The organism is Falsiroseomonas sp. HC035 (genome assembly GCF_050563525.1).
Lineage (GTDB): Bacteria > Pseudomonadota > Alphaproteobacteria > Acetobacterales > Acetobacteraceae > Falsiroseomonas.
Map to the genome: position 1 here is coordinate 282110 of NZ_JBNXUN010000004.1, position 111425 is coordinate 393534.

Here is a 111425-nt window from a genome sequence, read left to right on the forward strand (position 1 = left end):
CGCTCAATCGAACACCAGGTTGGTGACAGACGAGATCGCCAGCGCCTCGTCCCCCGCCAGCAGCAGCCGCTGCCCGCGGCCGCGCACCGGGCCCTGCTCGGGATGCGTCCATTCCGTCGCGCGCCCCAGCTTGAGCGCGCCCTCGGTCTCCTTCGCCGCGCCGAAATACAGGGCCGGCATGAACACCACGCCCTCCGTGCTGTCCTTCAGCTCGATCGCGCAGCGGCGCCAGAACAGGTCGCGTGGCCGCCGCGGCGGGTCGAAGCTCAGGGAGCGCACGCGCTCCACCGGCACCAGCATGTGGTCGCCCGCCGTGGTCAGCACCTCGAACTCCGCGGCGAACAGGTCGTCCGCGTCGCGCAGATCGTCGAAGGCCACATCATCCGCCCGACCCGGCGCGCGGGGCCGCAACTGCTCCACCTCCGCCGCCGCTGCCTCGGCCGCCTCGGCCTCCCCGGCCCGCAGCAGCACCCGCGCGCGCAGCGCCGCCTGCTGCGCCGGCGTCGCGTCGTCGCCCTGGTACTTCGGCGCGCGGCCCTCGCCGAGCACCTGCCCGCGCACGACTTCCGCCCGCAGCAGCTTGCGGAATTCCAGCACGGCCGGATTCGGCTCGTGCAGCGCCGCCGCATCCAGCATCCGGTCGCCACGCTCGGCCTCGCCGGCGAACAGCATCAATTCGGCCAACAGCCAGCGCGCATCGGCATCCGTCGGCGCGGCCTTTACCGCGGCGGTGGCGGCGGCGAGCGCCCCGGCGAGGTCGCCGGCATGGAAGGCATCCCCTGCGGTGGTCATGATCAGGCGGTTCCTCGTTGTCGTTTCGGGCCACTGCGATGCGATTCTATCCCGCAGCACCGCACAGATTATTTCACCCGGCTGCGCGTCAGGCAGCCTCGCGGCGCGGCGTGAACTCCGTCACCAGTCGGAACGCGGCACCCACCTCGTCCAGCTGGTGGTGCGGCTTCAGGTGGACGGTGCAGCCATAGACGCCAGGCTTCCCGCGCCGCTCCCTCACCTCCACCTTCGCATCCGTCAGCGGATACTTCGCCGTCACCTCCGCGCCGCCCGAACCCAGCCCGCTGACGAAGCGGTCGAGCCATTTCTGCAATTCGTACTCCACCTCCGGCGCCTCGCGGTTCGAGCCCACCATGTCGCGCCCCATCAGCTTGATGCAGTGCGCGAAGCGCGCCACGCAGAGCAGCGTGTTGATCTGGGTCGAAAGCCGCTGGTTCGCCTCCGCGATGGCGCTGTTCATGCGTGGCGGCCGGTGCAGCGCCGGCAGCGCCCCGAAGCTGGCCTCCGCCAGCCCCTCCAGCGCCGAAAGCGGCACGAGGCGCGCATCGCTGATCTGCCGTTCCTGCTCATCCGTCAGCGCCAGGTCCAGCGGCGCGCGCGGCGGCGGCGCACCCGGCGGGTCCGATGGAAACCGCTCCCACGCCAGGCCATCCAGCACGCCGCCCGTCGCATCCTCCTGCGGCTCCGCGCCGCGCACCTCGCCGGGCCAGGCGTTACGGTCGAAGGCGCGCGCCGCCGCCGCCGCCAGCCCATAGACAGGCGTCGTCCAGACGCGCTGTTCCGCCCCCGCCGCGTGTCCGCGATAGCGGAAGCGGTCCACGCGGCTGCCATCATCCGGCCAGGGCGCGCGGCCCAGCACGCGCGGCAGCGCCACGCACAGGAAGCGCATGTCCTCCAGCGCCGCCGCGTTGCGCCAGCGCGCATGTTCCGGCCCCGCCAGCGCATCCGCCAGGTCGAAGGCCGGCGCCGCTTCCGCGAAGCTGTCAAGCCCGACCAGCGCCGGGGAAGCCGCCAGAACGATCGGCGCGAAGGCCGCCGCCGCCACCCCCGCAAGCGCCGTCAGTGCCGCGACATCGTCGGTCGCGTGGCCGGCTGCCGGCATGTGCCGCACCTCGTAATCCGCCGCGATCATGCCGAAGGGCTCGCCGCCCGCGGTGCCGAACTCCTCCTCGTAGATCTTCTTGAAGACCTGGCTCTGGTCGAATTCCACCGCCCGCTCCAGGTCGCGGCACACTTCCGCCCAGCGCGCCGAAAGCAGCTTTGCGCGCACGCGGCCGCCGGTGGCCGGCAGGCGGTCCACCAGCCAGGCCAGCCCGCGCCAGGATCCCTCCAGCCGGCGCAGCCGCGGCGCATGCAGCACCGCATCCAGCTGCGTGGACAACATCGCATCCAGCGCCGCGATGTCCCGGTCCAGCGCCCCACGCAGCGCCTCCGCCGGGTCCGCGTCGCGCGCGATCTCCGCCAACCGCTGTTCGCCATACCAGCCGAGCAGCAGCCCCGCAGTGTCAGCCTCGACGATCAGCGACGCGAGCGGGACCGCCGCCGGGTCGCGTCCGAGAAAGCGCCCGGCCAGCACCGCGTCACGCAACGGCGTGGCCGGGTCCATCGGCTCAGGACTTCTGCGGAATCCGCGCGACCATGCGCATGGAGGTCGTGAGTTCCTCCATCTGCAGCCACGGCCGCAGATGCGCCACGGCGTTGTAGACGCCCGGCTTGCCAGGCACCTCCTTCACCTCGATCTGCGCCTCCCGCAGCGGATACTTGGCCCGCGCCTCCTGGCCCGCGCCTTCCATCGGGTTGACGAAGTTCTGGATCCAACGGTTCAGCCAGACCTCGCAATCCGAGGCCTCCATGAACGACCCGATCTTGTCCCGCGCCATCACCTTCAGGTAGTGCGCGAAGCGGCTCGTCGCCATCATGTAGGGCAAGCGGGCGGAAATCGCCGCGTTCGCCGTGGCTTCCGGCCTGTCGTACTTCTTCGGCTTCTGGGCCGACTGCGAGCCGAAGAAGACCGCATAATCGGTGTTCTTGTAGTGGCACAGCGGCAGGAAGCCGAGACCCGACAGTTCAGCCTCGCGCCGATCCGTGATGCCGATCTCCGTCGGGCACTTGGCGTCGCTGTCGCCGTCGTCGCTCGTGAAGGTGTGGTTCGGCAGGTTGGCGACCTTGCCGCCACCCTCCGCGCCACGGATCGCCGTGCAGAAGCCGTACTGCGCGAAGGCGTCCGTCAGCCGCGCCGCCTTCACATAGGCGGCGTTCATCCAGCAGTAGTCGTGGTGCCCCATCGCCTGGGCCGTGCCGTTGGCGGAAGGCGCCTCCTCATAGGCGAATTCCTCGATCGGCTTGGTCGCCGCGCCGTAGGGCAGGCGGGCGATGACGCGCGGCATGACCAGCGCCACGAAGCGCGCATCCTCGGTCTCCCGGAACGAGCGCCACTTGGCGTATTCCTGCGTCTCGAAGATCTTCGCCAGGTCGCGCGGCTTGGACAATTCGCGCCAATCCTCGAAGCCGAACATGCCGGCGCCGACGCCGGAGATGAACGGCGCGAAGGCGCCGGCCGCGACGTTCGAGATCAGCCGCAGCGTCTCCACATCGTCCGGATGCGCGGTCCATTCATAGTCGCCGACCAGCGCGCCATAGGGCTCGCCGCCCGGCGTGCCGAACTCGTTCTCGTAGATCTTCTTGAACAGCCCGGACTGGTCGAACTCGACGGCACGTTGCAGATCCCGGGACAGGTCCTTTTTGCTGGCCTGCAGCATGCGGATCTTCAGGCTGGTCCCGGTTTCGCTGTTCATCACCAGGTAGTTCAGCCCGCGCCAGGATCCCTCCAGCTTGGTGAAGCGCGGATGGTGCATCACCTGGTTCAGCTGTTCGGACACCTTGGCATCGATCGCCGCGATGGCGCGGTCGAAGGTCTGCGACAGGTTGCGGCTGAAGGTCACGGTGCCCTTCAGCGCTTCCTCGGTCAGCGCCTTGATCAGGTCCTGCGCGCGGTCGCGCTCGGTCTGCTTGGTGGCGCCGATCACCTGGTCCAGAAGGCCGAGCCCGCCTTCTTCCGTGGTCGTCGTGGCGCCGCCCGGTTGTGACTGGGTCGAGCTCATCGGTCAGCCCTCCTTCTTGTCGAGGCCAAGCTCGGCGGACAGCGCGTCCAGCTTCGACTTGTCGTTCAGCACCTGCTCCAGCAGCCCCTCCAGCTCCTCCGAGCGATCCACCTTGCTCATCAGGTCGCGCAGCTTGGCGCGCGTTTCCAGCAAGGCCTTCAGCGCCGGCACCTGCTCCGCCACCTTGGCCGGCTCGAAATCCTCCATCGACTTGAACTTCAGGTTCACCGCCATCTGGCTGCCGTCGCCGGCCAGGGTGTTGTCCACCTTCAGGTTCAGGCCAGGCGCGATGCGGGCCATCACGTCGTTGAAGTTGTCGCGGTCGATCTGGACGAACTTGCGGTCCGCCAGCGGCTTCAGCGGCTCCGTCGGATCTCCGGCGTAGTCGCCCATCACGCCGACCACGAAGGGCAGTTCCCGCACGATGGCGGCGCCCTCGGTCTCGACCTCGTAGGTGATGTGCACGCGCGGCTTGCGCACGCGCGCCAGCTTGTCATGGACGCTTGTCATGGCGTTTCCCGAGTCCTCATGCTGATCGATGCCGATTTCAGAAAATTCAGGCCGGTCCTGGCAGCCTGCGTCCGGACGCGGCCGTTGCTTGGCCGATAGTGAACCCTTTCGAAGCCGGTCACGTCAACTGGCACGGGTGGAACCGTGCCGGCGGACGCGGTCTGCGGGTGCCGGGTCATCCTTCCGGATCCTCCGGCCGCATGCCGAGCCGGGCTAGCAGCCCATGCCGGGTCTCCTGGTCGGGCAGAACCTCCGCCAGCAATTCGCCGAGCGTCATCCGCCCGCGCCGCACCGCCTCCTCCAGCGTGTAGGACAGCGGCGAGTGCGGCTCCGTACGTCGGAAATACTCGGCGATCCTGCCGAGTTCGCGCAGCGCATCCTCCCGCGTCTCCAGTGCCGCCGGGCCGCCGCCAGATGCCGCGGCATGTGGCGCGCCATCTGACGCCGCCGGACCGGGGTCGGCTCCGGCCGATGTGCCGGCAGGCTGGGCGCCCGCCGCCGGCGCACCGCCCCCCAGCTGGCCCGTCACCTCGACCATGCGGTCCAGCAGGACGGAGACGTTGCGCGTGGCCGGTGCCTCGGCGCCGAAGAGCTGGTCGGTGGCCTGCTCCATCGCCCGCCACGCCTCCCGCGCCGCCGCGGCGTCCAGGGCCACGGCCTGCACGAAGCCACGGTCCATCCGCGCCTCCGCCAGCAGGGTCGCCATCTCCGGCACGCCGGCCGCGCGCCGCGCCGCCAGGCGCTCCTCGTTGACGATCCCCTCGGTCTTCTCGGATTCCTCCCACTGGTACAGCCCGAGCGGCGTGCCATCGGTGCGGCGGAACAGCGCGAGCCGGCGCAGCGGCTGCATGATGGTGCCATCGCCGCCCGAACCGGCGAGCCCGCCGATCGGTGCCGCCCGTCCATCCAGCCCTTCATCGTCCGGCAGCGGAAATCCCTGGTCCCAGTACCGCTCGCAGAGCCCGGTGATGAGCTTCGCTCCGGCGGCAAGACCCGGCAGGCCATGCTGGCGCACCAGCGCCTCGGTCAGCCAGGCGGCGATCTCGAAATCCTTGGCCCGCGTCGCCAGGGCCTCCTGCCCGATCCGTGCGACATCGCGCCAGCCATCCGCTGGTACCGTGTCGATCTCGCCTTCGCTGTCCCGCGCGCGTTCCTCCGCCCGCGCCGCGGCACGGGCATCGCGCAGGCGCTGGTAGGGTGAGGACGGCGAGAAATCCTCGCGCAGATCCTCCCCGGCGCCAGCTTCGCCGGTGTCGAGCGGCGCCAGCAGCGCCTCCAGGTCGATCGGGTCCTCGGCCAAGCGATTCTCGCCTCCAACGCGCGGCCTGCATTCTGCCGCAGGTTCAACCCTCTGCGATACCTCTCCGTGAACCCTGCGAAACGGTGCGAAACGTGGCGAAACACGCAACGCCGGTTCGAGTGTCATTGTGGACTCCTACGCAACCGCCGGTTAGCCTGCGACCCCGAAACGGATTTCCTTCCGGGAAATGCGGCAATCACCGGCGGGGCGTCTGACGGCCGGGGCGGGGATCAAGGAGCGTTTCGTCACATGGTGGCTGTCGACCTGAAATCCGTTGTCGGGCGGTTGAGCGACCTCTGCCGCAGGCAGGTGGAAGCGGCTGCCGGCCTGACGCTCTCGCGCAGCCACTACAATGTCGAAATCGAGCACGTGCTGCTGAAGCTGGTGGAGACACCCGGCAGCGACATCGCCCATGCCCTCCGCAAGCTCGAGGTCGACGCGGGCCGAGTCGCCGGCGAGTTGACCAAGGCGCTCGACCGCCTGCGCACCGGCAATGCCCGCGCGCCCGCACTCTCGCCGGACATCGTCGCCTGGCTGCGCGAGGCCTGGCTCATCGCCTCGCTCGAAGCCAACGCCAGTCGTATCCGCAGCGGTCACATGCTGGCGGCCCTCCTGGCCGACGATGCGCTGGCGCGCACGCTGCGCGACAGTTCCGCGACACTGTCCGCCGTGCCCGCCGACCGCGTGCGCCGCAACCTTGCGGACCTCACAAGCGGCAGCGACGAAGCCGGCCAGGCCGAAGCGACCGCCGCCGCGCCGGGTGCCGCGCCTGCCGCCGGCGCGCCGCGCGGCGATGGCCCGCTCGAGCAGTTCTGCACCGACCTCACGGCGCAGGCGAAAGCCGGAAAGATCGACCCGATCCTCGGCCGCGACGCGGAGATCCGCCAGATGGTGGATATCCTGACCCGCCGCCGCCAGAACAACCCGATCCTCACCGGCGAGCCGGGCGTCGGCAAGACGGCGGTGGTGGAAGGGCTGGCGCTGCGCATCGCGCAGGGCGACGTCCCGGCCGCGCTGAAGGGCGTCAAGCTGATGTCGCTCGACCTCGGCCTGCTGCAGGCCGGCGCTGGAGTGAAGGGCGAGTTCGAGAACCGCCTCAAGGGCGTCATCGACACGGTGAAGGCGTCTCCCGTTCCGATCGTCATGTTCATCGACGAGGCGCATACGCTGATCGGCGCCGGCGGCCAGGCCGGGCAGAACGACGCGGCGAACCTGCTGAAGCCGGCGCTGGCGCGCGGCGAACTGCGCTGCGTCGCCGCCACCACCTGGGCCGAGTACAAGAAGTATTTCGAGAAGGACGCCGCGCTGACCCGCCGTTTCCAGGTGGTGAAGGTGGACGAGCCGAGCGAACCGCTGGCCTGCGCCATGCTGCGCGGCCTTGTCGCGACGCTGGAGAAGCACCACGGCGTGCGCATCCTGGACGAGGCGATCACCGATGCGGTGAAGCTGTCCGCACGGTTCATCCCCTCCCGCCAGTTGCCCGACAAGGGCGTCTCGCTGCTCGACACCGCCTGCGCCCGCGTCTCCATGAGCCAGGCGGCGGTGCCCGCGCCGATCGAGGACCGCGTGCGGCGGCTGGAGATGATCAGGACGGAACTCGGTGCCGTCGGTCGCGAATCCGCCACCGGCAGCGACCACGGTGCGCGCACCGCGGCGCTGGAAGCTGAGCGCGAGAAGGCCGAAGCCGAGCTCGCCGAGCTGAACACGCGCTGGGAAGCCGAGAAGGGCCTGGTGGCGAAAATTCGCGACCTGCGCCTACAGGCGGAAACCGCGGCGCTTGGCCTGACGCCCGATGCACCGCAGCCAGACGCCGCACAGGTGAAGCAGGACCTTGCCGACGCGTCGAAGGAACTGAAGGCGCTGCAGGGCGAGAATCCGCTGGTGCATCCGGTGGTCGATGGGCAGGCGGTGGCGGAGGTCGTCGCGACCTGGACCGGCATCCCGGTCGGCCGCATGGTCTCGGACGAGATCAAGACGGTGCTGAACCTGAAGGCGAAGCTCATGGAGCGCGTCGTCGGCCAGGACCACGCGCTGGACGCCATCGCCCAGGCCATCCGCACCAGCCGCGCCGGCCTCACCGACCCGCGCAAGCCGATCGGCGTCTTCCTGATGGCCGGCACCTCAGGCGTCGGCAAGACGGAAACGGCGCTGGCCGTCGCCGACCTGCTGTATGGCGGCGAGCAGAACCTCACCGTCATCAACATGTCCGAGTTCAAGGAGGAGCATAAGGTCTCCCTCCTCATGGGCTCGCCGCCCGGCTATGTCGGCTACGGCGAGGGCGGCGTGCTGACGGAGGCCGTGCGCCGCCGCCCCTACTCCGTCGTCCTGCTGGACGAGATGGAGAAGGCGCATCCCGGCGTGCAGGACGTCTTCTACCAGGTCTTCGACAAGGGCGCGATGAAGGACGGCGAAGGCCGCGACATCGATTTCCGCAACTGCGTCATCATCATGACCAGCAACGCCGGCACCGACACCATCGCGAAGCTCTGCGCCGATCCGGACACGGCGCCGGAGCCGGAGCCGCTGCGCGATGCGCTGCAGCCGGACCTGCTGAAGGTGTTCAAGCCCGCCTTCCTCGGCCGCTGCAACACGGTCATCTACTATCCGCTCGCGGATGCGGTGATGAAGCAGATCTGCCTGCTGAAGCTGCGCAGCATCGGCCGGCGGATGAAGGAAACCTACGGCGTGCCGCTGCACTTCGACGATGCGGTGCCGGAGACCATCGTCTCCCGCTGCAAGGAAGTCGAATCCGGCGCGCGCAACATCGACAACATCCTCAGCCGCACGCTGCTGCCGGAGCTTTCGGCCCGGATCCTGGAGCGGCTCGCGCAGGGGGATGCGATCAGCCGGGCGCAGGTTGGCATCGATGATGCCGGCGGCTTCCGGTACGACCTCGGCTGAAGCGCCCCGCGGCCGAGGCAGCGAGTTTCGGGGAAGTGGGACTGCGATCGTCCGAGGTGGAACACCGAAGGGCGTGAATCGAAGTCTCTCGATTGGTAAACCACAGGCAAGGGACCGGACCATGGCGATCTTCATCAAGTACGGCGCGCTCGCGGGCGAGGCGACCGCGGTCGGCTACGAGAAGTGGATGGAAGTGAACAGCCTCCAGTGGGGCGTCGGCCGCGGCATCTCCTCGGGCGTCGGCGGCGGTTCCAAGCGCGAGGCGACGGCGCCGAGCATCTCGGAGATCACCGTCACCAAGACGATGGACGCGATTTCCCCGCTCATGCTGAAGGAAGCCATCGGCGGCGATGCGAAGGAGGTCAAGATCGACCTGACGCAGACCGATGCCAGCGGCAAGCACATCGCCTATCAGAAGTACATCCTGACCAACACGCTGATCAGCGGCTACTCCCTCAGCAGCGGCGGCGACCGCCCCTCGGAGTCGCTGTCCTTCAACTTCACCAAGGTGGACAGCGAGTACCTGAAGGTCGACGACAAGTTCAAGTCGACCACCACCGGCCACGTCATCTACGACATCTCCTCCGCCAAGTCCGGCTGATCCTGCTTCCCTCTCCCCCAACGGGGGAGAGGGTGGGGTGAGGGGGGAAGGCCCGTGTCCGTCGCGGGCCTTTCGCATGTCGGTGTCCTACCGCGGCACCACCGCCAGCGAGAAACTCCGCAGGTCCCGGCTCGCACTGCGGAATACCGCATCCTGCCGGTGCCGCTTTTCCGCCGCCAGTTGCGGCACCCGCCGCGTCACCCACTCCCCAAGCGCCAGCGCACTGACGCGCCCGTCACCATCCGTTGCCGCGCGGCCGCCCAGCGCCTCAAGCACCGCATAGGCAAACACGCCGTTGCGGTCATCATAGCTGTCCAGCGCCTCCTGCACCGAGGTGCTGGCGGCCAGCAGGAAGCGCCCGGTTTCGTTGCCCAGTGCAGAAAGCTGGTCCATCGTCAGCTGCCCGGCGTGGCAGGTATCCAGCAGCAGCAGGCCATCCCGCGCGCGGATGCGCGCGATGGCGGCGACCAGGACCGAATCCTCGATCCCCTGGCGCCGCAGCGTTGTCCAGTTCGTGGTGTCGGTCACGTCATGCGGCAGGAACAGGAATCGCTGGTCGGGCTCCGTCCGCACGCCATGCCCGCCGAGGTACAGCACGAAGGTATCCGCCGGCGTCGTCGTCCGCGCCACCTCCTCCAGTGCCGCCAGCACGCCACGCCGCGTGGCCTGCGCATCGCGCAGCACCGTCACCTGGACGTCGCGGAACAGCGGGCCGGCGCGGCTGCGCAGCATGCCAGCCACAGCCTCCGCATCCGGCACGGCGAAATTAAGCGCCAGCGCCGGGTTGGCGTATTGGTTGATGCCGATGGCCAGCACCACCAGGCGCCCGGCTTCCTCCGCCAGCGGGCCGCCCGGCCGGCGCAGCTCCATCGCCGGTCCTTCGGCGAACAGCACGCGGTCCCCGGCATACATCCGGGTGGCGATGCGATTGCCGCCGGGGTCGAGCGGCACCTCCGCCTCCAGCGTGTCACCCGGCTCCGCCCGCACCGCGATGCGGTCGTTCACCAGCACATCGAGCGGCCCGAGCCCCAGTCCGCGATCCGTCGCGGCGAAGCGCAGCCGCAGCGCCGTCGAACCCTCCGGCAGGTTGCGCGCCTCCGGCGGCAGCGGCGTGCAGCCGGAGGGTGTCACCGCGCAGGCGGATTGCGTGGCCAGCAGCGGCAGCCGCCCGACCTGCGCGCGCAACTCGCCGAGCTGCGCCAACCGTGCCCGCGCCGGCGCACCATCCCCGGCGATGCGTGCGCGCACCGCGGCCGGCGCGTACAGCGCGCGATAGGCCTGCTGGAAGCTCGCCCATTCCGGCGTCTGCGCGCGGCCGCCATTCAGGTGCAGCCCGACCAGCTCCTGCCCGCCATTCGCCGCGTGGTCGAACAGCCCTTCCGGGGTCCACAGCACCCAGCGCTGCGTCGCCGCATGGATGAACAGCGCCGCCTGCTCGACGATGCCGGCGGCGCCGATCCGCCACCAGCGCAGCGTGCCATCCCCCAGCGCCCCCACCGCCACATCGCCGGCGAGCGCCAGCCCCCACACCGCGCCCGGCACCTGCAGGCTGGCCACGGCGCGCCCATTGGCATCGAACAGCCGCAGGTGGTTGTCGGTGCCGAGCAGCAGCCCGGCGTCATCCGCCAACAGCGCCAGGCTGCGTGCGTATTCCCCCGCGCCGAGCGCGAGCGGCGTGCGCCCGAGCCGCGGCCGGTTGGCATTGCGCCAATCCGTCACCGCCAGCCGGCCGCCGCCGGTGCGTGCCGTCTGATAATCGCCACGTTCGACCGGCGCCGCCGACAGGCTGCCGGACAGCGCATCGAAGACCAGCGGCGCCGCCTCCGCCCGCAGCGCCACGCGCAGCCGCGTGCCATCGGGCGACACGGCGAGGCCGATGCCGGTGTTGCGGAAATCCGCTCCCGGCGGCAGCGGGGCCACTGCCACCGTGCCTTCCGGCCCCAGCAGCCCCCAACCCGGATCGGCCGCGGCATAGGCGACGCCGCCGCCCGGGATCGCCAGCAGGTGCGAGATCGCGTCTCGTGCCGCAGGGACATCCACCGAAGGCCCCAGCCCGTAATCCGACCAGCGACGGATGACGAAGTTGCGCCCGGTGGCGTCCTGCGCCGGCGCGGCGCGGCGCGCGTAACCCGCGGCATGCAACTGCACGCCGCCACGACCATCCTGCGCCCAGGTCACGGCCGGCAGCCCTTCGCCGGCCAGCCCGGCCACATCCGGCAGGAACACGCCGCGCAGGTCGGCGGCGGCCAGCACCTCCACCCGCAGCCGATCCTCGAACCCCACCGCCAGCAGCCCGCCATCCGGCGACCAGGCGAGGCCGAAGGGCCGCCCGCCGGCCACCGGCGCGCGGTCCGCCACCTTGCGCCCCTGCGTGTCGTAAACGCGCACGCGCCCATCCGCGGCCGTCGCCGCCAACTGGCTGCCTTGTGGTGCAAATGCGACCATCCGCGCCGGACCGGCAAACGCCGTATCCTCCCACAGCATCATGCCGTTGGCCGCGTTCCACACCCGCACGCCAGCCCGCCCGCCCAGCGCAGCCGCCAGCCGCGTGCCATCAGCGGACAGCGCCAGGTGCTGCACCGGCGCCGGCAGCCCCGGCAGCCGCGCCAGCATCCGGCCATTAATGGTGTCGAACAGGTAGATGGCGAAGGCGCGGTCCCACGCCGCGCCGGTCCAGCCCGCGACGAAGGCGCGCCTTCCATCCGGCGTCAGCGCCACGGCGTACAGCTCGCCCTCCGCCTCCGGCGCGATCGGCGGCCGCAGCACGCGGCTCAGCGTGCCCTCCGGCAGGTCCCAGATTCGCAGTGTCTTGTCGTCGGAGACGCTGGCCAGCACGCGGCCGGAGGCATCGCTCGCCAGCCGCGCCACCGGCGCGGTATGCGCCGCTGCCTCGACCCGCAGAAAAGGCTGCTGCGGCGGCTCGGGTGCCTGCGCGCGCGCGGTGCCGCACAGCAGCAGAAGCAGCAGGAGGGTGAGGCGGCGCAGTCCGGCCATCACCCGGTCACGTCGCCAGTTCGAAGCCCTGGCCTTCCGCCAGCCGCGTCGCGGTGCCGACGCTGTCCGAGAAATTGTCGCGCCGCGCGATGTTGCTGGCCGCCAGCGACCGCACATCGCCGCCCTGCGCCGCAACCGGGGCCGCATCCGGCAGCCGCGCCGCCTCCGGGAAGGCCTGTGCCGGCGCATAACCGCGCACGCCGCTCGCGGTTTCGACCTGGGCGAAGCCGTCGCGACCGGGCCGCAACGTCACAGCCTCCTGCGCCGGCACCCGCGCGACCTCGGGAGAGGATGCGTCTGGCCGCAGCCGCAGCGGCACCGTCGCGCGCGGCCGTGCCGGGATGGAAGGCTTCGGCGCCGCCGCCGCCTGCTTCACGCCCGGCGCCACCGTCTCGATCGCCGTGTCGAACTCCGCGCCGCGGCGGCCGATCTGGCCGTTGATGGTGGTGGCCAGCTGGATGTCGCGCTGCGTCCGGTTGCGCAGCTCCGCCATCGCCGCCTCCGCCTGCGGCCGCGTCATCCGCCCAGCGCCAAGCTCGGCACGGATCTGCCGGGCCGTGTTGAAGCGGCAATCCATCAGCTGGTCGAAGGCAATCTGCGTGCGGTCGAGCTGCGCATTCTCCGCCGCCAAATCGTTGGCCACGGCGAGGTTGAGCGACGCCTGGTCCGTCGCCTGCTGCTGGCGCGCCGAAAGGTAGCCCGCCGTCCCGCCGACCACGCCGCCGGCCACCGCGCCGATGCCCGCGCCGGCGGCGATGCCGCTGCCGCGCTGCCCGGTGGCGGCGGCCAGCAACCCGCCGAGCAGCGCGCCGCCGACGGCGCCGACCGCGGCACCGCGCAGCATGTCGGCGGCGAAGAAATTACCCGTGCTGTCCAGCGCCACCAACTGCGTGCGGCAGCTGTCACCCGCGTCGTTGCCGATGCGCGAGTCGCGGGTGGTGACGCAGCCGGCCAGCATCGCCGCCGCCGTCAGCAGCGCCAGGCCGCGCCGCAACCGCGCACGGAAGGAAGGGGAGGGCGGGGGCATGCGGCGCGGCATGGCGTGATCCAGCGCGAAATTGACATAGCAACGTAACAGCGCACCGATCACGCTGCCACCCCCGTCTGCTTCGCCGTGCCTTCCCCAGGGCGCAACACTGTTGCCTTCCGTTTCGCCGCATGGCGCTCTTGCTTCCGTTCGGTGCTAAGCGCGACTATCCTCGATCGAACGCGCCGGGTCCGCGCCAGACCCAAGGACCCGAGGGGGAGGAACTGGCCGGCCATGCAGCCCGCGCGACTTCTCGGCATCAAGAGCCATCTGCCGGATCGCGCGTTGCTGCTCACCCGGCTCAGCGTGTCCGAGGAACTCGGCCTGCCCTACACGATCGAGGCCGAGGTGCTGGGCGAGGATCCGGACCTGCTGCCCAAGGACATGCTGACCAAGGAGATCTGCTGCACCGTCACGCAGCGCGGTCCATCGCCGCTGGTGCGCCATTTCCACGGCGTCATCGCCGAATTCCGCCGCCTTGGCCCCGGCGCTGGCGGCCGCATGACCTACCGGATCATCGCGGTGCCCAACCTGTGGCGCCTCGGCCTGCGCCGCAACTGCCGCATCTTTCAGGACAAGACCGTGCAGGCGGTGGTCAAGGCGGTGCTGGAGGATCACGGCCTGGCCGAGCCGAAATGGAGCATGCTGCCGGGCTTCGAGCCGATGGCCTACTGCACCCAGTTCAACGAGACTGACCTGCACTTCATCTCCCGCCTGCTGGAGGAGCACGGCCTCACCTACCACTTCACCCACACCGAGTCGGCGCACGAGATGAACGTGGCCTACAGCTCGCAGGGCTTCCCGCAATACGTGGTGGAGACCATGACGGCCGAGCACGGCGCGCCGCAACTCGACCACCTCGGCAGTTGGCGCCGCACCAACCGCGCCCGCAGCGCCATGACCATGCTCGACGACATGGACGACGAACGGTCCCGCCCCTCGGAGGCGCCGCACGCCACCCGGCAGACCCGCACTTATGTGGACGAGCCGAGCATGTGGTCGCAAGGCGAGGTATTCCACTGGCCCGGCGGCATGTCCACGCGCCCGGGCAACGAAAGCGGCGAAGTGCTGATGGGCGCGCTGGAGGCGCAGTCCGAGGAGTATGGCGCCGACATCAAGGACCCCCGCTTCGGCCCCGGCGTGCGGCTGTTCGTGGGCGTGAAGCGGGAGGACGGTTCGCTCAACAACCGGCAATACCTGGTCACCGCGGCAAGGCACGAAGCGGCCGATACCAGCGGCACGACGGCCGGCGCCGGCGGCACCGAAAACTACCAGGGTGCCATCCGACTGGTCTTCGCCGGCCGCGTCTGGATGCCGCCGCCACGCCATCCCCGCCCGGTGATGCCGGGGATGCATTCCGCCAAGGTCACCGGCCCGAAGGGCGAGAAGATCCACCTGGACGAGTTCGGCCGCGTGAAGCTGCGCTTCCGCTGGGACCGCTGGGCGGAGGATGACGACACTGCCTCCATCTGGGTGCGCGTCATGCAGACCGCAGCCGGTGCCTGGGGCGGGACCTGGTTCCCGCCGCGTGTCGGCGACGAGGTGCTGGTCGCCTTCCTCGACGGCGACCCGGACCGGCCGATCGTCGTCGGCTCGGTCTATGGCAAGGACAGCCCGCCGCCCTTCAAGCCCGGCACCAACAAGGCGCAAAGCGGCATCCTGACGCGCAGCTACAAGTCCGACAGCGCGGCGGATGCCAACATGCTGCGCTTCGAGGACAAGAAGGGCAGCGAGGACATCACGCTGCACGCGCAGAAGAACCTGACGGTGGAGGTCGAGAACGACGAGAAGCGCACGATCGGCCACGACCAGACGGAGATCGTGCAGAACGCGCGCACCGTTACCGTCAAGGACGCCGACGACACGCTGACGCTGGACAAGGGCAGCCGCACCGAGACCATCAAGATGGGCAACGACACGCTGTCCATCGACATGGGCAACCGCAGCACCACGCTGAAGATGGGCAACGACGCGACACAGCTGAAGCTCGGCAACATGTCCGTCAAATGCGACCTCGGCGCCATCACGCTGGAGGCGATGCAGTCCATCACGCTGAAGGTCGGGCAATCGACGCTGGTGGTGGACCAGGCCGGCATCACGCTGAAGGGCATGCTGATCAGCAGCGAGGCGCAGCTGATGCACAAGACCAAGGGGCTGATGGTCCAGGAAAAAGCGGATACGCTGTTCCAGACTGAAGGCCTGCTGGTGATGATCAACTGACATGGCCGAGAACCTGCCCAAGCTCGCCGCCCCGCTGACCCCGCTGCTGCCGCGGCTGGAGCTCGACCCCGCGGCGGCGTCCAGCCTCAACGGCGCGAAGACTGCGGCGGAGGGAATCCTGCGCCTGGAGGCAGCCGGCCTGCGCAACGAGGCGGCGCGGCTTGCGGCGCATGCGCTGCCGAAGCGGGAGGCCGTGTGGTGGGGCTGCATGTGCGCCCGCGCCGTGCCCGACCCGTCGCTGCCCGCGGCGGACATTGCGGCGCTGGCCGCCGCCGAGGCCTGGGTCCGCCAGCCCGGCGACGACGCGCTGCGCCGCGCCGCGATGGAAGCCGCGCAGCGCACCGGCTTCCGCTCGCCCGAGGCCTGGGCCGCCGTCGGCGCCTTCTGGTCCAGCGGCAGCATGGCGCCGGTGGGCCAGCCCGAGGTTCCGCCGCCGGATCACCTGACCGGTGTCGCCATCAGCGGCGGCGTCGTGCTCGCCGCCGTCCGCGTCCGCCCGGAACGGGCCCAGGACCGCCTGGCCCGCTTCCTCGCCTCGGCGCGGGAGATCGCCGCCGGCGGCGCGGGACGCATTCCCGTGGAGGAAGGCTGACATGGCAGGCCCCCCCGCCTCCCGCATCACCGACATGCATGTCTGCCCGATGGTGACGCCCGGCGTGCCGCCGATTCCGCATGTCGGTGGTCCAATCCTGAGCGGCTCGCCCAACGTGCTCACCGGCAAGCTGCCGCAGGCCCGCATCACCGACATGTGCCTCTGCGTCGGTCCTCCGGATGTCATCGTGAAGGGCAGCATGACGGTGCTGGTGAACAAGCTGCCGGCGGCGCGCATCGGCGATATGTGCGGCCATGGCGGCACCATCATCCTGGGCTTCCCCACCGTATTGATTGGCGGCTGAACCCGATGGCCGGCATCACCCTTTCCGTCCTGCGCTGCCCTGATGCAGTGGTGCCGGAACAGCGCCAGGCCGCGGGCGGCGAGATCAGCCTCGGCCGCGGCGCGGAATGCGACTGGCCGCTGCCGGACCCAGACCGCGTGCTGTCGAAGAAGCACTGCGTGCTGGAATTCTACGCCGGCGGCTGGCAGGTGCGGGACCTCTCGACCAACGGCACCTTCGTCAACCACGCCAGCACACCGGTCGGCCGCGACCAGGTGAAGTCGCTGGTGGATGGCGACCGGCTGCGCCTCGGCGCCTACGAGATCGAGGTCCGGATCGAGGAGGCTCCAACATCCAGCGCCGGCTGGGGTGCCGCATCGGATCCCTTTGCGGCCGACCCCTTCGCCGGTGCTCCACCCAGCCAGGGCTTCGCCGGAGCCTCGCTGCCGGGTTTCGGCAGGACGCCGTCCCATGACCTGGGCATGGGCGGCTCCAGCATGGGCGGAGGCCTGCTGCCCGACGATTTCGACCCCTTCGGCAGCCCGGGCACCGACAGCCCCCCGCCGATGCCGGACCATGCCCCCTCCACCGCCGAGGCCTTCATGGTCCCGCCGAGCCTGCCGGCCGGGAAGGCGGTGATCCCGGATGACTGGGACCTGGACCTGACGCCGAAGCCGGCACCCGTGGCGCCGCCGGCACCCGTGGCGCCGCCGGCGCCCGCCATGGCGCCACGGCCCCTGGCCCCGTTGCCCTCGGCCCCGTTGCCCTCAGCCCCGTTGCTCCCGGAGTCGCTGCCGGTCGACCCTTTCCTCGAGGTCGGCGACCCGCCACGCCAGGCCATGCCGCCCCTGCCGGCCGCCCCGCCGCCGCGCGCCGAGCCGGTCGCCCGTCCGGCCGGCGATGCCGGCCTCGCCGCGCTGCTCGCCGGCGCCGGCCTGCCGGCCAACCTGCCGGTGCAGGACCCGGACGCGGCGCTGCGGGCCGCCGGCGCCGTGCTGCGCGCCGCCATCGCCGGCATCCGCGCCCTGCTGATCGCCCGCGCCGACGTGAAGCGGGAATTTCGCATCGAGCAGACCATGCTCCGCGCCGCCAACAACAACCCGCTGAAATTCGCCCCCGGCGAGGACCAGGCGCTCGCCGCGCTGCTGGACCCGCGCACTCCCGCTGCGGCCGCCGTGCAGGAGACCGTGGACGACCTGACAGCGCACCAGGTGGCCAGCCTCGCCGCCACCCAGGCCGCCGCCCGCGCCCTGCTGGAACGCTTGGCCCCCGCCAGCCTCGAAGCCGAGGATTCCGGCGGTGGCCTGCTACCCGGCGCCCGTGAGAAGCGGCTGTGGGAATCCTACCGGCGACGCCACGCCCAGCTTGTCGAGCAGTTCGACGATGATTTCGACAGCGCCTTCGGCAAGGCCTTTGCCCGGGCCTACGAACAGGCCACCGCGCAGCGCGGCCCGGGCCGGAGGTAGACGACGCATATGGTCTGGCACGACAAGGTGGTCTGGCAGGAGGGCATGTTCCTCCGCGCGCAGCACTTCCAGCAGCAGGACCGGCACTTCGAGCACCTGCTTCAGGCACGCGCCGCGCCGCTGCGCCCGCACCCCTGGGGCGTCACCGAATTCGCGCTGGACCGCGACCTGCTGGCCGCCGGCCGCTTCGCCTTGTCCGGCGCCGCGGGCGTGATGGAGGACGGCACCCCCTTCGCCATCCCCGGCACCGCGGATGCGCCGCTGCCGTTGGACCTGCCGGAGGGGACGCGCAACGCCGTCGTCTACCTGGCCCTGCCGCTGCGCCAGCCCGGCAGCCCGGAGATCGCCATCCCGAGTTCCAACGGCGAAGCCGGCCCCGAGGCCGCTCGTGCCCGTCACACCCAGCGCGCCTTCGAGGCCTTCGACACCCACAGCGACAGCACCATGGCCGCCGAGCTCGCCATCGGCCGCCTGCGCCTGCGCTACATGCTGGAGACCGAGGAACGCGCCGGCTACGCCTGCCTGGGCCTCGCCCGGGTGGTGGAGGTGCAGTCGGATCGCCGCGTGGTACTGGACGAGCGCTTCATCCCGCCCTGTCTCCGCGTCTCCGCCGCCAGCGTGCTGAACAACCTGGTCGCCGAGTTGGTCGGCATGCTGGGCCAGCGCGGCGAGGCCCTGGCCGCGCGCCTCGGCCAGCCCGGCGCGCGCGGCGTCGCCGATGTCGCGGATTTTCTTCTGTTGCAGACGGTGAACCGCTGGCAGCCGCTGATCGCGCATTGGGCGGATGCCGGCAACCTGCACCCGGAGACGCTGTTTGCCGCGCTGGTGCAGCTGGCCGGCGAGCTCGCCACCTTCACCGCGCCGGACAAGCGCGCGACAGCCTATCCGGCGTATCGGCACGACGATCTGCAACGCAGCTTCGCGCCCGTCGTCGCGGATCTGCGGCGCTCGCTCTCCGCGGTGCTGGAGACCAACGCCGTCTCGATCCCCCTGCAGGACCGCAAGTTCGGCGTCCGCGTCGGCGCCATCACCGACCGCAACCTGCTACGCGCCAGCCAGTTCGTCCTCACGGTGGCGGCCGATGTCCCCGGCGAGCAGATTCGCAGGATATTCCCGAACCAGGTGAAGATCGGCGCGGTCGAGCACATCCGGGAGCTGGTGAACGTGGCGCTGCCGGGCATCGCCATCCGCCCGCTGCCCGTCGCGCCGCGGCAGATCCCGTTCAACGCTGGTGCCACCTATTTCGAGCTCGATAGGGGCAGCCCGCACTGGCAGCAGATGCAGACCTCGGGCGGCTTCGCCATCCACGTTTCCGGCGAATTCCCGAACCTGCGCATGGAGCTCTGGGCCATCCGCGCATGAGCGACAATCCCTTCTCCGAACCCGACGACAGCGACCGCACGGTGGTCCGTGCACCGGGGGGAGCCGCCCCCCCGCCGCCACCCCGCGCCGCCGCGCCACCCCCCGCCGCAGGGCCGGTTCCGACCGCGCCGCGCATGGCGGGCGAAGCGGAGGCGCTGCCGAAGGTCGGCCTCTCCCCCATGGCCGCCGCCGCGGCGCCGCTGCTGGACCTGCTGGCCCGCCTCGGCGCCGGACCACAGGCCGCCCAGGTCGCGAACCCCGAGGAGCTGCGCGAACGCGCGATGCGCGCGCTGCGCGCCTTCGAGGCCGAGTGCCGCGCGCTGGAGATCACGCCGGACCAGCTTCGCGCCGCGCATTACGCGTTGTGCGCCGCGCTGGACGACGTGGCGCTGGCCACGCCATGGGGCCAGGCGAGCGGCTGGGCCACGCGGTCCCTGGTTTCCTCCTTCCACCAGGAGGTCCGCAGCGGCGACCGCTTCTTCGACCTGCTGGCGGGCATGCAGAAGGACCCCGGCCGCTACCTGCCGGTGCTGGAGATCTGCTACCTCTGCCTCGCGCTCGGCTTCCAGGGCCGCTACCGCCTGGCGCCCCGCGGCCATGCGGAGCTGGATCGGATCCGGGAGGGTCTCTACCAGCTCCTGGTGCAGCTTCGCGGCAATTGGGAACGCGAGCTTTCGCCGCGCTGGCGCGGCGTCGATGCGCCGCATCGCGGGCCCGGCCGGTCAATCCCGGCCTGGGTCGCCGGTGCGGTGGCGGTGGCCCTGCTCGGCTTCGGCTGGATCTTCGTCTCGGACAGCGTGAATGCGGCCGGGGACGGCGTGCAGCAGCGCCTCGCGAGCCTGCCCCCCGGGGCGCCGCCCAGCATCGACCGCACCGCACCCCCGGTGCCGCCCGCGCCACCGCCGCCGCCACCGGCGACGGCCCGGCCGGATTTGATCGAGCGCGTCCGCACCTTCCTCGAGCCGGAAATCCGCCAGAACCTGGTGGTGGTGGATGGCGATGCGCAACGCCTGACCATCCGCATCAAGGGCCGCGGCATGTTCGGCTCCGGCAGCGCCAGCGTGGAGCCCAACTTCATGCCGCTGCTGCGCCGCATCGCGGAGGCACTGGCCGAGGAACGCGGCCGCGTCGTGCTGTACGGCCATTCCGACAGCCAGCCGATCCGCACCGTCCGCTTCCCCTCCAACCATCACTTGTCGCTGGCCCGGGCCGAGGCCGCGATGCGCGTCATCGCCGCCGCCAGCGCCGATGCTGGCCGCTTCTCCGCCGTCGGCCGCGCCGATACGGAACCGCTGACGAGCAATGCGACGGCGGAGGGCCGCGAGGAAAACCGCCGCATCGAGCTGGTGCTGTCACGTGGGGAGGTCCGCTGAGATGAAGGCCTTCCTGACCATCCCCGCCCTCGGCGGGTTGTTCGGCGCGCTGCTGCTGGTGCCGGTGATCTGGCTGTTCGCGCCGGCCCTGCTCGGCATCGAGGCACTGTGGCTGCTGGCGCTGCTGGCGGCGCTGCCGGTCCTGGTCTGGCTGGTGGTGATGCTGCTGGTGGTGCGCCGCCGCAGCGGCCGCGACGCCGCGCTGGTGGCCGGCGCCACCGAGGCGCGCGCCAAGGAAAAGGCCAGCGCGGAAGCCGCATCGGCCGAGGAAACCGCCGTCTCCACCCGGCTGGCGGAGGCGCTGGGCGCGCTGAAATCCGCCGGTGGCGGCAAGGGCGGCTACCTGTATGAGCGCCCCTGGTACGTCATCATCGGCCCGCCCGGCAGCGGCAAGACCACCGCCATCCAGAATTCCGGCCTGGATTTCCCGCTGTCCGCCGGCCGCGTCGCCGGTGTTGGCGGCACCCGCAATTGCGACTGGTGGATCGCCGAGCAGGCCGTTCTGATCGACACCGCCGGCCGCTACACCACGCAGGATTCCGATGCCCAGGCGGACCGCGCCGGCTGGGAACGCTTTCTCGACCTGCTGAAGACCCAGCGCCCAAAGCAGCCGCTGAACGGCGTGGTCGTCGCCTTCGGCGCCGACATGATCAGCCGGCTCGATGCCGCCCAGCGGGAGGCGCACGCCCAGGCCGTCCGCCGCCGCATCCGGGAGCTGGAACAGAGGCTCGGGCAGCGCCTGCCGGTCTATTTCGTCGTCAGCAAGGCCGACCTGATTGTCGGCTTCACCGAATTCTTCGACGACCTCGACAAGGCGTCCCGGGATCAGGTCTGGGGGGTCACCTTCCCCGAGCAGACCGGGCCGGAAGGCCATGCCGCCAGCCTGCCGGCCGAACTCGCCGCATTGACGCAACGCCTGCAGGACCGCCTGCTGGAACGCCTGCAGGCCGAGCGCGGCCCGGAACAGCGCGCCCGCATCGGTGGCTTCCCGGCGCAGTTCGCCTCGCTGGAAGCGCCGCTGGTGGCCTTCGCCAACGCCGCCTTCGGGGGATCGAAGCTGGACCCGGCGCCCTTCCTGCGCGGCGTCTACTTCACCTCCGGCACCCAGGAAGGCACGCCGATCGACCGGCTGACCGGCGCGCTGTCCCGCGCCTTCGGCCTGGACCCGCGCCGCCCCGCCGCCATCATGGGCCAGAAGGGCCGCAGCTACTTCCTCGGCCGCCTGCTGCGCGACGTGGTGTTTGGCGAGGCCCGCCTTGCCGCCCGTGACCGCGGCCAGGCGCAGCGCGGCCGCCTGGTGCAGGCCGGCGCCTGGGCGGCCGCGCTGCTACTGCTGATCGGCGGCGGCGCCTGGGGCTACGCCGCGATCAACACCGAAAACGCCCGCACCCAGCGCCTCGCCGCCGCCCTTGCACAGGCCGAGCAGGCCGCGCAGGGCCTGCCGCTGGAGCGCATTGCCGCCACGGACGAGCTCGTCCGTGTCATCCCCTACCTCGATGCCGTCGCTGCCCTGCCACCCGCCGCCCGCGCCGATGGCGTCGGCCTTGGCCTGAGCCAGGAGGCCAAGCTGGTCGAGGCCGGTGGCCTCGCCTACGAACACGCGCTGGACCGCGTCCTGTTGCCCCGCCTGCTGGCGCGGCTGGAGAACCAGATCCGCGCCGGGATGCAGCGGCCGGAATACCTGTACGAGGCGACCCGCATCTACCTGATGCTCGGCCGCGCCGGCCCGCTGGACCGGCCGCTGGTGACCGAATGGATGGGGCTCGACTGGCAGCAGGCCTTTCCGGGCGCCGTCGGCACGCCGACGCGGGACGCACTCGGCCGCCACCTCGAAGCCCTGCTGGCCCATGATTTCCGCCAGTATCCGCTGGATGGCGCGCTGGTCGATTCGGCGCGCCGCATCTTCTCCCGCCTGCCGATGGCGGAACGCATCTACTCCCGCCTCCGCACCGCCGCCCAAAACGTCGCGCCGTGGAAGCCCGGTGAGGCGATGGGCGTCGCCGGCCAGCGCTGGTTCACCACAGCCTCCGGCCGCCCCTTGGCGGAAGTGGCCGTGCCGGGCCTGTTCACCGTGGACGGCCTGCACAAGGCGCTGCTGCCGCAACTGCCGCGCGCCATCGTCGAAGCCGCCTCCGAAAGCTGGGTGCTCGGCCCGGAAGCCGCCACCGCGCTGGCCGGCGACCCGCGCCAGCTCGAAGCCGCCGTGCTGCGCCTCTACGCGGAGGACTACGCGCGCGCCTGGCAGGCCGTGCTGACCGATTTGGTCCTGCCGCCTTTCCGCAACCTGCCCCAGGCGGCAGAGGCGCTGAACCTGCTCGGCGCACCGAATTCGCCGCTGCGCGACGTGCTGCGCGGCGCCGCCCGCCAGCTTTCCCCCGGCACCCCGCCCGAGCCCCCGGGCGGGGCCGCCGGGGCCGCCGCAGCCGGCGCGGCGCAGCAGGCCGCGGCCGCCGCCGCGCCGTCTCGCCTCGCGGCCGCCGTCGGCGCCGCGCTGCAACCCTCCTCCGCCGCGCCGGTCGCCACGATCGTGGAAGAGCGCTTCAAGCCGCTGCGGGAGGTCGCCGGCCAGCCGCTGGACGCCATCCTGGCCATCGTGAACGAGCTGTACGTCCAGGTCGCCCGCGTGGTGTCCTCCCCGCCCGGCACCGTCATCCCGCCGAGCCCCGGCCTCGACCCCGGCCAGCGCCTGGCGGCCGAGGCACAGCGTGCGCCCGAGCCGCTGTCCCGCTGGTTGCAGACCCTGGCGCTGTCCACCGCCACCGCCCGCAGCGGCGGTGCCCGCGCCGCCATCGCGGCGGCCGGCGGCGCCGCGCTCGGCCCGTTCTGCCGCGGCCTGGAAACCCGCTTCCCGTTCCGCAGCGCCATCAACGCGCCGGACATGCCCTATGACGACTTCGTCCGGCTGTTCGGCCCCGGCGGCACCTTTGACCAGTTCTTCGCCCAGCACCTGCGCAACTTCGTCGACACCACCCAGCGGCCCTGGCGCCTGGTCGCCGCGGATGGCCTGACGCCGCCGATCAGCCCCGCGGATTTGATGCAGTTCCAGCGCGCCGCCGCCATCCGCGACGCCTTCTGGCCCGCCGGCATGGCCGGCGCTGCCATGGGCCTGCGCTTCGAGCTGGTGCCGCTCGGTGTCGACCCTGGCGCCACCGCCGCGGTGCTGGAGGCCGAGGGCAACCGTGCCATCCTGGCAGGCGAAGGCGCCACCACCCGTCCCATCCCGCTGGCCTGGCCGGCCCGGGGCGGCATCACCCTCAGCTTTACTCCGCCCAGCTCCGCCGGCCCCCTGGCCACGGATGGCGCCTGGGCGGCGATGCGCCTGGTGGCCGCCGGCCGCCTGCTCGCCACCCGCACCAGTGACCGCCTGCGCCTGACGCTGCGGCAGGGGGAACGCAGCGCCGAGTTCGAACTGCGCACCTCCTCCATCGTGCACCCCTTCGCCCTGCGCGAGTTGCAGGATTTCCGCTGCCCGACTTTGGCCCCTTGAGATGCCGACCGGCTTCTATGGCAAGCTGCCGACGCAGGGCGACTTCCTGTGCCGCCGGCTGCCGGACAGCTTTGTGCAGCCCTGGGATGCCTGGCTGCAATCCGGCATGGCCGAGGCCCGCGAAACCCTGGGCGAGGATGGCTTCGCCGAGGCCTGGGCCAGCGCTCCCGCCTGGCGCTTCCGGCTGCCCGCCCTGGCCTGCGGCCCCGACCCTGTCACCGGCCTGCTGCTGCCCAGCGAGGATCTGGTCGGCCGCCGCTTCCCGCTGACCGTCGCCGCCATCACCGACGCGGCCCCGGCGGAGGCCTGGTTCGCCGGCCTGCACGAGGCCGCCACCACCCCCGGCCACACCGCGGACAGTCTTGCGGCTGCCCTGCCGGACCCATCGCCCGCCGGGGATGACGTCCCGCCCGAGGGCTGGTGGACCACCCCCGATCATCACTGGCCGCTGGCCGCGTTGCCGCCGCCGGCGCTGTTCCGTGTCTTCCTGGAGGGCGGCGGATGAACGCCTTGCTGGCCAGCCTCGCCGTCACCCACCCCGGCACGGTGCGTCCGCGGAACGAGGACGCCTTCATCGACCGCCCCGACATCGGGTTATGGGCGGTGGCCGATGGGGCAGGGGGCCATGGCGCCGGCGATGTCGCCTCCGCCGCCGTCATCGCCGCATTGCAGGACCTGCCACCCGGCCTGTCCGCCGCCGAGATGCTGGCACAACTGCGCCTGCGCATCACCGCCGTGCATGCCGACCTGCAACGCCAGGCACGGCAGGCCGGGCCGGGCCGAATCATTGCGACGACGCTGGTGGTACTGCTGGCCCGTGGCGGGCACTACGCCGCGCTCTGGGCCGGGGACAGCCGCATCTACCTGCTGCGCCAGGGCGCCTTCATCCGGCTGACCCGCGACCACAGCCTGGTGCAGGACCTGGTCGACCAGGGCCTGCTTGCCGAAGCCGAGGCGGAGGGCCACCCGCAGGCCAACATCATCACCCGCGCCATAGGGGCCGAGGGCGAGCTGGAACTCGACAAGGTCTCCGCCCGCATCGCCCCCGGCGACCTGTTTCTTCTCTGTTCCGACGGGTTGTTCAAGGCGATCCCGGAAGCCGAGATCGCCGCCATGCTGGCAGCCGGCCAAGAGCCGGAGGATCTGCTGCGCGTCGCCCTCGCCAACGGCGCGCGGGACAACGTCACGGCGATCACCGTCCGGGCCTGATGGGCCAGGCCTACAGCGCGACCTTGCCGTCCCCCAGCACAGCCTTGTAGCGCTCGATCTCCAGCGCCAGGAAGTCGCGGAATTCGGCGCCCCGCCGGCTGGCCGGGATGGACCCGCCGCTGGTCAGGATGCGCTGCATCGCCGGCGCCAGCATCGCCTGGTCCGAGGCGCGGCCGATCGTCGCCACGATCTCCGGCGGCAGCCCGGCCGGCCCGAAGATGCCGACCCAGCTCGCCGCGTCGATATCGCCATAGCCCTGTTCCTGCAGCGTCGTCAGATCCGGCAGCACCGCGATCCGCGCCAGCGTGCCGGCGGCCAGCGGCCGCAGCCTTCCATCGGCGATCAGAGGCCCGACCGTGTTGATGCCCTCGATCGTCATGTCGACACGCCCGGCGACCAGGTCCGCCATAGCCGGCGCGCTGCCGCGATACGGCACATGCGTGAACTCCACCCCAGCCTTCTGCGCCAGCATGGAACACGCGGTGTGGTGGACGGAGCCGATGCCGGCGGAGCAGAAGGAGACCGCCCCCGGCCGCACCCGCGCGGCCGCGATCAGCGATTCGGTGGTCTGGTGCGGAGAAGCGGCGGGCACCACCAGCAGGTGCGGATGCACCGCGATCTGCGCCACCGCCGTCAGGTCGCGCAGCGGGTCGAAGGGCAGGTTGCTGAACAGCGCCGCCGAGACCGCATTCGGGGTGGAGTGCCCGAGCAGCAGCACGGACCCATCCGGCGGAGACTTGGCCACCGCATCGGCAGCGATCGTGCCGGAGGCGCCGGAGCGGTTCTCCACCACGAAATTCTGGCCGAGGAGCGTGGTATATTGCTCCGCGACGGCGCGCGCCACGATGTCCGTGAAGCCGCCCGGCGCAAACCCCACCAGCATCCGCACGGACCGGCTGGGCCAGGGCGCCTGGGCGTGCACGGCAGGGGCGGCGAGGGAAGCGAGCGCAGCGGCGCCCAGCGCACGACGTGTCGGCATCACGGTTCTCCTGATGCCGCAACCATAAGCCCTCTCCCCCGGCAGGGGGAGAGGGTTGGGCGAGGGGGGCTTTTACCCCCCGAAGGCGTTCAACCCGGTCTGCGCCCGGCCGAGGATCAGCGCATGCACGTCATGCGTGCCCTCATAGGTGTTCACCGTCTCCAGGTTCATGACGTGGCGAATCACGTGATACTCGTCGACGATCCCGTTGCCGCCATGCATGTCCCGGGACACCCGCGCGATATCCAGCGCCTTGCCGCAGTTGTTGCGCTTGACCAGGGAAATCATCTCCGGCGCCATCTTGTGCTCGTCGAACAGCCGCCCGACACGCAGCACAGCGTGCAGCCCGAGGGTGATCTCGGTCTGCATGTCCGCCAGCTTCTTCTGCACGAGCTGTGTCTGCGCCAGCGGCCGGCCGAACATCTTGCGCTGCAACGTGTAGTCCCGCGCCGCGTGCCAGCAGAATTCCGCGGCGCCCAGCGCACCCCAGGCGATGCCATACCGTGCACGATTGAGGCAGGAGAACGGGCCGGCGAGGGACTTCACGCCCGGCAGCTTGTTCTCCTCGGGGACGAACACCTCGTCCATCATGATCATGCCGGTGACGCTGGCGCGCAGGCTGAACTTGCCCTCGATCTTTGGGAAGGTCAGGCCCTTCATGCCGCGCTCCAGCAGAAAGCCGCGCAGGATGCCCTCCTCGTCCTTCGCCCAGACCACCGCCACATCGGCGATCGGGGAGTTGGTGATCCAGGTCTTGGAGCCACTGACCAGATAGCCGCCATCCACCTTCTTCGCGCGCGTGCGCATGGAGGACGGGTCGGAGCCCGCATCCGGCTCGGTCAGGCCGAAGCAGCCGACCCATTCGCCAGTGCGCAGCTTCGGCAGGAACTTCTGCTTCTGCTCCTCCGACCCGAAGGCGTGGATCGGGTACATGACGAGCGAAGACTGCACGGAAAACGCCGAGCGGTAGCCGCTGTCGACGCGCTCAACCTCCCGCGACATCAGCCCGTAGGAGACATAGGACACGCCGGCGCAGCCATAGCCCTCGAGCGTGGCGCCGAGAAAGCCCATTTCGCCGAACTCGTTCATGATCTCCCGGTCGAAGGTCTCGTTCCGGTTCGCCATGAGCACGCGCGGCATCAGCTTTTCCTGGCAGAAGTCGCGCGCCGCATCGCGGATCATGCGCTCGTCTTCCGTCAGCACCTGGTCCAGCAGCAGCGGATCGTCCCAGGTGAAGTTGGACTGGCTGGACTTGCGGGCCGTGCCCGGAGCAGTCCCCTGGGCCTCGATGGGGGCGCCCGCGCTGGCAGGCACCGGGGTGACGACGTTCATGGCTTCCTCCTGGCGGGCAGCCTCGCATCCGGCAAAGCCAGGGTAAGGGCCCGATATGCTACAACGCGGCGGGTCGGGACATGGCGGCCCCGTCCCCGCAATCTGGCGCGGCCCCCGCCATCCGGCAACCGCGCCGCCGCCAAATCAAGCCGATTGGATCAGGCGGCCTCGGCGTCCGAGCCCGGATCACGCCGGGGCTTCGGCACGCTCAGCAGCATGAAGGCAGGCACCGTGTCGCCGAAGCCACGCGGCGAAGGCCCGGCCTCCCGGTCCTCCCGCTTCTCGCGCCGGAACTCCTCGCGCCGCGCCTCGAAGGATTGCGGCGCCTCCCGTTCCGGTCGCGCATCGCGGCGCGGTGCGGAATCCCGTGGCGGACGCGCATCCTCCCGCGGCGGGCGTGCCTCGTCGCGCGGCGGCCGGGCGTCGCGCCTCGGCCGATCCTCCCGCACACGCTCCGGCCGCGGCGCTTCCTCGGCCCGCGCCTCAGGACGCACCTCGGGGCGTGGCTCCGGCCGATCCCGGCGCGGTCCGTCGCCCGCACCGCGGCGCGGCCGCTCGTCCCGCCCACCGCGGCCCCGCCCGGCGTCTCGGCCCGACTCGCGCGCACCACCCGGGGCCGGCCGGCCGCCGCGCCCGCGCTTGGCCTTGGCGCCTTCCTCGATCTCGGCCGCCGTCACCGGCTCTAGCCCCTCGATCTCCATGCGCGGGATCGGCTTGCCGGTCAGCCGCTCGATCGCCGCGACAGACTTCGCATCCTCCGGCGCCGCCAGCGAATACGCCTTGCCTTCGCGCCCGGCACGGCCGGTGCGGCCGATGCGGTGGACGTAGTCCTCCGCATGGAACGGCACGTCGAAGTTGAACACATGGCTCAACCCGCCGATGTCGAGGCCGCGTGCCGCCACGTCGCTGCACACCAGCAGCTGGATCTCGTTCGCCTTGAAGCGGTTCAGCGTCGCGAAACGCATCGACTGCTCGAGGTCGCCATGCAGCGCACCGACTGAGAAACCATGCCGCTTCAGCGACTTATACAGGATGTCGACGTCGATCTTGCGGTTGCAGAAGATCAGCGCGTTCTGCACGTCCTCCTTGTTCAGGAGCTTCCGCAGCGCATCCCGCTTCTCCGCGTCCCGCACCCAGACCAGCCCCGTGGTGATGGTGCTGGCGACGGTGGCGGGGGCCGAGACCGTGATCTCGCGCGGGTTCTGCAGGAAGGCGTCCGCCAGGCGCCGGATCTCCGGCGCCATGGTGGCGGAGAAGAACAACGTCTGCCGCATCCGCGGCAGCATGGACACGATGCGCTCCACATCGGGGATGAACCCCATGTCAAGCATGCGGTCGGCCTCGTCGATAACCAGCACCTTGCAGTCGGCCAGCAGGATGCGCCCGCGATCGAACAGGTCCAGCAGCCGGCCTGGCGTCGCGATCAGCACGTCCACGCCCTTCTCGAGCACGTCGCGCTGGTCGTTCATGCTCTCGCCGCCGATCAGCAGCGCGTGCGTCAGGTTCAGGTGCTTGCCGTACTTCACGAAGTTCTCGGCGACCTGCAGCGCCAGTTCCCGCGTCGGCTCCAGGATCAGGGATCGCGGCATGCGCGCCTTGGCCCGCGAGCCCGCCAGGATGTCCAGCATCGGCAGGGTGAAGCCGGCGGTCTTGCCGGTGCCGGTCTGCGCGCAGCCCAGCACGTCCCGGCCCATCAGGACGATTGGGATCGCCTGTTCCTGGATCGGCGTCGGGTACAGGTAGCCGGATTCGGTCACCGCCCGCAGGATCGGCTCGGACAGGCCAAGATCGGCGAAGGTGGTGCGCGGCGGTTCCTCCGCGGCCCAGCTCTCGGCCTCCTCCTGCGCGTCGGCCTCGGCATCGGCCTCCGCCTCGGTCTGCTCGGCGGGCGCCTCCACGGCTTCCGCCGCGACAGCCGGTTCGGCCTCGGCGACCGGCTCAGCCTGGGCGACCGGCTCAGCCTGGGCGACCGGCTCCTCGACCGGAGCCTCGGCCACCGCAGCCTCCTCGGCCACCGGCATCTCCGCCTGTGCTGCCGCGATCGCTTCGGTCACCGGCGCGCCTTCGGCCACGGCCGCGGCGGCCGCGGCCTTCGCCGCACGCGCGGCGAGTGTCTTCGCGCTGGGCGCGCGCTTCTTGCGGATGGGCGCCGCCTCGGCGGAAGCCTCCGTCTTCGTCTCCGGCACCTGGCCTGGACCCTCGGCCCGTGCGGCGTCGGTCTCGTCTGTCTCGGCCGCGCGCGGGGCGGTCGCGTCGCTATGATCGCTCAACGTGTATGGTTCTCTGCTGGATCGGACCTGCCCGCCACCTTGGCGGATCCGGGCAGGGCCAGGACACGTACTCGGCGGGGCGCCCCACTGGCGCAACGAAAGGCGCCTGGCGGAACCGGGCGGGATGCAGCGCATATGCGCCGCAATGGCCCGGAAATCAAGGCAAGACGCTGGACGCCCGGCAGATCCGGCCATTAAGTCCAGGCCGATCCGGCCATAGGACCAGCACATGCCAGCCCCGCCCGTCCTGCTTCTGCTGCCCGGCCTGCTCTGCGATGACCGCCTCTGGCGTGACCAGACGGAGGCGTTGGGCGTCACCACGCGCTGCATCGTCGCGGACCTGACGCAGGATGACAATCTCGCGTCGATGGCCGCCCGCGCCCTGGATGCCGTGCCGGCCGACGCCGCCATTTCGCTGATCGGCCTGTCCATGGGCGGCTATGTCGCGCTGGAAATCCTGCGCCAAGCCCCCGCCCGTATCGCTCGCCTGGCGCTGATGGACACCTCCGCCCGTGCCGATACCCCGGAACAGTCGCGCCGCCGCCGCGGCCTTCTGTCGCTGTCCAACTCCGGCCAGTTCCGCGGCGTCACGCCCCGCCTGCTGCCGCAACTGCTGCACCCCTCCCGCCTCGATGGCCCACTCGGCGAGGAGGTTCGCGCCATGGCGGACCGCGTTGGCCGCGACGCCTTCCAGCGCCAGCAGCGTGCCATCCTCGCCCGCCCCGACAGCCGCCCCGGCCTTGCCGCCATCCGCATCCCGACCCTGGTCGCGGTGGGCGAGCACGACATCCTGACCCCGCCGGACCTCGCCGAGGAAATGGCGGCGCTGATCCCCGGCGCCACGCTCGCCCGCATTCCCGACGCCGCCCACCTGCCGCCGATGGAAACGCCGGAGGCGGTGCTGCGCCTGCTCCAGACCTGGCTTGCGGATGGCGCCACGCCGCCGCACCCTGCCGCCAGCTGAGGATATGGAACGATGGCCGAGACCGACATCCTGGTGACGCGCGAAACCAAGCGCTCCTTCGGCCTCGCGCGCGGCACCATGGCCATCCTGATGCTTGGCCTGCCCTTCCTCGGCCGCCAGCGCATCCGCGTGACGACGGAGCGCGTGATCGTCGAGGAAGGCTTCTGGACCAAGACCCGCGACGACGTGGAGGTCTTCCGTATCCGCGACGTCGTCTCCAAGCAGGCCTTCTGGCACCGCCTGCTCGGCATCGGCGACGTCATCATCAAGGCGACCGAGGGCCGCACCGACGAATCCCACGTCCTGCGCGGCGTGCCCGACCCGGTCGCGGTCAGCGAGGCGATCCGCACCGCCTGGAACGCCAGCGCCCGCCCCCGCACCTCCACCAACCTGGATTGAGGGCCTGGTTCGAGAGACGGGGGCAGGGCGTCCCCTCACACCACCTGGTTGACCAGCGCTTCCCCGGCCCGCAGACGCGGCAGGTTCGCCTCCAGCAGGTCCAGCACATTGCCCTCATAGGCCCGTGTCTCGCCGCCGGTGTGCGGCGTGATGAACACGTTGGGCATTGCCCACAGTGGGCTGGCGCCGGCCAGCGGCTCCTCCGCCGTCACATCCAGCGCCGCCTGGCCGACCTGGCCGCTTGCCAGCGCCGAGACCAGCGCCGCCTCGTCGCACACCGCGCCGCGCGCCACGTTCACCAGCGTCGCCCCCGGCTTCATCGCGGCGAACTCGGTCGAGCCCATCAGGCCCCGCGTCTCAGGCGTCAATGCACAGGTCAGCGCGACAATGTCCGCACGCGGCAACTGCGCGTGCAGCTCGCCCATGCCGTGGACCTCGTCGGCACCCTCGCTGCCCTTGGCGGGGTCCTGCCGCAGCCCGACCACCTTCATGTCGAAGGCCTTCGCCAGCCGCGCCAGCCGACCGCCGATCCGCCCGATGCCGACCACCAGCAGCGTCTTGCCGCCGAGTTCATCCTCGCGCTGCGTCAGGTCGCCGATCATGCCGCGCCAGTGCCGCTTCTGCTGGTTGTCGCGCGCCTCCGCCAGCCGCCGCGTCACCGCCAGGATCAGCGACATCGCGTGTTCCGACACGGCATTCGCATTGGCGCCCTGCGCCGAGGCCAGCCTGATGCCCGCGCCGCGCAGCACGTCCTTGTCGTACTGGTCGACGCCGGCGCTGATGGACTGGATGAACTTCAGCCGTGGTGCCCGCGCGGCCAGGTGGTTGCGCCACATGCCGGAGACCAGGAGCACATCCGCCTCGCCGATGCGGGCTTCAAGCTCCTCCAGGCTGCGCACCTCGAAATGCGCCAGCTTGCCGCCGCGCTGCGTGTAGCGCTCGGCGAAACGGTAGGCGACATGGGCGAAGCAGAGGGTCAGCTTGTCATCCGGCGGCAGCATCGGCGTTCTCCTGCGAAGGCCGCGACAAAACCCCCGCCGCGCCCGCCGCGCAACCCCGCCTTCTACCCGCGCGCCGCGACCGCCCGTGCCAGCCGGTCGAACTCCGCGATGCTGAGCGTCTCCGCCCGCCGGTCACCGGCGATGCCGGCCGCGTCCAGCAGCGCCTCCGCATTGCCGAGTTGCTTCAGCGCGCCGCGCAGCATCTTCCGGCGCTGCCCGAAGGCGGCGGCAGTGGTGCGTTCCATCGCCGCGAACAGCTCCGGCCCCGGATCCACCGCATGCGGCACCAGCCCGACTACCGCGGAATACACCTTGGGCGGCGGCGTGAAGGCGCCCGGCGGCAGGCTCAGCAACAGGTCGGCCCGGCACCGCCACTGTGCCAGCACGCCAAGCCGGCCATAGGCGTCGCTGCCCGGCGCGGCGCAGATGCGCTCGGCGACTTCCTGCTGGAACATCAGGGTCATGCCCTCGATGCGCGCGGCCTGCCGCAGCCAGCCCACCAGCAGCGGCGTCGCCACGTTGTAGGGCAGGTTGGCGATGATGCGCCGTGGCGCCGGCATTTCCTCGAGCGGGTCGAAATCCATTGCATCCGCCTCCCGCGCCGAAAGGCGTCCCGGGAAGTGCTGCGCCAGCTCCGCCAGCACGGCGATCGCCCGCCGGTCCAGCTCAACCGCCAGGACGGAGCTCGCCGGCGTCGCAAGCAGCGCCCGCGTCAGCCCTCCGGGGCCGGGGCCGACCTCCAGCACATGCCGCCCCGTCAGGTCGCCCGCCAGCGCCGCGATCCGGGCGCAGATGGCGGGGTCGAGCAGGAAGTGCTGGCCAAGCGATTTCCGGGCATCCAGCCCGAAGCGCGCAACGGTGTCGCGCAGCGACAGCAGGGGCGGAAGGGTGGCTTCCGTCGCGGTGTCCGCGCCCTCAGCTTCCGTGGCGCTCACGCCCTCAGCTTCGCATCTCGATCTGCGCCCGGCGCCGCAGCTCGCGCTGCAACTGGCGGGACAGCAGCTCCGCCCGGTCGCGCACCAGCTGCTGGCGCGCCGCATCCGGCGTCAGCTCCGCCTGGTTCCGCGTCTCCCGCGAGCAAACCATGATGACGGCGACGCCATCGGGGGCGATCACCGGCTGGCTGGCGCGGCCCGGCTGCAGCCCCGCAATCAGCTGGCGCAGCGGTGGCGGCTGGACGGATTCAAGCCGCACCTCGCCCGGGTCCGGATCGCGGCCACTGCCGCCGGCCCGTGCCGCGGCTTCCACCGCCTCGCAGCTGCGCGCCGAATTCGCCAGCGCGCGGGCGCGCTCCACCGTCTGGATCTGCTGCTGGGTCGGATTGTTGGGGTCCAGCGTGCCGGAGAAGGGGAAGAACGCCTGGCGCAGCGACAGCACCGTCGCCATGTCGCGCCCCACCTCGCGCCGTTGCCGCAGCGCCACGATCTGGAAGCCGCCTGGCACGCGGATGGCGTTGGACACCGCGCCCGGCGGCATCTGCGTCACGATCTTCGCCACTTCCGGGTCCAGCGCCTCCGAGCCCACCCAGCCGAGGTCACCGCCCTGCAAGGCGGTCTGCGCCTGGCTGAACTGCGTCGCCGCCACCGGGAAGGGCACGCCGCGGCGCAGCTGGCTCACCACCTCGTCCACGAAGCCGCGCACTTCGGGTTCTTCCGAGGGGTCGTCCACCGGGATGAAGATCTCGCTGACCAGGAATTCCGGCTGGCCGGTTCGGGCGCGCTGGCCGGCGATCACCTCCGCCACCGCAGCCTCGGTCGGCTCAGCCTGCGGGCCGAGCAGCTGGCGGATCAGTCGCGCCCAGCCGATCTGCACGCGCAGCTGGTCGTACAGCACCCGCGGCTCCACCCCGGCGCGGCGAAGTTGCGCCACAAGGGCGCCGGCCGGCAGGCCGTTGCGACGCTCCAGTTCCTGCACCGCCTGGGCGATGTCGGCATCCGCGACCGGGATACGCCGGCGCTGCACTTCCTGGACGCGAAGGCGTTCATCAACCAGCAGGCGGGTGACCTGTGGCGTCAGCCGTTGCAGCACCTCCGGCGTCACGTTCAGCCCGGCATTCAGCGCGAACAGCCGGCGGCGTCCGTCGACATCGGCGCGGGTCACGATGTCGCCGTTGATGACGGCGACGATGCTGTTGACCTGGGCGCCATCCGCCGCAAGCGGCGCACGCTGGGCCTGAGCTTGGGCCACTCCCGGCAAGGTCAGGACCGAGAAGGCGGAGAACAGCAGCAGGGCAGGACGGTTGAGGCGCATGGCGCTTTCCTAGATCAATCCCGGGTCAGGCGAAATCACCTGGACATGCGGATTCACGTCACGGCGCGGAAGGTTCCTCACAGGGCGCGCAGCCCGAAGTCGCCCACCGTCTTCAGCCCGACCCGGAACAGCAGCAGCGTGCCGGAGGCATATTCGGACCGGGTTGCCGGATCCTCCGCCCATTGCCGCACGAAGCGCGTCTCGAAAATCAGGCACTCGTCTTCATAGGTCAGGGAGGCCTGCGCCGCCACCGGCCGGTCGAGCGCGACGTCGTAGCGCCCGAACAACCCGACGCGCCAGTAGTCGCCGACCCGGAAGCTGGCGCCGGCCGAGACTTCCTCGCGCTTGCGGGTGGTCACGTTGGCTTGTGGCTCGGTCTGCAGGTAGCCGCCGGTCAGGGTGAAGCGTCCCGCGTAGAAGTTGGCGGTGCCATCCCACAGCCGGCCCTCGCCGGTCTCGCGGTCCAGCCGCGCCCGGCCGACCAGCTCGAACCACGGCACCGGCGCCAGGCGCACCCGGCCGACCCAGTCGGAAGAGCGATTTTCCAGCCCGGTGCCCTCGGCAAAGGTCTCGTCCGTCGCCAGCCGGACGGATCGCCCGGCCAGGCCCTCGATCTGCCCGCCATTCGGGAACAGCCAGGCAGCGCGCAGCGCCGCATCGGCGCGGGTGCCGCCTTCGAAGCGATCGCGGCCGCCGAAGCGGTTCAGGCTGAACAGGTTGGAGTCGGTGAATTCGAAATCCAGGCTGTCCTCGTTGGGATAGCGGTCCTGCGAGCCGGTGGAGGGTCCGGTCACCAGCTGCACCCGCGGCTCGATCAGCTGCGCGCCATATTCGCCCGCGCTGCGGATGAACGGCATGCGCCAATCCACCGCGCTGCGGATGTGGCCGCGGCCGAAGAACCCGTCGCCGCCGGCATCGCCGAAGGTCGGCGCCAGGGCCAGGCCATCGACCCATCCGCCCACCACATCCGCATGGGTCCGGAAGGTCCAGATGTCACCCATCGCACCGGTGAGCGGCAGCTCGTAGGTGGCGCGGCTGCCGAGGCGCCTGGTGTCCGTGCCCGCGGTGCGGAACAGGCTGTAGGCGGAGGCATCCACCGTGAAGCGGCCGCCCAGCCCGTCATTCGGGAAGACGTAGTCGGCATAGCCACGCGGCAGGACCAGCGGCGTCTGCGAGTTGACGTCCTGTGAATCGAAGCCTTGGTAGACCGTCGAATCCAGCCGCGCATAACCCTCCGCGCCCCAGAAGCCCTCCAGGTAGGCCGTGGTGGTCAGCACGCGCGGCGAGCCGTAGCGCCAGGCGCGCATGTACTCGAGCGAGGAGGCCCGGTTCAGCGCGAACCCGGCGCGCCAGTTCTCATCCAGCGCGAAGCGGCCGCGGGCGAAGATGTGGCCGCCCGTGCCATCGGATTGCGTATCGTCGAGCCGCCCGAGCGAGCCCTCCACCGCGATCTCGCCACTGTTGAACCGGCGCCGGTAGGCGCCGCCGAGATTAGGCACCTGGCTGGAGGAGGCGGTGACGCTGATCGTGGCGTCGGAGCTTTCGTCGATCGCCCAGTAATAGGGGATCTCGGCGAAAACGCCGAGGAACTCGCTGGTGCCGACGGTGGGCGACAGGAAGCCGGAGGCGCGTGGCGCATCCGGCGAGGCATGGCTGAAATACGGCGTGTACAGTAGCGGCACCCCACCGAACTCGACCGAGGCATCGCGATAGCGCACCCGCTGTTCCGGCCCGTCCAGCGTCGCGATGCGTGCGCGCAACTGCCACAGCGGCGGCCGCGTCGGGTCCTCCGGGCACAGGTCGCAGGAGGAATAGACCACGCGCGCCAGGTCGGTGACGGTGCCGCCGGTGCGCCGGGCGCCGGCCGCGGCCAGCCGCGCATTGGCGGCCAGCAGGCCGCGCAGGCCCTCCAGCGCCGCATCGCGCATGCCATCCGTCAGCTCCGCCCGGTCGACGAACAGCGTCTGCCCATCGGGCTCGATCAGCGCGACGTTGCCGGTGGCGGTGGCGACCCCGGTGGTGCGGTTGTAGGTGAATTCGTCGGCGCGCAGCACGCGGTCGCCCTGCCAGGCTTCCACCCGGCCGCGGGCGGTGACGGTGTTGGTGGTCTGGTCATACTCCACCTCCTCCGCCGTGAAGGTCACCGGACCCTCGGTCGTGGCGCGGTTCTCCAGCCCGCCGAGGCCCGGCTGCGCGCCAGGGTGGGTGGGATGCAGCACCAGGGCCAGCGCCGCCAGCGCCAGCACCGCCGCCAGCCCGGGGCGGGAACGGCCGCCCGCCGGCGGTTTGGGCAGCCGGGGCGCCACGGCTTCAATGCCGGGCCGCAGCACCGGCGGCAGCTTGCGCGGCCGGGGATGCCCCTCGATCGCCGGCAAGTTCACCGCCGGCCCGTTGATGGGGGGCATCAGCCATCCTCCAGATGCAGCAGCAGGGCCAGCGCCAGCAGCAGCCCGGCCAGTGTCGGCGCCCAGGCCGCGAGCAGGACGGGCAGGGAGCCCGCCTCGCCCATCTCGTTGCTCACCTTGTCCAGCACGAACAGCGCGAAGCCGGCCGCGACGCCGCCACCGATCATTTGCGCGACACCGCCGCGCCGGGTCTGCCGCATGGAGAACCCCGCCGCCAGAAGCGCCATCCCCAGCGCCAGCGCCGGCAGGGCCAGCAGGCTCTGGAACTGGATGCGGTGCCGCACGGCGGAGAAGCCCGCCGCCTCCAGCACTGCGATGAAGCCGGGCAGGGCCCAGAAATCCAACGTTTCCGGGGAGGCGAAGCTGTCCTGGATGCGGTCGGGGGTCAGTTCGGTCGGCAGCGCGATCCGCGCCGGGGGTGCCGCCATCCGGTCCGCCCCGAAGCTCACCGCCGCCTCCATCACCCAGGCGCCGTCGGACAGGCGGGCGGAGGGCGCCTCGATCCGCGCCAGCGGCCGGTCATCGGCCGAAAGCCGCCATATGGTGACCTCCTGCAACTCGAAGCGCGGCCCGCTGCCGGAGGGCACCGCCGTCATCGCCACCGGCCGGCCCGAGATGATGGCCACCCCCTGCGGATCCAGCGCCCGGTCCGATTGCCGCAGCCACAGCCGCCCACCCGCCAGCGACGTCAACCCGCCCCCAGTGCGGAGAAAATTCTGGTCCATCCGCTCCGCCCGCGCCAGCAGCGCGGAGGAGATCGGCGAGATGCCGAAGGTGCCCAGCATGCCGAGCAGCACCGCCACCACCAGTGGCCCGGTCAGGAAGCCCCAGGCGGAGATTCCAGCCGCCCGCGCCACGATCAGCTCTGAACTGCGCGTCAGCCGCCAGAAGGCGATGATGCCGCCGAGCAGGATGGCGAAGGGCAGGATCTGCAGCGCCACGAAGGGCAGCCGCATCGCCGCGATCTCCAGCGGGATCTCGAACCCCACCCCTGGCCGCGTCGCCGCCCGGCGTAGCAATTCGATGAAGTCGAACAGCGCCACCAGCCCGATCAGCGCCGCCATCACCAGCAGCGTGGCGCCGAGGAAGCCGCGCGCGACATAGCCGGTCAGCGTGGGAGTCAGCACCATGGCTCAGCCGCTCGCCATCGGCTGCCCGGGCGGCATCACATGCCGCCGGAAGCGCGGCATCCCGGGCGCACCGACCAGCCACCAGAAGGCCAGCGCCCCCGGCACCGTCGCGTGCACCCAGATCAGCCAGGTGAAGGCGTTGTCCCGCGTCGCCAGGTTGCCGATGGTCAGCCCGACCGCCAGCAGCGCCACCACCAGCCCGACCCCCACCGCCAGCCGCAGCCCGCCGCCATGCCGCCGGAACTGCCCGGTCAACGCCACTGCCATGCCGACCAGCGCATAGGTCAGCGCGGTCAACGGTGCCGCCAGGCGCTGGTGCGCCTCCCCCACGAAGCGGGCGATTTCCCGTGGCCGCAACTGTTCCGCTGGGTCCGGGTGCAGCAATTCCTGCACGCCGCGTTCGCGCGAATCGCGGAAGCGCACTTCCTCCTGCCGCGTTGCGCGGGCCAGGTCGACGCTGTTCTCGTTGAAGCTGAGCACCGAAAGCCGCATCGTCGGCTCCGTGCCGGGCGGCGATCCGGCCGGCGGCGGCACCCGTTCCATCTGCTGCCGCACGCCCTTCAGCAGCGTCACGCGCGGGCCGAAGGGGCCGTTGGTGATGCGGCCTTCCTCCGCCAGGATCGTCGCCGGCGCGCCGGCCTCCCGCGCATCATGCACCAGGATCCCGCGCAGCGTGCCGTCGCGGTCGCGCAGCCGGGCATAGACCGTCAGGTCGCCACCGACCGAGGAAAACACGCCCTCCTGCACCAGGATCGCCGCCATCTCGTTGCGGATCTCATACTGCCAGATGCGGAAGGCGGTGTGCGACATCGGCACCAGCCACAGGTTGAGCACGTAGCCGAGCGCGACGGAGGCGAAGGCCAGCAGCAGCGCCGGCCGCCCGAGCCGCAACTGGGACAGCCCGGCGGCGCGCATCACCACCAGCTCCCGGTCCGAATTCATCCGGACATAGATGAACAGCACCACCACGAAGGTCGTGATCGGCAGGATCACCGCGATGAAGCCCGGCAGCATCAGCCCGGTGAGCTGCACGAAGACTGCCAGCGACAGGCCGCGGTCCAGCACCAGCTCAATGAAGCGGAGCGACTGGGTCAGCCAGACCAGCGCCGCCAACCCGAAGGTGACGGCGAGCAGCCCTCCCACCAGCTGGCGCAGGATGTAGCGGTCGATGCGGTTCATCCGGCCCCTTCTACCAGCCCGAAGGCCCCGCCTGCAAAGCGGCGGCCGCGTGCTTCTGCCGGCGTCACGACCCTGTCCCCAGGAAGCGCACGATGACCGAGGCCGGCACCAGCCGGGTGCGCGGCGGCCTGTCGCCATCCTCGTCCCGGTGGCTCACCAGCCCCGCCAGGCAGCCAGACGCCGCTTCGAACACCGCGCCGCCCGACTCGCCCTGGTTCAGCGTCTCCGGGATCTCGAGGTATCCGCCGAAGCGCGGATCGGCATCGCGGACCAGCGGCAGCAGCCGGGTGCGGAGGCTGCGCTGCGGCGTCACCAGCAACGCCGGCGAGTCCGGCCGCGGCGCCCCGGCGCAGGGCACGGCCACCCCCAGGCTGGGCAGCGTTCGCGCCGGCCGCAGCAGCGCCACATCCTCCCCGCCCAGGTAGCGCTGGCCGATGCCCCGGTCCACCCGGTCCTGCCCGGCGCGGACCAGCAGCGCCGGCGCCACCGACCCCGCGACCGAGATCGCCAGCGGCCCGGCGCCGGCCGGGCACACGCCGCGCAGCCGCTGCACGGAGCCATCCACCACATGCGCCGCCGTCACGAAGCGCCCGCCGCCGAGATGGATCGCCGCCCCGGTCGCCCGGCAGCGCGCCGATTCGCCCGACGCCACCTGCGCCACGGCGGTCGCGGCCGTCAGCGCGGGGTCCGCCACGCGCGGCGCCGCCGGCGTGCAGCCCGTAACCGCCAGACCCAGCGCGACAGCCAGCCGGAAAATTAACGAAACACCTTGCCCGGATTCATCAGCCCGGCCGGGTCCAGCGCCGCCTTGATGCGCCGCATCGTGTCGAGCTCCGCGCCGCCGCGCCAATCCGGCATCATGTCCGTCTTCAGCCGGCCGACGCCGTGTTCGGCGCTGAAGCTGCCATCCATCTCCCGCACCACCTCGTTCACGCACTCCATGATGTCGTGGCCACGGGCGAGGAAGGCGGCAGGGTCCATGCCCTCCGGCTGTTCCAGATTCATATGGATGTTGCCGTCGCCGATATGCCCGAACGGCACCGGCCGGCTGCCCGGAATCAGCGCCACCAGCGCCGCCGAGCATCGCCGGATCATCTCCGGCACGCGGGAGACGGGCACGGAGACATCGGACTTCACCGAGGCGCCCTCGCGCTTCTGCGCCTCCGGATGCTCCTCCCGGATCTTCCACAGTTTTTGAGCCTGCGCCTCGCTCTCGGCGAGCACGGCGTCCAGCACCTCGCCCGCCTCCATCGCCTCGCCCAGCAGGGTCTCCGCCATGTCGCGCAGCCCGGCATCGGGGCGGGGGGAGGCGAGGTCCACCAGCACGTAGTGATCGGCCCGCGCGGAAACCGGCAGCGTCACGCCCTCGATGTGCCGGATGCAGAAATCGACGCCGGTGCCGGACATGTATTCGAAGGCGCGCACCGCACTTTCGTCGCGGTCGCGGAAGCGCCGGAACAGCGCCAGCGCCGCATCCTCGTCCGCCACCGCGCAGAAGGCGAGTGCCGTATCCCGCGGCCGGGGGAACATCCGCAGCACGGCGGCGGTGATGAAGCCGAGCGTGCCCTCCGCCCCGGTGAACAGGTGGCGCAGCGCGTAGCCTGTGTTGTCCTTGCGCAGCCGCCGCAGCCCGTCCCAGACCTGCCCGTCCGGCAGCACCACCTCCAGCCCCAGCATCAATTCGCGGGCGTTGCCGTAGCGCACCGTGGTGTTGCCGCCGGCATTGGTGGACAGCACGCCGCCGATGGTGGCCGTGCCTTCGGCGCCGAGACTCAGCGGGAACAGGGTGCCCGCGGCGGCGGCGGCATCCTGCGCCGCCTTCAGCACCACGCCGGCCTCCGCCGTCATCGTCATGTCCACCGGGTCGATGGCGCGGATGCGGTTCAGCCGTGCCAGGCTGACCACCACCTGCCGTCCCGATTCATCCGGCGTGGCGCCGCCGACCATGGAGGTATTGCCGCCCTGCGGCACCATCGGCACGCCGGCCGCGGCACATAGCTTCACCGCCGCCGCCAGTTCCGCCACATCCGCCGGCCGCAGCACGCAGGGCGTGGCGCCGCGGTACAGGTCGCGCCAGTCGGACAGGTAGGGCGCCAGATCCTCCGGCGCCGTCAGCAGGCCGCGCGGCCCGAGCAGCGCCGCCAGCGCATCCATCAACCCGGAGGGAGGCATCATCTGATCCGGCATCATCCGCACTTCACTGAAGAAACAAGGCCCCAAGCACCGCTCCCGCCCCAAGCACCCAGAGCGGCGACCAGTCGCTGCGCCAGACGAACAGGGTGGACCCCACCGACAGCACCACCGCCAGCCAAGCGACCTTGGCCCCCTGGGCCGCCGCCTGCGCCAGGATGAGGCCGGAGGAGAAGATGAGGCCGATCGCGATCGGCACCAACCCCCGCTCGATGATCCGCAGCCAGGCAGCGCCCGCCAGCCGTGCCCGCATGCGGGAGAAGCCATAGGCGAACAGCCCCGCCGGCCCGGTCATCGCCAGCGTCGCCACCATCATCCCGGTGAAGCCCGCAACGTGCCAGCCGATCAGCCCCACCACCAGCACGTTCGGTCCTGGCGCCGCCTGGGCCAGGGCGAACAGCTGCGCGAAGCGCTCGTTGCTCATCCAGCCATGCACGTCCACCACCAGCCGGTTCATCTCCGGCACCACGGCGATGCCGCCACCCACCGCGATCATGGAGATCGCCGCGAAGCCGCTGGCCAACTGCCATAGAACGTCGCCATCCTCGTTCACGCGCGATTCCTCGTCCACCAGGCGGCCAGGATGCCGAACGGCGCCAGCCCCAGCACGATGAAGGGCAGCGGCAGCCGCAGCAGGGACCCGCCGATCAGCGCCGCCATGCCGACAGCCAGGATCGGCAGGGCCGGCTTCAGCTTGGTGGTGATCTTGGCCGCCGTCCCCAGGATCATCCCCGCCGCCGCCGCCGCCGTACCCGCCAGCACCGCCTTCACCAGCGGCACCTCGCCATAGGTGTCATGGAACATCGCGAGCCCCACCAGTAGCGCCAGCGGCCCGCCGAACAGCCCGAAGCTGGCCGCCAGCGCCCCCCAGCCGCCGCGAAACCGCTCGCCGAGCTGGATCGCCACGTTCAGCGCGTTTGGCCCCGGCAGCACCTGGCCGAGTCCCAGCACCTCGGCATATTCCTGCTCCGTCACCCATCGGCGTTCCTCCACCAGCACGCGGCGCGCCCAGGCATTGACCCCGCCGAAGCCGACGAGGCCGATCTTGAGGTAGGTGAGAAAGATCTGGGCCACGGTCGGCCGCGGGCGGGCCCGAGATTCTGACATGCCGCCAAAGGACCGCGCGCCGCGTTCTGGATCAAGCCCCGCACCATTTGCAAACCGTCCGGTGCGGGAGGAAAACGCGCGTGGAACCGCCAATCTCCCGGGAAACGACACCATGATCACCCGCCGCACCCTGCTCGCAGCCGGAGCCTCCGCCGGCCTCGCCTCCCTCCTGCCCGCCGCCGCCAGCGCCCAGGGCAATTGGCCGCAACGCCCGGTCCGCCTGCTGCTGGCCTTCGCGCCCGGAGGTGGCACGGACCTCATCGCCCGCACCCTGGGCAGCGCCATGACCCCGTCGCTCGGCCAGACCCTGGTGGTGGAGAACCGCCCCGGCGCCGGCGGCAACATCGCCACCGAAGCCGTCGCCAGCGCGCGGCCGGATGGCTACACGCTGCTGATGGGCAACCACGGCCCGATGAGCGTCAACGTCTCCCTGTTCCGCAACATGCGGGTGAACCCGGAGACGGCGCTGGAGCCGATCGGGCTGGTCGCCGATGCGCCGCTGATCGTCGTGGTCGGCCCGGCCTCCAAGGCGAACACCCTGCCGGAACTGCTGGAGGAGATCCGCGCCGCCAACGGCAACCTGAACTACGCCAGCGCCTCCAACGGCTCCGCCAGCCACCTCGCCGCCGCGCTGATGCTGCAGATGGCCGGGCTGCGGGCGGAACACGTGCCGTTCCGCGGCGCCGCCCCGGCGCTGACCGACGTGGTCGCCGGCCACCTGCACTTCATGGTGACCACGCTGCCTTCCGTCGTCGGCCTGATGAGCAGCAACTCCGTCCGGCCGCTGGCGGTCACCGGCGATACCCGCATGGCCTTGTTCCCCAACATCCCGACGGTCGCGGAGACCATCCCGACCTACAAGGCCACCGCCTGGTACGGCATCCTGGCGCCGAAGGGCACGCCGGAGCCGATCCGCGCCCGCATCTTCGCCGCGATGCGGGAGGCGCTGTCCAACCCCGACGTCATCCGCCGCCTGCGTGACGAGGGCGCCGAGCCCTCCACGCTGGACGGCCCCGGCTTCGCCGAACTGATCCGCTGGGAACGCGAGCGCTGGGCCACGGTGGTGCGCCAGGCCGGCATCACGGTGGACTGAGCCGGGTCGCCTTCGCATCCGGGGGCATGGCGCCCCCGGGGCCTGCGAAGCGGAGCCTATCGGCGCAGGGATCGGGCCTGCCGTCCAAACCCCTGGACCGGCCTATCCCCGGAAGCCTTCGACCCCGTGACGCCGGACCTGCGTGTTTCAACTGTCGGAAAGTGCCTTCCCTGCCGCGCTGGCGACTTTGTCGCGCAACCATTGCTGAGCAGGATCATGGTCACTTCGGCTGTGCCAGACTGCGCTGAACGTCGAGGCGTTGGCCGCATAGGGTGTGGGGCGCATCAGGAACGAGCCCCGGGTGGCCAGGTCACGCGCGAGCGACTCCGGGATGATCGACAGCATGTCCGTATTCCCGAGGAGGTTCGGGATCGCAAGCGAATGCGGCATGGTCATGCGGTACCGGGGTGCGGCGCCGATGGTCGAGAGCGCTTCCTCCAGGGCTCGCCGGTCGAACATTTCCGACTGCCGGGCCAATCCTCGCTCCAGGATGAACCCGTCCACCGCGCCTTCTTCCTGCCCCCCCACTGAGATTGTGATCAAGGGGTAGTGCGCCAGGTCGAAGGTGTCGTCGATGTCGAGCGTGATGCAACGCGGCACCTGGCGGAAGCTGGCGCAGTAGAACTCAACCATGGCCCGGCCCATGCGCAGCAGCGCCCGCCGGTCCGGCCGGTTCTCCAGCCGCGAGATGGTTGGCTGCGAGCATAGCGCGGCCGCCTCCGGCAGGCGGTCCAGCGCCAGCTTGAACATCGGGTCGTGCCGCAGGCTGTCGGCGTCGTTGCCGTCCTCGTAGCCGGCCGCGATCATCAACAGCCGGAAGCGGATGATGTCGGCCAGGCCGTGTTGCACGCGCTCGGCGGCACGTGGGTCCGCGATGCAGGCGGCCAGCCGCTCCGCCAGGCCGAGCCGATGCTCGACCTCGCGCAGCGCCAGCAAGCCACCGTCCGAGGAGAGGAGCCCACCGTCGAAGCGGGCGATGATCGGCTTGCCCGCGACCGGTGACAGGCCCGGCAGCGAGGGCGTAGTTTCAACCGTGGCGGGCATGGGCTCCGAGGGCGCTTGGTTTCGAGGGTCGCACCCGAATCCTATTGCCGTTCAACGGTTTTCACCATGCCCGCCACCACTCGTGCATGATGCGGGTTAGCAAATGACAGTCAACCTTTTGTCGCCACGGACAGAATAGTAGTTTCGTGCCCGTAGAACTGCCCGCTCTGGTCGAACTTATTATAGATGAAAGCTGTCACCGCAGGATGCTCAATCAGCGACCGCGATGGGTGTGCGTCCTTGAATACAGACTTCGGGTCACCTTCAAATCCAAGCCCGACTCGCTGCTGCTCAGCGGCTAGGCGTTCGGCTTTTCCGGCGTCGTAGAACGTGATGTCGGTTGTGTTGATGAAGGCGCCGCCCGGTTTCAAGATGCGATAAGCAGCTTGGAACAAGTTTGCCCAGTTCTTCTCGTGAATGTTTTCAATTACAGATACTGAACAAACAACATCAAAGTAATTGGAAGGAACTATATCCTCGTCGCCGCGCCCTAAAAGACAGCGATTAAATCTAACGTGCGAGTTGCGTTCTACAAAATTCCTATAATCCCTTTGCCAGCCCTCGTAGGTCGTTGAATGGCGAAGGTAAGAGTCCGTTTGATAATCAGCGATGGGCCACGCGGCGGAGCAGCAGGGCGCCCATGGCGACGTGGATCATGGCCTCGGACACGTCGAGGCGCTTCTCGTAGTCGCGGACGAGGCGTCGCCAGCGGATCATCCAGCCGAAGGTGCGCTCGATGACCCAGCGTCGCGGAATGACCTCAAAGCCCTTCGCCGTGTCGGAGCGGCGCACGATCTCGACGACGAAGTCGAGGAACGCGGCCTTGTCCATGAGCTTGGTGCGGTCGTAGCCCGCATCGGCGAACAGGTGCTTCAGCCAAGGCCAGCGCTTGCGGATGGCGGCAAGGATCGTCTGCGCTCCCGCGCTGTCCGACACGTCGGCGGGCGTAAGGTTCACCATCAGCAGCCGTCCATCGGTGTCCACCGCGACGTGCCGCTTACGGCCAACGATCTTCTTCCCGCCGTCGAAGCCGCGCTCCTCGGCGAAGGGCGCCTTCACCGTTTGGCTGTCGAGCACGCCGCCTGTCGGGCTGGCCTCCCGGCCCGCCGCCTCGCGGTCGAGCATCAGCGCCACGTCGTGGATGGTGCGGAACAGCAGACGGCGGACGAAGCGCCGGAACCACCAGTACACGGTCTGCCATGGGCCAAAGTGCACTGGCAGCATCCGCCAGCCACCCGCGCTGCGCGCCATGTAGCGGATCGCGTTCAGCACCTCGCGCAGATCGACCTTGGGCTTCCGGCCTCGCCGCGAGGGTTTCGGTAGCAGCGGCTCGATCCGCGCCCATTCCTCGTCCGTCAGGTCGGAGGGGTAGCGCTTCGTCTTACGGCCAAGCTCGGCCATCCGGCCTCGGGTCTCTAGGGTCCACATCCCGAGTTTGAATCACCCCAGGCCGCGTCGCTCCAAGCCTTTCTCAAACGGTCACTAAGGAGCTTGAGACAAGTCAGGCTTGGCGTCATCAACGCCCCAGAGTTCATGCTCGCCTAATTTAAACGATGAAAGTAATTCCTCATTGAATAGATGCCCGAACTCCAACACCTTCAATCCATTTCTTTGGTCAAGGTAGTCTCGCAAGAACATGTAGCCGAAGTCCTTTAAAAGAAAGCATCTTTTATAATCCTGATACTCGGGGAATTTCTTCGTCAGGTGATGCCACTCTGTCATGGTCGGAACCCGGAACATGCAATTTCTCCTGATGAAGCAACCTGCCATTGCAGCGCGAGCGCAGGAAACCTGCCATCTCCCCTGCTCTACCTAACCCACGTAATTCATGAGGGTTTGCGGGCTTGGTGCAAACCGTTCATCGGCGATAGGGCTCGGCTGTGAACCCAGAACCCTGCCGTTTCCGGACACCATGCCCGCCGATACGCAGCCTACGCTGCCCCTACCGGGCCCGTCACCAGTCGCAGCAAAGCCCCTTATTGCCGCTTCGGTAACGTTCGTCAAACCGGCGGTCCGCTGAGCACAGCCCGCTTTATCCCGCCGCAGGCGCCGGGGCGGGCCGGGCAGAACGCCCTGGTGGGCCATGCGGAGCGGTGTGGAGGCCACCTGCGTGCCGGGTTGCCCTGGCTCCGCCGCCCTGATCAAGTGGCAGCCATGCCTGGCCCGCGCATGGCGCAACGACGCGCCGCGTGATCCACTCCCGCGCCCCGGCTCGACCGGGAGTCGAGGGAGAAACACCATGCACAAGACCATCCTCGCCATGGCGCTCGCCGCCGTGGTCGCGGGCCCGGCCATGCCGGCGCGCGCGCAGCAGCCGACCAACACCGCGCCGCCCGTCTCGCTGCAAGGCTGGGGCAGTTTCCATGTCGGCGGGCGGGAGGTGGTGATCTCCGGCCAACCGGTGCGGGAGGTGCTGTTCACCCCCGGCGGCGTGCCCGCCCGGGTCGACCCGAACGGCACCTACCTGATGGGCGGCATGTACGCCCAGTACATGATCCCGGCGGCTCCGCGGGGCCAGGCGCCGTTGCTGCTGTGGCATGGCGGCGGCTTGAGCGGCGTGACCTGGGAGACCACGCCCGATGGCCGCGAAGGCTGGCAGAACTTCTTCCTCCGCCGCGGCTGGCCGACCTATGTCTCGGATGCGGTGGAACGCGGCCGCGCCGGCTGGTCGATGATCCCGGAACAGACCGGCGGCCAGCCGGTGCTGCTGACGGTGGACAACCCGTTCGAGCGCTTCCGCATCGGCGCCGGCCAGGGCAGCTTCCAGCGCAACGAGGTCCTGCCCGGCAACCAGTTCCCGGCCGACCGCGAGAGCTACATGAACTTCATGCGGCAGATCGTGCCGCGCTTCACCACCACGGACGGGCTGACGCTGGAGGCCTACCTGGCCTTGCTCGACCGCGTCGGGCCGAGCGTGGTGGTGGCGCACAGCCAGGCCGGCCTGTTCGGCTGGCGCGCGGCACAGGAACGCCCGGACAAGGTGCGTGCCCTGGTGCTGATCGAACCGGCCGCCATCGGCGATGCCGCCAAGGTCGCGGCGCTGCGCAACATCCCGGTCTTGATGGTCTATGGCGACTACATCGCCCAGGACAGCCGCTGGCCCACCATCCGCGGCAACGGCGTGCGTTTCGCCGAGGCGGTGCGCGCCGCCGGTGGCAGCGTCGATGTGGTGGACCTGCCGGAACGTGGCATTCGCGGCAACAGCCACATGATCATGATGGACCGCAACAGCGACCAGGTGGCGCAGCTGGTCCAGGACTGGCTGGCCACGAAGGGCCTGTACCAATAGCCACTTCCAAAGCCCTCTCCCCCCGAGGGGGAGAGGGTTGGGTGAGGGGAGGGTCACCCCACCCGGATCTGCTCGACATTGGAGAACTTCAGCGTCTCCCCGCCGACAGTGACCGTGCCGGCGAAGCTTGCCGGAGCGCCCGACGCATCGAAGAAGGTCACGATGTTGTTGTTGACCCGCATCTCCAGACCGGGGGACTCGATGTTCAGCGCCGTCGTCAGATCCTGCAGGCTCATGCCGACCACGTTCAGCGTATCCGTCCCCGTGCCGCCGTCGAAGCGGTCGTTGCCGTCGCCCGGCGCCCAGATGAAGCTGTCGTTGCCGGCGCCGCCGAAGACCAGGTCGGCCGCACCATCGGCGGCGCCGCCATCCAGGAAGTCGTTGCCGTCCTCGCCCATGAGCTGATCGGCGCCCGAGCCGCCATCGATCGTGTCGTTTCCCAGGCCGCCATAGGCGAGGTCGTTGCCCGCGCCGGCTTTGATGTAATCACTGCCGCCTTCGCCATAGACCTGGTCGTTGCCGGCACCCGCGGTGACCATGTCGTTCCCGCCGCCCGCGAAGATCACATCCGCGGAGCTGCCGCCATTCAGCGTATCGCTGCCCGCCGTGCCCTGCTGAAAGGCTCCGCCGGCGACCTTGGCCAGGTCGACCTCGTCGAGCGCCACGATCTTGCTGCCGGTCATCGTCACGCTCCTGCTGGTACGGAACGAATACAGAAATTTTCCTTCAACGCGCAGCGGATTACGCCTCTGGCAATCATAGGCGCTGCCTTGGACGGATCACGACTCCCGCGGCGCCGCCGCCCGTGCCAGCCGGTCGTTGATCGCCTCGCCCAGCCCATCCCCCGGCACCGGCATCGCCGCGATGCCGCGCAACCCCAGGCGCCGCCCCTCCGCATCCAGCCAGCGCAGGCCGGAGAACAGCCGCGCCGCTGCCACGGCCAGGTCGCCGCCGGGCGAGAGGTTCCATAGCGCCCCCGCGCCCGGCAGCGGCGCCGGCCCGAAGGCCAGCAGCGCCTCATCCGCCGCCACCTCCTCCGCTTCCAGGCGCAGCGGCAGGTCCGGCGCGTAGTGGGACAGCAGCATCCCGGGGCTGCGCAGGCTGCGCGTCGCCGCCGCGGCGGACAGCGGCAGGGGGCGCCCGACACGGCCGATCACCGCCTCGATCGCCGCCGCCGGCACGCCGCCGGGCCGCAAAAGCACCGCGCCCGACCCGGTCAGGTCCAGCACCGTGCTCTCCACGCCGACGGCGCAATCCCCGCCATCAAGCACGCCTGCGATGCGTCCGCCGAGCCCCGCCATCACATGCGCCGCCGTCGTCGGGCTGACCTGGCCCGATCGGTTGGCGGAAGGCGCCGCCACCGGGCGGTCCACCTGCCGCAGCAAGTCCAGCGCCACCGGATGCGCCGGCACCCGCACCGCCAGCGTGTCCAGCCCCGCGCCGGCCAGCAGGTCCACCCGGCAGGTCACCCGCCGCGGCAGCACCAGCGTCAGCGGCCCCGGCCAGAACCGCGCTGCCAGCGCCACCGCCCGCGCATCCGCCACAACTTCCTCGAACGCCGCCCCGGCGCTGGCGAAATGGCAAATCAGCGGGTTGAAATGCGGGCGGCCCTTGGCCGTGAACACCGCCGCCACCGCCGCGCCATTCCGCGCATCGGCGCCGAGGCCGTACACCGTCTCGGTCGGGAAGCCGACCAGCGCGCCGTCCCGCAGCAGCGCCGCCGCCTCCGCCACATCCGCCAGCAAGCGCGTCATGCGCCGCGCGCCAGGAAGCCCGGGTTGCACCAGCCCGGCTTGCCGTAGCGCAGCGGCACCCCGTCCCAATCCGCCATCCTTCCCCCCGCCGCCAGCAGAACCGCCTCCGGCGCCGCCGTGTCCCATTCCATCGTCGGGCCGCGCCGCGGGTAGAAATCCGCCGAACCCTCCGCCACCCGGCACAGCTTCTCCGCTGAGCCCAAGGGCCACAGGCTGGCATGGTGTTCACGCGCGAAGGCGGCGATGCGCGGGTCGCGGTCGTGCCGGCGGCTGACCACCGCCACCGCGCCTGCCCGCGGCACCGGTCGCACCCGGATCGCCTGCGAGCCACCCGCATCCAGGCGCCACGCCCCGCGCCCGACGATGCCGGAGAACACCTGCCCATGCGCCGGCAGCGCCACCGCCCCCAGCACCGGCCGCCCATCCCGCACCAGCCCGATATTCACAGCGAAGCTGTCATGTCCCTCGGCGAAGTCCCGCGTGCCGTCCAGCGGGTCCACCAGCCAGAACGGCCCGCCGGGCACAGCCACGGCGGCCGCGTCATGCGCTTCCTCCGCCACCACCGGCAGCCTGGACTCGCGCAGCCCCTCCACGATCAGCGCTTCCGCGATCGTATCCGCAGCCGTCACCGGCGAATGGTCGCGCTTGCGCTCCACCACGAAGCCCGCCGCCCGCACCGCCGTGACCGCCGCCGCCGCCGCCCCGGCCAGGCGCACCGCCAGCGCCAGCATCCCGTCCATATCCATGCCACAGCCTTTAGACGCGCGTGGCCCTGTTGCCGAGGCCGCCACTTCGGATGATAGGCTGCCGCGCAAGCAGAAGCCGGACCCCAAGCCCCATGCCCGACATCGCCTTCGTGAAGCCCGCCCTGCCGCGCGCCGGCATCCTCGTCCTCCCGCTTCCCGAAGCCGATTTCCCGTCCACGGGCCTGTTCGCCGAGGCCGATGCCGCCCTCTCCGGCGCCCTCACCCGCGCGCTGGAGGCCGCCGGCTTCAAGGGCCGCAAGGGCCAGTCCGCCATCCTGTGGTCCCCCGGCGCCGGCTTCACCAAGATCATCGCGCTCGGCCTCGGCAAGGCGGAGGACCTCAACGCGCAATCCGCCGAGGCCGCCGGCGGCGCCCTCATCCCGCTCCTCGCCCAGGACCGCGAAGCCACCGTCGCTGCCGACACCCTGACCCCCTCGCTCGCCGCCTCCATGGCGATGGGCGCCCTGCTGCGCGCCTGGCGCTTCGATCGATACCGGACAAAGGAGAAGGAGGAGGACAAGCCTAAGCTCGAACGCCTCGCCTTCGCCACCGCTGACACCAGCGACGCGAAGCACGCCTTCGCCCCCATGCGCGCCGTGGCCGATGGCGTCTTCCTGACCCGCGAACTGGTCAGCGAACCGCCCAACATCCTGCACCCCGTCGAGTTCGCCGACCGCTGCCGCGCCCTCGAGAAGCTCGGCGTGGAGGTCGAGATCCTCGGCATGAAGGACCTCAAGCGCCTCGGCTTCGGCGCCCTGCTCGGCGTCGCCATGGGCAGCGCGGTGGAACCCCGCGTCGTCGTCATGCAGTGGAAGGGTGCGGGCAAGTCGAAGAAGTCCGCCAAACCCCTGGCCTTCATCGGCAAGGGCGTCACCTTCGACACCGGCGGCATCTCCATCAAGCCGGCCGGCGGGATGGAGGACATGAAGTGGGACATGGCCGGCGCCGGCACCGTCGTCGGTCTGATGGCGGCCCTCGCCGGCCGCCGCGCCAAGGTGGACGTCATCGGCATCGTCGGCCTGGTCGAGAACATGCCCTCCGGCACCGCCCAGCGCCCCGGCGACGTGGTGAAGACCTTCTCCGGCCAGACGGTCGAGGTCATCAACACCGACGCCGAGGGCCGCCTCGTCCTCGCCGACCTGCTCTGGTACTGCCAGGACCGCTTCGAGCCGCGCTTCATGATCGACCTGGCGACGCTCACCGGCGCCATCATCGTGGCGCTGGGCCATGAACACGCCGGCCTGTTCTCCAACGACGACGACCTGGCCCAGCGTATCCTCGCCGCCGGACAGCTTACCGGCGAACTGGCCTGGCGCATGCCGCTCTCCGATGCCTATGACAAGGCCATCCGCTCCGACATCGCCGACATGAAGAACGTCGGCGGCCGCCCCGCCGGCGCCGTCACCGCCGCGCAATTCATCCAGCGCTTCATCAACACCAAGAACGGCCCCATGCCCTGGGCCCACCTCGACATCGCCGGCACCGCCTGGACCAGCAAGGACCACCCCACCATCCCGAAGGGCGCCACCGCCTACGGCGTCCGGATGCTGGACCGCCTGGTGGCGGAGCTGGACGAGGGCTGAGCCTGTGCAGGGTGCGCTGGCGATTTGCGAGGGGCGCCGCCCCTCGCGCACCCCGCGAAGGGGCAGTGGCCCCTTCGAACCCTTCAGCTTAGGGGCAGGAGGAGGGAGGGGCGCAGCGCGACCGCGTGACCGAAGCGACCACCATGCCCCTCCCTCCTCCTGCCCCTTAATGGGTTTCCAAAGGGACCACTGTCCCTTTGGCAGGGAGTGCAGGGGGACAGCGTCCCCCTGCAAAGCACTCAGCGCGCCCCGCCCATGCTGAGGCCCCGCTTCCGCCGCGCCGCCCCGGACGCGCCGCTGCCGGTGCTGTGTCCGGTGGTGGAGGGGGCGCCGCGGGCGGATGGGTTCGTGGCCGCGGCCGGCCGGGTGCGCGACATGGCGGGGGAGCCGCGCCGAATCCTGGTCGGCCTCGGCACGCCGCGCCGACGGCTGGATTGGGAGCAGGCTGGCGCCACCGCAGCGGCGCAACTGCCGGAGACGCCGCAGTGCGCCGTCGCCGCGGAGGGTCTCGCGCCGTCGGACATCGCCGCCTTCGCCGCCGGCATGGCGCTCCGCGCTTGGCGCTTCACCCCCCACCGCACCCGCGACATCAAGCCGGCGCTGGAGCGCGCCACCTTCACCGTCGACGACCCCGCCGCCTGCCGCGAGGCCTGGGACCAGGCGGCGCCGGCCATCCGCGCCTGCCTTTTCGCTCGCGACCTGGTGGCCGAGCCCGCCAACCACCTGACCACCCGCAACTTCGCCAAGCGGCTGGAGGGCTTGGCCGAGTTCGGCATCCATGTCGATGTCTGGGGCCGCAAGCGCCTGGCCCGCGCCGGCTTCGGCGCGCTGCTGGCCGTCGGCGGCGGCAGCGCCAGTCCGCCGCGGCTGGCGATTTTGCGCTGGCGCGGCACGCTGGACCTGCCGCCGGTCGCCTTCGTCGGCAAGGGGTTGGTCTTCGACACCGGCGGCATCTCCATCAAGGGCGCCCAAGGCATGGAGACGATGCGCGCCGACATGGCCGGCGCCGCCGCCTGCGCCGGCGCCATGCTGGCCCTCGCGCTGCGCCATTCCCCAGCCCCCGCCGTGGCCGTGCTGGCGATCGCGGAGAACGCCACCGGCGCGGAAAGCTACCGCCCCGGCGACGTGCTGCGCACCGCATCCGGCCGCACGGTGGAGGTGGTGGACACCGATGCGGAGGGCCGCCTGGTGCTGGCCGACGCACTGCACCACGCGATCTCCGCCTACCGCCCCCGCGCCGTGATAGACGCCGCGACGCTGACCGGCGCCATCGTCACCGCGCTCGGCCACCACAAGGCCGGCCTGTTCGGCACCGACGCCGCGCTGATGGCGGGGTTGGCCGCGGCCGGGGAGGAGGTGGGCGAGAACCTCTGGCCCATGCCCATCGGCACAAGGCACCGGGAGGATCTGCGCTCCGCCATCGCCGACATCCGCCAATGCATGCCGGCCGGCAGCCGCCGCCAGCCCGACGCCAGCCACGCCGCCGCCTTCCTGCGCGACTTCGTGGGGGAGGGGGTTCCGTGGGCGCATCTCGACATCGCCGGGGTGGATACGCAGGACAAGCCGCACGCGCTGGGCCCCGCCGGCCCCACCGGCTTCGGCGTCCGCCTGCTGGATCGCCTGGTGGCGGCGCAGTACGAGGCGGAGCCGTGATGCCCGAGGCGGAGCTGTGATGGCCGAGTACGGCTTCTACCACCTGACCCGCACGCCGCTGGAACAGGCCCTGCCGAAACTGCTCGGCCGCGTGCTTGCCGGTGGCGGCCGCGCCATGGTGCGCATGGCGGAACCGGCGCGGCTGGAGTTGCTGGACGCCGCGCTCTGGACCTGCCCCGACCCGGACTGGCTGCCGCACGGCACCCCCCGTTCCGGCCACCCCACGCTCAACCCCATCTGGCTGACGACGGAGGATGCCGGGCCGGAGGGTGCCCCGAACGGCGCGCGCTTCCTGTTCCTGCTGGAAGGGACGGAAAGCGCGCGGCTGGAGGCGTTCGACCGGGTGCTGGATCTGTTCGACGGCGGCGATGCGGAGGCAGTGGCCGCGGCGCGGGGGCGCTGGAAGGCGGCGAAGGCGGGGGGGCATGCGCTGGCGTATTGGCAGCAGGGGGCGCGGGGGTGGGAGAAGAAGGGGTGAGGGAGGCGGCTGGAGGATGCGAGCCGTGGTTAATGAGCGGGGAAAAGATTGATCCTAGACAGCGGCATCCCGCCTCTATGACCTCGTGCGTTGCGAAGAACCACGAGAGATGCTTTGTTTCCAAATCACCTGGCGCAGGCTGTTTGAAGTGAATCCTACCGAGCTCACCCCAATAAGCGTCTTTACACCGAACGACTATCCTCGTTTCACGTATGTTAACCGCGTTGTGGCGCCGTCTTTGGAGGATCGACTTGAGCAAGCATTGGCGACTCCCAAAGAAGTAATCTCCATCTCAGGACCATCCAAGAGTGGTAAAAGTGTCCTGATTGAGCGGATGGTTGGCGTTGACAACCTGATAACTGTTTCGGGTTCAGAGATTGCTTCGACCAATGGTCTTTGGGATCGCGTTCTGGATTGGATGGGCACTCCCTCGACGCAATCTATTTCGACTGAACAAAGCACGACCAGTGGGAAAAGCTCAGTAATCACCGGAAGCGGTGGAATTCCATCGGTGGCTGGCGGTAGCCTCAGCGCAGGCACACAGAGCAGCGATGCAGACAAGAAAACCTCTGCGGTCACGCACATCCGTGGAGGCATCACTCAGGTTCAGAGGGAAATCGCAAATAGTTCCTACTGCGTGCTGGTCGATGATTTTCACTATATTCCAAGAGAGTTGCAGGTGGATGTTGGCAGGCAGATCAAGACTGCCGCTGAACGTGGTATCCGGATGATCGCAGCTTCGGTCCCCCACAGATCAGACGATGTCGTACGCAGCAATTCGGAGCTGCGCGGGCGCACGCAAAACATTGATACAGAATTCTGGGCGGACTCGGAGCTTCTGCAGATTGGGCAGCTTGGGTTCCGCGCCCTCAATGTCTGGATTGACGAAAGCATCCTCCGCGCTCTCGCACAAAATGCGTGTGGATCTCCTCAGTTAATGCAGCGCATTTGCCTGAACATCTGTATCCACCTAAAAGTCACCTGTGGCTATACAGCAACCCGCTATGTCGCGACGGAGGAAATAAACCTTAAGGAGGTTCTTGCTATTACTTCTACGAGTGCGGACTATAAGACGCTGCTCACTACCATGCATCAAGGCCCGAAAGCGCGCGGAATGGAGCGAAACAAGTACAATTTCATCGATGGATCGCGGGGTGACGTCTATCGATGCATTCTGCTGGCAATTCAACAGGCTCCCCCTTTAACGACGTTTCCCTACGGCGTGCTTATGGAACGCGTGAAATCGGTTTGTATCGGAGAGGCGCCAGCAGGACGAGGTGTTACGGAGGCTTGCAGCCAGATCTCGACGTTTGCAGCAGCGGACCGCACTGTCGAATTTGACACTGAGGCTGAGGTCGAGACATTCTACATTTCTGATCCCTATTGGCTGTTTTATCTGCGCTGCTCACCGAAGATGACTGAGCTTGCTAAGGAGCAACACGGGTTGGTGCCGCCACCGATAATGCCGGCATCTAATCCATAGGCGGGTCAAAAAATGGGTAGCTGCTCAAGCGTCGCCTTCGAGCCGAGCGCGACCCTCCAGTAACCCTAGTAGCCCCCCTCTCAATCCTCCAGCTTCACCCCCGTCAGCGCCACCATCTCCGCCCACCGCGCCACCTCCGCCCGCTGAAACGCCCCGAACGCCTCTGGCCCCATCGGGTCCAGCGTGAACCCCGCGGCCGCCAGCCGCCGCTTCACCTCCGCCTCCTCCAGCGCGCCGAGGAACGCCCGCGAAAGCCGCTCCGCCGTCGCCGCCGGCAGCCCGGCCGGGGCGAACAGTCCGAACCAAGCATCCACCGCCATGTACGGCACCTCCGCTTCCGCCGCCGTCGGCACATCCGGGAAATCCGCCAGCCGCGCCGGCGCGCCCACCTGCAGCGCCCGCAGCCTGCCGTCGCGGATCAGCGCCGCCACGGTCGGGAAGGTGGAGGTGTAGAAATCCACCACCCCCGCCACCGTATCCGTCGCCGCCGGCGCCGCGCCCCGGTACGGCACATGCGTCGCATCCATCCCGGACCGCCGCACGAAGGTTTCCGAGATCACATGGCTCGCCGACCCGGCCTGGGAGGAAGCGTAGGTCACCCGCCCGCCATTCCGCCCCATCGCCTGCAACTCCGCGATGGTCTTCGCGCGCGAGGAGGCCGGCACAACGGTCGCGTGGTGGACGGTGCCCAGCTTGGCGACAGGAGAAAACCCATCGACCACATGGAAGGGCAGCCGCGCCATCATGGATTGGTTGGAAGCATGGGTCTGGTTGTGCCCGACCATGATGGTCAGCCCATCCGGCGCGGCCCGCGTCGTGGCTTCCGCCCCGATCACCCCGCCCGCGCCCGCCCGGTTGTCCACCACCACGGCCTGCCCGAGCGTCGCCGCCGCGCGTTCCCCGGTGACCCGCGCCAGGATATCCGTCGGCCCGCCAGGCGGTGCCGGCACGATCAGCCGGATCGGCCCGGTGGCCTGCGCTTGCGCCAGGGCCGGCGCGGCGAGGGCGGCGAGCGGCAGGGCGGCCAGCGTGCGGCGACGGATCATGGCATTGTCTCCCGGGGTGAATTTCCTCCCGGTGTCGCAACCGCCCCCCGCCTCGTCAAGCGCGGTGTCAGGCCGCGTCCAGCTCCTCGGACAGCTTCAGCCACTCCTCCTCCAGCGCCGCCGTCTGGCGGGAAATCACGATGCGCCGCGTGTTCGCCCAGGTGATGTCCTCCGGCTTGCGCTTCGCATAAGTCGCCGGATCGTTCAGGCGCTTCTCGATCAGCTTGGCTTCCAGCGCCAGCTTCTCGATCGCCTTCTCGATCTCCTTCAGCCGCGTCCGCATCGGCGCCAGCGCGGCCCGCGCGGAGGCGCTTTTCTTGCGCTCCAGCGACCCCTTGCCGCCGCCCTCGGCCTCCGCGGCACGCCCCGGCCCCCGCGCACGGTCGGCCAGCAGCGCGCGGTATTCGTCCATGTCGCCGTCGAAGGACTTCACCTGCCCATCCGCCACCAGCCACAGCCGGTCCGCGATCAGCTCCACCAGATGCGGGTCGTGGGTGATCAGCAGCACCGCGCCGCCGAAATCCGCCAGCGCCCGCACCAGCGCCTCCCGCGCATCGATGTCGAGGTGGTTGGTCGGCTCGTCGAGAATGAGCAGTTGCGGCGCATCCCGCGTGCACAGCGCCAGCAGCAGACGCGCCTTCTCGCCGCCCGAGCAATTCGCGATCCGCGTCTCCGCGCGCTCCACCGTCAGCCCGAAGCGCGCCAACTGGCTGCGGCATTGCGCGATGGTGGCATTGGGCAGCGCCGCCTGCATGTGGCTCAGCGGGGTACCGGAGGCGTCCAGATCCTCCGACTGGTGCTGCGCGAAGAAGCCGACGCGCAGCCGCGGCGCCCGCTTCACCGTGCCGCGCGACGGCCCCAGCCGCCCCGCCAGCAGCTTGGCCAGTGTGGACTTGCCGTTGCCGTTGGCACCGAGCAGCGCGATCCGGTCCTCCTGGTCGATCCGCAGGTCGAGGTTGCGCAGGATCGGCGGCCCGCCGTAGCCGACCTCGACATGCTCCAGCGCGAGGACAGGCGGCGCCAGTTCCTCCGGCTCCGGGAAGGCGAAGGTGGTGCTGGCGTCCTCGATCACCGCATCCAGCACCGGCAGCTTCTCCAGCGCCTTGATGCGGGACTGCGCCTGCTTGGCCTTCGAGGCCTTGGCCCGGAAGCGGTCCACGAAGGCCTGCATATGCGCCCGCTGCGCCGCGATCTTGCCGCGCTGCGCCTCCACCTGCGCCGCGCGTTCCGTGCGGATGCGGACGAAGCGCTCGTAGTTGCCGGGGTAGTACAGGATCTTGCCGCGATCGAGATGCGCGATCCCGTCCACCGCCCGGTCCAGCAGCCCGCGGTCATGGCTGACGATGATGGCCGCACCCGCGAAGCGGTTCAGCCAGCCTTCCAGCCACAGCGTCGCTTCCAGGTCGAGGTGGTTGGTCGGCTCGTCCAGCAGCAGCAGGTCCGGCTCCAGGAACAGCGCGCGGGCCAGCGCCACGCGCATCCGCCAGCCGCCGGAGAAACTGTCCAGCGGCCGCGCCTGCGCCTCCGCATCGAAGCCGAGCCCGGCCAGCACCGTCGCCGCGCGCGCCGGCGCCGCATCGGCCTGGATCGCCATCAGCCGTTCGTGAATTTCCGCCGCCCGATGCGCCTGGTCGTCGCGTTCCAGCGCGGACAGAAGCTCCGCCCGCTCCGTATCCGCCTCCAGCACCGCTTCCAGCAGGCTGGAGGGTCCGCCCGGTGCTTCCTGCGCGACCACGCCCATCCGCGCGCGCGCGGCCAGGCGGATCTCGCCGCCATCCGGGATCAGATCCTTGGTGATGGCCTTGAGCAGCGTGGATTTCCCGGCGCCGTTGCGCCCGACGAGGCCGAGCTTGTGCCCGGTGTCGAGCGTCAACTCGGCCCCGTTCATCAATTCGCGCCCGCCGAAGCGGATGGTGAGGTCTCGGATGGAAAGAACGGTCATGGGACCGCTTCATAGCCGGGCCGGCGGCGCAGGCGTAGGGGCAGAACCGAGCCGCCAGCATAACGACCTGTCGGCAACCATTACAGTGGCGGATGAGTGCCGAAATCCAAATCGTGTAACAAGCTGAACAAGCTTGAGATTGCGCTCTGGCATCGATCTTGCGGTTACGGGTCCGCGGCGAGGGACGCCGCTACGCCAGGATGGAGAGCGTGATGTTGATCGAAGCAGGCTACGGATTCGCACGGCGCCTCAAGCACCCGGCCAGCGGTGCGCTTGTCGCCGCCGTACTGGCCTTCGCCCCGCTGGGCGATGTCCTCGCCGGGCCGGTGCCCGCCGGTTGGACCGCCATCGGCGCGGCGGGCACTGAGAGCCCGAATGGCGTCGTCGTCGCGCCGCCCGTGGGTGGCCCGGGCTACTCCTACGTCACGACCAATGGCGGCACCACCGGCGGCGGCACGCTGCGGGCCGGCTTCGGCGGCGAAACCAACGGCTCGACGCTGACCACCAACGCCTTCGTCGCCGCGGCCAACGACACGCTGCGGTTCTTCTTTAACTACGTCACCTCGGATGGTTCGGGCTTCGCCGACTATTCCTGGGCGCGGCTGCTGAACGGCGCGATGGACGAGGTCGCCATCCTGTTCACCGCGCGCACCCAGCCGTCCCCCGGCAACATCGTGCCCGGCTTCGGCCTTCCGGCCGCGCAGGCGACCCTGACGCCCGGCAGCATCGGCATCCAGGCCGGCACGACCTGGAACGTGCTCGGCGGCGACAGCGGCACCTGCTTCGCCAGCGGCTGCGGCCATTCCGGGTGGATCCAGTCGGACTACACCATCGCGGATGCCGGTACCTACCGCCTGCAGTTCGGCGTGACGAACTGGAGCGACACGATCTATGACTCCGGCATGGCGATCGCCGGCACCACCATCGCCGGCGTGCCGATCGACCCGCCGACCTCGGTGCCGGAGCCGGCCTCCATGGCGCTGTTCGGCTTCGGCCTGGCGGCGCTGGGCCTGGCGCGTCGCCGGCAGCGCGGCACGACGCCGGCCTGAGCTGGCCTGGACCTGGGCTGACCTGGCGGGTTGGCGCGGCGGGTGCGGGGCTTGCGCAGGGCGCATTCCCCGCCTATCCGCCGCGCCACCAACCAAGGATCATCGCCATGGCCACCGAGCGCACCTTCAGCATCCTCAAGCCCGACGCCACGCGCCGCAACCTTACCGGCAAGATCAACGCGGTGTTCGAGGAGAACGGCCTGCGCATCGTCGCCCAGAAGCGCATCCACATGTCCCGCGCCCAGGCCGAGACCTTCTACGGCGTGCACCGCGAGCGTGGCTTCTTCAACGACCTGGTCACCTTCATGACCTCCGGCCCCGTCGTCGTGCAGGTGCTGGAAGGCGACAACGCCGTGGCCCGCCACCGTGAGATCATGGGCGCCACCAACCCGGCCAACGCCGCCGAGGGCACGGTCCGCAAGCTGTTCGCCGAGAGCATCGAGGCGAATTCCGTGCACGGTTCGGACAGCGCCGAGAATGCCGCGACCGAGATCGCCTATTTCTTCGCCGGCACCGACATCGTCGGCTGACAAGAAAGCCCTCTCCCCCTGCTGGGGGAGAGGGTTGGGTGAGGGGGCCAGGACAGCTCCCAACGAAAAAGGGCCGCACCCCTCACGGGATGCGGCCCTTCCTTCATTTCAACGCCCAGTCCTCAGACCAGGAAGATCGCCATCAGCAGCAGGATCACCACGGTGATCCCGATCGACCAGACTGTGCCCTTCATGAAGGCGCCGTAGAAGGATTGGCGCTCCGCCAGGATATCCTCGGCCTTCACTTCCACCATTTCATAGGTCGGCGCCTGCTCGGCCATGGTTGCCCTCATACGGATCCGCGTGTGGATGCGTTTGTAGGTAGCGCGGCGGCCAGCGGCAAGGGGTTGGCGAAGGCGCCCTCCGCCCCTGGTGCATCGATCTCCGCAACATCGTCCACGATCCGCACCCGCCCGGCCGCCAGCCAGGCCAGCGCCGCCGGATACAACAGGTGTTCCTGCGCCAGCACCCGCGCGGCCAGCGTCGCCTCGGTATCGCGAGGCAGCACCGCCACCGCCGCCTGCGCCAGGATCGGCCCCTCATCCACACCCGGCGTCACCAGATGCACCGTGCAGCCATGCAGCCGCACTCCGGCGGCCAGGGCCCGCGCATGGGTGTCCAGCCCGCGAAAGGACGGCAGCAGGGAAGGGTGGATGTTGACCAATCGGTCCTGCCAGGCCCGGCAAAAATTTGGCGTCAGCACCCGCATGAAGCCTGCCAGCGCCAGCAACCCGATGCCGTGGCGCGTGAACTCCGCCTGCATCGCCGCCTCGAAGCCGGCCTTGTCGCGACCGCGGCTTTCCACCACGACCGTCGGCACCCCGGCGGCCTGCGCCAGCGCCAGCCCCGGTGCGTCCGCCCGGTTCGATAGCACCAGGCCGATCTCGGCCGGGTAATCCGGCACCGCCGCCGCCCGCAGCAGCGCTGCCATGTTGCTGCCGCGGCCCGAGATCAGGATGCCGATGCGCGGCTTCAAGCGGGCCAGCCGGGACCGATGTTGTCGATGCGCACCGTGGCCCGCCCTTCGCCGGCGACCAGCCCACCGATCCGGAATACCGTCTCGCCCGCCTGCTCCAACTGCGCCGTCGCCGCCTCCGCGTCGCCCTCGGCCACCACCAGCACCATGCCGAGCCCGCAGTTGAACACCCGCAGCATTTCCTCCGCCGCCACGTTGCCCTGCCGCGCCAGCCAGCCGAAGACCGGGGGCAGGGACCAGGCATCGGCATCCAGCACCGCCGCCACGCCCTCCGGCAGCACCCGCGGCAGGTTGCCCGGCAGGCCGCCGCCGGTGATGTGCGCCGCCGCCTTCAACAGCCCGGCCTTGTGCAGCGCCAGCACCGGCTTCACGTAGATCCGCGTCGGTACCAGCAGCGCCTCCGCCACCGACTTGCCCGCGGCGAAGGGCGCCGGTGCCGACATCGTGAGATTGGTCCCCTCCAGGATGCGCCGCACCAGCGAGAAGCCGTTCGAATGCACGCCGGAACTCGCCAGCCCAAGCAGCACGTCGCCCGGACCCACATCCGGCTTCGGCAGCAGCGCGTCGCGTTCCGCGGCCCCCACCGTAAAGCCGGCCAGGTCATAGTCGCCGCCGCGGTACAGCCCGGGCATTTCCGCCGTCTCGCCGCCCACCAGAGCGCAGCCGGCGATGCGGCAGCCTTCCGCGATGCCGGCCACCACCTGGGAGGCCTGCGCCACCTCCAGCTTGCCCGTGGCGAAATAGTCCAGGAAGAACAGCGGCTCCGCGCCTTGCACCACCAGATCGTTGACGCACATCGCCACCAGATCCTGGCCGACGAAGCCATGGATGCCGCTGTCGATCGCCAGCTTCAGCTTGGTGCCGACGCCATCGGTGGAGGACACCAGCACCGGGTCGCGGAACCCCGCCGCCTTCAGGTCGAACAGCGCCCCGAAACCGCCGAGCCCACCCATCGTTCCAGCACGATCGGTGCTGCGCGCCAGCGGCTTGATGGCCTCCACCAGCGCGTCGCCGGCTTCGATATCAACCCCCGCGTCTCGGTAGGTCAGGCTGGTCATGGCGGCCCCCGATCGGGTATGCGGCTGGGAATGGAAAAGGATGGCGAGATGCCGGCGAGCCTGCGGCGCGGCCAGCGGAGCGGAAACAACCACGCGGCCGGGGGATCGGCAACTCGCGTGCTGCGCGCGATCTGCCTCGCCGTCCTGCTCGCCCTCACCCCCGCCCTGGCCCGCCCCGGCCTGTCGCAGGACGACCCCCTGGTCCAGCGTGGCATCCCCGCCGAAGCGACGGCGGAAACCGCCGTCCTGGCGCGCGAGCAGGCGCTGAACAATGGCCAGCGGCTGGCTTATGAGCGCATGGCCTCCAGCCTCGGCCTGAACCCCCGGGCCTCTGACGCGCAGATCGAGGGCATGGTCCGCTCCCTCATCATCGAGTCGGAGCGGATCAGCGCCCGCACCTACACCGCCCGCATCACCGTGAACTTCAACCCGCAGCGCGTCGCCGCCGCCGGCGGCCGTGCCCCTGCGCCGGCCTTCGACGGCAGCGCCCCCTCTGCGGTGCCCGGCGCGCCCGCACCGGCGCCCAACCCCGGCACCGGCCCCGCCGTCACCACGGTGGAGGCGCTGGCCAGCTACCGGTCCTTCGCGGAGTGGGTCGAGATCACCCGGCGCTTGTCGACCGCCGCCCCGGTCGCCCGGATGCAGGTGGTGACGGTGGCCGCCGATGGTGCCCGCCTGCGCCTGTCGCTGCGCGCCCAGCCGGCCGAGGCGGCCGCCGGCATGGCCGATAGCGGCCTGTTCCTCAGCCCGACGATGGCTGATCCGCGCCTGCCGCCGAACCCGGTCCCAGGCCGCGAGGGATGGCGCCTCAGCCTTGCCGGAGCCCGCTGACACCACAGGCAAACCGAGCTCCGGCAGCCATGTGGATGCCGGGCCGTTCACGCTGCCCAACGCGATCACCTTCGCCCGGCTCTGCGCCGTACCGGGCGCCATCTGGTTGATGCTGCAGCACCGGCTGGACCTTGCCTTCTGGGTCTTCGTCGCCGCCGGCCTCTCGGACGGCATTGATGGCTGGCTGGCCCGCATCCGCAACAGCCGCTCCGCCCTCGGCGCGCTGATGGACCCGGTCGCCGACAAGGCGCTGCTCGTCTCCGTCTATGTCACGCTGGCCGCACTCGGCGTGCTGCCGGACTGGCTGGCGATCCTGGTGGTGTTCCGGGACCTGCTGATCGTCGGCGGCGTGCTGGTGCTGTACCTGCTCGGCCAGCCGCCGATCATCGAGCCGCTGTGGATCTCGAAGCTGAACACCGCGCTTCAGATCGCGCTCGCCGCCGGCGCGCTGCTGCTGTCCGGCTATCGGCTGGATGCGGATGCCGCATTGCAGATCGGCATCTGGCTGGTCACCGCCACCACCCTGGCCTCCGGCGCCGCCTATGTGGTGCAGGCCGCCCGGCGTCGGGCATGAAGGGAGGCTGGGCATGACCGCCCCGCGCCTGCCGCCGCCGACGCTGCCGCCGGCTGTGCCGATGCCGCAGGGCGTCCTGCCACCGCCGCGCCCGCCGATCCCGCCGCCGCCCGCCCCGGTGCAGCAGGGCCGCCGCGCCACGCGGGCCGAGCGCTGGGGCCTGGTCATAGGTGGCGCCGCCTTCCTGCTGTTCTGCGTCTGGCTGTTCTCCGCCATCCTGACGCCTTTCGTCCTGGCCGGCTGCATCGCCTATTTCCTGGACCCGCCGACGACGCGGCTGGCGAGGCTTGGCGTGCCACGTCCCGTCGCGGCCTTCCTGCTGGTGCTGGCGCTGACGGCGCTGGCCCTGCTGGCGCTGCTGCTGCTGTATCCGTTGCTGGTGGCGCAGATCGGCGTGCTGATCGTCCGCATGCCCGCCTATGTCGCCGGCATCGGCCAGGCGGTGCGCCAGGCGCTGGAGGCGGCGCAGAACGCCTTCGGCCCGGATGTGGTGGACGCCCAGCTGCGCGACCTGGTCATCGGCCAGGCCGGCCAGATCGTCACCTTCATGGGCACCGCGGTCGCGCGCCTGATCGGTGGCGGCGTCGCGCTGTTCAACGTTTTCGCGCTGCTGGTGGTAACGCCGATCGTGGGATTCTACTTGCTACGGGACTGGCAGCGTATCATGGCGCGCATCGAAAGCTGGCTGCCGCGCCGGTCCGCCCAGGTGCTGCGGCAGTTGGCGCGCGATACGGACCGCGTGCTGGCGGCCTGGCTGCGCGGGCAGTTGCTGTGCTGTGCCATCCTCGCCGCCTACTACGCCGCCGCGCTGTCCGCCGCTGGGCTGGAGCTGGGCCTGACCGTCGGGCTGATGGCCGGCCTGCTGTCCTTCATCCCCTATGTCGGCTCGCTGACCGGCTTCGTCACCGCCGTCATCCTCGCCGTCGCGCAGTTCGGCACCTGGAACGAGGTGCTGCTGGTGGTCGGCATCTTCGTCATCGGCCAGACGGTGGAGGGCTACGTCATCTACCCCCGCCTGCTGGGAGACCGGGTGGAGCTGCACGCCGTCTGGGTGATCTTCGCGCTGTTCGCCGGCGGCGTCGCCTTCGGCTTTCTCGGCGTGCTGCTGGCGGTGCCGATGGCGGCGGCTATCGGCGTGGTGGCGCGGTATTGGCTGCGCCGCTACCTGGAAAGCCCGCTGTATCTGGACCCGCCGCGGACGGGGAACTGAGAACCGCTCAGCCCACCCCCACCATCTCCCGCGCCGTCGCCAGGTCCCCCGGCCGGCCGAGCAGGTAGCCCTGGCCCTTCGCCACGCCCAGGCTTTCGAGCGTCGCGAACTCCGCCTCCGTCTCAATTCCCTCCGCAACGATCTCGCAGCCGGTCTCCCGCGCGAAGTGGCACAGCGCCGCCGCCAGCGCCCGCTTCGCCGGGTCGCTGTCCACGGAGCGGGTCAGGCCCATGTCCAGCTTGATGATGTCCGGCCGCAGCTGGAGGATGTGGTGCAGGCTGGAATAGCCGGCGCCCGCATCGTCGATCGCGACCTTCGCACCGGCGTGCCGCAGCGGTGCCAGCGCATCGCGCAGCGCGGCGTAGTCCGGGACCTGCGCATGTTCCGTCACCTCCAGAACCAGGCGCTGCATCGGCAGCCCGGCAAAGACCCCCGGCAGCGCCCCGCCGAGGATCGTGGCCGGCGAGGCGTTGACTGAGATGAACACCGGCGCCGGCAGCAGCCGCAGCGCCTCCACCGCATGGCGCAGCACCGCCACCTCCAGGCGTTCCCCGCAGCCGGCCGCATGCGCCTCCTCGAACCACATATCCGGCGTGCGGTAGGGCTCCGGTACGAAGCGGCACAGCGCCTCGAAGCCCACCACCTGGAAGGGCTGCATGGACAGGATGGGTTGGTAGCGGAAGCCGAATTGCCGGCCGGCGATCACCTGCTCGATCCGCGCCGCCACCGCCGCCCGCGCCTGTTCCGCGGCATGGGCGAGGGAGATTTCATGCGCCGCCATGTCCGCGAATACCCGCATCACCTGCAGGTCGCGGGCATTGAGCGAGGGGTTCGGATGCGGGCTGAAGCAGCAGAACATGCCGTAGGCCTGCCCATCCGGCAGCCGGATCGGCACGCTGAGATGCGCCCCGATCGGCACCACGGCGGTGAGGGGCAGGGACCGCGCGAGGGAATGGTCCGCGGTATTTGCCATCAGCTCGGGCAGCCGGCCGGCCAGGATGTGCGGGCAGTACAGATCCTCCAGCGGCCGCTGATCGCCGGGCTTGATCAGCAGCGCCAGACCCGGCGCATCCACCTCCCGGAACACGGACCGGCCGTTGACGAACTGGGAGACAAAGGCGACCTCCATCCCCAGGTGCTTCCGCACCGCCGCCAGCTGGTGCCGGATGCTGCCGCCGGCGAGCCCCTGGAGCCCGCCATCAGCTCCGGTCCGGGAGCCCACCAAACCATCGAACATGCCTGCCTCCGCCGGGTGGGATGACCTTCGAAACTGCTTCGCGGCAATCCTTGCGGCGTGCCGGCACGGGCCAGCGGGCGGAGAATGGTGCGGGACGGATTGAGAAAGCATTGATACGGGATGCCGCTTCCGCAGGTGCCGGCCTTCCTCACTCCCGGTCGGCAACCCGTTCGGTATTTGGCCGGCGGGCCGGCGCGATCATGTCCAGCGGGATGCGCAGCGTCATCACCCGCCTGTCACCCTTCTGCGCCACCTCGCTGCTGCCGCCGAGGTCGTGGCGAAGCAGGCGTTCGATCAGGTCCGAGCCGAACCCCCGGCTCGGCGGGCCGAGCCTCACCGGCCCGCCGATTTCGGACCAGTGGATCAGCAGCCTCGCGCGGGCACGGGATCCTTCATGCCGCCATCCCACCTGCACCCGCCCACCGGGCACACCAAGTGCGCCGTGCTTGGCGGCATTCGTCGCAATCTCGTGCAGCACCATTCCCAGTGCCAGGGCGAATTTGGGCGGCAGCCGCACCGGCTCGCCCTGCATCTCCACCCGATCCGGGCCGTCCGCATAGGGCTCGACCTCCTTGGCAATCAGCGCCCGCAGGTCCACCGTGCTCCAGCCCTGCTCGGACAGCAGCTCATGCGCCCGTGCCAGCGCCTTAATGCGACCGCCGAAGGCCTCGCCAAACTCGGGAAGGGATTTGGCGCGCCGCAGCGTGCTGGTCGCCACCGCCTGCACCACCTGCAGCATGTTGCGCACGCGGTGGTTCAGCTCGTCGACCAGCGTGCCGAGCATCTCCCCCTCCACCACCTTGGTGACGTCGAAGAAGGTCAGCACCACGCCATCCACCTCGCCCTCCGCGGTGCGGTAGGGCAGCATCCGCATCAGGTAGTGCACCGTGCCGTCGCGCGCCGTCACCCGGCGTTCCACCGCCTCGCGCTCGGTCAGGGCGCGGCGTGTTTCCATGCGCAGGTCCACCTGGTCCAGCTGACTGGCGAAATCCGTCACCGGCCGGCCTCGATCCGAGGGTACCAGGTTGAAGATGCTGCTGACCGCCGGCGTGAAGCTGCGGATCACCAGGTGCCGGTCGAGGAACAGTGTGGCGATCTGGGTGCTGTCGAACAGGTTGCGCAGGTCGGCATTGGCGAGGTCCAGCTCGTCGATCTTGCCGGACAGCTCGGTGTTCGCGGTGCGCAGTTCCTCGTTGACCGACTGCAGCTCCTCCTTCGAGGTTTCCAGCTCCTCGTTGGTCGATTGCAGTTCCTCGTTGACCGAGACCATCTCCTCGTTCGCCGAGGTCAGTTCCTCCGTCGCCGTCTCGTATTCCTCGGTGGTGGATTGCAGCCGCTCCCGCGTGTCGCGCAGTTCGCGCTCCAGCCGGGCCGCGCCGCCACCTTCCGGCCCGCCGGCCACGGCTTCGATCGGCGCGGGCAGGACCTCGCTGAACAGCACGAGGAAAAGGCGCTCCTGGACGTCCCGCTCCGCCGCTGGCGGCGCCTCCTGCCCGGGTGGCGCCGGCGCGGCTGGCTGCGCGGGCAGGGGCGTCACCGTCAGCGTCACGGCCAGGCGGCGGCCGTCGCCCTCCATCTCCACCATGGGCCGGACCACAGGTTGCGCCGTCTCCGCCGCCTCCCGCAGCGCAGCGCGCAGGGCGACGCGTAGGCCCGGCCGCGCCATCGCCAGCAACTGGCGGCTCGGCCGGCCCGCTGCCGGTTCCAGATAGCGGCCCAGATGCGCCGACTGGTGCAGCACGTCGCCATCCCGGCTCACCACCACATGCGGCGGCGCAAAGCAGTCCAGCACCGTCGCTTCGGCCATCTGGCGCAACTGCGCCCCGCGCCCCAGCGCAGGCGGGCGCGCCGGCGGGCGCAGCGGCCAGGTGCGGGCCGCGTTCAGATATGGGGGGGACGTGGGCGGCGCGCCGCCTTCGCGGCGCCGGTACAGCCGATGCGCCTTGTCGTCCGGCGCGAACAACTCGGTGTGGCGCGCGATGGTCTCGGCCACGCCGAGGAACAGCAGCCCGCGCGGTCGCAGCGCGTAGTGGAACAGCGGGATCACCTGGTCCTGCAAGGCGCCGCCCAGGTAGATGAGCAGATTGCGGCAGGACACCAGGTCGATGCGCGAGAACGGCGGGTCGTTGATGACGCTGTGCGGAGAGAAGACGCAGGTGTCGCGCAACTCCTTCGTCACCGCGAAACTGGCCGCATCCTCCGTGAAGAACCGCGCCAGCCGCGGCGCGGAGACGCCGGACAGCATTTGCCGAGGATAGCGGCCGCGCCGCGCCACGGCCAGCGCGGCTTCGTCGATGTCGGTGGCGAAGATCTGTGCACGCGGGCCGCCGGGATGCGCAGCCATGTATTCGCGCAGCAGGATGGCGATGGAATAGGCTTCCTCCCCGGTGGCGCAGCCGGGCACCCAGACGCGCACCACATCCTCTGCCGTACGGTCGCGGAACAGGCTGGGGATGGCGTGCGATTCCAGCGCGGCGAAGGCCTCCGCGTCGCGGAAGAAACCGGTGACGCCGATCAGCAGGTCGCGGAACAGCAGGCGGGCTTCCTCCGGTTCCGCCCGCAGCCGCGCCAGGTAGGCTTCCGCATTCGGCAGGCCGAGCACATGCAGGCGGCGCTGCACGCGGCGGAAGAAGGTCTTGTCCTTGTAGCCGGAAAAATCATGGCCGACGGTGGCCAGAAGGATGGCGGCGATCTCGGCATGCAGCGCCGCAAGCGCCGCGCGGCTGCGTCCCCCTTCCGCCAGATCCGCCGGGCCGGCGGACAGGGCGCGCAGCCGGGCGCCCATCTGCCCGGCGGGCACCACCAGGTCCACCACGCCGGCAGATACCGCGCTGTCCGGCATTTCCGGGTACTGCGGTGCGGTGCCGGCGGGCACATCGGTATCGGGCCCCTGGGCGATCGTCAGGCCGCCGGCTTCCCGGATCGTCTTCAGCCCAAGGGTCCCATCATGTCCGCTACCGGACAGCACGATGCCGATCGCCTCCTGCGACTGATCCTCGGCGAGGGAGGCCAAGAAGACGTCGATCGGGTAGCGCTCGCGCGGCCGACTGGCGGCTTGTTCGCGCAGCACCAGCTTGCCGCCGGCCAAGGTCAACACCGCATTGTGGTCGAGCACATGCACCTGGCCCGGCCGCAACTCCTGCCCATCGACGGCCGCCTGGACTGTCATGGTGGTGCAATCGCCGATGATGGCGGGCAGCGCGGAGTGATGGCCCCGCGCCAGATGGGTGACGACCACGAAGGCCATGGAGGGTGGCGGTTCAGACATGCCGCGGAACAATGTCTGCAGGGCCTCGACCCCGCCGGCAGACGCGCCGATGCCGACGATGCGGAAGGCCTCAGTCATCGCAGTCGACCCATGAGGCAGGATGTTGCGGCGCTAGCACCGCAAAATATTTGCAAATGAAATGTGCGCTACCCCATCAATATTTGGCTTGGCGTAATCTGATTTCACAGGTGGTTATTAACACCAAAGCTGCTTGTAAGCCATTCAATTACAGCAGGTGGTGGCGGGACGTTGGACACCCCGGTTGCCGTGGCAATCGCCAGGACCTGCCGCCTCCGCTATCCAAGCCAACAGCCATGCCCCTCGAGCCCCACCAACTGCCGCTTCCACTCCCGCCACACCCGTCCTCCGCCCGTGCCGACCTGATCCCGGATGTCTCCAACGCCGAGGCTCTCACCTGGCTCGAAGCTCCCGAAACTTGGCCGCTGCACCGCCTGGGCCTGCATGGCCCGGCCGGCACCGGCAAGACCCACATGCTGCACGCGACCGCCGAAGCCTTCGGCTGGCGGGTGCTGGAGGGGCCCGGCCTGACGCTGGACTTCGCCCTGGCCGACGCGACCGGCACTGCGCTGGACCGTGCGGATGCCGCGCCCGAGCCGGCGCTGTTCCACCTCATCAACCACCACGCCGCGGCCGGGCTGCCCCTGCTGATGGCGGCCCGCACCCCGCCGGCGCGCTGGCCGAGCATCCTGCCCGACCTCGCCAGCCGCCTTCGCGCCACGCATGCCGTGGGCCTGGCGGAGCCTTCTCCGATCCTGCTCGCCGCCCTGCTGGCAAAACATATCGCCGACCGCCAACTGCACATCGAGCCCGCAGTCCAGGCCTTCCTGCTGTCCCGGCTGCCGCGCCATGCTGCGGCCATCGCCGGTGCCGTCGCGGCGCTGGATGCCGCCTCGCTCGCCCGCGCCGCCGCCATCACCATCCCCTTCGCCCGCCAGACGCTGGCACTCGATGACCGTTCCGAGACGTCATCCAACAACGCCTCCCCGGACCGCACGCCGCTGCGCTAGTCTGGCGCGATGGACACCCTGCAAGCGCCCGCGCCAGCCCCCGCCGCCCCCGCCCTCAAGCCGGGTGCCCCGCATGGTGCCGTGCGCCCCCCGGCCGTCGCGCCGGACAGCCCGACCCGCTTCATCAACCGCGAACTGTCCTGGCTCGCCTTCAACACCCGCGTGCTGGAGGAAGCCGCCAATCCGCGCCACCCGCTGCTGGAGCGCCTGCGCTTCGTCGCGATTTCCGCCTCCAACCTCGACGAGTTCTATTCCGTCCGCGTCGCCGGCCTGATCGGCCAGGAACGCGCCGGCATCACCGCCGCATCCCCGGACGGCCTGACGCCGAGCCAGCAGCTCGCCGCCGTGCATGGCGCCTCCCAGGCCCTGATCGAGGGACAGCAATCCGCCTGGCACGAATTGCGCGGCCTGCTCGCCGGTGCCGGCGTCATCGTCGCCGACGTGAAGGACCTGACGGAGGCCGACCGCACCTGGCTGGAAGGCTGGTTCATGGACCGCGTCTTCGCGGTGCTGACGCCGCTGGCGGTAGATCCGGCCCACCCCTTCCCCTTCATCGCGAACCTGGCGCTGTGCATGGTGCTGAAGCTGGTGCGGGAGGAGGATGGCGGCACCATGCGCGCCCTGCTGCCGCTGCCGCCGCAGATCGAGCGATTCATCCGCCTGCCCGCCGGCCTGACCCCCGCCGGCGAACGCGCGCCAATCCGCTTCGTGATGCTGGAGGACCTGATCGTCCTGTTCCTGCGCCGCCTGTTCCCCGGCTTCATCGCCGCCGAGCACGGCCTGTTCCGCCTGATCCGCGACACCGACGTGGAGTTCGAGGAGGAAGCCGAGGATCTCGTCCGCTCCTACGAAACCGCCCTCAAGCGCCGCCGCCGCGGTCGCGCCATCCTGCTCTCGGTCGATGCCCGCATGGCCGCCGACATGGTGGATCTGGTGGCGGAGGAGTTGGACGCCGACCGTCAGGGCGTGGTGAAGGTGGATGGCCTGCTCGGCATCGCCGACATCAAGCAGTTGATCGTCGACGACCGCCCCGACCTGCTGTTCACCCCCTACACGCCGCGCTTCCCCGAACGCATCCTGGATTTCGGCGGCGACTGTTTTGCCGCGATCGCCGCCAAGGACATCGTCGTCCACCACCCGTATGAGAGCTTCGACGTCGTCGTCCAATTCCTGCGCCAGGCGGCACGCGACCCCAACGTCGTCGCCATCAAACAGACCCTGTACCGCACCAGTCGCGACAGCCCGATCGCCCGCGCCCTGATCGAGGCCGCGGAGGCCGGCAAATCCGTCACCGGCATCGTGGAAATCAAGGCCCGCTTCGACGAGGAACGCAACATCGCCCTCGCCCGCGAACTCGAAGCCGCCGGCGTCCAGGTCGTCTTCGGCTTCGTCGAACTCAAGACCCACGCCAAGGTCAGCCTGGTGGTACGGCGCGAGCGCGAGATCCTCCGCAGCTACGCGCATTTCGGCACCGGCAACTACCACCCGATCACCGCGCGCATCTACACCGACCTGTCCTTCTTCACCGCCGACCCGGCCCTGACCCGCGATGCCGCGAAGCTATTCAACTACATGACCGGCTACGCCCGCCCCGAGACCATGGAAGGCCTCGCCTTCGCCCCGCTGACCATCCGCCCCGCCTTGCTCGGCCTGATCGAGCGCGAGATCGCCTTCGCCCGCGAAGGCAAGCCCGCCGGCATCTGGCTCAAGCTGAACTCCCTGGTGGACGAGCAGATCATCGATGCGCTCTACCGGGCCTCCCAGGCCGGGGTGAAGGTCGAGTGCGTCGTCCGCGGCATCTGCTGCCTGCGCCCCGGCATCCCCGGCCTGTCCGAGCACATCCGCGTCAAATCCATCGTCGGCCGGTTCCTCGAGCACTCCCGCGTCTATGTCTTCGGCAACGGCCATCGCCTGCCATCCCGCCGCGCCCGCATCTTCATCTCCTCCGCCGACCTCATGGCCCGCAACCTGGACTGGCGCGTCGAGACCATGGTGCCGATCGAGAATCCCACCGTGCACGCCCAGATCCTGGACCAGGTCATGGTCGTGAACCTCCAGGACACCATGCAGTCCTGGCAATTGCGCGCCGATGGCACCTATCGCCGCGTCACGCCGAGTGCGAAAGGAGACACCGGCAAGCCCGTCTCGGCCCATGACTACTTCATGACCAACCCGTCCCTCTCCGGCCGCGGCAGCGCACTCCGCCGCACCACCGCCCCGCCTCGCCGCAACCGCCAGGACCGCGTGCTGCAGGACTGAGCCTCTGGACCTCCCCATGCCCCGCACCCGTTCCGCCACCACCCTGCCGCCGCGCCAGGCGGTGGTCGACCTCGGCTCCAACTCCGTCCGCCTGGTGGTGTTCGAGGGTCTGTCGCGCAACCCGCTCACCATCTTCAACGAGAAGGCCGTCCTCGGCCTCGGCCGCGGCCTGCAGAACACCGGGCGCCTGAACGAGGACGCCATCGCCCCGGCGCTGACCGTCCTGTCCCGCTATGCCGCCGTCGCCCGCGCCATGGGCGCCGACACGGTGGAGGTCCTGGCCACCGCCGCCGCCCGCGACGCCGAGAACGGCCCCGACTTCATCGACGCCCTGCGCGCCCGCCTGCCGGACCTGCCCGTCCGCGTCCTGACCGGGGAGGAGGAGGCGATGTTCTCCGCCGACGGCGTCCTGCTCGGCTTCCCCGAGGCGGATGGCATCCTGGGCGATATCGGCGGCGGATCGCTGGAGGTGGTGGACCTGGCCGCAGGCCGCGCCACCACTGCCGCCTCCCTGCCCATCGGCGCCATCCGCCTGGCGGACCGCGCCGGCAACGACGCCACCAAGGCCCGCGCCATCGTCGAAGCCGACCTCGCCCGCGTGTCCTGGCTCAAGCGCGGGGAGGGGCGGGACCTGTACCTGGTCGGCGGCGCGTGGCGCGCCTTGGCGCGGATGCACATCGCCCAGACCAACTACCCGCTCTCCATCGTCCACCACTACGTGCTGCGGCGGGAGGAGGCGCGGGACCTCGCCGGCGTCGTCGCCAAGTCCGACCGCAAGATGCTGGCCTCCATGCCCGGCGCCCCCGCGAAGCGCCTGGGGGACATGCCCTACGCCGCCGTGGTGCTGCGCCGCCTGCTGCGCGCCACCGGCGCCAGCCGCGTGGTGTTCTCCGCCAATGGGCTGCGGGAGGGCTGGTATTCCCGCCTGCTGCCCGATGCGGTGCGCCAGGAAGACCCGATGCTGGCCGCCGGCCGCGACCTGGCGATGCGCTGGGGCCGCGACCCGGACCTGCCTGCGGCGCTGTTCGCCTGGACCCACGGGCTGTTCGACGAGGAAAGCCCGGAACAGGCGGCCTTGCGCGAGAGCAGTTGCTGGATCGCCGATTCCGGCAGCCACGACCACCCGGACTACCGCGCCGAGCACGCCTTCTACCGCGTCCTGCGCCAGCCCGGCGTCGGCCTGGACCACCACCAGCGCGCCTTCCTGGCCCTGGTCGTGGCGCTGCGCTACGAGGCCGACGCCACGGCCCCCTTCCTCGCCACCGCCCGCACCCTGCTGGACGCTGCCGCGGTGAAGCGCGCCGAAACCCTCGGCGCCGCCCTGCGCCTGGCCTTCACCCTGTCCGGCGGCACCCCCGTGCTGCTCGCCGGAACCGCCATCCGCCGCCGCGGCGGAGAGTTGCAACTGCGACTGGTCGAGGGCAGCGGCGTCTTCGCCGGCGAAAGCGTCCAACGCCGCCTAGACGCCCTCGCCACCGCCCTCGCCCTGACCGCCACCGTCGAAGTCGCCCCCGGCTAAAGAGCCCTCCCCCCAAGGGGGGTGGGTTGGGGGGCGGGGGCTACGCCGGCACGCACATCCCCCCACCCCGCATCATGTAGAACAGCGGCAGCGGCGGGTGCCCCATCTTGTCCTTCGGCGACCCCACATCGTTGCTGATCAGGATGCGGATGCCGCCCTTCGCCGTCCCCAGCACCTTCATCAGCCGCTTGAAGGCGGAGGTTGACCCGCCGATGAAGGCGGACTTCTTGTCCCAGGTGTCGCCGACCAGGATGCAGCCATCCGTATGCTCGGCCTTGTTGCCGACATGGATGCGGACGCCCGAAAACTGCGGCACCTTGTCCACCAGCGGCACGATCCGCCCCAGCCCCTTCTTCTCGTAGCTGTCGGAGAAGCGCGGGCTTTCGCAGAGGATCACCGGATAGGTCCCGGCGAAGATCGCCGTCTTGCTTTTGACCTTCTCCGTGCGGATCACGTCTTCCAGCGTGAAGCAGGTGAAATCGCCGATGGTCATGGTGCCAATCGTCGCTTCGTCCACGGCGAAGTGGCGGCGTAGGGTGATTTCCATGGGGCCTCCCGCACATCAGGCGCCAATGGCCCGGCACGGAAATGCGTGCGGGCCTTGGCCACAGGAGACTGGCCTTCACCCATGCCGCCAGCATTTCGGCTCGTTTCACGCCGTTTCGTATCCGATCAGGACCGGACGCCTGCACCTCCTTGGCCGCCAGGAAGATCTTTTCCACGCAGCACAAAAGGCCCACGACCGCGGTTCCGCAGCCCAGCCGACTCAGGACATCTGACTGCTGAGATAAGGACGATGTTCCGACATCCCCTTGTCCCGATCAGGCGAGAGGCCCTTCGGCGCAATGCAACGCACGGCCCCCCTGGTGCCCATGACCGACGCCGAGTGGGACGCCCTGCCACTACCTCCCCACCAGTCGCGGTCGCCCGCCTCGGCCGGGCCATCCCGCCGCGCCGCCGCATCCATCGATATCGCGAATGCCCGCGCCCGACGCCGTGCTCAGAACCGCTGCGCCGGCGCCGGCGCCGTCGTGGCTCGCGCGCAACTGCCCTGGTAGTCCACGGCGGTCCTGTCCGTGCAGCGCAGGCTCAGTCGGTATGCCCCACTGTTGCGGTCCATGTTCGCTGCCATGTTGCAGCCGGCGGTGGCGGAGGGCGAAGTCATCGCCACCCGCTGCGGCGTGAAGGTCTGTACATTCCACCGCGTCCACTGCTGCGTCTGCGGATTGTACTGCTGCACCGTGCCGTTCTGATGCAGGGCGAACCGCACCGTGTACCGCGCGCCCATGGCCCGCGTGCTGCTGTTCGTGGCCGTCACAGCATAGGTGCACGTCACCTGCGTCGCCTGGGCCTGCGCCCGCGCCACGCCCGGCAGCAGCGCCGCGGCGCCGAGGGCCAGCAGTGCAACCCGCATCATATCGTGGTTCATGTCGTTTCCTGCACCACCGCTCATTATTGAGTGGTGATCAGGATGTAAGGAAATACAACCCACGCGCAAGTCTGTTTCGCGTGCGGAAACTCAAGCCTGGATCAGCCGCACCCGCCGCCCGTCCACGCCCAGCGCCACCCGCCCGGCGCGCAGGTCCAGCGCCGCGCTGCCGAACACTTCCCGCCGCCACCCCTGCAGGGCTGGCACCTCTGTCTCCCCGGCCGCGAGCCGTTCCAGCTCTTCGGAATTCGCCAGCAGGCGCGGCGCCACCTGATGCTCCTCGCTTTTCGCCGCCAGCAGCACCTTCAGCAGCGCGACCAGGGCCGGGGAGGGGTTGGCCCCATTCGCCCGTTCCTTCGGCGCTTCCGGCAGGTCGCCCTCGCCGAGTGCTTTGGCCTCCTGCAACGCCACCAGCAGCGAGGCGCCGGACTTGCCCTTGGCAAAACCCTCCGAGATCCCGCGCGCCCGGGTCAGCTCCGCCACCGTCTCCGGCGCCGTCGCCGCAATCTCCAGCAGCGTCTCGTCCTTCACCAGGCGCTGGCGCGGGATGTTGACGCGCTGCGCCTCCCGCTCCCGCCACGCCGCCGCGGCGCGCAGCAGGCCGAGGAAGCGGCGGTTGCCGGTGCGCGGGCGCAGCTTCTCCCACGCCGTCTCCGGGTCCTGGCGATAGGTCGCGGGCTCTGCCAGCGCCGCCATCTCCTCCGCCACCCAGGCGGTGCGGCCCTCGCGTTCCAGCTTGGTGGTCAGGCCGGTGTAGATGCGCCGCAGATGCGTCACATCGGCCGCCGCATAGGCGATCTGCGCCGGGGACAGCGGGCGCGCCGCCCAATCGCTGAATCGGTGCGCCTTGTCGATCTGCGCGTTGGCGAGGGAGCGGGCGAGCTGGTCGTAGCTCACCTGGTCGCCGAAGCCGGCGACGGTGGCGGCGATCTGGGTGTCGAAGATCGGCGTCGGCACCGCGCCGAAGCGCAGCAGGAAGATTTCCACATCCTGCCGCGCCGCGTGGAACACCTTCATCACGGCAGTATCGGCCAGCAACTCGCCGAGCGCCGCCAGGTCGATCCCCGGCGCCAGCGCATCCACCACCGCCACCTCGGCATCGCCGGCCAGCTGCACCACGCACAGCTCGGGCCAATAGGTGCGCTCCCGCATGAACTCCGTGTCGACCGTCACGAAGCGTTCGCCGCGCAATCGAGTACACAGCGCCACCAGGGCTTCGGTATCGGTGATCAGGTACGGCGCCGATTCGGCGCCCGGGGTGCGGCGACTCATGCGGGGGGTGTAGCGCCCGGCCGGGCTTGGCGAAAGGCCGCCTGCCCTTGACATCAGCTTCCCGGTCGGGCGGTTTGCCGGATCATCCCAGCCCCACAGGCCATCACCCATGCACGCCTACCGCACCCACCATTGCGGCGCCCTCCGCGCCGCCGATTCCGGCAAGACCGTCCGCCTCTCCGGCTGGGTGCACCGCAAGCGCGACCACGGTGGCCTGCTGTTCGTCGATCTGCGCGACCATTACGGCCTGACCCAGTGCGTGGTCGCCCAGGGCACCCCCGGCTTCGACACGCTGGACGGCGCCCGACCTGAATCGGTGGTGACGGTGACCGGAGAGGTCGTGCCGCGCGAGGGCACCACCATCAACGCGAAGCTGCCAACCGGTGAGATCGAGCTCCGCGTCCGCGACGTCACCGTGCAGTCCGCCGCGGAAATCCTGCCGATTCAAGTGGCTGGAGAGCAGGAATTCCCCGAGGACCTGCGGCTCCGCTACCGCTTCATCGACCTGCGCCGAGACCGCCAGCACCGCAACCTGATGCTGCGCAGCGCCGTCATTGCCAGCATCCGCCGCCGCATGATCGACCAGGGCTTCACCGAATTCCAGACCCCGATCCTGACGGCGTCCTCGCCCGAGGGCGCGCGGGACTTCCTGGTGCCTGCCCGCAATCATCCGGGGAAGTTCTACGCCCTGCCGCAGGCACCGCAGCAGTTCAAGCAGTTGGCGATGGTCGCCGGCTTCGACCGCTACTTCCAGATCGCCCCCTGCTTCCGCGACGAGGCATCGCGGGCTGACCGCTCGCCCGGCGAATTCTACCAGCTTGATTTCGAGATGAGCTTCGTCACCCAGGAAGATGTCTTCGCCGCGATCGAACCGGTGCTGGCCGGCGTGTTCGAGGAGTTTGCCGACTTCTCCGGCACGAAGCGGTCCGTCACCCCCGCGCCCTTCCCGCGCATCCCCTTCGACCAGGCGATGCTGGAATTCGGATCCGACAAGCCGGACCTCCGCAACCCCATCCGCATCGCCGACGTGACGGAACACTTCGCCGGCGGCGGCTTCGGCCTGTTCGCCCGCGCCATCGACAAGGGCGCCGTGGTCCGCGCCATCCCCGCCCCCGGTGCCGCTGCAAATCCGCGCAGCTTCTTCGACAAGATGAACGAATGGGCGCGCGAACAGGGCGCCGGCGGCCTGGGCTACATCACCTTCGCGAATGGGGAGGCCGGTGGCCCCATCGCCAAGAACCTGGAACCCGCCCGCGTCGCCGCCATCAAGGCCGCCTGCAACCTGTCGGACGGCGACGCCGTGTTCTTCGCCGCCGACAAGGTCGAGGCCGCCGCCAAACTATCCGGCCAGGCGCGCACAAGACTGGGCAATGAACTCGGCCTGGTCGAGAAAGACGCCTATCGGTTCTGCTGGGTCACTGACTTTCCCATGTATGAATTGAATGAAGAAACTGGAAAGGTGGACTTCAGCCACAACCCCTTCAGCATGCCCCAAGGCGAGCTGGAGGCGCTGAACACCATGGATCCGTTGCAGATCAAGGCCTACCAGTACGACATCGTCTGCAACGGCATCGAGTTGTCCTCCGGCGCCATCCGCAACCACCGCCCGGACGTCATGATCCGGGCCTTCGAGATCGCCGGCTACACCGCCCAGACGGTGGAGGACCGCTTCGGCGGCATGCTCAACGCGTTCCGCTACGGCGCCCCCCCGCATGGCGGCTCCGCCCCAGGCATCGACCGCATCGTCATGCTGCTGGCCGATGAGCCGAATATTCGTGAAGTAATTTTGTTTCCGATGAATCAACAAGCTGAGGACCTGATGATGGGCGCGCCCGCGCCGGTGGATCCGGCCCGGCTCAAGGAACTTTCGATCCGCCTGGACCTTCCGCCGCCCAAGGGTGGTGCAGGTGGCCCCAAGGCTTCCTAAGTGCAGCCTAGCGCGCAGTCCGGAGTCCCCATGCAGCCAACCCGTCGCCTCAGCCTTCTTGCCGCCCTCTGCCTGCTCGCGGTTCCCGCCTCCGCCCAGGTCACGGCAGGACCGCGCGCCGGGGTCTCGGAGGCAGCGCTGGCCGCCGGCATCGCGCGCATGGCACCGCACCGGGCCGCCTATCGGCTCGACCTCGGCGAAGCACGGGGCTCCGGCATCACCTCCGTGCGTGGCGCCATGGTGTTCGACGTGGCCGATGCCTGCGAAGGTTGGGCCACCCGTCAGCGCATGACGCTGACGGTGGTGGACCGCGAGGGCCAGGAGATCGAGACCGTCTCCGACTACGCGACCTATGAGGCCAAGGACAATTCCCGCCTGCGCTTCTCCCTGACCCAATCCACCCAGGGCGCCGTCAGCCAGCGCGTGTCCGGAGAGGCCGAGCTGCGCCCCGATGGCGCCGGCACTGTCCGCTTCACCGACCCCGCGGGGCAGGAGGAGACGCTGCCGGCCGGCACGCTGCTGCCGATGCGCCACACCGTGCTGGCGGTGGAAGCCGCACGCGGCGGGCGGCGCATCCTGTCCGCGCCGCTGTTCGACGGCACGACGAACGAGGGGGCGCAGGACACCACCACCGTGATCACGGCTTGGTCCGCGGCCGCCGGCACGCCGCGCTTCCCGTTGGCCAGCGGGGCCTCCGGCCAGATGCGCATCGCCTTCTTCGAGCGGGGCGGCAGCGCGGCCGGCGGCGCATCCCAGCCGGAATACGAGGTTGGGCTGCGCTACTTCGAGAATGGCGTGGCGGACGAGATCACCATGGATTTCGGCGACTTCTCCGTCACCGGCCGGGCGCTGGAACTCTCGCCCTTGCCGGGCGGCTGCTGAGCCTCAGGCGGCCTCGAACAGCGCCGCGATCTCCGCCCGGTCCCGCGTTCGCGTCAGGGCCAGCATCAGCAGGATGCGGGCCTTCTGCGGGTTCAGGTTGTCCGCGGTGATGAACCCTTCCTCACCGTAGCGACGCGTCGGGAAGGTCCGGCCGGAGCCGGCCCGGGAGGACAGCACCACGGTACAGCCGGTGACGATGGCCTCGGCCATCGCGGCGCGCTCGGCGGGCGTGACAAACCCGGGTGCCAGCGCCGCGGCGACCAGGCCGGAGGCGCCGGCGGCCAGGAAGGCATGCACCGCCACGCCATCGCCACCCGCCACCGAATAGACGACGTCGACGCGGGGCGGCTGCTCAACCGCTGTGATGTCGAAGCGCCCGGCTACCGGCAGCAAGCGCGTCGGGCGCCGCCAGTAAGACACGCGGTCGGCATCGACATGACCGAGCACGCCGACATCCGGGCTGCGGAAGGTCTGCAGCCGCCCGGTGGAGGTTTTTGTCACCTCCCGGGCCGCATGAACCTCGTCGTTCAGCACCACCATCACGCCGAGGCCGCGCGAGGCCGGGTCGGCCGCGACCCGCACCGCCGCCACCAGGTTCATCTGCGCATCGGAGGACAGGCCGGTGAAGGGCCGCTGCGCACCGGTGACGACCACGGGCAGGTCGGTCGGCAGGGTCAGCGACAGCAGGTAGGCGGTTTCCTCCAACGTCGCGGTGCCATGCGTCACCACCACCCCGGCGAGGTCCGGATGCGCCGCCTCCATCTCCAGGATCTTCGCCACCAGGGCGCGCCAGTCGGACCAGCCGATGGCAGTGGAGGGGATGGCGGTGAAGGGCGCGGCGATCACCTCCGCCACCCGCGCCAGGTCCGGCACGCCGGCGACCAGCGCCTCCGCATCCAGGATGCCGAGGCCGGAGGAGGCGTAGTCCTGCACATCCAGCGGATGCGCGCCGCGGGAGGCGATGGTGCCACCCGTGCCGATGACGGCGACCTTCGGCCTCATGCGTCGACCACGGCGCAGGTGAGGCGGGAGACGCAGGCGAGCTTGCCGTCGCCACGCCGGATCTCGGTTTGCCAGACCTGGGTGCGGGCGCCGGTGTGCATGGGGCGGCAGATGGCGGTCACCGTGTCGCCCTGCTTCACGCCGGCCATGTGGTTGGCGTTGATCTCGATGCCGACGGCGCGATGCGCCTCGCCCAGGGTCATCATGCAGGCGACGGAGCCGATGGTCTCGGACAGGACGACGCTGACGCCGCCATGCAGCAGGCCGAAGGGCTGCACGTGGCGTGTATCGACCGGCATGGTGGCGTGCAGCGCATCCGCCTCGATCCGCGTGATCGCGATGGACAGCAGCCCGGCCGTGGTCTCCGCCATGCGGGCGTTAATCTGGTCCGGGGTCCAGTCACGCTTCCAGAGGCTCATCGCAGGATCCCAGGCTGTTGCCGGCACAGTCATCCCAGCCGGCGGCGGAAGGTCAAGCCACCGGAGGCGGACAGCCGCATCCAACGCGCCAGCATCAGGCCGGCGACCAGGAACAACCCAGCGGCCAGTCCGATCCACAGGCCGATCGGCCCGAGCCCCAGCGGCAGCGCCAGGGCGAGACCGAGTGGCAGGCCGATGATCCAGTAGCCGAAGCCGGCCAGCAGCATTGGCACCTGCGTGTCCTTCAGCCCGCGCAGCGCACCGGCGGCCACCGCCTGCACGCCATCCGCAAGTTGGAACAGCCCGGCCACCACCAGCATCACGCTGGCCAGCGTCGCGGTCTCCACGGCCCCCGGATTGCCCTCGCCGAGGAACAGCCAGGGAATATCGCCAGCGAAGCCGACCAGGAAGGCGGCCGAGATCGCCATGAAGCCGGCGCCGAGCACGATGCCGATCCAGCCGGCGCGCGCCGCCGCGATGGCGCGGCCGGCGCCGGTCATCAGTCCTACGCGGGCGGTCGCCGCCTGGGCGATGCCCATCGGCACCATGAAGGTGGCGGAGGCGATCTGCACCGCGATGGCATGCGCGGCGACGGCAACTGCGCCGAACCAGCCCATGGCGATGGCGGCAAAGGCGAAGACGGCGATCTCCAGTGCCATGGAGCCCGCGATCGGCAGGCCGATCTGCGCCACCTCCCGCAGCCGGGACACATCCAGGCGCCAGAGACGGCCGAACAGGTGGTAGCGGCGCAGGTGCCGGTCGCGCGCGATGACGAGAACCAGGCCCACGAACATGAACAGGTTGCACAGCGCGGAGGCGATACCGGCACCGACCACCCCCAGCGCCGGGACGCCGTAGCCTCCGTGGATCAGCCAGTAGTTCAGCGGGATGTTCAGGACGACGCCGACGAAGGAGACCACCAGGGCGGATAGCGGCCGCTGTTCAGCGGATAGGAACCCACGCAGCACGACGAAGCCGCAGAACAGCGGCATGCCCCACATCAGCGCGCGGACGTAATCCGCCGCCAGAGCCGCCAGAGCCGGGTCCTGTCCCAGGCCGCGCAGCAGCGAATCCGTGTGCCAAAGGACCAGCCAGACCGGGATGGTGGCGGCGGCGCAGGCCCAGAAGGCGGCGCGCACATCCCGCCGCATGCCGCGCAGGTGCCCACGCCCGCGGCCACGGGTCTGCGCGCACATCGGCCCGGCGGCCAGTGCCAGCCCGAAGGCCGGGGCGAGTGCGGCGAAGTACAAATTGCCGCCGAGGGTCGCCGCCGCCAGCGCCTCCGTCGCCACGCGGCCGAGGAACAGCGCATCGGTCAGCGACAGTGCGAATTGCGACAGGTTGGTCAGGACCAGCGGCCAAGCGAGCGCGAGGGTGGCCCGGATCTCCGGCCCCCAGGCGCCGAGCCTTCCCTGGCGTGCGGCGGTTTGCGTGTCCATGGCGGCGAGGCTGTAGCGCGGATCGGCGGCCCCGTCCCGTGACGGTCCGGCGGAACACCTCGGCTGCGGCCACGTTACCGGGGCGACCCATGGAGGCCGGCCATGCCGATCCGCACAGATCCCCATCCGCCGCAGCGGAGGCCGCTCGCATGAGGTGGCACAGGCGCGGCCGGGGTGCGGCGGAGGCGGCGATCGCCCGGATCGAGGCGGCCGTCGGATTGGATGGCCCCGGATACGCTGCCGAGACGGCCCTGGCGCGGCCGGTGCAGGTGCTCGGCCGGCCGGCGCAGGCGGCGCGGGATGCGCTGCACGGCAGGTGGCTGGGCCATCCGCTGCATCCGGCGCTGGCCACGCTGCCGGTCGGAAGCTGGACGCTGGCCTTCGGGCTCGACCTGCTGGCCGCGGCCGGCCTGCTGAAGGACCGGCAGGCGGCCCGGGCAGCCGAGTTGGCGCTGAAGGCCGGGGCGGCGGGCGCGGTTGCCGCCGCGGCGGCCGGCCTCGCGGATTGGCAATACACCGATGGTCGGGACCGCCGGCTCGGCACCGTGCACGGGCTGACCAACGGCACCGCCTTGGCGCTGACCCTGGCCTCGCTGTCGCTGCGCCAGCGTGGTCGTCGGGGGGCGGGGCGACTGGCCAGCGGGCTCGGCTGGGCCTGCATGATGGTGGGCGGCTACCTTGGCGGGCACCTCGTCTATCGGCGGCGCGTTGGCGTCGACCAGGCGGATCGCAGCCGCGAGCCGCGGGATTTCGTACCGGTCCTGCCGTTATCGGCGCTGGAGGAGGACCGGCCGCGCCGCGTCGATGTGCACGATGCGGTGCAGCGGCGGGAGGTCGGCGTGGTGCTGGTGCGGCACCGCGGCGTGGTCCACGCCATGGGCGCGCGCTGCGCGCATCAGGGCGGGCCACTCGACCAGGGCTGGGTGCTGGATGGCCAGTTGGTGTGCCCATGGCATGGCTCGCGCTTCTGCCTGCGGACCGCGCAGCCCACGGGTGGCCCCGCCACCAGCCCGCAGCCACGCTACCGGACCCGCATCCGTGACGGCCAGGTGGAGATCCGGCGGGAGCAGGAGCCGGGGGACGAGGTGGTGACGGCTGCGGATGTTCCGGACGCAGCCGAGGCACCACCGCCCGGCGCGGGACCGAAGGCGGATGAGGTGCTGTACGAGCATCACCAGATGCTCCGGGCGCTGTTCCGCCGCATCGAGGCGACGCCGCGCGAGGACCCCGCCCGCCGCGACCTGCTGCGGACGCTGGCCTCCGAGTTGGAGATCCACGAATACGTCGAGGACCACATCTTCTACCCGGCGGTCCGCCCGGTCAGCGAGGATGTCGCGACGGCCCATGCCGAGCACCGGCAATTGTCCGACCTGCTGGCCATGACGCTGAAGCTCAGCACGTCCAGCCCTGCATTCGACGAACACCTTCGGGCGCTGCACGCGGCGGTCGACCACCATGCGAGCTCCGAGGAGCGGTCCATGTTCGTCGAGGCGCAGCGCCTGGGCGATGCGCGGCTGCGCGAACTCGGCCGGGCGCTGGAGGCGATGCTGGAGGATCAGCGCGTGTCGCGGTTCCGGAGCGGCTACCGCGACCTCAAGATCCGGCTGCTCGAGGGCGTCTGAGCCAACGCCTGCCCGCGCACCGCTGCCCTTGGGTGCCGGCCCTCCGGCCGCTACAGTCGCGCCGGACGATCCCGGAGACCGGTTCATGAGGCGACGCCACCTTCTTGCCGCACCTGTGCTGCTCACCGCCGTCTCGGGCCTGCCGGCGGCGGCCCAGGGCACGCCGAACATCGTCACCGAAGAATTCATGGTGCCGGTTGGCGAGGGCATCGAGGTGTTCGTCCGGAGCAAGCGGCCGGAGGGTGCCACGACAGGCGCGTCCCGAACGCTGCTGATGGTGCATGGCGCCGGCTATGGCGCCAGCACCAGCTTCGACCTGCCCTTCGGCGGCCTGTCCTGGGTGGACTACATCGCCGGGCGCGGCTTCGATGTCTGGACCTTGGACGTGCGCGGCTTCGGACGTTCCACCCGCCCGCCCGCGATGTCGCAGCCGGCCGACCAGAATCCGCCGGTGGCGCGGGGCGAACAGGCGATGGCCGACCTTGGCGCCGCCGTTGCCTTCATCCGGCAGCGGCGCGAGTTGGAGAAGCTGGTGCTGCTCGGCCATAGCTGGGGCACCAAGCTGGTCGGGCGCTTCGCCGCCGAAAACACAGGGCAGGTGGAGCGCCTGGTACTGTACGCGCCGCCCTGGCTGCGCGACGGGCCGAGCCGCACCGACCCTGGCGGCGGGCCGCTCGGGGCCTGGCGGCCGCTCACGCAGCAGGCGGCGCGCCAGGGCACGCTGGCGCAGGCGCCGGAGGACAAGCGCGCGGCGCTGATTCCGCCGGGGTGGTTCGAGCATTTCGCCGGCGTGACCTGGGCGCAGGACCCGGACGGCATCCGCGCCAGCCCCTCCGTGCTGCGCATCCCGAACGGGCCGGTGGCGGATGGGCGGGAATTCTGGAATGCCGGGCGCCCGTGGTGGGAGCCGGCGAAGGTGACGGCGCCGGCACTGGTCGTGGTGGGCGAATGGGACCGCACCACGCCGCCGCCGCTGTGCTTCGCCGCCTTCGCGGAACTGAAGCAATCGCCGGGCAAGCGCATGGTCGTGCTGGCGGAGGGCACCCACAACATGTGGATGGAGCGCAACCGCGGCACGCTGTTCCAGGCGGTTCAGGTGTTCCTGGAGGAAGCGGCGGCGAGCTAGGCCGGCCGCGGCAGCCGGACCACCAGCGCGGCGCCGCCGCCTGGATTCTCCTCGATGCAGATGCTGCCGCCATGCGCCTTGGCGATGGTGCGGCAGAGGGAAAGACCGACGCCGGTTCCTTCGCCATCCGGCTTGGTGGTGAAGAACGGGTCGAAGACGCGCTCGCGCAGTTCGGCCGGGATTCCGGGGCCGTTGTCGGCGACGCGCAGTTCCACCGCATCACGCAGGGCGCGCAGGCGGAGCTGGATGCGGGGCCGCCAATCGGCGCGGGGTGGCATGCTGGCCAGGGCCGCCCGGGCATTGCCGACCAGGTTGCCCACCAGATGCGCCAGCTGGTCGGCATCGCCACGGATGCCGGGCAGGTCCGGTGGGATGTCGGTGGCAACCTCGATGCCGGCTTCCCGGGCCACCTCGGCGGTCAGGTCGAGGCCGGTCGCCACGGCCTCCCGCAGGTCCACCCGTTCCCGCTTCGGCGGCTTCTGACGGGCGGAGGCGAGCAGGCTGGCGACGATGCGGCCGCAGCGTTCGGCGGCGCGGCGCACCTTCTCCGCCCGTTCGGCCATTTCCGTGCCTTCAGCCTCCTCAACCAGCAGCAGCGATTGGGCCGCGACGACCGCGAGCGGGTTGTTGATCTCATGCGCCACGCCGGCGAGCAGGGAGGCGATGGCGGACAGGCGCTCGTTTCGGCGCAGCGCGTCGCGGCTGGCGCGGCGGGCCCGTTCGGCGTCGCGGCGCAGCGTCAGGTCGCTGTAGGTGTTGACCAGCGTGCCGTCGGGCAGGCGTTCGGTGCGCAGCTCGATGACGGTGCCGTCCGGGCGGGTTTCCTCGAGTCGCCCCGGCGGTCGCGTCATGATGTCGGCGACGCGGCGCAGCACCAGCGCTTCCTCCGGCTCGCAGGGATCTTCCTCCGGCCGCAGCTCTGCCCGGCGCAGGCGGTGGCGGATGAAATCGGCGAGCGGCGTGCCGGCGGCGCCGAGCTGCGGCGGGAAGCCGTACATGCGCAGGAAGCCGCGATTGGCCAGCACCAGCCGCGCATCGGGCCCGACGATGTTCACGCCATCGGCGATGCCTTCCAGGATGGCGCGCAGCTGCGTGCGGTTCGCCTCCGCCTCCTCCTCCCGCAGCTTCTGGTCGGTGAGGTCGCGCATGAACAGGATGAAGGCGTCATGCTGGCCAGGCATGGGGCCGGCTGCGGTGCGAAACGGGGTGAAGGTCCAGGCGATGAATCGGCGGCCGTTGCGGCGATAGTCGATCCAGCCCTCGATGTTCACCACTTCCCCGGCCAGGGCACGGTCGCCATGCGGGTCGAGCCGGCCGGCAACCTCCTCCCCCACCAGGTCGCGGGTGCGCATGCCGAGGATTTCCTCGGCTGGGCGCTGGGCGAATTCGGCGAATTCGCGGTTGACGTAGATGTAGCGACGGTCGCGGGAGACGACGCAGACGCGGGCCGGGGCGGAATCGAGCACGCCGCGCAGCAGCGCGACGTCCGCTCGCGTATCCGGCCCCCCACCCGGCATGGCTTCAGGATTCGGCGGTGGGGTCAAAGACATAGCCGGCGCCACGGATGGTGCGGATGACCGCGGGGCGGTCCGGCACGGCTTCCACCTTGCGGCGGATGCGGGCGATGCGGACGTCGATGGACCGGTCGAAATGTTCGTCGCCACGGGGATGCGCCAGGTCCAGCAGCACCTCCCGCGTCAGGACTCGGCCGGGGCGTTCTGCGAAGGCGCGCAGCAGGGCGAATTCGGAGGGTCCGAGGGGGATTTCCTGGCCATCCGGGCCGGTCAGGCGGCGGGCATCGAGGTCGAGCCAAGTGCGGCCCATGCGGATGCGGTGGGTGGCCGGGGCCGGCGGCGCCGCGACCGGGGCCGGCGCGGCGGGTGCTGCGCCGATGGCGGCCGCCGTCGCCTCCCGCCGCCGCAGCACGGCGCGCAGCCGGGCGAGCAGTTCGCGCAGGTCGACGGGCTTGGCGACGTAGTCGTCGGCGCCGACCTCGAGTCCCACGACACGGTCCACCACGTCGCCGGCGGCCGACAGCATCACGATGCCGATGTCGGATTCGGCGCGCAGCGCGCGGGCGACGGAAAGGCCATCCTCGCCGGGCATGGCGATGTCGAGCACCACCAAATCCGCCATGCGTTCCGCCAGCTGGCGGCGCAACGCGGCACCGTCCTCGGCGCGGCGCACGTCGAAGCCGCGGCGAGCCAGGTACTCGGCCACCGCCTCGCGCAGGTCGGGTTCGTCGTCGCAGACGATGATGGCGGGCGTCTCCGCCATGGCGGGTCTCGCTTCAGCAGGTGCGGCGGGATGCAACATCGGCGGGTCGCCGGATGCAATAGATCACTTCGGGGGAGGCAACGCACGAAATCCGGGTGAAACGTGGCTTCGGCATCAGGGCGGTGCGCGAAAGGAGCCACCCGCATGCCCAGCCCCGCCGATGACTGCCTGTGGAGCCGCCTGTCCCGGCAGTGGCTGGGCCAGGGTTCCGCGCCGCGTCCAGGTAGAGGTTGACGAAAGGCCGCCGCGGCGCCTCACTCCACCCAACGGCGACAGCCGATGGGGATACGCCATGGACGACCACGACCAAACCAAGAAGCCCTTCAAGCTGCGCAGCCAGAGGTGGTTCGACGACCCGCAGGACCCGGGCATGACGTCGCTCTATATCGAGCGGCAGTTGAACTTCGGCATGACGCGGGCGGAGCTGCAATCCGGCCGGCCGATGATCGGCATCGCCCAGACCGGATCCGACATCTCCCCCTGCAACCGCCACCACATCGCGCTGGCGGAGCGGGTGAAGGCGGGCATCCGGGATGCCGGCGGCGTGCCGCTGGAGTTTCCGGTCCATCCGATCCAGGAAACGCTGAAGCGGCCGACGGCCTCGCTGGACCGTAACCTGCAATACCTGTCGCTGGTGGAGATCCTGCACGGCTACCCGATCGACGGCGTCGTCCTGACCACGGGCTGCGACAAGACCACGCCGGCCATGCTGATGGGGGCTGCCACCATGAACATCCCGGCTGTGGCCCTGCCGGGCGGGCCGATGCTGGATGGCTGGTGGCATGGGCGGCTCGCCGGGTCCGGCACCATTGTCTGGGAGGCGCGGAAAAAGCTCGCGGCCGGCGAAATCGACTATGAGGGCTTCATCGAGATGGTGGCGTCTTCCTCGACCAGCGTCGGGCATTGCTCGACGATGGGCACGGCGCTGTCGATGAACTCGCTGGCGGAAGCGGTGGGCATGACGCTGACCGGCAGCGCCGCCATCCCGGGCCCGTACCGGCAGCGGGCGCAGATGGCCTACATGACCGGCGTGCGCGCGGTGGAAATGGTGAAGGCCAACCTGCGGCCCTCCGACGTGATGACGAAGAAGGCGTTCGAGAATGCGGTGATGGTGGCCAGCGCCATCGGGGCGTCCTCCAACTGCCCGGTGCACATGGTGGCGATCGCGCGGCACATGGGCGTGGAACACGACTTGGCTGACTGGCAGCGCGTCGGCGCCGAGGTGCCGCTGCTGGTGGATTGCCAGCCGGCCGGACGCTTCCTCGGCGAGGCCTTCTACCGCGCCGGCGGCGTGCCGGCGGTGATGAAGGAATTGCTCGACGCCGGCATCCTGCATGGCGACGTGATGACGGTGACCGGCAAGACCGTGGCGGAGAACCTGGCCGGGCTTGGCGAGCCGGACCGGGAGGTGATCCGCAGCTTCGGCAAGCCGATGAAGGAACATGCCGGCTTCATCGTGCTGTCGGGCAATCTGTTCGACAGCGCGGTGATGAAGATCAGCGTCATCGACAAGGAATTCCGCGCCCGCTTCCTGTCGGAGAACCCCGATGTGTTCGAGGGCAAGGTCGCGGTGTTCGAGGGACCGGAGGATTATCACGCGCGCATCGAGGACCCGGACCTCGGCATCGACGAGACCACGGTGCTGGTGGTGCGCAACTGCGGCGCGGTGGGCTATCCGGGTGCCGCGGAGGTGGTGAACATGCAGCCGCCGGCCGCGCTCATCAAGCGCGGCATCATGGCGCTGCCGACGATCGGCGACGGGCGGCAGAGCGGCACATCCGGCTCGCCCTCCATCCTCAACGTTACGCCGGAAGCGGTGGTGGGCGGTGGCCTCGCGCTGCTGAAGCATGGCGACCCGATCCGCATCGACCTGAAGGCACGGCGCGTGGACGTGCTGATCCCCGAGGCGGAAATGGCGGCGCGGCGCGCGGCCTGGACGGCGCCGGTACTGCTGCACAAGACGCCGTGGGAGGAGATCTACCGCAGCATGGTCGGCCAGCTCGGTACCGGCGGCTGCCTGGAACCGGCGACGCTGTTCCTCAACATCCTGGAGACGCGCGGCGAAAGCCGACACAACCACTGAGGGACGCGGTCATGGCAGGACGATTGGCGGGCAAGCGCTGCCTGGTGACGGCGGCGGCGCAGGGGATCGGGCGTGCCACCGCGCTGGCCTACGCGGCGGAAGGGGCGACGGTGGTCGCCACCGACAAGGACGTGGCGAAGCTCGCGGACCTGACCGCGCAGGGGCTTACGGTGCGAGGGCTGGATGTGCTGGACGAGAAGGCCATCGCGGATACGGTGGCGGCCATCGGCGAGATCGACATCCTGTTCAACTGCGCCGGCTTCGTGCACCAGAACACGGTGCTGACGGCGACCGATGCGGAATGGGATTTCGGCTTCGCGCTGAACGTGCGGTCCATGTGGAAGATGCTGCAGGCGGTGCTGCCGGGGATGCTGGAGCGGAGGCGCGGTACCATCGTCAACATGTCGTCCGCCTGTTCCTCCATCAAGGGCGCGCCGAACCGCTTCCTGTATGGCACCACGAAGGCCGCGGTGATCGGGTTGACGAAATCCGTGGCGACGGAATACGTGACGCAGGGCATCCGCTGCAACGCGATCTGCCCCGGCACGGTGGACACGCCCAGCCTCGGCGAGCGCATCTCCGCCAATGCGGCGCAGGCGGGCAGCGAGGCCGCGGCGCGCGCCGCCTTCGTCGCGCGGCAGGCGATGGGCCGTCTGGCGACGGCGGAGGAGATGGCGGCGCTGGCGGTCTATCTCGCCAGCGACGAGAGCGCCTTCGTCACCGGCCAGGCCATCGTCATCGATGGCGGCTGGACGCTGTGATTTCCCGCGCAACCCGAGTATAGGCGTCCCCATGAAGCTTCTGCGCTATGGCCCTGCGGGCCAGGAAAAACCCGGCCTGCTGGACAGTTCCGGCACCATCCGTGACCTCTCGGGCGTGGTCCCCGACCTTGCCGGCGTGGCGCTGTCCGCCGCGGGCCTGGCGCAGATCGCGGCGCTCGATCCCGCCAGCCTGCCCGCCGTCACCGGCACGCCGCGCATCGGCCCGCCGGTGGCCGGCATGAAGAACTTCGTCTGCATCGGGCTGAACTACGCGGACCATGCGGCGGAAACCGGCGCTGCGATCCCGAAGGAGCCGATCGTGTTCCTGAAGTCGCTCGGCGCGCTGTGCGGGCCGAATGACGACGTGATGATCCCGAAGGATTCGGTGAAGACCGACTGGGAAGTCGAGCTTGCCATCATCATTGGCAGCCTCGCGAAATGCGTGCCGGAAGACACCGCGATGGAGCATGTCGCGGGCTACGCGATCTGCAACGACGTCTCCGAGCGCGAATGGCAGATCGAGCGTGGCGGTACCTGGGACAAGGGCAAGGGCTGCGACACCTTCGGCCCGCTCGGCCCCTGGCTTGTTACGAAGGACGAGATCGCCGATCCGCAGGATTTGTCGATGACATTGGATGTCGATGATGCGCGGATGCAGGACGGCTCGTCCCGCACCATGATCTTCGGCGTGCGCCACCTGGTCTCCTACGTCTCCCACTTCATCACGCTGCATCCGGGCGACGTGATTTCCACCGGGACGCCGCCCGGTGTCGGGCTCGGCCAGAAGCCGCCGGTGTTCCTGAAGGCGGGGCAGACCATGAAGGTGGCGATCCAGGGGCTGGGCGAGCAGGTGCAGCGCACCGTGCCGTATGCCTGATGGTCCGACCGTCCTGATCTTCGACTTTCCCAACCTGGCCTTCGGGCCGGAACGGACGGAAGCGCTGAAGCCGCTGGCGCAGGACATCGCCGGGCAGGCGGGCCTGGTGTGGAAGATCTGGACCGAGGAACCCGCCGCCGGGCGTGCCGGCGGCGTCTATCTGTTCGAGACGCGCGCGGCGGCGGAGGCCTACCACGCCATACATGCGGCGCGGCTGGCGGCGCGCGGTGTGACGGGGATCGCGGCGACCTATCGCGGCGTGAACGCGGTGCTGACTGCGATCGATCGTGGGCCGCTTCAGGCCGGCGCTTCCGGCCAGTAGGTTCCGAAGGACCAGACCTGGCCCTGCGGGTCGCGCACGGTGAAGTCGCGGGAGCCGTAGTCGGTCTCCTCCAGCGGGCGCAGCACCTCCGCACCCGCGGCGACGGCGCGGGCATGGGCGGCATCGGCATCAGCCGTTCGCAGATAGATGGTGCCGGAAATGCCGCCGAGCGCGCCGGGTGGCTGGCCGAGACTGTCGGCGCGCGGCGAGCCGAGCATCACCAGCCCTGAAGTGCCGTAGTACAGTTCGGCATGGGCGATGCCGCCCTTGTCGTCGGGCACCACCAGGCCGCGGCGGAAGCCGAAGGCGCGTTCGAGCCAGTCGATCGCGGCCGGCGCATCGGCGTAGCGCAGGCAGGGGCAAAGCGGCGTGTCCATGCGGGATCTCCATGCCGTGGAGGCCCGAGCATAGGGAGAGCGGCCGGCGGCCGGATTGGAGAAATGTCGCCCTATTCGACGAAGCCCAGCCCATCCGGCAGCCGTCGTCGCAGCAGGGCGCCGGGGGTCAGGCCGGTGAAGTCGCGCACGTCCCGGATCAGGTGGGACTGGTCCGCATAGCCGAGTTCCGCCGCCAGCCCGGCCCAGCCTTGCTCGGGCACCTCCGGCAGGTGCGCGATGACGGCACGAAACCGCTGCAGCCGGGCGGCCATCTTGGGGGTGAGGCCGGTGCGGGCGCGGAATCGCGTGACGAGCGTCTGGCGGGACCAGCCGAGGTCGCGGGCCAGCGCACCGATGGCGATGCGGCCGGCACTGGCCTCGATGCGGCGCCAGGCCTGCGCGACCGGGTCGGCGGGAGGCGCCGTGCCGGCAAGGCGTTGCAGCAGTTCGGCCTCGAGCAGGTCGAGACAGGCGGCCGCGCCCCTGGTTTCCGCCAGGCGTTCGCCCAGGCCGGCGCCGCCGCGGCCAAGTGCCTCGGGGAGCGACAGGAACGCGGCCGGGACGGCGGACAGAGGGGTTCGCAGCAGTCGTTCCGCGCCGAGCGGCGTCAGCATCACCTGCACGCCGCGCTGGCGGCCGGACATGAAGCTGCGGGCGGGGGCGGGGTGCGGCCTGGCGAGGAAGCCGGCGGCGCTGGCGAAGCCGGTTTCCGCCGCAGGGTCGGGCCAGGCGACGCCGATGGGCGGGCCCAGGTTGAACAGCAGTACCGCTTCCGCGACCGGCATCTCCCGTCGCCGCAGCGGCGCGTCGCGCTGCTCGTCGTAGTGCCACAATCCCCGCACCAGGCCGCGCAGCGCGGGGTGGATGGTGCGGGGGTGGAAGGCGAAGCTCACATCGTCGCGCCGATCACCCAGGGTGCGAATTCGCTGCTGCCGAAATCATAGGTCTCGCTTTTCGTGCGTTCGCCGCTGGCCACCCGCAGCATCAGCTCGAAGATGCGCTGGCCGGCTTCCTCGATGGTCTCCTCGCCGGTGACGATGGCGCCGCAATTCACGTCCATGTCTTCCGACATGCGCTCATACATCGCGGTGTTGGTGGCGAGCTTGATGGAAGGCGCGGGCTTGCAGCCGAAGACGCTGCCGCGGCCCGTGGTGAAGCAGACAAGGTTGGCGCCGCCGGCGACCTGGCCGGTGGCGGCAACGGGGTCGTAGCCGGGGGTGTCCATGAAGACGAAGCCCTTCGCGGTGACAGGTTCCGCGTAGCGATAGACCTCGACCAGGTTGGTGCTGCCGGCCTTGGCCATGGCGCCGAGCGATTTCTCGAGGATGGTGGTCAGCCCGCCAGCTTTGTTGCCGGGGGAAGGGTTGGCGTTCATCTCCGCGCCTTCCCGCGCCGTGTATTCGTCCCACCAGCGCATCAGGTCGACCAGTTTCTCGCCCACCTCGCGGGAGACGGCGCGGCGGGTGAGCAGGTGCTCTGCGCCGTAGGTCTCGGGCGTCTCGGACAGGATCACGGTGCCGCCGTGCCGCACCACGAGGTCGGAGGCCGCGCCGAGCGCCGGGTTGGCGGTAATGCCGGAATAGCCGTCCGAGCCGCCGCATTGCAGGGCGACCACCAGTTCGCTGGCGGGCACCGGCACGCGCTGCGCGGCGTTGGCTTCGGCCAGCACCTCCCGTACAAAGGCGATGCCGGCTTCCACGGTCTTCCGCGTGCCGCCCATCTCCTGGATGTCCATGCTGCGCAGCCGCCCGGCGAGGCGCTGTTCCTTCAGCAGTCCGCCCAGCTGGTTCACCTCGCAGCCGAGGCCGATGGCGATGACATGGGAGAAATTCACGTGGCGCGCGAAGCCGGCCAGCGTGCGGCGCAGCAGCTTGAGCGGCTCCCCTTCCGTCATGCCGCAGCCGGTCTTGTGGGTCAGTGCCACCACGCCGTCCACGTTCGGAAACTCCGCCAGCGGATCGTGGCCCACGAAGGGATTGCGCTTGAAGGCATCGGCGATGAGGTCGGCGACATGGGCGGAGCAGTTCACCGAAGTGATGATGCCGATGTAGTTGCGCGTCGCGGCCCGGCCATCCGGGCGCCGGAAGCCCATGAAGGTGGCGGGGGTGTTGGCGTATTGCGTCGGCCGCGTCTCGCGGCTCCACGCATAGTCCTTGGAGAAATCGCCCATGGCGCAGTTGTGCGTGTGGACCCAGTCGCCGGGTGCAATGCTCTCCGTGGCGAAGCCGATGATCTGGCCGTAGCGGCGGATCTCTTCGCCGGGCGAATGCGGGCGGATGGCGACCTTGTGGCCGGGCGGGATGCGCCGTGCGCCGACGGTGACGCCCTCGATGACGGTGGTGCCGGGCGGCAGGCCGATGCGGGCGATCAGGACGCCGTCATCGGGGGCCAGTCGAATCACCGGGGGCTGGGTGCGGACATCCATGGACTTGTTCCTCCGTTCCCGCAGCTTAGGCCGCGCGGGGGGCAGTGCGGAAGGGCGCTGCGCCTCAGGCTGCGGCCGGCCGGGGCAGTTCCCGAACCGCCACGCCGGGCTGGCGCCGGGCGAGGTCGGCGATGTGGGCGTGGTGGGTGAAGAGGATCGTCTGGGTGGTGCGCCCGAGGCGGGCGAGCAGGGCGAGCGCCAGGTCGGCGCGGGCGTCGTCGAAGGTCGCCAGCAGGTCGTCGGCGATGAAGGGTAGCGGCTCGGTGCCGGCCGCATGCGCCTCGACGGCCGCGACGCGGAGCGCGAGGTACAGCTGGTCCCGCGTCCCCTCGCTCAGCGCCTCGACCGGGCATTCGGATCCGTTGTCGCGCACCGCGCGCAGCGTCGTGCGGCCGGCATCGTCCTCATCCGTGGTCAGGCTGGCGTAGCGACCTTCGGTCAGCAGGGCCAAATGGCGGCTGGCGGCGCGGAGCAGCGGCGCCTGGCGTTCCGCGCGGATCCGCTCGATTCCGGCGGCGAGCAGGCTGCGGGCCAAATGCAGCCGGGCGTAGCGCTCGGCGGCCGCGCCGGCCTCGGCCAGGTGGTGCCGTGCTTCCTGCGCCAGCCCGGCGGAATCATGTCCCGCCCGCATGGAATCGAGGCTCGCCTCCGCGGCCTGGCGGGCGGCACCGAGGCTGGCGAGGGAGTCGCGGAGGGCGGCCTGTTCGGTCTCGATCTGGTCGAGCCGCGCGCGGGCCTGGTCCGGATCGGCCTCCGCGGCTTCGGCACGGAGCGTGGCCTCGTCGCCGCCATCGCCCTGGCGCAGCAACTCGGCGGACCGTAGGGCCATCTCGGCGTGGAGCGCCTCGCGTCGCGCCGCCCGTCGGATGGCCTCCTCCAGCGCCGGCAGGTCGGCGGCGCCGGCGGCCTGACGCAGCGCGGACAAGCCGCGTTCGGCGGCTTCGTGTCGCGCTGTGGCCTCGGCCAAGGCGTAGCGGCGCTGCTGCAGGCGCTGCGCGAGGTCGGCGGCGGCGCGGCGGGCTTCGCGCGCCTCGGCCAGGCGGCGGGCCAGCCGGGCCACGGCGAGCGGGGCCGCTTCGTCCGGTCCGGCGGAACCGAGGGCTGCTAGCAGCCTGCTTGTTGTCGCGGCGAATTCGGCGACGGTCCGCTGCATGTCGGCCACCCGCGCGGCGTCTCGGTGCCAGGCGGTGGCGGCCTCCGCGACCCGGGTCCAGGCGCCGAGGGCGGCTTCCAGCATTTCCGCCGAGGCTTCGGCCGGCAGTTCGAGCGCCAGGGCGGCGGGCCGCCATTCCGCCTCAAAGGCGGCAAGCTCGGTCGCGGCAAGGCTGTGGCGGGCGCGGGCGGCGTCCAGGCGCTCCGCCGCATCCGCGTGGCGGGTGGCGAGGGTCCTGTGCGCAGTCTCCGCCGCCTCCGCCTCGGCCCACCATTCCTGGGCTTCGGCGAGCATACCGGCCAGGGTTTGGTCGGCCGCGCCGGCGGGCAGCAGGCCAGCGAGCCGGTCCCGGGTGGTGGCAAGGCGGGTGGCGAGTTCGTCGCGCTTCTGGCGGGCTTCCGCCTCCAGCCCGGCGAGCCGCAGGACCTCGGCCTGGGCGCGCCGCCATTCCGCCATGGCCGGCGGGGCCGCTGGCATGAGGCCGGCCGGGGCCCAGAGTGCGCGCCACGCGGCTTCCGCGGCGCTGGCGCGGGTCTCGGCGGCAGCCTGGGCGGCCTCGGTTTCGGCGCGGCGGCCCCGGAGCAGGTCGAGGCGTGCCGATCTCGCCGCGTAGTCATTCACCCGGGCGGCGTCGTCGGCGCGGGCATCGGCCAGACGGTCGGCGGCATCGCGCAGGTCTTCGAAGGCGTCCGGATCGGGCGGCGCGTCGGGCGCGCCGTCTTCCAGCGCGGCGCGGATCCGGCGCCATGCCGTATCACGCCGGGCGCGCTCCGCGGCGATGACGGCGCGCGTCGGCACCGTTTCGCCACGAGCCAGGTGGGCGATGGCCGCTTCCAGCTCCGCGATCTCGACACGCAATCCGGCGGCCGCGGCGCGGGCCTGCTCGCTTTCGGTCCGGGCCGCCGCCAGATGCTGCGCCGCCGCTTCGGCGGCGGGTTGCAGCGGCAGCTTGCAGGCGGCGAGCGCCTCGGCCGTCCCGGTCCACAGCGGCAGGGCGGCAAGCGCGGTCGCGACCTGTCCGGCCGCGGTCGCAAGCGCCCGTTCCGCGGCGGCCAGTTCGCGATCGAGCGGACCCTCGCCGCGCGCCGCCTCGATGGCACGTCGCAGCGGTGCGGAGGATGGCCGCCCGGCGGCGTGAGGGGTGGCGGCGTCAAGCCGGTCGCGGCATTCGGCATGCGTCCGGCCGGCCTGGCGCAGCGCCTCGGCGGCCTCCGCCAGCGCGGTGGCGAGGGCGGTGCGGCGGCGGATGAGGGTCTGGGCGCGGCGGCGATCCGCCGGGCTCGGCAGGGCATCGCGGACGGCCTCCGGGGTCGCGGCCGTGCCGATTTGCGCCGCGGCCTCGATGACCTCCGCACGATAGCGATCCACCTCCCGCAGCACCTCCGGCAGGTCGCGGGTGGCGTTCAGGGCGGCGACGCGCTGCTCCGCCAGCAGGTCGATCTCATCCTGAAGGGCGAGAACCGCCGGGTCCTGCGGCAGGGCGTCCTGTTCCGCCACCAGCCGCTCGGCTTCCTCCTGCTCCCGGCGCTGGTCCTCTGCCGCCTGGCGGCGTTCCTCGACCAGGGTAGCCAGGGTGGTGGCTGCGTTGGCGGGCAGCGTGGGCGCATCGGCGACCTCGGCCAGTTCGGCGCGGCTGGCGGCGAGCGCCGTCAGCAGGGGCAGGACACGGCGCAGGCGGTTGAGCCGGGCAGCCTCGGTGGCCAGCATCGAGGCCTGGCGACGGTTCGCCTCGACCTGCTCGTACAGCGCGTCCAGTTCCGCCTTGGCCGCCAGCCAGGCGCGAGGCTGCACTGTGGCGTCCTCCGCGGCGCGGCGCTTCTCGCTCCAGGCCTCGGTCGCGGCGGCAAGGGCGCGCCGGCCGCGGCCATCGCCATGCAGGGCCTTCGCTTCCGCATCCAGCCGGTCCAGCGCCTTGCGCAGATTCGGCAGGCCCATGCCGGCGAGCAGGCTCTCGCCGGCTTCGCCACCACTGGCCAGCAGGGACAGCGCGCCGCGGCGCAGCGCATCGCCGTTCAGGCCGTAGGTCGTTTCGAACAGGTCGCGGCCGGCGCCGCCGAGGAGGCGCAGCAGCGCGCCTTCGGAGACCGGGCTGTCGGCCGCGTCGCGCAGCGTGTCCTTGCGGCCCTTTCTGCGGACGAAGGCGGCGCGGCTGCCGTCCTGCCCGGCGACTTCGAAGCCCAGGCGCAGCTGCGCGGTGTCGTGCAGGAAGGCGTAGGGGCTGCGCTGCGGGAAGCCGAACAGCGCGTCGCCGATGGCGGACAGCGCGGTGGATTTGCCGGCCTCGTTGGCGCCGAGCACCACGACCAGCGGCGCCTCCGGCGGGAAATCGAGGCGGGCATCGGTGAGGTGGCCGTAGCGCAACAGGTCCAGGCGCAGCAGCCTCATCCCGGCGGCTCCGCCGCGAGGGCGGCCGCGACCTCCTGCCAGGCGGCCTCGGCGAGGCTGGCCAGGCCTGCTTCGTCGGCGGGCAGGTCGAGCCCCTCGCGCGCCGGCGGCGGCACCTTGCCGCGCAGCGCGGCGAAGTCGGCCAGCAGCGTGGCGACAAGCTGCGGGTCGTCGAGACCGGCGGTGAAGGCGGCGCGCAGCGGGGCGATGGCCTCGCTTGCCGTGGCGCGTGGCGGCGTGGTGCGCAGGCGCACCTTCTCGACCCAGAGCTCGCCGCCGACCTCGATGGCGGCGTTGCGGCATTCCGCGGCCAGGCGCGCCGCATCGGTCGCGAGCGCGGGATGCGGCGGCGCTTCGCCGTGCAGCACCAGGCGGGCGAGCATGGGACGGTCCTCGGCGCCCGACAGCGCCTGCTGCACCGCGTCGGCGATGCGTCGGGCGAGGGCCGCGTCGTCGTTCGCGGTCGCATCGACCTCCAGCAGCGCCCAGCGCAGCGTGTCGACGGCGCGGTGTTCCACGGCGACGACGCGGCCATCCTCCACCGTGACCAGGGAGCCGCCCTTGGCCCCGGTCTCCCGGATGTGGCGGCCCTGGAGGTTGCCGGGGAAGACGATCCAGGGGCGCTGCTGGATCACCTGGCGCGCGTGGATGTGGCCGAGCGCCCAGTAGTCGTAGCCCTTCAGGGCCAGCCGGCCGGGCTCGCACGGGGCGTAGGTCTCGTGCTCGCCGGGGTCGTTGGCCGAGGTGTGCAGCAGGCCGATGTTCAGGAAGCCGGGCAGCGGGTCGCAATAACCACCCGAGATGTCCTCCGGCACGGCGCGGTTCGGAAAGGAATGGCCGTGCAGGGCAATGCCGAGCTCGCCAAGCTCGTGGGTGGTGCAGCTGCGGGTGGAAAATTCGCGGACGTTGGGCGGCAGCGACAGGTCCTTGGTGATGATGGACTTCGCATCGTGGTTGCCGCGCAGCAGGAAGCAGGGGCGGGCCAGGCGCTTCATCTGCTCGGCGAAGAAAAGGCCGGTCGAGAAATCCTTCCAGTCGCCATCGTACAGGTCGCCGGCGATGAGCAGGAAGGCGACATCCTCGGCGATGGCGAGATCGACCAGGGCGGCGAAGGCGCGGCGGGTGCAGCCGCGCAGCAGCCCTGGCGGCAGGTCGGCCCGCGCGTGCAGCCCGGCCAGGGGGCTGTCCAGGTGGATGTCGGCGGCGTGCAGGAACTTCATGGGTGGTGGCCGCAGGATCGGCCGGCTTGGCGGCCGGCGCAACCCCGCTACTGTGGCGCCATGGCAGGGGGTGGGCGCGCATGTATACGCTGGACGTGCTGGTACAGGGCTACCCCGGCAAATCCGTCTGCCACGGCGCGCTCGGCTGGAGCACCATAGCGCTATTGCGTGGCGAGGGCCGCGTGGCGCTGGTGGATGTGGGGTCCTTCAATATTCGGCCGGAACTGGCAAAGCAGCTTTCGGCCCGCGGCGTGCGGCGGGAGGATGTGACGGATATCCTGCTGACCCATGCGCATTGGGACCACAGCGTGAACGCACCGCTGTTCCCCAACGCCACCGTCTGGATCGGTGCGGTGGAACTGGCCTGGGCGGAGGCGGAGCCCTGGGATTTCAACGCGCTGCCGGAGCTGCATGTGCGGGAGCTCGCGACCAGCCCGCGGACGCGCCGGATCGCGGCGGGGGATGAGCCGCTGCCGGGCGTGCATGCGATCGCGGCGCCGGGACATACGCCGGGGTGCCTCGCTTTCTACATGGCGGCGAACGACCCGCCGGTGATCTTCAGCGGGGACGCTGCGAAGAACCGGTCGGAGATGCTGTCCATGGCCGCCGACATGACGATGGATGCTGCGGCCTCCGAATCCTCGATGGCCGGCATCTGGTCCTTGTGGCGGGCGGTGCCGGGGACGCTGCTGGTGCCGGGACATGACCTGACGATGCGGCTGGATGCGGATGGCCGGCCGGAATACTGCGGGCAGCGGCAGGCGGCGGTGCGGTCCTGGTTCAGCGAGGACCTGGCCGTGACCACCGATTTCGACCTGACGGCGCCTTGAGCGGCTCGGCGCGCGCCTGGGTGCGACTGCCTTCCGGCCGGCGGTTGGACCTGCTGGCGCCGACGCCCTTCGACTGGACGGACGAGGACCTGGCGATCGGCCTGGCGCGGACGTTTCGGTGGGGCGGGCACTCGGTCTGGCCGGGGGCGCCCCTCTCGGTCGCGCAGCATTCCATGGCAGTGCTGGCGCTGCGGCGACGGGCCAGGCCGGCGCCGGTCCGGGCTGAGGCGCTGCGCGAGTTGCTGCATGATGCGGAGGAGGGGCTGACGAATTTCGACTGCATCTCGCCGCTGAAGCCGTTCCTCGGGCCGGGCTTCATGGCGTTGCAGGACCGCCTGGCATCCGTGGTGGCGCAACGCTACGCGCTGTCGCCCTGGGATGTGGAGGCGAAGCGGCTGCACAAGCGGCTGGACGTCGCGATGGCGGCGGCGGAGGCGGTGCATGTGGCGGGCTGGTCGCGGGCCGAGGTGCGGGCCGTGCTCGGCATCCGCGCGCGGGTGATGGAGGCGGATCCGCTGGCGGCGGCCTTCGGCGGCGTGCCCTGGCAGCCCTGGCCGCCGGAACTCGCCGCCGAGCGCTTCCTGGAAGCGCTGCGCGCACTGCAGGAACCCTTGGCAGCGCGGCCCGGCGCGACTACCACCCCCGCATGAGCGAAGATTCTGCATCTCCCCAGACTGAGACGCTGCCCGACCGCCTGTCGGTCAACCCCGGCAGCCCGCACTACCAGGAGGCGCTGCTGGCGCGTGGCGTCGGCATCCGCTTCAACGGCACCGAGAAGACGAATGTCGAGGAATACTGCGTCAGCGAAGGCTGGGTGCGCGTTTCCGTCGGCAAGGCGGTGGACCGCCGTGGGCAGCCGCTGACGCTGAAGCTGAAGGGCACGGTGGAGCCGTATTTCCGGGATGTGGTGCCGGAGGCGTGACCTCGTCTAGCCTTCCCGCCATGGCGGCCCCCGAGCCTTTCTGGCGCACCAAGACCCTCGGCGCGATGACGCGGCCGGAATGGGAAAGCCTGTGCGACGGCTGCGGGCGCTGCTGCCTGCACAAGCTGCGGGACGAGGAGACGGAGGCGCTCCGCTGGACCAAAGTGGCCTGCCGGCTGCTGGATGGGCAGAGCTGCCAGTGCCGCAACTATGCGAACCGGAAGTCGGTGGTGCCGGATTGCGTGAAGCTGACGCCCGCCAAGGTGGCTTCGATCGACTGGCTGCCGCCGACCTGCGCCTATCGGTTGCTGGCGGAAGGCCGCGACCTGCCCTGGTGGCATCCGCTGGTCTCCGGCGATCCGGAGACGGTGCACCAGGTCGGAGTTTCCGTGCGCGGCCGCGTGGTGGCGGAGCGCGAGGCCGGCGCGCTGGAGGAGAATACGGTCGCCTGGCCGGGCGGTTGGCCGAAGGCGGCCCGCCCCATGCCACGCCTGCTGCGTGCCTGAAGACCAATCGAGGGAAGGAGACCCGACCATGAAGGACGCGCTTTTCGGCGGCATCAATGCGGCGGCGCTGACCGCCATGACGGCGGATTTCGCGCCGGACCTCGAACGCTACGCCGGGCACTGCAAGTGGCTGCTGGCGAACGGCTGCAACGGGCTCGGCATCCTCGGCACCACTGGTGAGGCGAACAGCTTCGGCTTCGATGAGCGGAAGAACATCCTGGAAGGGATCGTCGCGCGCGGCGTGCCGGCCACGGCGCTGATGCCGGGCACCGGCTGCGCCAGCCTGACTGATACGGTGGAGCTCACGAAGCATGCGAAGGCGCAGGGCTGCCGCGGCGTGCTGGTGCTGCCGCCCTTCTACTACAAGGCGCCGTCGGATGACGGGCTGTTCGCCTATTTCTCCGAGGTGATCCAGCGGGTTGGCGGCGGGATAGCGATCTACCTCTATCACTTCCCGCAGCAATCCGCGGTGCCGTTCAGCCTGGACCTGATCGGGCGGCTGCTGAAGGCATACCCGGGCGCCATCAAGGGCGTGAAGGATTCGTCCGGCGACTACGGCAACATGAAGGCGATGATCGACCACTTCGCCAAGGACGGGTTCGAGGTCTATTCGGGTTCCGACGAATACATCCAGAAGATCCTGGCCGAGGGCGGCGCGGGTTGCATCACCGCGGCGTCGAACGTCAACGCCCGATTCGGCGCCATCGTCTACAAGCACCGTACCGGGCCGGAAGCGGATGCGGCGCAGCTTGTGCTGAACGCGACGCGTAAGGCGGCGACATCCTCGCCGCTGATCCCCGGGCTGCGGGAGATCATCGCGCGCAGCACCGGCGACGCCGCCTGGCGCAACATCCGCCCGCCGCACCTGGCGCTGTCGGCGGAAGCCGGGCAGAAGGCGTGGGACAACATGCAGGCGACCGGCGCGCTGCCGCTGGCCGGCATGTCCATGGCGAAGGCCGCGGAGTGAGCACGCCGCTGACCTGCCGCGCACCGGCGATCGGCACGGTGCAGCAGGATGATGCGATGGTCCGCGTCACGCGCTGGGATTTCGATCCCGGCGCGGAGACCGGCTGGCACCGGCATGGCTGGGGCTACGTGGTGATCCCGGTGACGGACGGCACGCTGCTGCTGGAACTGCCGGGCGGCGCGACGGCGAATGCCACCTTGAAGGCGGGCGTGTCCTACACCCGGGACCCAGGCGTGGAGCACAATGTCGTCAACGCGGGGACGGCGAAGCTGTCGTTCGTCGAAGTGGAACTGAAGGCGCTGCCGGGCTGAGGGTCACCAGCAGCAGGCCGCCGAAGATCAGGCCGACGGCCGGGATGGTCAACCAGCCTGGCGTTTCGGAGAAAATCAGCCAGCCGTAGAACAGGCCGCAGAGCGTGATGGTCATCGAGGTCTGGCTCGTGACCACGCCACCAGCGCCGGTCAGCAGCCGGAAGTACAGGATGTAGCCCATGGCGTTCAGCACGCCATGCGCCAGCAGCAGGGCCAGCACCGTGGCGCTGGCGGGGACCGTCATCTGGCCGAAGGCCAGCGCCAGCAGCAGCGAGGACACCGCCGCGCCCATCACCGTGCCGGCCGCCTGCGACAACGGGGAGGAGCCGGGCACCGCCAGCTTCACCGAGATCAGGTTGGACGCCGCGTAGCACACCGGCGTCAGCAGCATGATGGCGGCCCAGGGCAGCATGGACGGATCGGGCAGCACCGCCCCCGGCGCCATGGCGATGCCGACGCCGGCGACACCGAGCAGCGTGCCGGCGATGCGCCGCGGCGTCGCGCGGTCCAGGCCGGCAATGGCGAAGAACATCACGCTGAGCAGGGCGGTCAGCGGGATCAGCAGGGCGAACAGGCCGGCCGGGGCGTGTTGCAGACCAGTGAAGCCGAACAGGTTCGCCAACGCCATGCCGACCAGTCCGCCGGCGAAGTAGTGGCGCAGATGCGGGCGGGTCATCCTCGGCAGGTCGCGGCGGGAGGCGGCGATCAGGAACAGGGTCGCCATGCTGATGCTGGCAGCGATGCCCGCAATGCCGAGCGGGCGCATGCCGCTCGCCATCATCAGCTTCGCCAGCGCCGGCGTCAGCCCCCAGACCGCGCCCAGGGCCAGCAGCGAGGCGAAGAGGCCGAGGGGGCGGGGCATCAGACCTTTAAGGCGATGCCCCGGGCGTTGCTGTCAAGCAGGCCGGACGCCATCCTCCGCCCATGGACCTGCCCGACTCGGAGACCATCAGGCTGGCGGCGCCGCCGGGCGACTGCCGCGTGCAATGGCGGCCCTCGGTCCGTGCGCGGCGCGTTTCCCTGCGGATCTGCCCTCGGGCGGCGGCGGTGGTCATCATCCTGCCGCCACGTGCCGGACGCCGGGCCGGGCTGGCGCTGCTGCGGGCGAATGGCGCATGGGCGATGTCCCGGCTGGCGGCGCTGGCGCCGGTGGCGCCGTTCGAGGCGGGCGGCCAGGTCGCGATCGGTGGGCAGGAGCACGAGATCCGACATGATCCGGCCGCCCGAGGCGGCGCCTTCCTGCATGACGGGGCGCTGGTGGTGACGGGGGAGGCGGCGTTCCTGGCGCGCCGCGTGGCGGATTTCCTGCGGGCGGAGGCGGGGCGGCGTGTCGGCGCCTTGGCGGCCGGCCATGCCGCCATCCTGGGCGTGGCACCCCGGGCGATCCGCCTGAAGGATACACGCAGCCGCTGGGGCAGTTGCGCGCGGGACGGCACGCTCGCTTTCTCCTGGCGTCTGGTGATGGCGCCGGGCTGGGTGCTGGACTACGTCGTGGCGCATGAGGTGGCACATCTGCGGGAGATGAACCACTCGGCGCGGTTCTGGGCGCATGTGGCGCGGCTTTCGCCGCATCGCGAGGCGGCCGTGGCCTGGCTACGGGCCCATGGGCCGGCGCTGCTCCGGGCCGGTCCGCGGGCTGGATAGATCAGGGAGACACTGCATGACCATCGCCTTCGTCACCGGCGCGACCGCCGGCTTCGGCCTTGCCATCGCGCGCCGCTTCTCCGCCGATGGCTGGAACATCGTCGCGGCCGGGCGGCGGGAGGATCGGCTGGAGGGGCTGGTGGCCGAACTCGGCGCGGATCGCTGCCATCCGGTCGTGCTGGATGTGCGGGACCGGGCGGCGGTGGCGGCCGCGGTGGAAGGGCTGCCAGCGGCTTTCGCGGAGATCGACCTGCTGGTGAACAATGCCGGCCTCGCGCTCGGCCTGGCGCCGGCACAGGGCGCGGACCTCGATGACTGGGACGCGATGGTCGACACCAACTGCAAGGGACTGATGTATGTGACGCGCGCCGTGCTGCCGGGGATGGTGGCGCGCAACCGCGGGCATGTGGTGAACATCGGCTCGACAGCCGGCGAATTCCCCTATCCCGGCGGCAACGTCTACGGCGCGAGCAAGGCCTTCGTGCGCCATTTCAGCCTGAACCTGCGCGCCGACCTGTTCGGCACGGCGGTGCGGGTGACGGAGATCGAGCCGGGTCTGGTCGGCGGCACCGAGTTCAGCGCGGTGCGCTTCAAGGGCGACGCGGAAAAGGCGGCGGCGCCCTATGCCGGCGCGGATGCGCTGACGCCGGAGGATGTCGCCGATGCCGTGCATTGGGTGGCAAGCCGCCCTGCGCGCGTCAACGTCAACATCCTGCAGGTCATGCCGGTGGCGCAGAGCTTCGGGCCGCTGCGCGTGCACAAGGCCTGATCGAGATCAGGCGGCGCGGCATGTCGAATCCTTTCCAGCTCGACCGCTTCGTGCAGGCCCAGAACCCCGTGATCGCGGAGGTGCGGCGCGAGCTTCGTGCGGGCCGGAAGCGCAGCCACTGGATGTGGTTCGTCTTCCCGCAACTGCGCGCCCTCGGCCATAGCGCCACCGCGCAGCACTACGGCATCGCCTCGCTCGCCGAGGCCGAGGCCTACATGGCGCATCCAGTGCTGGGGCCGCGGCTGGTCGGGTGCGCGGAGCTGGTGCTCGCGATCGAAGGTCGGTCTGCCACCGAGATTTTTGGCAGCCCGGACGACCTGAAGTTGCGCTCCTCCATGACGCTGTTCGGCGCCGCACGCCCGGAGGCTCACGCCTTTGCCGAGGTGATCGGGCGGTACTTCGATGGCACGCCCGACCCGCGGACGATGGAGTTGCTTGCCGCGCGTTGAGGGCGCGGCGTCGCAGCGGTCAGATCCGCTCGGCCTTTGCGACCAACGCCTCGGCCTGGCGGATGGAGGCGATGTCGAGCAGCCGGCCATCCAGCGCGACGGCGGCGCGGCCTTCCTGGCGGCCGGCTTCCATGGCGGCGAGGACGCGGCGGGCCTGGGCGACCTCCGCCTCGCCGGGCTGGAAGGCGGCGTTGAGGGTGGCGACCTGGCCCGGATGGATCGCCATCTTGCCCTCCGCGCCGAGGGCACGGGCGCGGCGGGTGGCGGCTTCCAGGCCCTCGGTGTCGCGGAAATCTCCGTAGGGGCCATCGATGGGACGCAGCCCGGCGGCGCGGGCGGCGGTGATGACCCGGGCGAGGGCGAAGTGCCAGGGGTCCATCAGCCCGGCCGTGGTGGCGTAGTCCGGGTTCAGGCCGCCGATCGCGGTGGTGCGCATGCCGAGGCTGGCGGCGAGATCGGCAACGCCCAGGTGCAGGCTCTCGGTGCGCGGGGAGGCGGTGGCGATCGCCTCGACATTCGCCAGGCCCTTCGCGGTCTCGATCACCAGGCCGAGGCCGACGCGGCGTGCTCGATTGGCATTGGCCTCGATCTGGCTCGCCAGCAGGTCCACCGCGAAGGGCTCGCGTGGGTCGCCGACCTTGGGGACCATGATGATGTCGAGCCGGTCGCCGCCGACCGCCAGCAGGGCGATGAGGTCCTTGTAGAAATGCGGCGTATCCAGGCCGTTGACCCGGACGGCGAGGATCTTGCGGCCCCAGTCGAGGTCGCGGACGGCAGCCACGGCATTGGCGCGGGCGCGGTCCTTCTCGGCTTCCGGCACGCTGTCCTCGAGGTCGAGGAAGACGGCGTCGGCGGGGCCGGCGGCGGCCTTCGGGAACAGCTCGGGGCGGATGGCAGGCACGGCCAGTTCGCTGCGGTGCAGGCGGGCCCCAGGGGAAGAGGTCGGAGAGATGGTCATGCGGCGTGCTCCGGAATGGACAGCGGATGAAAATCCTCGACCAGGCGTTGCAGCCGTTCCTCGAGCACCTTCGTGTAGATCTGCGTGGTGGCGATATCCGCATGGCCGAGCAGGATCTGCAGGCTGCGCAGATCGGCGTCGTTGGCCAACAGGTGCGAGGCGAAGGAATGCCGTAGCACGTGCGGACTGACGCGCGCCGGGTCCAGCCCGGCCGCCAGCGCCGCGTCCTTCAGGATCAGGCCGATGGTCTGGCGAGTGACGTGCCCGCCGGCGGCACGGGAGGGGAAAAGCCAGCGCGATTTGCGCTCCGGCTCCGGCCGGGCTTCCGCGGCGGCCACCACGGCGGCGCGGGCGCGGGCTGAGATCGGCACCAGCCTTTCCTTGTTGCCCTTGCCGCGCACGGCGATGAGCGGCGCATCCGGCCGCAGCGCGCCGGCGGGCAGGGAGACCAATTCGCTGACCCGCAGGCCACTGCTGTACAGCAACTCCACCAGCGCCACCGCAAAGGGCCCGCGCGCGCCGGACAGGCGGGCGGCGCCCTCGACCAGCGCGGTGATCTCCGATTCGGAGAGCGGCTTCGGCAGGCTGGCGGGCAGGCGCGGGCCTTCCTGGAGCTCCGTCGGATCATCCGTGCGCAGGCCTTCCTGCACCAGGAAGCGGAAGAACTGGCGCAGGGCGGACAGCCGGCGCGCGGCGGTGCGGGCAGCAAGGCCGGTGTCGGTCAGGTTGCGGAGATAGGCCTGGAGCGAGCCGGCATCTGCGGTCAGCGGCGTCACGCCGCGCGGCGTGCTCCAGGCGCTGAAATCAGCCAGATCGTTGGCGTAGGCGGCGATGGTGTTGCGCGCGGCGCCGCGTTCGGCGGCCAGCATTTCCAGGAACGCCTCCGCATGACGGTCCATGGCGGGCGGGTCAGCGCGTGCCGAAGCGCTCGGCCGGGACGCTGCGTTCCACCGGCTGCGGCGCGACGGAGGGCGGGAAGGCGCCAAGCGCCAGCAGGCCCAGGACCAGCACCGCCAGGATGACGCCGACCAGCAGAAGCAGGGGGTGACGGAACATCGGCTGGGCGGATCCTCGCGCGGGCCGGGCTGTGCTAGCCTTGGTCATCGTGTCACGCAACTCCGCCCTGCCGGCCTGGCCCACCCCGGACGCCGCCCCTGACCACCTCGCCCCACCGCGCCGCAGCGTGGTGCTGGTGGGCATGCCTGGCTGCGGCAAATCCTCCATCGGACGGCGGCTTGCCACGAAGCTGGGCCTGCCCTTCGTCGATGCGGATACCGAGATCGAGGCGGCGGCCGGGCTGCCGATCACGGAAATCTTCACACGATATGGCGAGCCGCATTTCCGAGATGGCGAAAGGCGCGTGATCGCGCGGCTGCTGGCCGGGCCGCCGCTGGTGCTGGCGACGGGCGGCGGCGCCTTCACCGATGCCCGGACACGGGCGGCGGTCGCAGGCTCCGGCGCCGTGGCGGTCTGGCTGCGGTGTTCGCTGCCGGTGCTGCTGCGCCGGGTGGCGGGGCGGGAACACCGGCCGTTGTTTCTCAACCGGGACCCGCGGGAGGTGCTGGAGCGCCTGATGACCGTGCGGCACCCCACCTTCGCGGAGGCGAGTGTCATCGTGGACTGCACCGACGAACCGCCGGAGACGACGACGCGGCGGGTGATGGAGGCGCTGGCCGGCTACCGCGCCCCCGCCCGCCTGCCGGTGCGGCTCGCCGAGCGTAGCTACGACATCCTGGTGGGGGAGGGCCTGCTGGCCCGCGCCGGGTCGCTGATGGCGCCGGTGCTGCCGGCCCGACGAGTGGTGGTGGTGACCGACCAGTCCGTGGCGCCGCTGCACCTGCCGGCGCTGCGGGCCGGGCTGGAGAGTGCGGGGGTGGAGGTGCTTGCGGTGGTCGAGGTTCCGCCGGGCGAGGCCAGCAAATCCTTCGCGCAGTTCGAGCGGGTGGTGGAGGCAGCGCTGGCGGCGGGGGCGGACCGGCGTACTGCGATCGTGGCGCTTGGCGGCGGCGTGGTGGGCGACTTGGCGGGTTTCGCCGCGGCCGCGGCGCTGCGCGGGTTGCCCTTCATCCAGGTGCCGACGACGCTGCTGGCGCAGGTGGACAGTTCGGTCGGCGGCAAGACCGGGATCAACCTGGCGCTCGGCAAGAACCTGGTCGGCGCCTTCCATCAGCCGCTGCTGGTGCTGGCCGATACCGGCGTGCTGGCGACGCTGCCGGCGCGGGAATTGCGCGCGGGCTATGCCGAGGTCGCCAAGCACGGGCTGTTGCAGGGCGCGTTGTGGGATTGGTGCGAGGCGGAGGGTGCGAGGGCGGTGGCCGGCGACCCCGTGGCGCTGGCCCATGCGGTGCTGGAATCCTGCCGGCTGAAGGCGGGCGTGGTGGCGGCGGATGAGCGCGAGGAGAGTGCGGAGGGCGGCCGCGCGCTGCTGAACCTCGGCCACACCTTCGGCCACGCGCTGGAAGCCGAGTGCGGCTATGGCGGCACGCTGCTGCATGGGGAGGCGGTGGCGGTGGGTCTTGGCCTGGCGGCGTCGCTGTCGGCGCGGCTCGGCCATTGCGCGCAGGAACTGCCGGGGCGGGTGATCGCGCACCTCCAGGAATGCGGCCTGCCGGCGCGGATCGGCGACCTGCCGCGGGCGTTCTCGGCGGCGGCGCTGATGGGGCGGATGCGGAAGGACAAGAAGGTGCGCGACGGCGCCATGCGCTTCGTGTTGCTGCGCGGGCCGGGTGATGCCTTCACCACGGCCGATGTGCCGCAACAGGCGGTGGAGTCGCTGCTGCGCGACGAAGGCTGCGAGGCGTAGCCCTGGCCGCGCCTGGTGCCGCGTGCGATACCGGGCGCTGCACCGCACCAATTGCCCGGGACCCTCGCCCGATGCCGCTCTCCAAGCCAGAAATCCTCCGCACGAAGTTGCACCGCCGGCAGATCACCATGGATGGCTGGCAGCGTGAGGACGGGCTGTTCGACATCGAGGCGCACCTCGTCGACACCAAATCCTACCCCTTCGAGAACATGGACCGCGGCACCATCGCCCCGGGCGAGCCGCTGCACGGTATGTGGGTGCGGCTGACGGTGGATGAGGCAATGGTGATCCGCGCCTGCGAGGCGGTATCCGACCACACACCCTACGACATATGCCCGCAGGCCGCGCCGAATTTCGGCGCGCTGGCCGGGGTGGTGATTGGGCCGGGGTTCAACCGGGCGGTGAAGGAGCGAGTCGGCGGCGTCATGGGCTGCACGCATCTGCGGGAGGTGCTGGCGCAGATGGCAACGGTCGCCCACCAGACCATCGCGCCGGTGCGCTGGCGCAGGGCGCGCCTGGCGCGGGAAGCGGCGATTGCGGCGGGAGAGCAGGTGGCACCGGCACCGCGCAGCTTGCCGCTCGGCACCTGCCTGGCCTATGCGCCGGACAGCCCCGTGGTGCGGCGGCACCTGGCGACCGGCAACGGCTAACTCAGCCGCGCGCGGCTTCCTCCGGCGTCAGCAGGCGCAGTGACAGGGCGTGCAGGCCGGTTTCGAGTTCCTCCGCCAGCGCCGCATGCACCGCCCGGTAGCGGGCGACGCGCGACTGGCCGGCGAAGGCCGGGGAGACGAGGCGCACGCTGTAATGAGTCTCCCCACCCGGCCGCGCGCCGGAATGGCCGGCATGCTGGGCGCTGTCGTCGGTGACGGAGACCTCGGCCGGCGCGAAGCGCTCGGTCAGGCGGGCGGTGATGCGGGTGGCGCGGTTCGGCATGGGGTCCCCCTGGATGTGGGGGTTGTTCCAGGCTTTGCGAGGCTCCGCCAGGGCATGGCGTGCCTGCCCCACTGCGCCTTGCGCGGCCCGGATGTGGCGACCATAACGACCGCATGGCGCGACGAGGCGACCGCATCGGATCGATGACCGCGGAGCCGGAGGCGCCGGTGCGGCCCTGCGAGCAGCCGGGATGTGCCGAACCCGGCGCCTTTCGCGCGCCGCGCGATCGCAAGACCCTCAATGAATATCGCTGGTTCTGCCTGGAGCATGTCCGCGCCTACAACCGCGCCTGGGACTACTACAAGGGCATGTCGCCGGGCGAGATCGAACGCCACCTGCGCGAGGATACCGGCTGGCAGCGGCCAACCTGGCCGCTCGGCCGGCTTGGCGGCGCCAATCCCTTCGATCCGGAAGTGTTGCGCGATCCGCTCGGCGTGCTGAGCGATACGCCGCTGCACCAGCAGCGCCGTGCGAAACAGTCGCGGGCGGATGAGCCGCCGGCCGAACTGCGGGCGGCGCTGGACGTTCTGGGGCTGGGCTGGCCGATCGACTCCCTCGCTTTGCGGTCGCGCTACAAAGAACTCGCCAAGCGCTTCCACCCCGATGCCAATGGCGGCGACCGCCAGGCGGAGGAACGGTTGAAGGACATCAACCGCGCCTACAGCCTGGTCCGCCGCAAACTGCCGGGCAAGGGATCGCCCGCAGTTGCACCTGCCGGGTAGCCCTGCCCGCCGCGCCGCCCTAGGATCACAACCGATGTCACAGCCGGATCGAGAGATGAACAAGGTGGCCAGCCTCGCCGAGATCAACCCAACTTCCGCGATCGACATGCCGGATACGCAGGTCGCCGTGCGCGATGCCTTCGGCTTCGAGTCCGACATGGTGGTGCCGGCCTTCAGCCGCCGCACCGAACATGTGCCGGAGGTGGACGACACCTACCGATTCGACCGCGACACCACGCTCGCCATCCTCGCCGGCTTCGCCTTCAACCGGCGCGTGATGGTGCAGGGCTACCACGGCACCGGCAAATCGACGCACATCGAGCAGGTGGCGGCGCGGCTGAACTGGCCCTGTATCCGGGTGAACCTGGACAGCCACATTTCCCGCATCGACCTGATCGGCAAGGATGCCATCGTCCTGAAGGACGGCAAGCAGATCACGGAATTCCGCGAGGGAATCCTGCCTTGGGCGCTGCAGCACCCCTGCGCGCTGGTGTTCGACGAATATGATGCCGGCCGGCCGGACGTGATGTTCGTGATCC

Annotated in this window: 101 protein-coding genes and 1 pseudogene (2 of these 102 running past the window's edge); 48 read left to right on the plus strand and 54 right to left on the minus strand. The window is 70.6% G+C overall.

The annotated features are described in order from the left end of the window. The 6 genes from tssE to tssA all read right to left on the minus strand — a co-directional run. Positions 1–7: the 5' portion of a type VI secretion system baseplate subunit TssE gene (gene tssE / locus ACLF3G_RS11620; protein ID WP_430669531.1), read on the minus strand. The gene continues 485 nt to the left of window position 1, outside the view; only the first 7 of its 492 coding nucleotides appear in the window; its start codon is at positions 5–7; the stop codon falls past the left edge of the window. Next, positions 4–792 (minus strand): type VI secretion system accessory protein TagJ, encoded by a 789-nt coding sequence (locus ACLF3G_RS11625; protein ID WP_430669532.1) that lies wholly within the window; start codon positions 790–792, stop codon positions 4–6. Before ACLF3G_RS11625 ends, tssE begins: the two co-directional genes overlap by 4 nt. A gap of 88 nt (positions 793–880) precedes the next feature. Continuing rightward, on the minus strand, positions 881–2398 hold the full coding sequence (gene tssC, locus ACLF3G_RS11630) for a type VI secretion system contractile sheath large subunit (RefSeq protein ID WP_430669533.1): 1518 nt from the start codon (positions 2396–2398) through the stop codon (positions 881–883). Positions 2399–2402: 4 nt separating this feature from the next. Beyond that, positions 2403–3893 carry a type VI secretion system contractile sheath large subunit gene (tssC, locus tag ACLF3G_RS11635; RefSeq protein ID WP_430669534.1) on the minus strand — a complete coding sequence of 497 codons (1491 nt, stop codon included), beginning with the start codon at positions 3891–3893 and terminating at the stop codon, positions 2403–2405. 3 nt (positions 3894–3896) lie between these two features. Further along, positions 3897–4403, minus strand: coding sequence for a type VI secretion system contractile sheath small subunit (gene tssB, locus ACLF3G_RS11640; RefSeq protein WP_430669535.1), 507 nt, complete (start codon positions 4401–4403; stop codon positions 3897–3899). 175 nt (positions 4404–4578) lie between these two features. Continuing rightward, entirely contained in the window at positions 4579–5703 is a 1125-nt protein-coding gene (gene tssA, locus ACLF3G_RS11645; RefSeq protein WP_430669536.1) for a type VI secretion system protein TssA, read from the minus strand. Between the two features lie 249 nt (positions 5704–5952). Between tssA and tssH the strand changes: the two genes are divergently transcribed. Further along, positions 5953–8604 (plus strand): type VI secretion system ATPase TssH, encoded by a 2652-nt coding sequence (gene tssH / locus ACLF3G_RS11650; protein ID WP_430669537.1) that lies wholly within the window; start codon positions 5953–5955, stop codon positions 8602–8604. A 121-nt stretch (positions 8605–8725) separates the two neighbouring features. Further along, entirely contained in the window at positions 8726–9205 is a 480-nt protein-coding gene (locus ACLF3G_RS11655; RefSeq protein WP_430669538.1) for an Hcp family type VI secretion system effector, read from the plus strand. 87 nt (positions 9206–9292) lie between these two features. On the opposite strand, the gene ACLF3G_RS11660 is transcribed toward ACLF3G_RS11655, so the two are convergent. Both ACLF3G_RS11660 and ACLF3G_RS11665 read right to left on the minus strand, forming a co-directional pair. Then, on the minus strand, positions 9293–12199 hold the full coding sequence (locus ACLF3G_RS11660; protein ID WP_430669539.1) for a caspase family protein: 2907 nt from the start codon (positions 12197–12199) through the stop codon (positions 9293–9295). A 7-nt stretch (positions 12200–12206) separates the two neighbouring features. Further along, positions 12207–13226 (minus strand): hypothetical protein, encoded by a 1020-nt coding sequence (locus ACLF3G_RS11665; RefSeq protein ID WP_430669540.1) that lies wholly within the window; start codon positions 13224–13226, stop codon positions 12207–12209. A gap of 234 nt (positions 13227–13460) precedes the next feature. On the opposite strand from ACLF3G_RS11665, the gene ACLF3G_RS11670 reads away from it, so the two are divergent. The 9 genes from ACLF3G_RS11670 to ACLF3G_RS11710 are packed head-to-tail and all read left to right on the plus strand — an operon-like array spanning position 13461 to position 25218. Then, positions 13461–15446, plus strand: coding sequence for a type VI secretion system Vgr family protein (locus ACLF3G_RS11670; protein ID WP_430669541.1), 1986 nt, complete (start codon positions 13461–13463; stop codon positions 15444–15446). Between the two features lies 1 nt (position 15447). Continuing rightward, positions 15448–16038: a DUF6931 family protein gene (locus ACLF3G_RS11675; RefSeq protein WP_430669542.1), complete on the plus strand. Its 591-nt coding sequence runs from the start codon at positions 15448–15450 to the stop codon at positions 16036–16038. Position 16039: 1 nt separating this feature from the next. Further along, positions 16040–16342, plus strand: a complete 303-nt coding sequence (locus ACLF3G_RS11680; protein ID WP_430669543.1) for a PAAR domain-containing protein — start codon at positions 16040–16042, stop codon at positions 16340–16342. Between the two features lie 5 nt (positions 16343–16347). Then, entirely contained in the window at positions 16348–17787 is a 1440-nt protein-coding gene (gene tagH, locus ACLF3G_RS11685) for a type VI secretion system-associated FHA domain protein TagH (RefSeq protein WP_430669544.1), read from the plus strand. A gap of 9 nt (positions 17788–17796) precedes the next feature. Continuing rightward, positions 17797–19149, plus strand: coding sequence for a type VI secretion system baseplate subunit TssK (tssK, locus tag ACLF3G_RS11690; protein WP_430669545.1), 1353 nt, complete (start codon positions 17797–17799; stop codon positions 19147–19149). Next, entirely contained in the window at positions 19146–20522 is a 1377-nt protein-coding gene (tssL, locus tag ACLF3G_RS11695; protein ID WP_430669546.1) for a type VI secretion system protein TssL, long form, read from the plus strand. The genes tssK and tssL overlap by 4 nt, the downstream gene beginning before the upstream one ends. 1 nt (position 20523) lies before the next feature. After that, positions 20524–24009, plus strand: a complete 3486-nt coding sequence (gene tssM, locus ACLF3G_RS11700) for a type VI secretion system membrane subunit TssM (protein ID WP_430669547.1) — start codon at positions 20524–20526, stop codon at positions 24007–24009. 1 nt (position 24010) lies between these two features. Next, positions 24011–24514, plus strand: a complete 504-nt coding sequence (gene tagF / locus ACLF3G_RS11705) for a type VI secretion system-associated protein TagF (protein WP_430669548.1) — start codon at positions 24011–24013, stop codon at positions 24512–24514. After that, a complete protein-coding gene (locus ACLF3G_RS11710; RefSeq protein ID WP_430669549.1) occupies positions 24511–25218 on the plus strand; it encodes a PP2C family protein-serine/threonine phosphatase in 708 nt (235 codons plus the stop codon). Before tagF ends, ACLF3G_RS11710 begins: the two co-directional genes overlap by 4 nt. A 10-nt stretch (positions 25219–25228) precedes the next feature. Here the strand turns inward: ACLF3G_RS11710 and ACLF3G_RS11715 are convergent, their stop codons facing one another. The 3 genes from ACLF3G_RS11715 to ACLF3G_RS11725 form a co-directional block, all read right to left on the minus strand. Beyond that, positions 25229–26197 (minus strand): Bug family tripartite tricarboxylate transporter substrate binding protein, encoded by a 969-nt coding sequence (locus ACLF3G_RS11715; RefSeq protein WP_430669550.1) that lies wholly within the window; start codon positions 26195–26197, stop codon positions 25229–25231. A gap of 72 nt (positions 26198–26269) precedes the next feature. Next, positions 26270–27529, minus strand: coding sequence for an acyl-CoA dehydrogenase (locus ACLF3G_RS11720; protein ID WP_430669551.1), 1260 nt, complete (start codon positions 27527–27529; stop codon positions 26270–26272). Positions 27530–27687: 158 nt separating this feature from the next. Further along, complete coding sequence (locus ACLF3G_RS11725; RefSeq protein WP_430669688.1) at positions 27688–29550, minus strand: DEAD/DEAH box helicase; 1863 nt, start codon at positions 29548–29550, stop codon at positions 27688–27690. A gap of 478 nt (positions 29551–30028) precedes the next feature. Between ACLF3G_RS11725 and ACLF3G_RS11730 the strand changes: the two genes are divergently transcribed. Next, positions 30029–30763 (plus strand): alpha/beta fold hydrolase, encoded by a 735-nt coding sequence (locus ACLF3G_RS11730; protein WP_430669552.1) that lies wholly within the window; start codon positions 30029–30031, stop codon positions 30761–30763. A gap of 12 nt (positions 30764–30775) precedes the next feature. Further along, positions 30776–31162: a PH domain-containing protein gene (locus ACLF3G_RS11735; protein WP_430669553.1), complete on the plus strand. Its 387-nt coding sequence runs from the start codon at positions 30776–30778 to the stop codon at positions 31160–31162. Positions 31163–31197: 35 nt separating this feature from the next. Here the strand turns inward: ACLF3G_RS11735 and ACLF3G_RS11740 are convergent, their stop codons facing one another. The 10 genes from ACLF3G_RS11740 to ACLF3G_RS11785 form a co-directional block, all read right to left on the minus strand. Beyond that, positions 31198–32163, minus strand: a complete 966-nt coding sequence (locus ACLF3G_RS11740) for a D-2-hydroxyacid dehydrogenase (RefSeq protein WP_430669554.1) — start codon at positions 32161–32163, stop codon at positions 31198–31200. Positions 32164–32225: 62 nt separating this feature from the next. Continuing rightward, positions 32226–33098, minus strand: a complete 873-nt coding sequence (gene rsmA, locus ACLF3G_RS11745) for a 16S rRNA (adenine(1518)-N(6)/adenine(1519)-N(6))-dimethyltransferase RsmA (protein ID WP_430669555.1) — start codon at positions 33096–33098, stop codon at positions 32226–32228. A gap of 4 nt (positions 33099–33102) precedes the next feature. Further along, the gene (locus ACLF3G_RS11750) at positions 33103–34413 is read right to left on the minus strand and encodes a peptidylprolyl isomerase (RefSeq protein ID WP_430669556.1); all 1311 of its coding nucleotides are present in this window, start codon (positions 34411–34413) and stop codon (positions 33103–33105) included. A 77-nt stretch (positions 34414–34490) separates the two neighbouring features. After that, on the minus strand, positions 34491–36818 hold the full coding sequence (locus ACLF3G_RS11755) for an LPS-assembly protein LptD (protein ID WP_430669557.1): 2328 nt from the start codon (positions 36816–36818) through the stop codon (positions 34491–34493). After that, positions 36818–37948, minus strand: coding sequence for an LPS export ABC transporter permease LptG (gene lptG / locus ACLF3G_RS11760; RefSeq protein WP_430669558.1), 1131 nt, complete (start codon positions 37946–37948; stop codon positions 36818–36820). Before lptG ends, ACLF3G_RS11755 begins: the two co-directional genes overlap by 1 nt. 3 nt (positions 37949–37951) lie before the next feature. Then, complete coding sequence (locus ACLF3G_RS11765; RefSeq protein ID WP_430669559.1) at positions 37952–39127, minus strand: LptF/LptG family permease; 1176 nt, start codon at positions 39125–39127, stop codon at positions 37952–37954. Positions 39128–39191: 64 nt separating this feature from the next. Further along, positions 39192–39821, minus strand: a complete 630-nt coding sequence (locus ACLF3G_RS11770) for a hypothetical protein (protein ID WP_430669560.1) — start codon at positions 39819–39821, stop codon at positions 39192–39194. A 62-nt stretch (positions 39822–39883) separates the two neighbouring features. Further along, positions 39884–41299, minus strand: coding sequence for an FAD-binding oxidoreductase (locus tag ACLF3G_RS11775; RefSeq protein ID WP_430669689.1), 1416 nt, complete (start codon positions 41297–41299; stop codon positions 39884–39886). A gap of 25 nt (positions 41300–41324) precedes the next feature. Further along, positions 41325–41888, minus strand: a complete 564-nt coding sequence (locus ACLF3G_RS11780) for a chromate transporter (protein WP_430669561.1) — start codon at positions 41886–41888, stop codon at positions 41325–41327. Next, positions 41867–42391, minus strand: coding sequence for a chromate transporter (locus tag ACLF3G_RS11785; RefSeq protein ID WP_430669562.1), 525 nt, complete (start codon positions 42389–42391; stop codon positions 41867–41869). The genes ACLF3G_RS11780 and ACLF3G_RS11785 overlap by 22 nt, the downstream gene beginning before the upstream one ends. Positions 42392–42536: 145 nt before the next feature. On the opposite strand from ACLF3G_RS11785, the gene ACLF3G_RS11790 reads away from it, so the two are divergent. Continuing rightward, positions 42537–43517 carry a Bug family tripartite tricarboxylate transporter substrate binding protein gene (locus ACLF3G_RS11790; RefSeq protein ID WP_430669563.1) on the plus strand — a complete coding sequence of 327 codons (981 nt, stop codon included), beginning with the start codon at positions 42537–42539 and terminating at the stop codon, positions 43515–43517. Between the two features lie 147 nt (positions 43518–43664). Here the strand turns inward: ACLF3G_RS11790 and ACLF3G_RS11795 are convergent, their stop codons facing one another. The 5 genes and pseudogenes from ACLF3G_RS11795 to ACLF3G_RS11815 form a co-directional block, all read right to left on the minus strand. After that, positions 43665–43976, minus strand: a complete 312-nt coding sequence (locus ACLF3G_RS11795) for a LysR substrate-binding domain-containing protein (RefSeq protein ID WP_430669690.1) — start codon at positions 43974–43976, stop codon at positions 43665–43667. 90 nt (positions 43977–44066) lie between these two features. After that, a pseudogene (locus ACLF3G_RS11800) lies at positions 44067–44561 on the minus strand (transposase); the annotation flags it as partial. Positions 44562–44671: 110 nt separating this feature from the next. Beyond that, complete coding sequence (locus ACLF3G_RS11805; protein WP_430669691.1) at positions 44672–45172, minus strand: class I SAM-dependent methyltransferase; 501 nt, start codon at positions 45170–45172, stop codon at positions 44672–44674. Continuing rightward, positions 45165–45989, minus strand: a complete 825-nt coding sequence (locus ACLF3G_RS11810) for an IS5 family transposase (protein WP_430669564.1) — start codon at positions 45987–45989, stop codon at positions 45165–45167. Before ACLF3G_RS11810 ends, ACLF3G_RS11805 begins: the two co-directional genes overlap by 8 nt. 54 nt (positions 45990–46043) lie before the next feature. After that, entirely contained in the window at positions 46044–46301 is a 258-nt protein-coding gene (locus tag ACLF3G_RS11815) for a hypothetical protein (protein ID WP_430669565.1), read from the minus strand. A 499-nt stretch (positions 46302–46800) separates the two neighbouring features. On the opposite strand from ACLF3G_RS11815, the gene ACLF3G_RS11820 reads away from it, so the two are divergent. After that, a complete protein-coding gene (locus tag ACLF3G_RS11820) occupies positions 46801–47850 on the plus strand; it encodes an esterase (RefSeq protein WP_430669566.1) in 1050 nt (349 codons plus the stop codon). Positions 47851–47903: 53 nt separating this feature from the next. Here ACLF3G_RS11820 and ACLF3G_RS11825 read toward each other — a convergent pair whose 3' ends face one another. The 3 genes from ACLF3G_RS11825 to ACLF3G_RS11835 form a co-directional block, all read right to left on the minus strand. Continuing rightward, positions 47904–48533, minus strand: a complete 630-nt coding sequence (locus tag ACLF3G_RS11825; protein WP_430669567.1) for a calcium-binding protein — start codon at positions 48531–48533, stop codon at positions 47904–47906. 96 nt (positions 48534–48629) lie between these two features. Next, positions 48630–49604, minus strand: a complete 975-nt coding sequence (locus tag ACLF3G_RS11830) for an L-threonylcarbamoyladenylate synthase (RefSeq protein WP_430669568.1) — start codon at positions 49602–49604, stop codon at positions 48630–48632. Next, positions 49601–50350 (minus strand): 3'(2'),5'-bisphosphate nucleotidase CysQ family protein, encoded by a 750-nt coding sequence (locus tag ACLF3G_RS11835; protein WP_430669569.1) that lies wholly within the window; start codon positions 50348–50350, stop codon positions 49601–49603. Before ACLF3G_RS11835 ends, ACLF3G_RS11830 begins: the two co-directional genes overlap by 4 nt. A 92-nt stretch (positions 50351–50442) precedes the next feature. Between ACLF3G_RS11835 and ACLF3G_RS11840 the strand changes: the two genes are divergently transcribed. From ACLF3G_RS11840 to ACLF3G_RS11855, 4 genes are all read left to right on the plus strand, one after another. Continuing rightward, complete coding sequence (locus ACLF3G_RS11840; RefSeq protein WP_430669570.1) at positions 50443–51933, plus strand: leucyl aminopeptidase; 1491 nt, start codon at positions 50443–50445, stop codon at positions 51931–51933. A 255-nt stretch (positions 51934–52188) separates the two neighbouring features. Beyond that, positions 52189–53586 carry a leucyl aminopeptidase family protein gene (locus tag ACLF3G_RS11845; RefSeq protein ID WP_430669571.1) on the plus strand — a complete coding sequence of 466 codons (1398 nt, stop codon included), beginning with the start codon at positions 52189–52191 and terminating at the stop codon, positions 53584–53586. Positions 53587–53605: 19 nt separating this feature from the next. After that, positions 53606–54064, plus strand: coding sequence for a DNA polymerase III subunit chi (locus tag ACLF3G_RS11850; protein WP_430669572.1), 459 nt, complete (start codon positions 53606–53608; stop codon positions 54062–54064). A gap of 109 nt (positions 54065–54173) precedes the next feature. After that, complete coding sequence (locus ACLF3G_RS11855; RefSeq protein WP_430669573.1) at positions 54174–55547, plus strand: hypothetical protein; 1374 nt, start codon at positions 54174–54176, stop codon at positions 55545–55547. A gap of 80 nt (positions 55548–55627) precedes the next feature. Here ACLF3G_RS11855 and ACLF3G_RS11860 read toward each other — a convergent pair whose 3' ends face one another. Further along, positions 55628–56593 (minus strand): Bug family tripartite tricarboxylate transporter substrate binding protein, encoded by a 966-nt coding sequence (locus ACLF3G_RS11860; protein ID WP_430669574.1) that lies wholly within the window; start codon positions 56591–56593, stop codon positions 55628–55630. A 67-nt stretch (positions 56594–56660) separates the two neighbouring features. Further along, positions 56661–58535 carry an ABC-F family ATP-binding cassette domain-containing protein gene (locus tag ACLF3G_RS11865; RefSeq protein WP_430669575.1) on the minus strand — a complete coding sequence of 625 codons (1875 nt, stop codon included), beginning with the start codon at positions 58533–58535 and terminating at the stop codon, positions 56661–56663. A gap of 212 nt (positions 58536–58747) precedes the next feature. Between ACLF3G_RS11865 and ACLF3G_RS11870 the strand changes: the two genes are divergently transcribed. Together ACLF3G_RS11870 and ndk are read left to right on the plus strand one after the other, a co-directional pair. Next, positions 58748–59584, plus strand: coding sequence for an NF038132 family protein (locus ACLF3G_RS11870; protein ID WP_430669576.1), 837 nt, complete (start codon positions 58748–58750; stop codon positions 59582–59584). A gap of 107 nt (positions 59585–59691) precedes the next feature. After that, positions 59692–60114, plus strand: coding sequence for a nucleoside-diphosphate kinase (gene ndk, locus ACLF3G_RS11875; protein ID WP_430669577.1), 423 nt, complete (start codon positions 59692–59694; stop codon positions 60112–60114). A 122-nt stretch (positions 60115–60236) separates the two neighbouring features. Here the strand turns inward: ndk and ACLF3G_RS11880 are convergent, their stop codons facing one another. From ACLF3G_RS11880 to purM, 3 genes are read right to left on the minus strand one after another with little or no spacing between them, the layout of a single operon-like run. Beyond that, a complete protein-coding gene (locus ACLF3G_RS11880; RefSeq protein ID WP_430669578.1) occupies positions 60237–60395 on the minus strand; it encodes an aa3-type cytochrome c oxidase subunit IV in 159 nt (52 codons plus the stop codon). A gap of 8 nt (positions 60396–60403) precedes the next feature. Continuing rightward, entirely contained in the window at positions 60404–61045 is a 642-nt protein-coding gene (gene purN / locus ACLF3G_RS11885; protein WP_430669692.1) for a phosphoribosylglycinamide formyltransferase, read from the minus strand. 41 nt (positions 61046–61086) lie between these two features. After that, a complete protein-coding gene (gene purM, locus ACLF3G_RS11890; protein ID WP_430669579.1) occupies positions 61087–62148 on the minus strand; it encodes a phosphoribosylformylglycinamidine cyclo-ligase in 1062 nt (353 codons plus the stop codon). Between the two features lie 48 nt (positions 62149–62196). Here purM and ACLF3G_RS11895 point away from each other — a divergent pair, with 48 nt between their 5' ends. Genes ACLF3G_RS11895 through ACLF3G_RS11905 form a run of 3 tightly spaced genes read left to right on the plus strand, consistent with a single transcriptional unit; the run spans position 62197 to position 64763 of the window. Further along, the gene (locus ACLF3G_RS11895) at positions 62197–62979 is read left to right on the plus strand and encodes a hypothetical protein (protein WP_430669580.1); all 783 of its coding nucleotides are present in this window, start codon (positions 62197–62199) and stop codon (positions 62977–62979) included. Next, positions 62963–63553 carry a CDP-alcohol phosphatidyltransferase family protein gene (locus ACLF3G_RS11900; RefSeq protein WP_430669581.1) on the plus strand — a complete coding sequence of 197 codons (591 nt, stop codon included), beginning with the start codon at positions 62963–62965 and terminating at the stop codon, positions 63551–63553. Before ACLF3G_RS11895 ends, ACLF3G_RS11900 begins: the two co-directional genes overlap by 17 nt. Before the next feature lie 13 nt (positions 63554–63566). Further along, on the plus strand, positions 63567–64763 hold the full coding sequence (locus ACLF3G_RS11905; RefSeq protein WP_430669582.1) for an AI-2E family transporter: 1197 nt from the start codon (positions 63567–63569) through the stop codon (positions 64761–64763). Positions 64764–64770: 7 nt separating this feature from the next. Here ACLF3G_RS11905 and ACLF3G_RS11910 read toward each other — a convergent pair whose 3' ends face one another. Both ACLF3G_RS11910 and ACLF3G_RS11915 read right to left on the minus strand, forming a co-directional pair. Continuing rightward, a complete protein-coding gene (locus ACLF3G_RS11910; RefSeq protein WP_430669583.1) occupies positions 64771–66000 on the minus strand; it encodes a sensor domain-containing phosphodiesterase in 1230 nt (409 codons plus the stop codon). A gap of 148 nt (positions 66001–66148) precedes the next feature. Continuing rightward, positions 66149–69346 carry a CheR family methyltransferase gene (locus ACLF3G_RS11915; protein WP_430669584.1) on the minus strand — a complete coding sequence of 1066 codons (3198 nt, stop codon included), beginning with the start codon at positions 69344–69346 and terminating at the stop codon, positions 66149–66151. Positions 69347–69582: 236 nt separating this feature from the next. Between ACLF3G_RS11915 and ACLF3G_RS11920 the strand changes: the two genes are divergently transcribed. The 3 genes from ACLF3G_RS11920 to ACLF3G_RS11930 are packed head-to-tail and all read left to right on the plus strand — an operon-like array spanning position 69583 to position 74074. Then, positions 69583–70296, plus strand: a complete 714-nt coding sequence (locus tag ACLF3G_RS11920) for an HdaA/DnaA family protein (RefSeq protein WP_430669585.1) — start codon at positions 69583–69585, stop codon at positions 70294–70296. 9 nt (positions 70297–70305) lie between these two features. Continuing rightward, a complete protein-coding gene (locus ACLF3G_RS11925) occupies positions 70306–72555 on the plus strand; it encodes an RNA degradosome polyphosphate kinase (protein ID WP_430669586.1) in 2250 nt (749 codons plus the stop codon). Positions 72556–72571: 16 nt separating this feature from the next. Then, positions 72572–74074, plus strand: a complete 1503-nt coding sequence (locus ACLF3G_RS11930) for a Ppx/GppA family phosphatase (protein ID WP_430669587.1) — start codon at positions 72572–72574, stop codon at positions 74072–74074. A gap of 40 nt (positions 74075–74114) precedes the next feature. Here the strand turns inward: ACLF3G_RS11930 and ACLF3G_RS11935 are convergent, their stop codons facing one another. The 3 genes from ACLF3G_RS11935 to rnd all read right to left on the minus strand — a co-directional run bounded on the left by ACLF3G_RS11935 (position 74115) and on the right by rnd (position 76775). Beyond that, entirely contained in the window at positions 74115–74621 is a 507-nt protein-coding gene (locus tag ACLF3G_RS11935; RefSeq protein ID WP_430669588.1) for a DUF5675 family protein, read from the minus strand. A gap of 453 nt (positions 74622–75074) precedes the next feature. Next, on the minus strand, positions 75075–75503 hold the full coding sequence (locus ACLF3G_RS11940; protein WP_430669589.1) for a hypothetical protein: 429 nt from the start codon (positions 75501–75503) through the stop codon (positions 75075–75077). A 90-nt stretch (positions 75504–75593) separates the two neighbouring features. Next, positions 75594–76775 (minus strand): ribonuclease D, encoded by a 1182-nt coding sequence (gene rnd, locus ACLF3G_RS11945; RefSeq protein ID WP_430669590.1) that lies wholly within the window; start codon positions 76773–76775, stop codon positions 75594–75596. Between the two features lie 109 nt (positions 76776–76884). Between rnd and aspS the strand changes: the two genes are divergently transcribed. Then, on the plus strand, positions 76885–78702 hold the full coding sequence (aspS, locus tag ACLF3G_RS11950) for an aspartate--tRNA ligase (RefSeq protein ID WP_430669591.1): 1818 nt from the start codon (positions 76885–76887) through the stop codon (positions 78700–78702). A gap of 30 nt (positions 78703–78732) precedes the next feature. Beyond that, positions 78733–79584 carry an EipB family protein gene (locus tag ACLF3G_RS11955; protein ID WP_430669592.1) on the plus strand — a complete coding sequence of 284 codons (852 nt, stop codon included), beginning with the start codon at positions 78733–78735 and terminating at the stop codon, positions 79582–79584. 3 nt (positions 79585–79587) lie between these two features. Here the strand turns inward: ACLF3G_RS11955 and ACLF3G_RS11960 are convergent, their stop codons facing one another. Genes ACLF3G_RS11960 through ACLF3G_RS11970 form a run of 3 tightly spaced genes read right to left on the minus strand, consistent with a single transcriptional unit; the run spans position 79588 to position 82444 of the window. Further along, positions 79588–80586: an asparaginase gene (locus ACLF3G_RS11960; RefSeq protein ID WP_430669593.1), complete on the minus strand. Its 999-nt coding sequence runs from the start codon at positions 80584–80586 to the stop codon at positions 79588–79590. After that, the gene (locus ACLF3G_RS11965) at positions 80583–81005 is read right to left on the minus strand and encodes a hotdog fold thioesterase (protein WP_430669594.1); all 423 of its coding nucleotides are present in this window, start codon (positions 81003–81005) and stop codon (positions 80583–80585) included. Before ACLF3G_RS11965 ends, ACLF3G_RS11960 begins: the two co-directional genes overlap by 4 nt. Before the next feature lie 29 nt (positions 81006–81034). Further along, a complete protein-coding gene (locus ACLF3G_RS11970) occupies positions 81035–82444 on the minus strand; it encodes an MATE family efflux transporter (protein WP_430669595.1) in 1410 nt (469 codons plus the stop codon). Positions 82445–82593: 149 nt separating this feature from the next. Here ACLF3G_RS11970 and ACLF3G_RS11975 point away from each other — a divergent pair, with 149 nt between their 5' ends. Together ACLF3G_RS11975 and ACLF3G_RS11980 are read left to right on the plus strand one after the other, a co-directional pair. After that, on the plus strand, positions 82594–84066 hold the full coding sequence (locus ACLF3G_RS11975; RefSeq protein WP_430669596.1) for a DUF2231 domain-containing protein: 1473 nt from the start codon (positions 82594–82596) through the stop codon (positions 84064–84066). A gap of 85 nt (positions 84067–84151) precedes the next feature. Beyond that, complete coding sequence (locus ACLF3G_RS11980) at positions 84152–85192, plus strand: alpha/beta hydrolase (protein WP_430669597.1); 1041 nt, start codon at positions 84152–84154, stop codon at positions 85190–85192. Here the strand turns inward: ACLF3G_RS11980 and ACLF3G_RS11985 are convergent. Beyond that, positions 85189–86709 carry a PAS-domain containing protein gene (locus ACLF3G_RS11985; protein ID WP_430669598.1) on the minus strand — a complete coding sequence of 507 codons (1521 nt, stop codon included), beginning with the start codon at positions 86707–86709 and terminating at the stop codon, positions 85189–85191. The two genes, ACLF3G_RS11980 and ACLF3G_RS11985, sit on opposite strands and share 4 nt — an antisense overlap. A 4-nt stretch (positions 86710–86713) precedes the next feature. Next, the gene (locus ACLF3G_RS11990; protein ID WP_430669599.1) at positions 86714–87469 is read right to left on the minus strand and encodes a response regulator; all 756 of its coding nucleotides are present in this window, start codon (positions 87467–87469) and stop codon (positions 86714–86716) included. A 292-nt stretch (positions 87470–87761) separates the two neighbouring features. Here ACLF3G_RS11990 and ACLF3G_RS11995 point away from each other — a divergent pair, with 292 nt between their 5' ends. Genes ACLF3G_RS11995 through ACLF3G_RS12010 form a run of 4 tightly spaced genes read left to right on the plus strand, consistent with a single transcriptional unit; the run spans position 87762 to position 91512 of the window. Next, positions 87762–89552, plus strand: a complete 1791-nt coding sequence (locus tag ACLF3G_RS11995; protein ID WP_430669600.1) for an IlvD/Edd family dehydratase — start codon at positions 87762–87764, stop codon at positions 89550–89552. 11 nt (positions 89553–89563) lie between these two features. Further along, complete coding sequence (locus ACLF3G_RS12000; RefSeq protein WP_430669601.1) at positions 89564–90313, plus strand: SDR family oxidoreductase; 750 nt, start codon at positions 89564–89566, stop codon at positions 90311–90313. A 31-nt stretch (positions 90314–90344) separates the two neighbouring features. Continuing rightward, a complete protein-coding gene (locus ACLF3G_RS12005) occupies positions 90345–91190 on the plus strand; it encodes a fumarylacetoacetate hydrolase family protein (RefSeq protein ID WP_430669602.1) in 846 nt (281 codons plus the stop codon). Further along, complete coding sequence (locus ACLF3G_RS12010) at positions 91183–91512, plus strand: YdhR family protein (protein ID WP_430669603.1); 330 nt, start codon at positions 91183–91185, stop codon at positions 91510–91512. Before ACLF3G_RS12005 ends, ACLF3G_RS12010 begins: the two co-directional genes overlap by 8 nt. Here ACLF3G_RS12010 and ACLF3G_RS12015 read toward each other — a convergent pair. The 5 genes from ACLF3G_RS12015 to ACLF3G_RS12035 form a co-directional block, all read right to left on the minus strand. Next, complete coding sequence (locus ACLF3G_RS12015; protein ID WP_430669604.1) at positions 91488–91889, minus strand: VOC family protein; 402 nt, start codon at positions 91887–91889, stop codon at positions 91488–91490. The two genes, ACLF3G_RS12010 and ACLF3G_RS12015, sit on opposite strands and share 25 nt — an antisense overlap. 71 nt (positions 91890–91960) lie before the next feature. After that, positions 91961–92782 (minus strand): helix-turn-helix domain-containing protein, encoded by an 822-nt coding sequence (locus ACLF3G_RS12020; RefSeq protein ID WP_430669605.1) that lies wholly within the window; start codon positions 92780–92782, stop codon positions 91961–91963. Then, positions 92779–94314 carry a UxaA family hydrolase gene (locus tag ACLF3G_RS12025; RefSeq protein ID WP_430669606.1) on the minus strand — a complete coding sequence of 512 codons (1536 nt, stop codon included), beginning with the start codon at positions 94312–94314 and terminating at the stop codon, positions 92779–92781. Before ACLF3G_RS12025 ends, ACLF3G_RS12020 begins: the two co-directional genes overlap by 4 nt. A 64-nt stretch (positions 94315–94378) precedes the next feature. Next, the gene (locus ACLF3G_RS12030; protein WP_430669607.1) at positions 94379–97852 is read right to left on the minus strand and encodes an AAA family ATPase; all 3474 of its coding nucleotides are present in this window, start codon (positions 97850–97852) and stop codon (positions 94379–94381) included. Continuing rightward, complete coding sequence (locus ACLF3G_RS12035) at positions 97849–99072, minus strand: metallophosphoesterase (protein ID WP_430669608.1); 1224 nt, start codon at positions 99070–99072, stop codon at positions 97849–97851. The genes ACLF3G_RS12030 and ACLF3G_RS12035 overlap by 4 nt, the downstream gene beginning before the upstream one ends. Positions 99073–99152: 80 nt before the next feature. Here ACLF3G_RS12035 and ACLF3G_RS12040 point away from each other — a divergent pair, with 80 nt between their 5' ends. Genes ACLF3G_RS12040 through ACLF3G_RS12065 form a run of 6 tightly spaced genes read left to right on the plus strand, consistent with a single transcriptional unit; the run spans position 99153 to position 102608 of the window. Beyond that, on the plus strand, positions 99153–99902 hold the full coding sequence (locus ACLF3G_RS12040; RefSeq protein ID WP_430669609.1) for an MBL fold metallo-hydrolase: 750 nt from the start codon (positions 99153–99155) through the stop codon (positions 99900–99902). Continuing rightward, positions 99899–100552: a hypothetical protein gene (locus ACLF3G_RS12045; protein ID WP_430669610.1), complete on the plus strand. Its 654-nt coding sequence runs from the start codon at positions 99899–99901 to the stop codon at positions 100550–100552. Before ACLF3G_RS12040 ends, ACLF3G_RS12045 begins: the two co-directional genes overlap by 4 nt. Continuing rightward, positions 100549–100824, plus strand: a complete 276-nt coding sequence (locus tag ACLF3G_RS12050) for a DUF3297 family protein (RefSeq protein WP_430669611.1) — start codon at positions 100549–100551, stop codon at positions 100822–100824. The genes ACLF3G_RS12045 and ACLF3G_RS12050 overlap by 4 nt, the downstream gene beginning before the upstream one ends. A 20-nt stretch (positions 100825–100844) precedes the next feature. Further along, the gene (locus ACLF3G_RS12055) at positions 100845–101330 is read left to right on the plus strand and encodes a YcgN family cysteine cluster protein (RefSeq protein WP_430669612.1); all 486 of its coding nucleotides are present in this window, start codon (positions 100845–100847) and stop codon (positions 101328–101330) included. Between the two features lie 28 nt (positions 101331–101358). Continuing rightward, positions 101359–102297: a dihydrodipicolinate synthase family protein gene (locus ACLF3G_RS12060; protein ID WP_430669613.1), complete on the plus strand. Its 939-nt coding sequence runs from the start codon at positions 101359–101361 to the stop codon at positions 102295–102297. Beyond that, positions 102294–102608, plus strand: coding sequence for a cupin domain-containing protein (locus ACLF3G_RS12065; RefSeq protein WP_430669614.1), 315 nt, complete (start codon positions 102294–102296; stop codon positions 102606–102608). The genes ACLF3G_RS12060 and ACLF3G_RS12065 overlap by 4 nt, the downstream gene beginning before the upstream one ends. On the opposite strand, the gene ACLF3G_RS12070 is transcribed toward ACLF3G_RS12065, so the two are convergent. Then, on the minus strand, positions 102547–103470 hold the full coding sequence (locus tag ACLF3G_RS12070) for a DMT family transporter (protein WP_430669615.1): 924 nt from the start codon (positions 103468–103470) through the stop codon (positions 102547–102549). The genes ACLF3G_RS12065 and ACLF3G_RS12070 overlap by 62 nt on opposite strands. Positions 103471–103532: 62 nt before the next feature. Between ACLF3G_RS12070 and ACLF3G_RS12075 the strand changes: the two genes are divergently transcribed. From ACLF3G_RS12075 to ACLF3G_RS12085, 3 genes are read left to right on the plus strand one after another with little or no spacing between them, the layout of a single operon-like run. After that, positions 103533–104252, plus strand: a complete 720-nt coding sequence (locus ACLF3G_RS12075) for a M48 family metallopeptidase (protein WP_430669616.1) — start codon at positions 103533–103535, stop codon at positions 104250–104252. A gap of 16 nt (positions 104253–104268) precedes the next feature. Next, positions 104269–105021 carry an SDR family NAD(P)-dependent oxidoreductase gene (locus tag ACLF3G_RS12080; RefSeq protein ID WP_430669617.1) on the plus strand — a complete coding sequence of 251 codons (753 nt, stop codon included), beginning with the start codon at positions 104269–104271 and terminating at the stop codon, positions 105019–105021. Between the two features lie 20 nt (positions 105022–105041). Then, the gene (locus ACLF3G_RS12085) at positions 105042–105470 is read left to right on the plus strand and encodes a DUF1810 domain-containing protein (protein ID WP_430669618.1); all 429 of its coding nucleotides are present in this window, start codon (positions 105042–105044) and stop codon (positions 105468–105470) included. Between the two features lie 19 nt (positions 105471–105489). Here the strand turns inward: ACLF3G_RS12085 and ACLF3G_RS12090 are convergent, their stop codons facing one another. The 3 genes from ACLF3G_RS12090 to ACLF3G_RS12100 are packed head-to-tail and all read right to left on the minus strand — an operon-like array spanning position 105490 to position 107484. Continuing rightward, positions 105490–106428, minus strand: coding sequence for an HpcH/HpaI aldolase/citrate lyase family protein (locus tag ACLF3G_RS12090; RefSeq protein ID WP_430669619.1), 939 nt, complete (start codon positions 106426–106428; stop codon positions 105490–105492). Continuing rightward, positions 106425–107327, minus strand: coding sequence for a site-specific tyrosine recombinase XerD (locus tag ACLF3G_RS12095; protein WP_430669620.1), 903 nt, complete (start codon positions 107325–107327; stop codon positions 106425–106427). Before ACLF3G_RS12095 ends, ACLF3G_RS12090 begins: the two co-directional genes overlap by 4 nt. A gap of 10 nt (positions 107328–107337) precedes the next feature. Then, positions 107338–107484, minus strand: coding sequence for a hypothetical protein (locus ACLF3G_RS12100; RefSeq protein ID WP_430669621.1), 147 nt, complete (start codon positions 107482–107484; stop codon positions 107338–107340). A gap of 49 nt (positions 107485–107533) precedes the next feature. Between ACLF3G_RS12100 and aroB the strand changes: the two genes are divergently transcribed. Then, the gene (aroB, locus tag ACLF3G_RS12105) at positions 107534–109231 is read left to right on the plus strand and encodes a 3-dehydroquinate synthase (RefSeq protein WP_430669693.1); all 1698 of its coding nucleotides are present in this window, start codon (positions 107534–107536) and stop codon (positions 109229–109231) included. 71 nt (positions 109232–109302) lie between these two features. Further along, a complete protein-coding gene (locus ACLF3G_RS12110; protein ID WP_430669622.1) occupies positions 109303–109881 on the plus strand; it encodes a DUF2889 domain-containing protein in 579 nt (192 codons plus the stop codon). 1 nt (position 109882) lies between these two features. Here ACLF3G_RS12110 and ACLF3G_RS12115 read toward each other — a convergent pair whose 3' ends face one another. Continuing rightward, positions 109883–110164, minus strand: coding sequence for a BolA family protein (locus ACLF3G_RS12115; RefSeq protein ID WP_430669623.1), 282 nt, complete (start codon positions 110162–110164; stop codon positions 109883–109885). 143 nt (positions 110165–110307) lie between these two features. Between ACLF3G_RS12115 and ACLF3G_RS12120 the strand changes: the two genes are divergently transcribed. Then, positions 110308–110886, plus strand: coding sequence for a J domain-containing protein (locus ACLF3G_RS12120; protein ID WP_430669624.1), 579 nt, complete (start codon positions 110308–110310; stop codon positions 110884–110886). A 55-nt stretch (positions 110887–110941) separates the two neighbouring features. Further along, positions 110942–111425, plus strand: partial view of a cobaltochelatase subunit CobS gene (gene cobS, locus ACLF3G_RS12125; RefSeq protein ID WP_430669694.1) — the 5' end (the start) only. The gene runs 527 nt beyond the window's last position; only the first 484 of its 1011 coding nucleotides appear in the window; the start codon lies at positions 110942–110944; the stop codon falls past the right edge of the window.

Coding starts and splice junctions, on each gene's coding strand:
- ACLF3G_RS11625 (WP_430669532.1), bottom strand. CDS start 792: ATGACCACCGCAGGGGATGCCTTCCATGCCGGCGACCTCGCCGGGGCG.
- tssC (WP_430669533.1), bottom strand. CDS start 2,398: ATGGACCCGGCCACGCCGTTGCGTGACGCGGTGCTGGCCGGGCGCTTT.
- tssC (WP_430669534.1), bottom strand. CDS start 3,893: ATGAGCTCGACCCAGTCACAACCGGGCGGCGCCACGACGACCACGGAA.
- tssB (WP_430669535.1), bottom strand. CDS start 4,403: ATGACAAGCGTCCATGACAAGCTGGCGCGCGTGCGCAAGCCGCGCGTG.
- tssH (WP_430669537.1), top strand. CDS start 5,953: ATGGTGGCTGTCGACCTGAAATCCGTTGTCGGGCGGTTGAGCGACCTC.
- ACLF3G_RS11655 (WP_430669538.1), top strand. CDS start 8,726: ATGGCGATCTTCATCAAGTACGGCGCGCTCGCGGGCGAGGCGACCGCG.
- ACLF3G_RS11660 (WP_430669539.1), bottom strand. CDS start 12,199: ATGGCCGGACTGCGCCGCCTCACCCTCCTGCTGCTTCTGCTGCTGTGC.
- ACLF3G_RS11665 (WP_430669540.1), bottom strand. CDS start 13,226: ATGCCCCCGCCCTCCCCTTCCTTCCGTGCGCGGTTGCGGCGCGGCCTG.
- ACLF3G_RS11670 (WP_430669541.1), top strand. CDS start 13,461: ATGCAGCCCGCGCGACTTCTCGGCATCAAGAGCCATCTGCCGGATCGC.
- ACLF3G_RS11675 (WP_430669542.1), top strand. CDS start 15,448: ATGGCCGAGAACCTGCCCAAGCTCGCCGCCCCGCTGACCCCGCTGCTG.
- ACLF3G_RS11680 (WP_430669543.1), top strand. CDS start 16,040: ATGGCAGGCCCCCCCGCCTCCCGCATCACCGACATGCATGTCTGCCCG.
- tagH (WP_430669544.1), top strand. CDS start 16,348: ATGGCCGGCATCACCCTTTCCGTCCTGCGCTGCCCTGATGCAGTGGTG.
- tssK (WP_430669545.1), top strand. CDS start 17,797: ATGGTCTGGCACGACAAGGTGGTCTGGCAGGAGGGCATGTTCCTCCGC.
- tssL (WP_430669546.1), top strand. CDS start 19,146: ATGAGCGACAATCCCTTCTCCGAACCCGACGACAGCGACCGCACGGTG.
- tssM (WP_430669547.1), top strand. CDS start 20,524: ATGAAGGCCTTCCTGACCATCCCCGCCCTCGGCGGGTTGTTCGGCGCG.
- tagF (WP_430669548.1), top strand. CDS start 24,011: ATGCCGACCGGCTTCTATGGCAAGCTGCCGACGCAGGGCGACTTCCTG.
- ACLF3G_RS11710 (WP_430669549.1), top strand. CDS start 24,511: ATGAACGCCTTGCTGGCCAGCCTCGCCGTCACCCACCCCGGCACGGTG.
- ACLF3G_RS11715 (WP_430669550.1), bottom strand. CDS start 26,197: ATGCCGACACGTCGTGCGCTGGGCGCCGCTGCGCTCGCTTCCCTCGCC.
- ACLF3G_RS11720 (WP_430669551.1), bottom strand. CDS start 27,529: ATGAACGTCGTCACCCCGGTGCCTGCCAGCGCGGGCGCCCCCATCGAG.
- ACLF3G_RS11725 (WP_430669688.1), bottom strand. CDS start 29,550: ATGCCGGTGGCCGAGGAGGCTGCGGTGGCCGAGGCTCCGGTCGAGGAG.
- ACLF3G_RS11730 (WP_430669552.1), top strand. CDS start 30,029: ATGCCAGCCCCGCCCGTCCTGCTTCTGCTGCCCGGCCTGCTCTGCGAT.
- ACLF3G_RS11735 (WP_430669553.1), top strand. CDS start 30,776: ATGGCCGAGACCGACATCCTGGTGACGCGCGAAACCAAGCGCTCCTTC.
- ACLF3G_RS11740 (WP_430669554.1), bottom strand. CDS start 32,163: ATGCTGCCGCCGGATGACAAGCTGACCCTCTGCTTCGCCCATGTCGCC.
- ACLF3G_RS11750 (WP_430669556.1), bottom strand. CDS start 34,413: ATGCGCCTCAACCGTCCTGCCCTGCTGCTGTTCTCCGCCTTCTCGGTC.
- ACLF3G_RS11755 (WP_430669557.1), bottom strand. CDS start 36,818: ATGCCCCCCATCAACGGGCCGGCGGTGAACTTGCCGGCGATCGAGGGG.
- lptG (WP_430669558.1), bottom strand. CDS start 37,948: ATGGTGCTGACTCCCACGCTGACCGGCTATGTCGCGCGCGGCTTCCTC.
- ACLF3G_RS11765 (WP_430669559.1), bottom strand. CDS start 39,127: ATGAACCGCATCGACCGCTACATCCTGCGCCAGCTGGTGGGAGGGCTG.
- ACLF3G_RS11775 (WP_430669689.1), bottom strand. CDS start 41,299: ATGCCTCCCTCCGGGTTGATGGATGCGCTGGCGGCGCTGCTCGGGCCG.
- ACLF3G_RS11790 (WP_430669563.1), top strand. CDS start 42,537: ATGATCACCCGCCGCACCCTGCTCGCAGCCGGAGCCTCCGCCGGCCTC.
- ACLF3G_RS11795 (WP_430669690.1), bottom strand. CDS start 43,976: ATGTTCGACCGGCGAGCCCTGGAGGAAGCGCTCTCGACCATCGGCGCC.
- ACLF3G_RS11810 (WP_430669564.1), bottom strand. CDS start 45,989: ATGTGGACCCTAGAGACCCGAGGCCGGATGGCCGAGCTTGGCCGTAAG.
- ACLF3G_RS11815 (WP_430669565.1), bottom strand. CDS start 46,301: ATGTTCCGGGTTCCGACCATGACAGAGTGGCATCACCTGACGAAGAAA.
- ACLF3G_RS11820 (WP_430669566.1), top strand. CDS start 46,801: ATGCACAAGACCATCCTCGCCATGGCGCTCGCCGCCGTGGTCGCGGGC.
- ACLF3G_RS11825 (WP_430669567.1), bottom strand. CDS start 48,533: ATGACCGGCAGCAAGATCGTGGCGCTCGACGAGGTCGACCTGGCCAAG.
- ACLF3G_RS11830 (WP_430669568.1), bottom strand. CDS start 49,604: ATGACGCGCTTGCTGGCGGATGTGGCGGAGGCGGCGGCGCTGCTGCGG.
- ACLF3G_RS11835 (WP_430669569.1), bottom strand. CDS start 50,350: ATGGATATGGACGGGATGCTGGCGCTGGCGGTGCGCCTGGCCGGGGCG.
- ACLF3G_RS11840 (WP_430669570.1), top strand. CDS start 50,443: ATGCCCGACATCGCCTTCGTGAAGCCCGCCCTGCCGCGCGCCGGCATC.
- ACLF3G_RS11845 (WP_430669571.1), top strand. CDS start 52,189: ATGCTGAGGCCCCGCTTCCGCCGCGCCGCCCCGGACGCGCCGCTGCCG.
- ACLF3G_RS11850 (WP_430669572.1), top strand. CDS start 53,606: ATGGCCGAGTACGGCTTCTACCACCTGACCCGCACGCCGCTGGAACAG.
- ACLF3G_RS11855 (WP_430669573.1), top strand. CDS start 54,174: ATGCTTTGTTTCCAAATCACCTGGCGCAGGCTGTTTGAAGTGAATCCT.
- ACLF3G_RS11860 (WP_430669574.1), bottom strand. CDS start 56,593: ATGATCCGTCGCCGCACGCTGGCCGCCCTGCCGCTCGCCGCCCTCGCC.
- ACLF3G_RS11865 (WP_430669575.1), bottom strand. CDS start 58,535: ATGACCGTTCTTTCCATCCGAGACCTCACCATCCGCTTCGGCGGGCGC.
- ACLF3G_RS11870 (WP_430669576.1), top strand. CDS start 58,748: ATGTTGATCGAAGCAGGCTACGGATTCGCACGGCGCCTCAAGCACCCG.
- ndk (WP_430669577.1), top strand. CDS start 59,692: ATGGCCACCGAGCGCACCTTCAGCATCCTCAAGCCCGACGCCACGCGC.
- ACLF3G_RS11880 (WP_430669578.1), bottom strand. CDS start 60,395: ATGGCCGAGCAGGCGCCGACCTATGAAATGGTGGAAGTGAAGGCCGAG.
- purN (WP_430669692.1), bottom strand. CDS start 61,045: ATGGCAGCGCTGCTGCGGGCGGCGGCGGTGCCGGATTACCCGGCCGAG.
- purM (WP_430669579.1), bottom strand. CDS start 62,148: ATGACCAGCCTGACCTACCGAGACGCGGGGGTTGATATCGAAGCCGGC.
- ACLF3G_RS11895 (WP_430669580.1), top strand. CDS start 62,197: ATGCCGGCGAGCCTGCGGCGCGGCCAGCGGAGCGGAAACAACCACGCG.
- ACLF3G_RS11905 (WP_430669582.1), top strand. CDS start 63,567: ATGACCGCCCCGCGCCTGCCGCCGCCGACGCTGCCGCCGGCTGTGCCG.
- ACLF3G_RS11910 (WP_430669583.1), bottom strand. CDS start 66,000: ATGTTCGATGGTTTGGTGGGCTCCCGGACCGGAGCTGATGGCGGGCTC.
- ACLF3G_RS11915 (WP_430669584.1), bottom strand. CDS start 69,346: ATGACTGAGGCCTTCCGCATCGTCGGCATCGGCGCGTCTGCCGGCGGG.
- ACLF3G_RS11920 (WP_430669585.1), top strand. CDS start 69,583: ATGCCCCTCGAGCCCCACCAACTGCCGCTTCCACTCCCGCCACACCCG.
- ACLF3G_RS11925 (WP_430669586.1), top strand. CDS start 70,306: ATGGACACCCTGCAAGCGCCCGCGCCAGCCCCCGCCGCCCCCGCCCTC.
- ACLF3G_RS11930 (WP_430669587.1), top strand. CDS start 72,572: ATGCCCCGCACCCGTTCCGCCACCACCCTGCCGCCGCGCCAGGCGGTG.
- ACLF3G_RS11935 (WP_430669588.1), bottom strand. CDS start 74,621: ATGGAAATCACCCTACGCCGCCACTTCGCCGTGGACGAAGCGACGATT.
- ACLF3G_RS11940 (WP_430669589.1), bottom strand. CDS start 75,503: ATGAACCACGATATGATGCGGGTTGCACTGCTGGCCCTCGGCGCCGCG.
- rnd (WP_430669590.1), bottom strand. CDS start 76,775: ATGAGTCGCCGCACCCCGGGCGCCGAATCGGCGCCGTACCTGATCACC.
- aspS (WP_430669591.1), top strand. CDS start 76,885: ATGCACGCCTACCGCACCCACCATTGCGGCGCCCTCCGCGCCGCCGAT.
- ACLF3G_RS11955 (WP_430669592.1), top strand. CDS start 78,733: ATGCAGCCAACCCGTCGCCTCAGCCTTCTTGCCGCCCTCTGCCTGCTC.
- ACLF3G_RS11960 (WP_430669593.1), bottom strand. CDS start 80,586: ATGAGGCCGAAGGTCGCCGTCATCGGCACGGGTGGCACCATCGCCTCC.
- ACLF3G_RS11965 (WP_430669594.1), bottom strand. CDS start 81,005: ATGAGCCTCTGGAAGCGTGACTGGACCCCGGACCAGATTAACGCCCGC.
- ACLF3G_RS11970 (WP_430669595.1), bottom strand. CDS start 82,444: ATGGACACGCAAACCGCCGCACGCCAGGGAAGGCTCGGCGCCTGGGGG.
- ACLF3G_RS11975 (WP_430669596.1), top strand. CDS start 82,594: ATGAGGTGGCACAGGCGCGGCCGGGGTGCGGCGGAGGCGGCGATCGCC.
- ACLF3G_RS11980 (WP_430669597.1), top strand. CDS start 84,152: ATGAGGCGACGCCACCTTCTTGCCGCACCTGTGCTGCTCACCGCCGTC.
- ACLF3G_RS11985 (WP_430669598.1), bottom strand. CDS start 86,709: ATGCCGGGTGGGGGGCCGGATACGCGAGCGGACGTCGCGCTGCTGCGC.
- ACLF3G_RS11990 (WP_430669599.1), bottom strand. CDS start 87,469: ATGGCGGAGACGCCCGCCATCATCGTCTGCGACGACGAACCCGACCTG.
- ACLF3G_RS11995 (WP_430669600.1), top strand. CDS start 87,762: ATGGACGACCACGACCAAACCAAGAAGCCCTTCAAGCTGCGCAGCCAG.
- ACLF3G_RS12000 (WP_430669601.1), top strand. CDS start 89,564: ATGGCAGGACGATTGGCGGGCAAGCGCTGCCTGGTGACGGCGGCGGCG.
- ACLF3G_RS12005 (WP_430669602.1), top strand. CDS start 90,345: ATGAAGCTTCTGCGCTATGGCCCTGCGGGCCAGGAAAAACCCGGCCTG.
- ACLF3G_RS12010 (WP_430669603.1), top strand. CDS start 91,183: ATGCCTGATGGTCCGACCGTCCTGATCTTCGACTTTCCCAACCTGGCC.
- ACLF3G_RS12015 (WP_430669604.1), bottom strand. CDS start 91,889: ATGGACACGCCGCTTTGCCCCTGCCTGCGCTACGCCGATGCGCCGGCC.
- ACLF3G_RS12025 (WP_430669606.1), bottom strand. CDS start 94,314: ATGGATGTCCGCACCCAGCCCCCGGTGATTCGACTGGCCCCCGATGAC.
- ACLF3G_RS12030 (WP_430669607.1), bottom strand. CDS start 97,852: ATGAGGCTGCTGCGCCTGGACCTGTTGCGCTACGGCCACCTCACCGAT.
- ACLF3G_RS12035 (WP_430669608.1), bottom strand. CDS start 99,072: ATGAAGTTCCTGCACGCCGCCGACATCCACCTGGACAGCCCCCTGGCC.
- ACLF3G_RS12040 (WP_430669609.1), top strand. CDS start 99,153: ATGTATACGCTGGACGTGCTGGTACAGGGCTACCCCGGCAAATCCGTC.
- ACLF3G_RS12050 (WP_430669611.1), top strand. CDS start 100,549: ATGAGCGAAGATTCTGCATCTCCCCAGACTGAGACGCTGCCCGACCGC.
- ACLF3G_RS12055 (WP_430669612.1), top strand. CDS start 100,845: ATGGCGGCCCCCGAGCCTTTCTGGCGCACCAAGACCCTCGGCGCGATG.
- ACLF3G_RS12060 (WP_430669613.1), top strand. CDS start 101,359: ATGAAGGACGCGCTTTTCGGCGGCATCAATGCGGCGGCGCTGACCGCC.
- ACLF3G_RS12070 (WP_430669615.1), bottom strand. CDS start 103,470: ATGCCCCGCCCCCTCGGCCTCTTCGCCTCGCTGCTGGCCCTGGGCGCG.
- ACLF3G_RS12075 (WP_430669616.1), top strand. CDS start 103,533: ATGGACCTGCCCGACTCGGAGACCATCAGGCTGGCGGCGCCGCCGGGC.
- ACLF3G_RS12080 (WP_430669617.1), top strand. CDS start 104,269: ATGACCATCGCCTTCGTCACCGGCGCGACCGCCGGCTTCGGCCTTGCC.
- ACLF3G_RS12085 (WP_430669618.1), top strand. CDS start 105,042: ATGTCGAATCCTTTCCAGCTCGACCGCTTCGTGCAGGCCCAGAACCCC.
- ACLF3G_RS12090 (WP_430669619.1), bottom strand. CDS start 106,428: ATGACCATCTCTCCGACCTCTTCCCCTGGGGCCCGCCTGCACCGCAGC.
- ACLF3G_RS12095 (WP_430669620.1), bottom strand. CDS start 107,327: ATGGACCGTCATGCGGAGGCGTTCCTGGAAATGCTGGCCGCCGAACGC.
- ACLF3G_RS12100 (WP_430669621.1), bottom strand. CDS start 107,484: ATGTTCCGTCACCCCCTGCTTCTGCTGGTCGGCGTCATCCTGGCGGTG.
- ACLF3G_RS12110 (WP_430669622.1), top strand. CDS start 109,303: ATGCCGCTCTCCAAGCCAGAAATCCTCCGCACGAAGTTGCACCGCCGG.
- ACLF3G_RS12115 (WP_430669623.1), bottom strand. CDS start 110,164: ATGCCGAACCGCGCCACCCGCATCACCGCCCGCCTGACCGAGCGCTTC.
- ACLF3G_RS12120 (WP_430669624.1), top strand. CDS start 110,308: ATGACCGCGGAGCCGGAGGCGCCGGTGCGGCCCTGCGAGCAGCCGGGA.